Origin of the sequence: Lacrimispora xylanolytica (genome assembly GCF_026723765.1) — a bacterium.
Classification (GTDB): domain Bacteria; phylum Bacillota; class Clostridia; order Lachnospirales; family Lachnospiraceae; genus Lacrimispora; species Lacrimispora xylanolytica.
Map to the genome: position 1 here is coordinate 3,567,884 of NZ_CP113524.1, position 115,343 is coordinate 3,683,226.

General features: G+C 43.5%; 88 protein-coding genes and 6 pseudogenes (2 of these 94 running past the window's edge). 19 read left to right on the plus strand and 75 right to left on the minus strand.

Annotation, left to right across the window (positions count from 1 at the left end; all coding sequences use genetic code 11):
* From ascB to OW255_RS16805, 22 genes are all read right to left on the minus strand, one after another.
* Positions 1–1,187, minus strand: the 5' portion of a protein-coding gene (gene ascB, locus OW255_RS16700; RefSeq protein ID WP_268114706.1) for a 6-phospho-beta-glucosidase. The gene continues 226 nt to the left of window position 1, outside the view; only the first 1,187 of its 1,413 coding nucleotides appear in the window; the start codon lies at positions 1,185–1,187; the stop codon falls past the left edge of the window.
* 14 nt (positions 1,188–1,201) lie between these two features.
* Positions 1,202–3,052 carry a beta-glucoside-specific PTS transporter subunit IIABC gene (locus tag OW255_RS16705; protein ID WP_268114707.1) on the minus strand — a complete coding sequence of 617 codons (1,851 nt, stop codon included), beginning with the start codon at positions 3,050–3,052 and terminating at the stop codon, positions 1,202–1,204.
* Between the two features lie 61 nt (positions 3,053–3,113).
* On the minus strand, positions 3,114–3,968 hold the full coding sequence (gene licT, locus OW255_RS16710) for a BglG family transcription antiterminator LicT (protein ID WP_024838791.1): 855 nt from the start codon (positions 3,966–3,968) through the stop codon (positions 3,114–3,116).
* Positions 3,969–4,253: 285 nt separating this feature from the next.
* Positions 4,254–6,368, minus strand: a complete 2,115-nt coding sequence (locus tag OW255_RS16715) for a penicillin-binding transpeptidase domain-containing protein (RefSeq protein WP_268114708.1) — start codon at positions 6,366–6,368, stop codon at positions 4,254–4,256.
* Positions 6,369–6,380: 12 nt separating this feature from the next.
* Positions 6,381–9,245: a penicillin-binding transpeptidase domain-containing protein gene (locus tag OW255_RS16720; protein ID WP_268114709.1), complete on the minus strand. Its 2,865-nt coding sequence runs from the start codon at positions 9,243–9,245 to the stop codon at positions 6,381–6,383.
* 371 nt (positions 9,246–9,616) lie between these two features.
* Complete coding sequence (locus tag OW255_RS16725; RefSeq protein WP_268114710.1) at positions 9,617–10,414, minus strand: AraC family transcriptional regulator; 798 nt, start codon at positions 10,412–10,414, stop codon at positions 9,617–9,619.
* A 260-nt stretch (positions 10,415–10,674) separates the two neighbouring features.
* Complete coding sequence (locus OW255_RS16730) at positions 10,675–12,504, minus strand: family 43 glycosylhydrolase (protein ID WP_268114711.1); 1,830 nt, start codon at positions 12,502–12,504, stop codon at positions 10,675–10,677.
* The gene (locus OW255_RS16735) at positions 12,501–14,039 is read right to left on the minus strand and encodes a carboxylesterase/lipase family protein (protein ID WP_268114712.1); all 1,539 of its coding nucleotides are present in this window, start codon (positions 14,037–14,039) and stop codon (positions 12,501–12,503) included. Before OW255_RS16735 ends, OW255_RS16730 begins: the two co-directional genes overlap by 4 nt.
* Positions 14,040–14,070: 31 nt before the next feature.
* Complete coding sequence (locus tag OW255_RS16740) at positions 14,071–15,159, minus strand: alpha/beta hydrolase (protein WP_268114713.1); 1,089 nt, start codon at positions 15,157–15,159, stop codon at positions 14,071–14,073.
* A 23-nt stretch (positions 15,160–15,182) separates the two neighbouring features.
* Entirely contained in the window at positions 15,183–16,706 is a 1,524-nt protein-coding gene (locus OW255_RS16745; RefSeq protein ID WP_268114714.1) for a GH39 family glycosyl hydrolase, read from the minus strand.
* Positions 16,684–18,546, minus strand: a complete 1,863-nt coding sequence (locus OW255_RS16750) for a family 43 glycosylhydrolase (protein ID WP_326498136.1) — start codon at positions 18,544–18,546, stop codon at positions 16,684–16,686. The genes OW255_RS16745 and OW255_RS16750 overlap by 23 nt, the downstream gene beginning before the upstream one ends.
* A 247-nt stretch (positions 18,547–18,793) precedes the next feature.
* Positions 18,794–20,572, minus strand: a complete 1,779-nt coding sequence (locus OW255_RS16755) for a type 2 periplasmic-binding domain-containing protein (protein ID WP_268114715.1) — start codon at positions 20,570–20,572, stop codon at positions 18,794–18,796.
* 53 nt (positions 20,573–20,625) lie between these two features.
* Positions 20,626–21,546, minus strand: coding sequence for a carbohydrate ABC transporter permease (locus tag OW255_RS16760; protein ID WP_024838800.1), 921 nt, complete (start codon positions 21,544–21,546; stop codon positions 20,626–20,628).
* Between the two features lie 19 nt (positions 21,547–21,565).
* The gene (locus tag OW255_RS16765; protein ID WP_024838801.1) at positions 21,566–22,486 is read right to left on the minus strand and encodes an ABC transporter permease subunit; all 921 of its coding nucleotides are present in this window, start codon (positions 22,484–22,486) and stop codon (positions 21,566–21,568) included.
* A gap of 24 nt (positions 22,487–22,510) precedes the next feature.
* Entirely contained in the window at positions 22,511–24,469 is a 1,959-nt protein-coding gene (locus OW255_RS16770) for a right-handed parallel beta-helix repeat-containing protein (RefSeq protein WP_268114716.1), read from the minus strand.
* Between the two features lie 414 nt (positions 24,470–24,883).
* On the minus strand, positions 24,884–26,671 hold the full coding sequence (locus tag OW255_RS16775) for an ABC transporter ATP-binding protein (protein ID WP_268114717.1): 1,788 nt from the start codon (positions 26,669–26,671) through the stop codon (positions 24,884–24,886).
* Positions 26,672–26,680: 9 nt separating this feature from the next.
* Positions 26,681–27,361 carry a rhamnogalacturonan acetylesterase gene (locus OW255_RS16780; RefSeq protein WP_268114718.1) on the minus strand — a complete coding sequence of 227 codons (681 nt, stop codon included), beginning with the start codon at positions 27,359–27,361 and terminating at the stop codon, positions 26,681–26,683.
* On the minus strand, positions 27,315–29,090 hold the full coding sequence (locus tag OW255_RS16785) for a family 43 glycosylhydrolase (protein WP_268114719.1): 1,776 nt from the start codon (positions 29,088–29,090) through the stop codon (positions 27,315–27,317). The genes OW255_RS16780 and OW255_RS16785 overlap by 47 nt, the downstream gene beginning before the upstream one ends.
* Positions 29,041–30,573: a glycoside hydrolase family 43 protein gene (locus OW255_RS16790; RefSeq protein ID WP_268114720.1), complete on the minus strand. Its 1,533-nt coding sequence runs from the start codon at positions 30,571–30,573 to the stop codon at positions 29,041–29,043. The genes OW255_RS16785 and OW255_RS16790 overlap by 50 nt, the downstream gene beginning before the upstream one ends.
* Positions 30,574–30,652: 79 nt before the next feature.
* Positions 30,653–31,489, minus strand: coding sequence for a carbohydrate ABC transporter permease (locus OW255_RS16795; protein WP_024838807.1), 837 nt, complete (start codon positions 31,487–31,489; stop codon positions 30,653–30,655).
* 14 nt (positions 31,490–31,503) lie between these two features.
* Positions 31,504–32,463, minus strand: a complete 960-nt coding sequence (locus tag OW255_RS16800) for an ABC transporter permease (RefSeq protein WP_024838808.1) — start codon at positions 32,461–32,463, stop codon at positions 31,504–31,506.
* A 17-nt stretch (positions 32,464–32,480) separates the two neighbouring features.
* Entirely contained in the window at positions 32,481–34,058 is a 1,578-nt protein-coding gene (locus tag OW255_RS16805) for an extracellular solute-binding protein (RefSeq protein WP_024838809.1), read from the minus strand.
* Positions 34,059–34,386: 328 nt separating this feature from the next.
* On the opposite strand from OW255_RS16805, the gene OW255_RS16810 reads away from it, so the two are divergent.
* From OW255_RS16810 to OW255_RS16820, 3 genes are all read left to right on the plus strand, one after another.
* Complete coding sequence (locus tag OW255_RS16810; protein ID WP_268114721.1) at positions 34,387–36,663, plus strand: AraC family transcriptional regulator; 2,277 nt, start codon at positions 34,387–34,389, stop codon at positions 36,661–36,663.
* Positions 36,623–37,987, plus strand: a complete 1,365-nt coding sequence (locus OW255_RS16815) for a serine hydrolase domain-containing protein (RefSeq protein ID WP_268114722.1) — start codon at positions 36,623–36,625, stop codon at positions 37,985–37,987. The genes OW255_RS16810 and OW255_RS16815 overlap by 41 nt, the downstream gene beginning before the upstream one ends.
* Positions 37,988–38,087: 100 nt before the next feature.
* The gene (locus OW255_RS16820; protein WP_268114723.1) at positions 38,088–38,675 is read left to right on the plus strand and encodes a dihydrofolate reductase family protein; all 588 of its coding nucleotides are present in this window, start codon (positions 38,088–38,090) and stop codon (positions 38,673–38,675) included.
* A 69-nt stretch (positions 38,676–38,744) separates the two neighbouring features.
* On the opposite strand, the gene OW255_RS16825 is transcribed toward OW255_RS16820, so the two are convergent.
* Entirely contained in the window at positions 38,745–39,149 is a 405-nt protein-coding gene (locus OW255_RS16825; protein WP_268114724.1) for a hypothetical protein, read from the minus strand.
* Positions 39,150–39,469: 320 nt separating this feature from the next.
* On the opposite strand from OW255_RS16825, the gene OW255_RS16830 reads away from it, so the two are divergent.
* On the plus strand, positions 39,470–40,171 hold the full coding sequence (locus OW255_RS16830) for an alpha/beta fold hydrolase (protein ID WP_268114725.1): 702 nt from the start codon (positions 39,470–39,472) through the stop codon (positions 40,169–40,171).
* 210 nt (positions 40,172–40,381) lie between these two features.
* Here OW255_RS16830 and OW255_RS16835 read toward each other — a convergent pair whose 3' ends face one another.
* The 7 genes from OW255_RS16835 to OW255_RS16865 form a co-directional block, all read right to left on the minus strand.
* Positions 40,382–43,972, minus strand: a complete 3,591-nt coding sequence (locus OW255_RS16835; RefSeq protein WP_268114726.1) for a beta strand repeat-containing protein — start codon at positions 43,970–43,972, stop codon at positions 40,382–40,384.
* Positions 43,973–44,902: 930 nt separating this feature from the next.
* A complete protein-coding gene (locus OW255_RS16840; protein ID WP_268114728.1) occupies positions 44,903–49,828 on the minus strand; it encodes a beta strand repeat-containing protein in 4,926 nt (1,641 codons plus the stop codon).
* Between the two features lie 412 nt (positions 49,829–50,240).
* Positions 50,241–51,380: a hypothetical protein gene (locus OW255_RS16845; RefSeq protein ID WP_268114729.1), complete on the minus strand. Its 1,140-nt coding sequence runs from the start codon at positions 51,378–51,380 to the stop codon at positions 50,241–50,243.
* 87 nt (positions 51,381–51,467) lie between these two features.
* Positions 51,468–52,244, minus strand: a complete 777-nt coding sequence (locus tag OW255_RS16850) for a C39 family peptidase (RefSeq protein ID WP_024835128.1) — start codon at positions 52,242–52,244, stop codon at positions 51,468–51,470.
* A 640-nt stretch (positions 52,245–52,884) separates the two neighbouring features.
* Entirely contained in the window at positions 52,885–53,235 is a 351-nt protein-coding gene (locus OW255_RS16855; protein ID WP_268114730.1) for a nucleoside triphosphate pyrophosphohydrolase, read from the minus strand.
* A complete protein-coding gene (locus OW255_RS16860; RefSeq protein ID WP_268114731.1) occupies positions 53,228–53,536 on the minus strand; it encodes a hypothetical protein in 309 nt (102 codons plus the stop codon). The genes OW255_RS16855 and OW255_RS16860 overlap by 8 nt, the downstream gene beginning before the upstream one ends.
* A gap of 257 nt (positions 53,537–53,793) precedes the next feature.
* On the minus strand, positions 53,794–55,089 hold the full coding sequence (locus OW255_RS16865; protein ID WP_268114732.1) for a LysM peptidoglycan-binding domain-containing protein: 1,296 nt from the start codon (positions 55,087–55,089) through the stop codon (positions 53,794–53,796).
* Between the two features lie 225 nt (positions 55,090–55,314).
* On the opposite strand from OW255_RS16865, the gene OW255_RS16870 reads away from it, so the two are divergent.
* Positions 55,315–56,331: a YARHG domain-containing protein gene (locus OW255_RS16870; protein ID WP_268114733.1), complete on the plus strand. Its 1,017-nt coding sequence runs from the start codon at positions 55,315–55,317 to the stop codon at positions 56,329–56,331.
* Positions 56,332–56,404: 73 nt separating this feature from the next.
* On the opposite strand, the gene OW255_RS16875 is transcribed toward OW255_RS16870, so the two are convergent.
* The 7 genes from OW255_RS16875 to OW255_RS16905 form a co-directional block, all read right to left on the minus strand.
* Entirely contained in the window at positions 56,405–56,758 is a 354-nt protein-coding gene (locus tag OW255_RS16875) for a peptidoglycan-binding domain-containing protein (protein ID WP_268114735.1), read from the minus strand.
* 165 nt (positions 56,759–56,923) lie between these two features.
* Positions 56,924–57,763 carry a nitroreductase family protein gene (locus OW255_RS16880; RefSeq protein WP_268114736.1) on the minus strand — a complete coding sequence of 280 codons (840 nt, stop codon included), beginning with the start codon at positions 57,761–57,763 and terminating at the stop codon, positions 56,924–56,926.
* 28 nt (positions 57,764–57,791) lie between these two features.
* Positions 57,792–58,142, minus strand: coding sequence for an ArsR/SmtB family transcription factor (locus OW255_RS16885; protein ID WP_024835121.1), 351 nt, complete (start codon positions 58,140–58,142; stop codon positions 57,792–57,794).
* Between the two features lie 228 nt (positions 58,143–58,370).
* Positions 58,371–58,679: a hypothetical protein gene (locus tag OW255_RS16890; protein WP_268114738.1), complete on the minus strand. Its 309-nt coding sequence runs from the start codon at positions 58,677–58,679 to the stop codon at positions 58,371–58,373.
* A 204-nt stretch (positions 58,680–58,883) separates the two neighbouring features.
* On the minus strand, positions 58,884–59,816 hold the full coding sequence (gene metA, locus OW255_RS16895) for a homoserine O-acetyltransferase MetA (protein WP_024835119.1): 933 nt from the start codon (positions 59,814–59,816) through the stop codon (positions 58,884–58,886).
* Between the two features lie 3 nt (positions 59,817–59,819).
* Complete coding sequence (ligA, locus tag OW255_RS16900) at positions 59,820–61,778, minus strand: NAD-dependent DNA ligase LigA (RefSeq protein ID WP_268114739.1); 1,959 nt, start codon at positions 61,776–61,778, stop codon at positions 59,820–59,822.
* Positions 61,768–62,556, minus strand: a complete 789-nt coding sequence (locus OW255_RS16905; RefSeq protein ID WP_024835117.1) for a pseudouridine synthase — start codon at positions 62,554–62,556, stop codon at positions 61,768–61,770. The genes ligA and OW255_RS16905 overlap by 11 nt, the downstream gene beginning before the upstream one ends.
* A gap of 206 nt (positions 62,557–62,762) precedes the next feature.
* Between OW255_RS16905 and OW255_RS16910 the strand changes: the two genes are divergently transcribed.
* Entirely contained in the window at positions 62,763–63,158 is a 396-nt protein-coding gene (locus OW255_RS16910) for a bacteriohemerythrin (RefSeq protein WP_024835116.1), read from the plus strand.
* Between the two features lie 199 nt (positions 63,159–63,357).
* Complete coding sequence (locus OW255_RS16915) at positions 63,358–64,332, plus strand: aminoglycoside phosphotransferase family protein (RefSeq protein ID WP_268114740.1); 975 nt, start codon at positions 63,358–63,360, stop codon at positions 64,330–64,332.
* A gap of 443 nt (positions 64,333–64,775) precedes the next feature.
* Here OW255_RS16915 and OW255_RS16920 read toward each other — a convergent pair whose 3' ends face one another.
* The 3 genes and pseudogenes from OW255_RS16920 to OW255_RS16930 form a co-directional block, all read right to left on the minus strand.
* Positions 64,776–65,003 carry a hypothetical protein gene (locus OW255_RS16920; RefSeq protein WP_024835114.1) on the minus strand — a complete coding sequence of 76 codons (228 nt, stop codon included), beginning with the start codon at positions 65,001–65,003 and terminating at the stop codon, positions 64,776–64,778.
* Positions 65,004–65,068: 65 nt separating this feature from the next.
* Positions 65,069–65,824 (minus strand): annotated as a pseudogene (locus OW255_RS16925) (nucleoside recognition domain-containing protein); the annotation flags it as partial.
* A complete protein-coding gene (locus OW255_RS16930; RefSeq protein WP_268114741.1) occupies positions 65,820–67,457 on the minus strand; it encodes a recombinase family protein in 1,638 nt (545 codons plus the stop codon). The pseudogene OW255_RS16925 and the gene OW255_RS16930, both read right to left, overlap by 5 nt.
* Positions 67,458–67,956: 499 nt before the next feature.
* Here OW255_RS16930 and OW255_RS16935 point away from each other — a divergent pair, with 499 nt between their 5' ends.
* Both OW255_RS16935 and OW255_RS16940 read left to right on the plus strand, forming a co-directional pair.
* Positions 67,957–68,595 (plus strand): glycoside hydrolase family 11 protein, encoded by a 639-nt coding sequence (locus OW255_RS16935; protein ID WP_024835111.1) that lies wholly within the window; start codon positions 67,957–67,959, stop codon positions 68,593–68,595.
* Positions 68,596–68,688: 93 nt separating this feature from the next.
* Positions 68,689–69,609, plus strand: coding sequence for a formylglycine-generating enzyme family protein (locus OW255_RS16940; protein ID WP_331485666.1), 921 nt, complete (start codon positions 68,689–68,691; stop codon positions 69,607–69,609).
* A gap of 74 nt (positions 69,610–69,683) precedes the next feature.
* Here OW255_RS16940 and OW255_RS16945 read toward each other — a convergent pair whose 3' ends face one another.
* The 6 genes from OW255_RS16945 to OW255_RS16970 form a co-directional block, all read right to left on the minus strand.
* On the minus strand, positions 69,684–71,354 hold the full coding sequence (locus OW255_RS16945) for a glycoside hydrolase family 13 protein (RefSeq protein WP_268114742.1): 1,671 nt from the start codon (positions 71,352–71,354) through the stop codon (positions 69,684–69,686).
* A gap of 25 nt (positions 71,355–71,379) precedes the next feature.
* Complete coding sequence (locus OW255_RS16950) at positions 71,380–73,062, minus strand: glycoside hydrolase family 13 protein (protein ID WP_268114743.1); 1,683 nt, start codon at positions 73,060–73,062, stop codon at positions 71,380–71,382.
* Between the two features lie 13 nt (positions 73,063–73,075).
* Positions 73,076–73,933: a carbohydrate ABC transporter permease gene (locus OW255_RS16955; RefSeq protein ID WP_024835107.1), complete on the minus strand. Its 858-nt coding sequence runs from the start codon at positions 73,931–73,933 to the stop codon at positions 73,076–73,078.
* Entirely contained in the window at positions 73,933–74,976 is a 1,044-nt protein-coding gene (locus OW255_RS16960) for a carbohydrate ABC transporter permease (RefSeq protein WP_024835106.1), read from the minus strand. Before OW255_RS16960 ends, OW255_RS16955 begins: the two co-directional genes overlap by 1 nt.
* A 70-nt stretch (positions 74,977–75,046) precedes the next feature.
* The gene (locus OW255_RS16965; RefSeq protein WP_024835105.1) at positions 75,047–76,363 is read right to left on the minus strand and encodes an ABC transporter substrate-binding protein; all 1,317 of its coding nucleotides are present in this window, start codon (positions 76,361–76,363) and stop codon (positions 75,047–75,049) included.
* A gap of 191 nt (positions 76,364–76,554) precedes the next feature.
* Positions 76,555–77,583, minus strand: a complete 1,029-nt coding sequence (locus OW255_RS16970) for a LacI family DNA-binding transcriptional regulator (RefSeq protein WP_268114744.1) — start codon at positions 77,581–77,583, stop codon at positions 76,555–76,557.
* Positions 77,584–77,753: 170 nt separating this feature from the next.
* Between OW255_RS16970 and OW255_RS16975 the strand changes: the two genes are divergently transcribed.
* Positions 77,754–77,963, plus strand: a complete 210-nt coding sequence (locus tag OW255_RS16975; protein WP_024835103.1) for a hypothetical protein — start codon at positions 77,754–77,756, stop codon at positions 77,961–77,963.
* Between the two features lie 18 nt (positions 77,964–77,981).
* Here the strand turns inward: OW255_RS16975 and OW255_RS21110 are convergent.
* From OW255_RS21110 to OW255_RS17000, 6 genes and pseudogenes are all read right to left on the minus strand, one after another.
* Positions 77,982–78,104, minus strand: a pseudogene (locus OW255_RS21110) (nucleoside recognition domain-containing protein); the annotation flags it as partial.
* 34 nt (positions 78,105–78,138) lie between these two features.
* Positions 78,139–79,722: a recombinase family protein gene (locus tag OW255_RS16980; RefSeq protein ID WP_024835102.1), complete on the minus strand. Its 1,584-nt coding sequence runs from the start codon at positions 79,720–79,722 to the stop codon at positions 78,139–78,141.
* Positions 79,719–79,862 carry a hypothetical protein gene (locus OW255_RS16985; protein ID WP_155857683.1) on the minus strand — a complete coding sequence of 48 codons (144 nt, stop codon included), beginning with the start codon at positions 79,860–79,862 and terminating at the stop codon, positions 79,719–79,721. Before OW255_RS16985 ends, OW255_RS16980 begins: the two co-directional genes overlap by 4 nt.
* Positions 79,863–80,017: 155 nt before the next feature.
* Complete coding sequence (locus OW255_RS16990) at positions 80,018–81,532, minus strand: VanW family protein (RefSeq protein WP_268114745.1); 1,515 nt, start codon at positions 81,530–81,532, stop codon at positions 80,018–80,020.
* A gap of 4 nt (positions 81,533–81,536) precedes the next feature.
* On the minus strand, positions 81,537–82,853 hold the full coding sequence (locus OW255_RS16995) for a redoxin domain-containing protein (RefSeq protein ID WP_268114746.1): 1,317 nt from the start codon (positions 82,851–82,853) through the stop codon (positions 81,537–81,539).
* Between the two features lie 170 nt (positions 82,854–83,023).
* Positions 83,024–84,373 (minus strand): annotated as a pseudogene (locus OW255_RS17000) (FeoB small GTPase domain-containing protein); the annotation flags it as partial.
* 293 nt (positions 84,374–84,666) lie between these two features.
* Between OW255_RS17000 and OW255_RS17005 the strand changes: the two are divergent.
* The gene (locus tag OW255_RS17005; RefSeq protein ID WP_024835099.1) at positions 84,667–85,008 is read left to right on the plus strand and encodes a hypothetical protein; all 342 of its coding nucleotides are present in this window, start codon (positions 84,667–84,669) and stop codon (positions 85,006–85,008) included.
* A gap of 127 nt (positions 85,009–85,135) precedes the next feature.
* Here the strand turns inward: OW255_RS17005 and OW255_RS21115 are convergent, their stop codons facing one another.
* From OW255_RS21115 to OW255_RS17025, 4 genes are all read right to left on the minus strand, one after another.
* Positions 85,136–85,387, minus strand: a complete 252-nt coding sequence (locus tag OW255_RS21115) for a serine hydrolase (RefSeq protein WP_268114747.1) — start codon at positions 85,385–85,387, stop codon at positions 85,136–85,138.
* A 110-nt stretch (positions 85,388–85,497) separates the two neighbouring features.
* The gene (locus OW255_RS17015; protein ID WP_024835097.1) at positions 85,498–86,004 is read right to left on the minus strand and encodes a hypothetical protein; all 507 of its coding nucleotides are present in this window, start codon (positions 86,002–86,004) and stop codon (positions 85,498–85,500) included.
* Between the two features lie 481 nt (positions 86,005–86,485).
* Positions 86,486–87,484, minus strand: a complete 999-nt coding sequence (locus tag OW255_RS17020) for a serine hydrolase domain-containing protein (protein ID WP_268114748.1) — start codon at positions 87,482–87,484, stop codon at positions 86,486–86,488.
* A gap of 41 nt (positions 87,485–87,525) precedes the next feature.
* The gene (locus tag OW255_RS17025) at positions 87,526–87,675 is read right to left on the minus strand and encodes a hypothetical protein (protein ID WP_155857682.1); all 150 of its coding nucleotides are present in this window, start codon (positions 87,673–87,675) and stop codon (positions 87,526–87,528) included.
* Between the two features lie 378 nt (positions 87,676–88,053).
* Between OW255_RS17025 and OW255_RS17030 the strand changes: the two genes are divergently transcribed.
* Entirely contained in the window at positions 88,054–89,451 is a 1,398-nt protein-coding gene (locus OW255_RS17030; RefSeq protein WP_268114749.1) for a recombinase family protein, read from the plus strand.
* 57 nt (positions 89,452–89,508) lie between these two features.
* On the opposite strand, the pseudogene OW255_RS17035 reads toward OW255_RS17030, so the two are convergent.
* Both OW255_RS17035 and OW255_RS17040 read right to left on the minus strand, forming a co-directional pair.
* Positions 89,509–89,670 (minus strand): annotated as a pseudogene (locus OW255_RS17035) (FeoB small GTPase domain-containing protein); the annotation flags it as partial.
* Positions 89,661–89,975: a FeoA family protein gene (locus tag OW255_RS17040; protein ID WP_024835094.1), complete on the minus strand. Its 315-nt coding sequence runs from the start codon at positions 89,973–89,975 to the stop codon at positions 89,661–89,663. The pseudogene OW255_RS17035 and the gene OW255_RS17040, both read right to left, overlap by 10 nt.
* A 183-nt stretch (positions 89,976–90,158) precedes the next feature.
* On the opposite strand from OW255_RS17040, the gene OW255_RS17045 reads away from it, so the two are divergent.
* From OW255_RS17045 to OW255_RS17060, 4 genes are all read left to right on the plus strand, one after another.
* Entirely contained in the window at positions 90,159–90,578 is a 420-nt protein-coding gene (locus tag OW255_RS17045) for a metal-dependent transcriptional regulator (protein ID WP_024835093.1), read from the plus strand.
* Positions 90,579–90,649: 71 nt separating this feature from the next.
* The gene (locus OW255_RS17050) at positions 90,650–91,846 is read left to right on the plus strand and encodes an NADP-dependent isocitrate dehydrogenase (protein WP_024835092.1); all 1,197 of its coding nucleotides are present in this window, start codon (positions 90,650–90,652) and stop codon (positions 91,844–91,846) included.
* Positions 91,847–91,929: 83 nt separating this feature from the next.
* Entirely contained in the window at positions 91,930–92,478 is a 549-nt protein-coding gene (locus OW255_RS17055; protein ID WP_024835091.1) for a GNAT family N-acetyltransferase, read from the plus strand.
* A 99-nt stretch (positions 92,479–92,577) separates the two neighbouring features.
* Positions 92,578–93,456: a LysR family transcriptional regulator gene (locus OW255_RS17060; RefSeq protein WP_024835090.1), complete on the plus strand. Its 879-nt coding sequence runs from the start codon at positions 92,578–92,580 to the stop codon at positions 93,454–93,456.
* 119 nt (positions 93,457–93,575) lie between these two features.
* On the opposite strand, the gene OW255_RS17065 is transcribed toward OW255_RS17060, so the two are convergent.
* The 8 genes from OW255_RS17065 to aspS all read right to left on the minus strand — a co-directional run bounded on the left by OW255_RS17065 (position 93,576) and on the right by aspS (position 101,509).
* Entirely contained in the window at positions 93,576–93,734 is a 159-nt protein-coding gene (locus OW255_RS17065; RefSeq protein WP_081752240.1) for a DUF362 domain-containing protein, read from the minus strand.
* Positions 93,735–93,788: 54 nt separating this feature from the next.
* The gene (locus OW255_RS17070; RefSeq protein ID WP_268114751.1) at positions 93,789–94,589 is read right to left on the minus strand and encodes a molybdenum cofactor biosynthesis F family protein; all 801 of its coding nucleotides are present in this window, start codon (positions 94,587–94,589) and stop codon (positions 93,789–93,791) included.
* Positions 94,590–94,658: 69 nt separating this feature from the next.
* Entirely contained in the window at positions 94,659–95,471 is an 813-nt protein-coding gene (locus OW255_RS17075; protein WP_268114752.1) for a MerR family transcriptional regulator, read from the minus strand.
* Between the two features lie 131 nt (positions 95,472–95,602).
* Complete coding sequence (locus tag OW255_RS17080; protein WP_268114754.1) at positions 95,603–96,895, minus strand: aspartate aminotransferase type Ic; 1,293 nt, start codon at positions 96,893–96,895, stop codon at positions 95,603–95,605.
* Between the two features lie 31 nt (positions 96,896–96,926).
* Positions 96,927–98,360, minus strand: coding sequence for an Asp-tRNA(Asn)/Glu-tRNA(Gln) amidotransferase subunit GatB (gene gatB / locus OW255_RS17085; protein ID WP_268114755.1), 1,434 nt, complete (start codon positions 98,358–98,360; stop codon positions 96,927–96,929).
* Positions 98,361–99,857: an Asp-tRNA(Asn)/Glu-tRNA(Gln) amidotransferase subunit GatA gene (gene gatA, locus OW255_RS17090; protein ID WP_268114756.1), complete on the minus strand. Its 1,497-nt coding sequence runs from the start codon at positions 99,855–99,857 to the stop codon at positions 98,361–98,363. It lies immediately after the preceding gene.
* 11 nt (positions 99,858–99,868) lie between these two features.
* The gene (gene gatC, locus OW255_RS17095; RefSeq protein ID WP_024835084.1) at positions 99,869–100,162 is read right to left on the minus strand and encodes an Asp-tRNA(Asn)/Glu-tRNA(Gln) amidotransferase subunit GatC; all 294 of its coding nucleotides are present in this window, start codon (positions 100,160–100,162) and stop codon (positions 99,869–99,871) included.
* Positions 100,163–100,177: 15 nt separating this feature from the next.
* Positions 100,178–101,509 (minus strand): aspartate--tRNA(Asn) ligase, encoded by a 1,332-nt coding sequence (aspS, locus tag OW255_RS17100; RefSeq protein ID WP_024835083.1) that lies wholly within the window; start codon positions 101,507–101,509, stop codon positions 100,178–100,180.
* Positions 101,510–102,161: 652 nt separating this feature from the next.
* Between aspS and OW255_RS17105 the strand changes: the two genes are divergently transcribed.
* Entirely contained in the window at positions 102,162–102,683 is a 522-nt protein-coding gene (locus tag OW255_RS17105; protein ID WP_024835081.1) for an NYN domain-containing protein, read from the plus strand.
* Between the two features lie 73 nt (positions 102,684–102,756).
* Positions 102,757–102,843, plus strand: a pseudogene (locus tag OW255_RS20995) (DUF6783 domain-containing protein); the annotation flags it as partial.
* Here the strand turns inward: OW255_RS20995 and OW255_RS21000 are convergent.
* Positions 102,832–102,918, minus strand: a pseudogene (locus tag OW255_RS21000) (hypothetical protein); the annotation flags it as partial. The pseudogenes OW255_RS20995 and OW255_RS21000 sit on opposite strands and share 12 nt — an antisense overlap.
* On the opposite strand from OW255_RS21000, the gene OW255_RS17110 reads away from it, so the two are divergent.
* Positions 102,912–103,475, plus strand: a complete 564-nt coding sequence (locus OW255_RS17110) for a manganese efflux pump MntP (protein WP_268114757.1) — start codon at positions 102,912–102,914, stop codon at positions 103,473–103,475. The pseudogene OW255_RS21000 and the gene OW255_RS17110 overlap by 7 nt on opposite strands.
* Position 103,476: 1 nt before the next feature.
* On the opposite strand, the gene OW255_RS17115 is transcribed toward OW255_RS17110, so the two are convergent.
* The 8 genes from OW255_RS17115 to OW255_RS17150 form a co-directional block, all read right to left on the minus strand.
* The gene (locus tag OW255_RS17115; protein WP_035317498.1) at positions 103,477–104,286 is read right to left on the minus strand and encodes a polysaccharide deacetylase family protein; all 810 of its coding nucleotides are present in this window, start codon (positions 104,284–104,286) and stop codon (positions 103,477–103,479) included.
* On the minus strand, positions 104,283–105,332 hold the full coding sequence (locus tag OW255_RS17120; RefSeq protein ID WP_024835078.1) for a glycoside hydrolase family 88/105 protein: 1,050 nt from the start codon (positions 105,330–105,332) through the stop codon (positions 104,283–104,285). The genes OW255_RS17115 and OW255_RS17120 overlap by 4 nt, the downstream gene beginning before the upstream one ends.
* 3 nt (positions 105,333–105,335) lie before the next feature.
* Positions 105,336–108,479, minus strand: a complete 3,144-nt coding sequence (locus tag OW255_RS17125; RefSeq protein WP_268114758.1) for a rhamnogalacturonan lyase family protein — start codon at positions 108,477–108,479, stop codon at positions 105,336–105,338.
* 15 nt (positions 108,480–108,494) lie between these two features.
* On the minus strand, positions 108,495–111,131 hold the full coding sequence (locus OW255_RS17130; RefSeq protein ID WP_268114759.1) for an exo-rhamnogalacturonan lyase family protein: 2,637 nt from the start codon (positions 111,129–111,131) through the stop codon (positions 108,495–108,497).
* Positions 111,132–111,246: 115 nt separating this feature from the next.
* A complete protein-coding gene (locus OW255_RS17135) occupies positions 111,247–112,836 on the minus strand; it encodes an extracellular solute-binding protein (RefSeq protein WP_051464580.1) in 1,590 nt (529 codons plus the stop codon).
* A 25-nt stretch (positions 112,837–112,861) separates the two neighbouring features.
* A complete protein-coding gene (locus OW255_RS17140) occupies positions 112,862–113,764 on the minus strand; it encodes a carbohydrate ABC transporter permease (RefSeq protein ID WP_024835074.1) in 903 nt (300 codons plus the stop codon).
* Between the two features lie 15 nt (positions 113,765–113,779).
* Positions 113,780–114,748, minus strand: a complete 969-nt coding sequence (locus OW255_RS17145) for an ABC transporter permease (RefSeq protein WP_024835073.1) — start codon at positions 114,746–114,748, stop codon at positions 113,780–113,782.
* A 200-nt stretch (positions 114,749–114,948) separates the two neighbouring features.
* Positions 114,949–115,343, minus strand: the 3' portion of a protein-coding gene (locus OW255_RS17150; protein ID WP_268114760.1) for a helix-turn-helix domain-containing protein. The gene runs 1,792 nt beyond the window's last position; only the last 395 of its 2,187 coding nucleotides appear in the window; its start codon lies beyond the right edge, outside the window — the gene reads right to left on this strand; its stop codon occupies positions 114,949–114,951.

Here is a 115,343-nt window from a genome sequence, read left to right on the forward strand (position 1 = left end):
TCCATATATTCAATCCGGTAATCATCTGCAATGCTTCCATCTTCTTCCAAGACATCCTCAGCTCCCAGTCCATTCTCCACCACAAAGAGGGGGATCTGATACCGGTCATATAATTCATTCATGGTGGTTCGAAGTCCCAGGGGGTCAATCTGTCTTCCCCATGGAGTGATACCAAGATGAGGGTTTCGTAATGTGGTTATGGCATTCCCGTCTGCCACCCGGCCTGAAATCTCAGGACTGACTCCTGCCAGTCTGGTGGAATAATAGCTGAATGCAAGATAGTCCACGGTATTCTGCCTTAGAATCTCTTCATCTTCCGCTTCCATTTGAAGCTCAATGTTTTTTTCTGTCCACATTTTCTTTGCGTAGCTTGGGTATTTTCCCCTAGCCTGTACGTCGATGAATAAGTAGACCTCCTGATTTTTCTCTACGGCTGCCCACACATCCTTTGGATTGCAGCTATATGGGTAAAAGGAGCCAGCTGCAAGCATACAGCCCATTTGTATCTCCGGATTAATGCTTTTTGCCAGCTTTGTTGCCAATGCACTGGCAACCAGCTGATGGTGGGCCGCCTGATGTACGATCTGATCCGGATTTTCCTGGTCTTTTATCACCATACCACCGCCAAAGAATGGAATGTGGGTAATCATATTGATTTCGTTAAAGGTGATCCAGTACTTTACTTTATCCCCATACCGTTTAAACAGTACTTCACAGTAGTTTAAATAGAACTCAATCAGTCTGCGGTCAGACCAGCCACCATATTTCCTGGTCAGAGCAAGAGGGGTATCAAAATGACAGATGGTGACCACCGGCTCCATGCCATACTTACGGCACTCGTCAAATAAATGATCGTAAAAGGCCAGACCTGCCTCATTGGGAGAGGGGTCATCTCCGTTGGGGAAAATTCTTGCCCAGCTGATGGAGGTACGAAAGGCCTGAAAGCCCATCTCAGCAAGCAGAGCCAAATCCTCTTTGTATCTGTGATAAAAATCAATGGATTGGTGGCTGGGATAATAGCCATAATCTTTTTCCAGTGCAATTTCCGGGTGATACATGGCTTCTTTTCTTCCATACTGCACGGAAGGAAGAATATCCATAGGGGATAATCCTTTCCCGTCCTCCAAATACGCACCTTCGCACTGGTTTGCAGCCATGGCTCCGCCCCATAAAAAATCTTTTCTCATGTTAAAACAACTCCTTAAAGAATGGTCAGCAGTTCCTGTCCCATTTCCACATCGCCTTCCTTGCTAGCTAATACCTCCAGATAATTCGAGGTATTGGTCACGATGACTGGAATGATGGTTTCGTATCCGGCTTCTTCAATGGCCTTTTTATCAAATTCCAGGAGCAGATCACCTTTTTTAAAGGTATCTCCATCCTGAACGTGAGGGGTAAAGAATTTCCCTTCCAATTCCACGGTATCAATGCCGATATGAATCAGCAGCTCCACTCCCTCTGTACTCTTTAAGCCGATCACGTGCTTGGTTCTGAAAATGGTCGCGACCTCTCCGTCAAATGGGGCAGCTATTTTACCGTCTACAGATTCCACGGCAATTCCTTTTCCAAGAATTTCTTTTGCAAAGGTCTCATCCTTAACTTTTGATATATCCACCTTTTTTCCATTGACCGGGCTGGAGATAACTATTTTCTTTACCATAGATGCCTTTTCCCCAGCTTCTGTTTCTTTTGTTTCTGTCTTTTCACTAGAATCAGTTGGTTCCTCGAATCCATAGAACCAGGTAGCAGCAAAGGTAACCACAAATCCAATGGCACAAGCGATCAGTGCATGAACCACGTTCATGGGATTTTCACCGATAAAAATAGGAATGGAAAGAAGTCCAGGTGTACCGGAGGTATAGCGGACCACGCCCATTAATCCGGCATAGAAGCCTCCCACGCCGCCTCCCAGCATAACGGAGAGAAGTATTTTCTTAAATTTAATGGTGACTCCATACATGGCAGGCTCTGTAATACCCATTAATGCGGTAACACCGGCAGAGGAAGCCAGCTGCTTTAATTCTTTGTTCTTTGTTTTGATTGATACACATAATGCGGCACTACCCTGGCAGACATTGGATACCAGACTTCCCGGTCCCATAACTGCCTCGTAACCATAGGTGGTGTAAGAGGTCATTAAGACTGGAAGGAAGCTCCAGTGCATACCGGTCAATACTAAGAGCGGCATAAATGCTCCCATTAAAGTAGGAACCAGCCAGCTTACATGCATATTTAAGAAATCAGTAATTGTAGCAATTCCTGTACCGATATAGGAACCTAAAGGTCCTAAAACAACTAATACAATGGGAACAACAATCAATATGGTAAGGGTTGGTTTCATGAAGAACTTTACTGCCTTTGGAGATACCTTATCTGCAAAACGTTCTACGTAGGTCATCAGCCACACCGCCAGTATAATGGGAATCACACTGGAACCGTAGTTAATTAATTTAATAGGGAGTCCGAAAATATGGACCGGTTCCCCAGCCGTTACCAGCTGAGTAAAGGCTGGATGGAGTAAGGCTCCGCCCACCATGGCAGCCAGATACGGATTACATCCCAGCTTTTTCGCAGAGGAAACTGCCAGCATAATTGGAAGGAAATAAAATCCTGCATCTGCGATAAAGCTTAAAACAACGTAGATCTGAGACGTTTTTTCCATGCCTAATAAAACGCAGATAACAAGGATTGCCTTGATCATACCGGCTGCTGTAATGGCTGGTATTACAGGGGTAAATATAGCTGCAAAGATATCCATTAAGGCATCTATTTTTCCAACTTTTTTTCCAGTGTTTACAGGGCTTTCATTCAGCCCCATGGCTTTTATTTCATTGCATACATTGGCTACGTCAGTACCAATGATAATCTGATACTGGCCTGATTTTTTTACGGCTCCTAATACTCCGGGAATCTTATTTATCTGATCTAAGTGAACCAAAGATTCATCCTTAAAATTCATTCTAAGCCGTGTTGCACAGTTGACTAATTGTGTAATATTATTTATTCCACCTACTTGCTCAAGGATTGCCTGAGCCAATTCTCTATGATTCATAGCTATTCTCCCATCTTTTATTATTTGATCTATATAAAAGGTGTCGACTTCCTTTATATCTTTAATTTTTTTTGATTTCCCGTTCTGCGACTCGGTTGATATGAAGCATAAAGTAAATCATCTCTTCCTGAGAAATCGTAACTTCGAATTTCTTAATGAAATAATCTTTTACTTTATCCGCACAGGCCTTTGCCTGGGGCATCTTGGTTCGAATCTGCTCGTATAGATAATCATCGTCTGCCCCATGAAGCTCCTCTCGCAAAAGTCTTCTTGCAAAGAATCGGATATGGGTAACGAAACGGTTATAGTTTAAGGAATCCTCGTTCAGCTCAATCTGATAGTGGTATTTCACAATACTTAAAATATCACTGACGATTTCAGTAACAATCATGGTAAGCTGAATTTCCTCTCCCTCCTGCTGCGCATTGACAAAATGAAGGGCGATAAACCCGGTCTCATCGTCACTTAAATCAATTTTTTCGTAGTACTTAATCAGATTTAAGGCATTTTTGGCTGCCTGATATTCTTTGGGGTAATAATTCTGTATTTCCCAAAGCAAGGCATTTTTCATGGTCATTCCAGCTTTATACCTGGAGATGGTATAGCTGATATGATCCGTCAGTCCGATGTAAATGCTGTCGTGAAACGTAACATTTAACTCTTTTTGAGCCTGGGCAATGATTTTACTGCTTAACTCCACTTGGTTCAAAGGTACTTCTGTTAGTAAAGTCATAAATTTGGAAGAGGATTCAGAAGACTCAAATACAAACTTTTTATCAATGAGAGCTTCATCGATCAAATCTCCTGGTCTTTTTTGAAACGCAATTCCTTTTCCCAGCAATATGACCTCTGACCATTTTTCATCTTCTGCTAAAATAATATTGTTGTTATATATTTTTTTAACACGGTAGCTCATCTCCCGATCAATCCTCCTTATCATAATGAATTTGGCTCGTCATTTACATCCTGCCCGGCAGGGTATATTTGAGTCATAGGGAGCAACTTCTGGAAATAAAAAACACCCAAATTAATAAACACATGTATGAACATGTATCTATTAATCTAGGTGTTGCCTGCCGAACAGTTACAATCCCGATATATTTTCTTTATTATAACATAATTCGACATCATATAACAATGGTGCTTTGTTATAGTTTACCGCTTCTATTTTTGTGCATCTTGCCCAATTTCCAGGTTATAGTTACTGCTTCTTAGTAAAATAAGCATCTAATACCACTTTATCTTTTCTGACCACATATCCGCTGCCGCCACGATTTTTCACATCCTCTACCATACTGACTAATAGAATAGGCTTCTCCACCGCCTGGTCTGTGGTAAAAACAGAAAACCAGCCAAGCTCTGTTCCAGTGGTATCGTTTTTTGATGCTTTAATCTCCGCCGTTCCTGTTTTTCCGGCTAAATGGATGTCACTTCGGTTTATGGCATGACCGGTTCCATGTTCAGAGCTTACTACCTTTACAAGATCAGATGCTACGGTTTCTGCTATCTCAGGAGTGGTGGCATCTTTTAGCCAAATCTCGGAAGCAGGCTCTTTTTTGTATAACAGATAAGGCTTTATTACATTTCCCTTATTGGTGAACATGGTATAGAGAGAAGCAAGATGTATGGGGTTCATTAAAATCTGACCCTGTCCGTATCCGCTGTCAGCCAACTGGACCTCAGAGTCTATGGTGTCTCCATTGGAGTACTGGGATTTTGCCACGGTAATTTCAAAGGGCAGGTCTTCCTTAAAACCAAGCTTATCCAGCTCAGTCATAAAATCCTTGGCACCGATTTTTAATGCGGCCTTGGCAAAGTATATGTTGTTGGAATAGATTAAGGCGTTCTCCAGATTGAGAGGACTGCTGTCATGAAGGGTGGTCACGTAGTAATTGCCCCAGCTTTCATCCTTTCTCCATTTTAACCCGGTGCTTATGTAATCCTCATTGGGGTCGACGGCTCCGGTATTAAGTCCTATGACCGCAGTGATTGGCTTTAGAGAGGAGCCGGGAGCGAATTTTTGGCGGAACCGGTTAAACATGGGCTTTCTCTCATCCGTATTCAGAGCATTCCATGTATCATTTGACATACCAAGGATGAAGTCATTGTCATCAAAGGACGGCGTGCTTACAAGAGCCAGGATTTCTCCCGTAACCGGATTCATGGCGACCGTGGTACTCTTATCCTCCAAAAAGGTGTTATAAATGCTGGCTTGCAGCTCACTGTCAATGGTCAGGGTAATGTCTTTTCCGTCCATTCTTGATTTGGCAGCCAGAACTTTCTTTTCTGTTCCATTCCCATCCACTATGGATACGGTTCTTCCGTTAACTCCCTTTAAATCTTTTTCGTAGAGAGCTTCCATTCCGCTGCGCCCGATGACGCTGTCAGTCAGATAATCCTCATCCGGATGCTCCTTGATATCCTCAGCCGTTACATTCTGAACGTACCCGATTAAGTGTGCTCCGCTTTCCATCAGAGGATAAAAGCGGACTGGAGTATCTGAGATTAAAACACCAGGAATGGTCAGAAGCTTATCCTGCAGCTCTTTGTTTTTCACATTATCTTCTCTGGGCTGGGAGGATACTAAGTTAAATTCATCTACCTTTTTTAAAGTTTTAAGAGGAACAAAGGAATCTTCTTTTACCCATTTGGCGGCCAGCTTCTTTTTGATGCTGTCCGCCGGTATTCCAAGCAGACCGGAAAGAGTCTCCATATCACCGGAAGGGTCCTCACTCATCTTACCCGGAACCAGACCGATGGAAGAGGCGGTTCCTTTTCCAGCCAGGACATTCCCGTTACGGTCATAAATCGTTCCCCTTATGGCCTTGTCCACAGATATCCTTACCTTATCTCCCCGAAGGAGCTCAGGGAAAATCAGGCTGTCGCTCCAAATGAGCTGGTAGCCCTTCTTTTTATCTCTTTCATACTCCGCTTTGTTTTTAAAGCTGATATCTCCAGCGACAGTCTTATACTTCATCTCATAGGATAAGACCGCCTTTTTATCGTTATATTCCACATTTGTGATTACAGTCTTGATGTCGGAAACTTCAAGACCTTCATAAATGTTTTTATTTCTGGCAGTAAAATCTTCTTCGCTGATATTAATCCGGCTCTGATCGGTCAGCATTCCGTACATGGCTTTGTAATCAGCCCCTTTTACGCTGTCCATATATTCCGAAAATAAAACATCCGGCTTTTTTCTCTCTGCTAGCTTTTTCTGAATCTGAAAAAAGAGGAAAGCACCTGTCAGACCCGCAAGCAGAATCAAAACAGTTACGATAATACGAAATAAATTTTTATTTCTGGCACGGCTCATAGGTACCTCCTTTTAATCCGTTCTTAAGTTATTGGAAACATTTGATGCGGTATTTGTAATAATCGCTTCTTTTTCCTTAAGCTGGAAATAATAATCAAAAATACCTCTTCCCACTCCTACCACATTGCCAGAGCTATATCCATTGGCGATGCGGACTGCAATTGCAATTTTCGGATTCTCAAGTGGCGCATATCCAATAAAGAGACCGTGGTTTGGCTTGCTTTTGGATTCCTCTGCGGTACCGGTCTTACCAGCCGCACTGATTTTTAAATCCTTAAGGCTTGCATTGGAGGTTACCAGCTCATTCATTCCCTTTGCCACCTCTGCCCATACGGTTTCTGACAGCTGGGCGGTATCCTTTAATACAGGTGCAAAGGACTTTACCAGATTTCCATCTGGATCTGTAATTTTGTATACAAGAGAGAGATCATAGCTCTTTCCATGGTTCGCCAGCATGGTGGTATATCTGGCAAGCTGGGTGGTGGTATAGTTATGAGTTCCCTGTCCGATGGAGGAAGGGATTGCGAACTGGTCGGTCACGTGAGGCTGAGCCTCTCCGATTTCAATTCCTGTCTTCTTATCAAGATCCATAATGCCTGCATATTTTTGAAGCTTCTGCAATCCATCTGCCTCAGAAAAAGTTCCATCTGCTGTACTTCCCATACGGTATGTGATTTCTGATAAATATACGTTACAGGAATTCTTCAGGGCATCGGCTGGAGAATTGATGACTCCGTGGCCATTTCTCTTCCAGCAGCGAAGTGCCGGCTGCACCTTATCAAAGATTCCGGTACATACAATGCTGGTATCTGAATTGATGACACCCTCGCTCATTCCTGCAATGACGGTCACCGGTTTAAAGGTTGAACCAGGAGCCGTCAGCTGACTGGTGGCACGGTTAAAGAGGGGCAGGGAAAGATCGTTTGACAGCTGCTTATAATACTGGGCATCCATCTGATTGGCCAGCCGGTTGTTATCATAACCTGGATAGCTGACACAGGCCAGTACCTCTCCATCCTCAGGATCTACAATAACTGCAGAACCAGAGCATGGGTTCAGAGCCAGCTGGGCTGGAGTGATTTCCAGATTTTTAATTTTCTTCTGGATAAATGCCCAGGGGCTTAGCTGACCGCTGTTTAAGAGCCCGCGGTCCGGATCTTCCGGGGATAAGACTCCCTGGTCGTAAAGAAGATTTTCAATGGTCTCTCCGTTTAGAGAGCCTTCTGAAATCATTGCCTCGTAGATTTTTAAATCAAATTCCTGGCTGTTCTTTAAATCAGCCAGCATCTTTTCTTCTACAAGACGCACTTCCTCTTCGATTGCCACATATGCTTCGTTGTTCTGAATCTTGCTTAAGTCTACCATTCCTCCTGCAATGCAGTCATTTAAATACTGGCGGAAGCTTTTATTCTTCCAGTCAGGAGAACCTGCATTTCCGATAATCAGCTTGGATTTCTTTCCTTCACTTACAAGATAATCCAGATACCCTTTCATCTCATCGCTTAAGCCGTCATATCCTGGTCCTGCTGCGTCAAAGGAAGCGGATAACTGGGTAAATACCCGTTCTTTTTTTTGAGTAAAGGCTCCATAGACTGATTTTTCCAGGTCTGTACTGGAGTCTTCCTTTAACCGCTCGGTATTAATAACATGGTTTTTAAACAGAGCAAAATAAACTTCGTCAGAGGAGATACGAATCTGAGCTGCATTTTCAGCCTTTGGCATTTCGGAACGTTTTGTATCTACCATATTGGAAAGAAGAATTCCTGCTATCTGCTGCTCCAGCATCCGATAGACCGCATCCTGCAAATCCTTATCTATGGTCAGGTATAGATTTTTTCCGGTTCCAGGGGCTTTTGTAATGACTGGCTCGGTTTTCTTATTTCCTACTACATCGGTATAGAACTGCTCGGTTCCATCATCTCCCCGCAGCCAGCTCTCCATGGATTTTTCAATTCCGCTCTTTCCTACGATTGACTGGTTGGTATAAATGCTTTCTCCCTGGTTTAAGGCGTCCAGCTCATCGGATGAGATAGCACCGGTGTATCCTAAGATGGATGCCATGCTCTCTCCTCCCTCATACGTCCTGATGCTGCTCTCCTGAACATCCGCTCCCGGAAGGTTTATTTTATTTTCAATGACTGCCGCCATGGTCTCTTCGGATACATCGGAAGCCACCATGTAAGGCAGGTATTTCCGGTAGGAGTTTAAGGAAAGTCCATAGCGGATATTGGCAATCTGCAGCGCCTGCTGTGGTGTCAGGGATTCTGGCATGCCGAACTGCTTTTGTTCTTCCTCTGTATAGGAAAGATCAATCATGAATTTTTTCTTACCGGTCAATTCATTCATCAGCTCTTGTGCGGTTACCGCCTTTTGTTCCTCCGTCAGTTCTTCTACTTCCATCTTCCCGTAAAAATCAGCCTTAAAACGGCTGAGCTTCCAGCCATCTGCGGTAAATTCGTAGGTTCTATCGTCACTGATGCCGATGGGAAGAACGACATTTAACTTTTTATCATCATGGATCATCTGAATCAGGCGGTAGGCAATTCCATTTAAGGATCTCTGCCGCTCCTTGGTTGTTTTATAATTCATGGAATCTTCTAAGGTGACATCATAGGATAATCGGTTGGAAGCTAAAAGCTTTCCATTCCTGTCATAGATGTTACCCCTGCTGCCGGACAGCTTCTGGGTCTTTACAATGGAGCTCATAAATGCTTCCTGATTGGTAGCTCCCTCCATGATCTGGAGACGATACAGCCGAAAGATAAGTGAACCGAATAAAAATCCAAAGAAAAGTCCCAGGATGGCCAGTCTCGGAATCTTTTCAAAAAATGGAATTTCCGGAAATTGATTGTCTTTATATGATCTATGTTTACGCAACGTTATTCTCCTTTTAATCTTACGTTTGTAATATTTTGCTGATAAAAAAACAGGGAATCCCTTATGACAGCTCCCCCTACTGTATGATTCATGTCTAAAATACTACGTATGTAAGACATAATTATACACCGGTTTATACCCCCTGTAAACTCTTTTTTATAAGATTTCACAGGTAGAATAAAACGGCCCTGAATTCGCCATCAATATTCCAATACTTTCTTTATTATCTATAGTTTATCCATTAAAATGTTATTATTTCAAGCGTATGTAATTTCTCACTTCATAAAACAAATCTTTTTTATTGTATCAGATCAAACTATCCCTGAAGGTTCCAATAATTGGTAAAAGATGATGATGCCTTGTCCATGGATCTACTTCGTTATCTTTTCTTTGTTCTTATATAACTGGTAGGGACTTTTACGAAACTGATTGGGCGTCAGTCCTGTGATTTTCTTAAACTGGCGGAAAAAATGTTCCATATTGCTGTAGCCGCATAATGTTACAATTTCCGCAATGGTATAATTGTGATACACCAGATATTTTTTTGCAAGGTTAATCCGGCTGTTTATCACGTCATTCATGCAGGAAACGCCGAAGGTGCTTTTATAGATATCTTCCAGGTAACCAACGCTGATATTTAACATATCAGCCATTTTGGATACGGTCCACTCTTTGTTTGGGTTATGGTAAATGTCTAATTTTAATTCATTTAAGTCATGAAACAGCGGAGATACCGCTTTATAATTATATGATTCCAGCAGCTTGTTAAACAGGATCCGAAGCAAATGATCCACGGAGATATCTTTAAAATTATTGTTTAAGACATGCTCTGTTACAAGCAGCTTATAGATATTATGGCAATAGGCCGGATCGTGAATGACAAAGGGAACTCCACAGGGAAGGGGTGCCGTGGTCACATAGGATTCATCGGTATAAAAACGAATCCAGTCATTGGCATAGCTTTCTGCGCACGCGCGATAATAAATCTTCTGCCCTGGCCGATAGAGTATGGCACAATTGGGAGGATATTTCCTGCATTCACCGTCCACAAAAAAGACAGCAGGTGTCTGGGTCAGCAAAAGCAGCCAGCAGTCATGCCCTTTTGGGATATCAAATACAAAATCTTCTGAATGGCAAGCATCATATTCTGCATAATCAATAAGAATCATGGTTTTCCTCCGTGCTTAAATAGTCATAATTTAAGTCTCACTGCTTTTTTCATTCTATCATAAATCATCATTTCGTAGAAGCCATAATCATCGCGTTAGAAAAAATAGTTGTCCTGGACGTTTCTGCCTCATCTGCTTATCATTTTATGACCTCATGCTCCCGCTGATGATAAGAGCTTAAAAAAAGCCCCTTTTGCTGTTATCAGTCTCAAAACTGATTCCGGCAAAAGGAGCCTTTTTTATTGGATAGAACATATCTGTTATTTACTAAATGAAGGAATGACCACCTGCATGGTGACCTCAGCCAGTTCTCTGTTTAAATCTCTCTCAGGTACTAAATCAAAAACCGGCACACCATTACTGTTTATATGAACCCGGTGCATGGCACTGCATCTGGTTCCCGACGGGGTGAGCACTGTTTCTCCATGATACATGATCATGATCGTACCGTCATAATCACGGAAGAAGGAATTGTGACCGGGTCCATACACATCATTTCTGGAATAGTAGGAAAGCACTGGTGTACTCGACTTCTTCCATGCGCCCGGGTCCAGGTAGTTACTGCCCCTTGGGATACTGAGAAGTCCAATGGCATAGGTATATCCCCCTGCTGCTCCACCGGAATACGTCAGATACACAGCATCATCTGTAACCAAAGGATAAGGGCCTTCGTTATTTATGGTTCCCTGAATATTTTCCCAGCCGTACAAGGGCCTTGATAACAGCAACGGGTCACTGGTCAATATGGTTGGATTTCTTTCATCCACGGTTGCTATATAGAGCATGGAGCCGGTATCCAGGGGAGTGCCAATTCCTTTTCGGTAGGACCAGACAACACAGGAAACTTTGTCTGCCTGAAAATACGTCATATCCAGAGTAATTCCGTCCTGGGTGAGAGGGCTTCCATCGGATCTCTTCACCCGAACTGGCTCTTCCCAGTCTCTCGCGCTTAAAATCTCTCCTCCTTCTTTTAACTTCATCATATGACACTGAGGTCCCCATGCCTTACCGCCAAGGGCAAAAAGCAGATATAGCTCTTCCCCAATCACATGAAATTCCGGTGCCCAAAAGGTCTGGACATAACCTTTTTCTTCATTATAATCCAGTATGATACGTTCTTCATATCCTGGTGAAAACAAGCCCTTTATGGTGCTTGATTCCCTGACATAAATTCCAATATCATTTTTGTTGTCGTTGGTCGCAACATAATAATACTTCCCATTCCAGGGTAAAATCACAGGGTCCGCATAGCCAGAGGCAAGAGGGAACTGGTATTCTTCCTGTATCACTCTGCCTTTTACGCGGTAAGTCCCTGGCTTCCTATCATCAATTCCACTGACGTCCCAGAGAACATTCTTTTCTCTCGTGGAACCATCGGTATAGATGGCAATTGCCTTTACTTCTTCTATTTGCTGCTTTGAGGGGACACATACGCTCTCCGGAATGCGAATTTCTTCATTGAAGAGAGGAATCCACCGTAACTTGATTTCTCTTCCCACCTCTTCCGTAACAGAAATGATATTTCCAGGAGTAATATCTGGTATACCCACCTCCGTTCGAGCCGATTCGTATGGCTCTGACGGTTCTGGCAGAGATATGCTGTTAAAATCCTCAAGGCTTGTTAACCGGTTGCAGTAACAGGCTCCTTCCCGGCTGAACCACCGTATCACATAGGTTCCTGACTTCTCCTCATAATCACATACTGCTTCCCGGATAAATAAATCTTCATGAAGCCTTATAAGCCCTAAGAAATGAAATGCAATCAGATCCTCAGAAGTCCAGAGAAGAAGCTGCCCTCTGCTTTCCTCATCCTCATTTCCATTCTTATCGACCCTGATGGCTATGATACCAAACCCACCGTCAGCTTTATGAAAGATATAAGGATTCCTAAGCCCCTTTTCCTGAATGACGTTCCTCTCATCTACCGTAGCCAGTGGAAATAAAATGCCATAATTCTCATTCAATGGCTGAAAATCACCCGTTCCGTCACCATAAGCAAAATGAATGCTGTTGCTCAGGGAATTGGTATAATCCTCATTGGGCTTTCTGGTGTAAATCAATATTTTATTATGTAATTCCTGATTTTTCATTGAATTCCCTCATTTTGTCCCTTTATAAAATACTCCTTTAACAGAAACTTCATGATTTCTTCCGGCTCTTTCTTAACAAATTCAGCGGTTTCCCCAAAATACATTCCGTAGGGAGCATCCGTTTCATATGGAGCCCAATGGGGCATTTCCTCCCCATCTGCATCCGTTCCGTTTGGATCCCCGGAGCGGATAAAATTAGCCCAGTAGTTACACATGAGCCTGGCAAGGTCGTAATGCTTTCCCGTAAATGGCCTCCAGCACTTAGCCAGTGTTTCAAAAAAGAACCAAAGGTCCACGGAATGAAAGGTTCCCGGATTATCCCAGCCAGGAATCTGGGCATCAAAGTTGTAATAATAAACAGGTTCTTTATTACCAGAATTCGAGTTTGCCTGGGCTATGATTCGGTTTGCGTGTTCTACCATTCTTACCGAAGCCTTTTGTTTCATTTCCTCTAAGTTGCCGGAATCGGACTTGCAGATAGAAAGAAATTCTTCCCCGTCGCTGCCAAATAAAGAGAACGCCAGCTGACGAAGTTCCTCTATGCTACCCACCTGTGGTGCGGCGTGAAACTCGTCAGAGGTATGACCAAAGAGCAAGGGAACCATAAGACGCTTATTTTGAACCATCAGATCAAATGCGTAACCCGTACTAAACACATTATCAACAGCAGGCAGCCAGAACTTATTATATTGAAGCCCTTTGCGGTTTACATACTCAGCATCAAGCTTACGGGCTTCCTCTAAGGTGGAAACACCTAACAGCTCAAAGAATTTTACCCCTTCCTCCTCTGCCTCGGATAAGGTCAAACGGTCATTGAATAAGATGGTTCCAGGATAAAGCTCGGTAAACATTCCGCTTTCAATGATTGCCTTTTGAAAAAGTCCTTCATTCTCTTGGCACGTCAATTGTCTTAAAACGCTGCCGCCTCCCGCTGACTGACCTCCTATGGTGATGTTATCCGGGTCCCCTCCAAAGGAGGCTATGTTACGTTTCACCCAACGGGTACCGGCCTGCTGATCCAAAAGGCCAAAGTTTGCCGGCGCCTCCGGTGCTTCCCTGGTTATATCCGGGTGGCACAAGAATCCAAACACATTCAAACGGTAATTGACCGTTACTACCACAATTCCCCGGCGGGCAAGACGCTCTCCGTCAAATTCCATCTCAGCCGTATTGCCAACCTGATAACCTCCGCCAAAATACCATACAAATACAGGGAGTTTGTCATCAGCGCTCAAGGCAGGCGTCCAGACATTTAAGTACAAGCAATCCTCACTCATTGGCACATCCGGGTCTACGGCCCATTCTCTGGTATAAAGATTATCCTTGTCAACGCCCACCGGGGCCTGCATGGATATGGGGGCGAATTCAAATGCTTTTAATTCACCGGACCAATCCTCTGCAGGCTGGGGGGCACGAAAACGGTTCTTGCCGATTGGCGGTGCTGCAAAGGGAATCCCTTTAAAGCTTGTAATACGAGGATCGGCCGCCGGCAATCCCCGTATCCTACCATTTTCAGTTGTCACTGCTCGAATCATAATCTACATCTCCTTTACGAAGACTACATGGTTACCAGTTTCGTCCATTGATGGTGGTACTGACTTTGTAAGGATTGGAATGAGGCATTACATTTTCAAAGGATAACCGAAGGAAATTATAGGCTGCGTTATTCCAAACATTGAAGTCATGGTCACCGCTCTTAACCAGGACTCTGTAATCATCCTTTAGATTGTTTCCTGCTGTACTGGAAAGGTTATTGACAGCTCTTAAATAGCCATCCCGGTAGGCAATGGAATCGGCATCGCCACAGGTCAGATATAGAACATTTAACGGGCGACCGATGCTTGCAATGCTTCCTCCCAGAATCTTTCCGTCACTGGAGGTAGGAGCATTGGAAAATCCACCGGCAAATGCGAATAAATCCAGCATGCCAGGAGCCTTTACTGCTTGAGACAGGCCATTGTTCCACTCACTTTTTTTACCTGTGACCACGGAGGAGTCGCACCGATAGCCGCCAAGAGCCATATTAAGGGTCTGCATTCCACCCATGGAAAGACCAGCAATCGCCCTGTGAAGACGGTTGTTCGCCACTCCATTTTTGGATTTGTCCCTGATATCTGCTTTGGTATTGAATTCTGATTCAATGAAAGGAATCAGATCATATCTCATTTCATAATCAAAGTAATAAAAACCCAGCATGTTGGTTCCATCGGCATTAAAGGAACGGTCCGTCCAGTCGTGGGAGCTTCTGCCTTCCGGGAATACAACGATAAGCGGATTGATGTCGCCTTTTGCAATCATATTGTCAAGAAGATTGCAGATGTTGTACTGATTGTCTGTTCTGCCGTTGTCTGAAAGCCACTCATAAGAATTTCCGCCTACTCCATGGAGTAAGTATAATACATCGTATTTCTTATCCTTTTGGTTTTTATTGTAGCCAGCCGGCAGATAGACATTGCCTTTCTTTCTGATTGCCGATCCGCTTACGGTATCCCTTCCTGCTTCATTCTTACTGATATTCTGATTGGTTACAAGCTGACGGGACTGGTTGATATAATTTCTCACATCGTAGGAAACTTCTGTTAACGTCCCCCGCCGTCCCTGCTCTACCGCCCTTTTATATTCATAAGGTAACATTACTACATTGCTGTTATTCATACCTCATATCTCCTTTTCCATGATCATTCCATCATGATATTGCCCCCCCTGATACGCTCCGGCCGAAATCCTCTGTCCGCTTTCGGGTAAATCCGTTGGATCTCAAAATAACATACTGCATTGGATGACAAAGGAATCTCTATTTGTGCAGCATCGTCCATCACCCGAAACTGCTTCACGTTTATCTGGGGTCTGGCACAATCTAAGAGCAACTCTTTTTGCTCTTTGTTAAGGTATGCCGGGGTCCCCATATTTGTCCATGCCCTCAAAGGATTGCAGGTGCATTCATCCACCATTTTTGTGACAATCATATAGTCCCCATCGGTAAGATCCAGAGAAAATGTAAGTGCTAATTCCTTATCCTCCATCTCTTCTACGGGATTCCAGGCAACTCCACAAATGTTTTTGTCATTGTCCCTGGTCAATACAAAATGCTCGCTTCTTGCAATGGCATTTTCCTTTAAATGCTTAAAGAAAGCAAAGGTCCAGTAGGTGGGTTTTGGAATCGAACCATTGGCTAACAGTCCAAAGCATCCGGAAAATGGCGTGTAGGCAACTCCTGTTTCTTCAAAAACATCACCAAAGGTCCAATAGGAATAGGAGGCACAGACATCCCCCATCTCACTTAAAAGACGGGCGGTGTAAGCCGCATTTAGGTTGGTATCGTGGATGGGATTACGTGGCGTATAAGAGGTATTAAACTCTGTGATATGCATCTCCATGTCTTTGTACTCTGAAAAACTGTCTATGATCCTGCGGCTTTCCCTTAGTTCCTCCATAAAATCTTCTGGTTTCCTAAGCTTCTGATACTCATAATGACCAATTAATTCTGGCGAATCCGTGGCATATGCGTGCCTTGTTACAAAATCAAGGGGCACCTTATGCTGGCTGCAATGCTCTAAAAAGCAGGTCAGCCACCTCTTATCATCCACACCGCAGATGGCAGGACCGCCTACTCGTAAACGGGCATCGCATTCCTTCAATGCCTTTGCTGTCACTTCGTAAAGGCGAAAGTATTCATCCATGCTTGCGTCTTTCCAGAAGCCTGGCAGATTTGGTTCATTCCACACCTCAAACGGCCAGGTAACCACTTCCTCTTTGCCATACCGGTCAAAGAAATGGCTGACCAGTGCCTTAATTAAGTCCGCCCATTTGTTATAATCCATGGGCGGTGTCACATTTCCCTTCCAGTAAAATATCGTCTGCCTTCCCGATGCCAAGGCTTCCGGCATAAATCCTAATTCCACAAAGGGCTTTAAGCCCATAGAAAGATAATCATCAAAAACCAGATCAATATATGTAAAGTTATACTCTGTCTTCACTTCACCGTCTTCTTCGTAGGTGTGGTAAACGGCCATGTCATCGCATAATAATCCGTGTCCCCGGATATGGGAAAAATGTATCTCTTCCTGAACCTTCATAAGCTGATCGTGGTACTCTTTTCTTAAGGCAAGGTTCATCCTTCCGGTCCCCACACAGAACAGGGCGTTATTGGTAAAGGAAGCATTGTCCTTAAGACTGACCTTATACTGTAACGGCTGCTTCATAAATCTCCTTCCCGGCATGTTCCCTTTCGGGCACATATACTTTTGTTTGCACGGCTGCCAGTTCTTTCTTTAAATCCTTGTCTTCCGTTAAATCCAACACCGGATATCCGTCTATGTCAAAATGAACCCGTCGGATTCCGGAGCTTCTCGGCTCTCCGATTCCAAACCGTGCATGGTACGCATTCCATACGATTCCATCCTCATCCGTAACATAGGAATTGTGACCAGGACCGTATTCTCCCGGTACACTTCTGGAGGTCAAAATAGGATAATTTTCTTTTATCCAGCTCATAGGATTCATTAAATCTGCTCCCAAATCCGCACTTAAAAGCCCTACCGTATATGTCTCATCAATCAATGCGCTGGCAAAGGTCAGAAAGATTTTCTTATTGATCATTAAGGTGAAAGGCCCTTCATCCACAAATACATGGTTGTTTGCCCAGCCGTAATCCGGCTTTGATAGAAGGACTGGGTCCGTAATGAGCTTCCATGGTTCCTCTGGTGATACCTTTGCAATATAAAGCCAGGAGCCCTGATCCACAGGAGTGAACTGCCTCTGGGCCCAGACTACAAACACATCTTCTCCCAGCTCAAAGCAGGTCATGTCAAGGGTAATTCCGTCCTCGTATAAATAGCTTCCATCTTTTTTCAAAACCCTTACAGGCATTTCCCAGTCCTCTGCTTTGACCGGATTTCCACCTTTTTTCAGCTTCATCACATGGGACTGCTCCTTATGAAATTCCCCTGGAGTTCCTGCATGGAAGATATAAAGCTCTCCCCTTACGATGTGAAATTCCGGCGCCCATAAAAGGCCGCCTAAATGCTCATACATGTTGGTATCCAGGATTTTTATTTCCTCTGCATGAACCAGATCAGGGATATTATCCGCTTCCCGGATATAGAGGGAATGGTTATTATCTGCATCGTTGGTAGCAATAAAGTAATACTTCCCATTCCATCTCCCAATACAGGGATCTGCTCTGTGAATGGCAATGGGATTTTCAAAATGATCCTGATGGACCCTTCCTGTGATTGGGTACACCCCCGCTCCATTCCAGTCAATGGAAGAAGTATCCCAGTCAATATTTTTACTGGCGGTTGTTCCGTCCGTATAATAAGCAGTTGCTTTTACCTTCTTTAAATCCTCGGCGCAGGAAGCCTGACACTCCGCTGGAACTTCAATCCTGTCATTTTCAGGAACAAGAAGTTTCCCGGCCAGTCTGCGTGCGGTCTCTTTTGAAATAGAAATCACATTCCGGGGTACGATTCCCTCTATATCAGCGGTCACTTCCTCCAGGGTGAAAGGTTCTGTTTTCTTTGGAGCCGAACATTCCGTCAGAGGATTTAAATCGCTTGTTTTGTTCTGATAATAAGCTCCCTCATCATCTCTAAAGCGGATGATGTATTTCATCTGAGACATATCATAATGACAGGCAATATCAGTAACAAAGGTGGCTCCTTTTAAATCAATCAGCCCCTCCTCTTTATAGTGGAGAAGGTCTTTTGATGTAAAGAAAAGCACACTTCCCTTGCTGCTTTCATCCTCACTTCCATCTGCTTCTGTCCGTATGGCAAGGACGCCAAAGGTGCCATCTTTTAAATAAAAAAGATATGGTTTTTTCAAACTTTTTGCAGTTAAAGTGCCATCGGAATTATCCGTGGCTTTGGCAAATAATACTCCGGAATTGTGACCTAACGGCTGGAAATCAGCCTTGTTTTCACTCCAGGCAAGATGCATGCTGTAGGCAAGCTTTGGGGCATAGGTTGTTTCGTCCACTGGCAATCTGGTATAACAAAGTAAATAATAGGAATCCTGGTTCATTTCACTTAGCTTCATCATATCTCCTTTATCCCTGTTTCTTTATGGCGGGCCGTTTCACCGGCAATGGGAAGCGGCTTACATCAGTTAGTTACACGTATAAACAAATTATAAAATATGGTACTACCTCTTACAATGACGTATCTTACCGATTCATTGACGTATTCTAATATCCCTGATAAAGGAAGAAAAAGGTCCCAGGCAGACGAATGATACCCCTGCCTGGGACTTTCTTTTTTCATTGATTCACCAAGATCGGTGAACTCATTTATTTCTTTACTGCTGCTCTGGCATCAATGACTTTCTGGAACTTGGCTTTATCAAATTCCACCAATTGTGCCCAGTCAAATCCATCAAGCTGAGTCTTCATATCAGCCCACATGCTCTTAAATTCTTCCTCGCTCTTTGCAAATACCATTCTCCAGGAGGTATCGCAGATGAGGGTTGCGCACTGGCTGCGAATTAAGGCTACATCTGTGGTATCACTTGGAAGGATAATGTTTACGTTCGGCACCGGTTTTAACTGTCCGGTTCCTTCCAGATAAGCCACCTGATTGACCGCGCCATACTTTTCACTCCACTCATTGGTCATGGTCGTCTTGTTGGCCTCCAGATAGGAAGACCAGTAATTATTGTTATACGGTTCTTTGGTATTTGGGTCAATGGATACGCTTGCCATTGGCCACTGATTGATCTTACAGTTTCCATCATCAAATCCACCGCCGCCCCATTCATCGGAGACTGGACGATTTTCCATCAGACCATAGAGACCATTCTCTGTCAGAGTATACTTACCATCAGCCCCTTTGGTATAGCTCCATCCTGGAATTCCGTGATGGATAAATTCAAGTCCTTCCGGACTGATTAACCAATCCATAAATTCAATGGCTCTCGCCCTGTCATTGCCTTCCATATGACTTCCAAGAGCAAAGGCTCTTCCGTCACCAAAGTAAGGATCGGACGGCTGGAAGAAGTTCATATCCTCAACTGGTGCATAGATATAGGCATTTCTTTCCTGCGCACGGTCCGGAGTATTCCAGAAGCCTCTCTGCCAGTTATACCAGAATAACAATACCTGTTTGTTCTTCATCTTATTGCATGCATTATCCCAGTTCTGCGTCCCGGAATCAGGGTCAATGAGACCTCTTTGATTGGCCTGGAAGAAAAAGTGGAGCATCTTATAATAGGCTCCGTCATCGTCGGTGACCTGTTTCATATCTCCGGTGTTTCCTACCATAACAGAACCATTTACTTCATAGCCATACATTTTAGTCAACTGGGCAGCATTCTCCATGGTAACCTGGGTTCCGCCTTTATCCCAGTCCCGCCATAAAGAGATGGCATAGTTGGCATCTCCCTTGCTGTTCTTTGGATGTGCCTTTTGCATCTGCTCTAACACATCTAACAGATCATCGGTGTTCTTCATCTTTGGAGCACCGATTTCTGTGTAATAATCCCATGGGAGCAGAGGACTGATATACAGAGTATCATCGGAATATGTGGTAGGTGAAGTATTGGTAATCTGGCATGGCATACCATAAATCTTACCCTCACTGTTGCCTTCCAGACCTTCATTAAATGTTTTATACTGCTCGTAATACTGACTTAAATTCTTACTATTTTTTACATCCTCGCTGATATCCGCAATGAGACCGGCCTTAATACAGTCCTGAAGAGGGGAATTGTCAAGAAGGATAATATCTCCCAGCTTTCCGGAGGCAGATCGGGTCTGATAAAGCGCCTCCCCATCTCCCGATGCCTGGGGCGCGATAATATTTAGCTCCAGGTTGAACTTATCCTTTATTACCTTTCCAAACCAGCCGCTTTGTACCCCCTGGTAATTAGCAGCAACATCGTAGACCTCCAGAGTAAGGGTATTGGTGTGGTCAATTTCTGACGTTGCAGCTCCTGTCGTGCCTGCTCCGCCGGAATCTTTCGTGCCAGTCTCATCGGAGCCTGCTTTCTTGGATCCGGAGCATCCGGATAACACAAGAGAAAGTACGCAGACCACAGCCAGCATCAATGAAAAAAATCTTCTTTTTTTCATAAATCAATCCTCCATTCTTTGATAAGTTATAAAAAGGGCTACTACTCCCATATTTAACCTTTTACCGCTCCAATCATAATACCCCTTACAAAATACCGCTGGAAAATGGGGTATATAAGCAAAATAGGTGCCACTACAATAATGGTCACTGTCATTCGTATGGAAGTGGCTGTCTGTACCGTTGCCACGCTCTGTGCCACGGCAGCACCGCTGGAAGAATTGACAAGCTGCTTTAAGGAGCTGGCCTGATTGATGTACTGATATAAGATAAACTGTAAGCTGTACAGCTTGTTATCCGTCATCAAAAGCAGGGTGTCCTGAAACGCATTCCACTGTGCCACTGCCGCAAATATGGCTACCGTCGCTAAAATGGGCTTAATGACTGGAAGAATCACCCGGTAAAACATGGTCAGAGTTCCTGCCCCATCAATCTCTGCTGCCTGCTGCAGCTCTTTTGGAATGGACTCCACAAAGGTCTTAGCCAGGATGATATAAAACGGAGATACAATAGTAGGAAGAATATACCCCCAGAAATTATTGGTCAGATGAAGGTTACGCATGGTTAAAAACCAGGGTATGATACCTGCATTGAAATACATGGTCACAATCACGAACCGATACCAGAATTTCCTGTGCCACAGGCTTTCTCTTGTAAACATATATCCCATAAATGCCGTTGTCATGGTGGTAAGCAGGGTACCGATCACAGTTCTGCTAATGGAAATAATAGCTGCATTTAAAAGCCCGGGAATCTTAATTGCTTTGATATAATTTTCAAAATGAATTCCATGAGGAAGAAAAATAATCAGCCCTTTCTGGCTTAAATCATTGTTGCTGATGGTATTAATGAAAATGTAGTAAAAGGGATACACGCAGATAAAGGCAAATACAGCGTAAAAGATATAAATTAACACACTGATGAGCGCATCTCCAAAGCTTTGCTTTTGACGTTTTCTTTTTTTGACGCTTTCCATAGTCTTTCCCCTCTCTGCCTTATAAAAAGCTCTCGCCTCTTACCAGCTTTGAAATCCCGTTCGCTGCGGTAAGAAGAACCAGGCTGATGATACTTTTTAAAATACTAAGTGCGGTTGCAACAGAATAGCTTCCGCTTCCCATTGCCAGGTTAAATACATAAAGATCCAGAACCTGAATGTGCTCTTTGTTAAATGCATTCTGGAATACATAATACTGTTCCATGCCGTTGGATAAAAAGCTGGCAATGGCAAGCATCAATAATACAAAATACGTTGGCAGGATGCTTGGAATGGTAATATACCGGATACGCTGCATTCTGGTGGCTCCGTCAACCTTGGCAGCCTCAAACATCTGCTCATCGATTCCTGTAATAGCTGCAATATACATAATGGCTGCCCACCCCAGGTTTTTCCACGTCAGCCACAGCCACTGGGTAATCCATACGTGATCTGATTTCTGGAGAAACTGAACCGGCGCATCTAAAATACCCCAGGCAACCAGCACATGATTTACTACGCCTGTATTATTAAATATATTAAATGCCACAGAATACACCAGTACCCAGCTGATGAAGTTCGGAATGGTGGTTACGGTCTGAACGGTCTTGCGAAAGGGAACGCACTTGATTTCATTTAAGAACACAGCGAAAAACATGGGAAGCCAGGAGGTTCCTACGGTGATTCCGCTCATGACCAGAGTATTTACCATAACACTTACAATCTGCTTTGTTTTTACAGGATTTGCTACTAAGGATTGAAACCATTTTAAACCTACAAAATTACTTGATGTCAATGGCTGAGGCGGCCTGTAATCAAAGAACGCATACATCCAGCCGTACAGCGGATAGTAGCAAAATACTCCGACCAGTAAAATAAATGGGAGAATATAAAGAAATTCCTTGATTGATCTTAACTTTCTTTTATTTTGAAACAGATTCATTCTCATTCTCCTTTCTAGTAACCCTTAATACATTCGGGGATCTATGGATATCACCTGATTTTCCGGCAATGTGAAAAATGGACCTGGAAGCCTTCTCTCCTCCAAAGTCTTCATGCCGAAGAAATCACTGGTTACCATGGATTTTACCGATACCTTACTGATATCCTCTGTGCTGCGGATGAATCTGTTTCCTTCCGGATGAAGGGGAGAAAACGATGAATTTATTGGAGATTTTTTAATCTCCATGGTAAAATGCTCCGTATCCACTGAAATATCAAATCGGCCTTCCTGTCCTTCCTGATCAAATCCGTAAAATTCCTTCCAGGCCTGTAAATCAAGACATACCGAAGGAGCTGGATAGAGAATTCTTAAATAGCCTCCTGGCATGTTTAAATACAAGTTTCCTTCTGATTCATTGTGCTCTGTGGGCATTTTAATGGCAGCCTCTTTGCAGTCATAAAATACGTTATTATAGATTCTGGCGTCCCTCGCTGTTCCGCCCCTCGTGTCCCAGGTGATTCGAAACGCCACGGTTTTTGCATAGTAGCCGGCACTTTTGCATTTTCCGATGAAATTATTTACAATATGCAGATGGTCGGTTCCTTCTCCGTATACCGCATATCCATTTACCACACTGTTCTCTTCCATCTTGTACCAGCCAGAGGAGCCAGGCTCTTTTGGTATGTCTGCCGGGTCAAAACGCCCCTCCACATTCCAGAAGATGTTATTATCAATGAGATTCACATCATCACGGCTGCACTCAATAAAGATTGCTTCTCTCTGGTTGATTCCATCTAAAAAGAGATTCCTTGTAATCCGGTTATTTTCATTGCTCATATCCATCCAAAGATGATCCGCTCGTATGGTACCTTTAAAGATATTACGGCGGATGAGGCTGTTTGTGCAGTCGTGAACCTTGATTCCACCCGCTTCCCAGGACAGCTCCATCTTCTGCCACCCAGTTCCCTGTATGAGATTGTCTTCAATCAAAAGATGTTTGGCGAAGAGTCCTGCAATTGCACATACTCCTGCGTCAAAAATCTTACACCCACGGATGATTGTTTCACCAATTACCTGACCCTCTTTGAGAGTATGATGCCAGCATTCATTTCCAATATCAATTCCTACCCCATTGGCCCAGTCTATGGTACAATCCTCAATGATCCAGTGATGGCCCCGATAACAGGATAAGGAACCCCTCTGAGGCACAGGCGCTCCGGTAGCAGCATGGGCGCATGTAATCCCCTTTACTTTGATATAAGATAAGAATGGAACCTTGGGAGCAAAGCACTGTTCTCTGTTTGTCAGCTCAATGGTATGATTCCATGGCTCATCATCATCTTCCAGTCTGAAATGTATTGTCTGACCGTTTGCCTCCACCCAATAGGTGCCGGCCTGGTCTCCAAGCTGAGGGTACAGTGCCACCTGTTGTAATGGCTTTCCGTCACAAAACACCATGCCCCTGCGGTTTAAATAGGACGTCATATCTGTTTTGTCATATTCGATAAATAGCCGGTCATGAAGGATATTGACCGCACAAAATGGGTTATATCCACGGAACTCATCAGGATCCAGTGTTACCTCCCATACCCTTGCATGGTTTACCTCTTGTTTTACTTCCGGGGAATACCGGGTAAGGTTCCAGCCTTCACTTTTCTTAAAGTCCTTTGCCTCATAAGAAGCTTTAATGACTACCTCGCCGTCTCCAAAGGCTTCATATGTAATCATTCCATCCGGGCCGCTTCCCCCTCTTTCAGGTGCAACACATTCTCTGTATACGCCCTCATGAATCAGTACCCTGGTGCCTGGGTCCGCAAGCTGGGCAGCTGCATTGATTGTTTTTAATGGGTGGTCATAAGTGCCGTCATTTTTATCCGATGCACCTGGGTGATTCCCATTCACGTGCAGTTCTCTGCTATATTTCTGCTCTTTTTCCCATGACTCAAAATATTGGCCGTTGGGTAACATCATATCCTGGTCCATATTTCCTCCCATTCGTACTAGATGATATTCACAAAATCCCTATCGGAACTGTATTTGTTGTATATTTTTTGTATGTTATTTGAATTTTTAGTGTAAAATTATAATATTTTAGTTGAAAATGCCCAATAAAATAATTATAAGAAAATATTTATTAGGAAACAATGACATATATTAAGTTCAATATGAACTATTTGCAGACATATGCGACATATCTTCAGGAGTTTATGATGTATTCTCATCTATTATCATAGTTTCTATAAGAAACGAATATAATATTGTCCACTTTCTTTTTTACAGCTGTTTTTTATTCCCGGTTCATGGAAGAGTTTACCTGCACCTTTTCATTGACACCACAAAAAGAGCCTCCAGGTCTGACGATACAGACTTGAAAGCTCTTCTCTTTTCCCTATTTTCTTATCTTAAAGCCATCTGAAGACGTTCCATCTCATAGAATTCACCCTTTAACGCCATCAGCTCCTCGTAGCTTCCTTCCTCCCGGATTTTCCCCCGGTCCAGGACAACAATCCGGTCTGCTCCCCGAACCGTAGATAGCCGGTGGGCTACGATAAACGTGGTTCTTCCCTGTATGAGTCGGTCCAGAGCATCTTGAATCTCCTTTTCTGATATGGTATCAAGAGCAGAAGTCGCTTCATCAAGAATGATGACTCTGGGGTTTCTTATAATTGCCCGGGCTATGGAGATTCTTTGTCTCTGTCCCCCGCTTAAATTAGCTCCGTGCTCTCCGATCATGGTATCTAAGCCCATGGGAAGCTTGGAGATTACGGATTTTAAATTGGCTGCTTCCACCGCGTGAGCTAACTCTTCCTCTGATACATGTTCCATGCCGTAGACGATATTCTCCCGCACAGTCCCTGTAAAAAGCACCGGTGTCTGAGGAACCACAGATATAAATCTCCGGTAACTCCTTAAATTGATATCGCCTATTTCCATACCATCGATAAGAAGTCTGCCGTCTGAGGGCGTAATAAAACCGATGATCATATTTAGAACTGTGGTTTTACCCGAGCCAGATTCTCCCACCAGGGCAATGGTCTCCCCTTCCTTCACCTCCAGATCAAAGCCGTCGAGGACTGGTTCCTTGGATCCTTTATATGTAAATTGCACATTGCGAAAAGAATAATTTCCCTTTAATTCTTTCATCTCCGCCTTTCCCTCATTGTGCTCCACATCGTCAGAAATCAGGACCTCGCCAATGGAAGAAACCGATTCCAGACCTTTTGTGAGAATGGGAAGGAGATTAATTAGTGCGGAAAACTGGTTAACCACCGTTGTAAAGCTGGCCTGATAAAAGGTCACGTCTCCGATTTTAATTAACCCATGCAGGGCCATAAAACCTGAAAATCCAAGACAGAGAACCTGGAATACCTGAAAGATACACCAGCTGACCGCACCGAAATGAGACTGAATCATGTCCAGACGGTAACCTTTTTCCGCAGTCTCTTCCAACTGTTCCTTTAACTTTTCCACCTCAATGGTTTCCAGTGCATGGGCCCTGGCAACAGGAACCAGCTCCACCATTTCCATGACCCTGGCGCTGGTTTCTTCCATTTCCTGACGGAACGCCCGGTTCTCCATATGAATCCTTTTACGAAAGGCAACCACGATAATGGAGGTTACAGGCGCTACCAGAAGAAAGAAGATCAATACTACCCTGTTTTTCACCGCAGTGATGGATAAGGTAATGACAAGATTCATCACGATGTTCATGGTATTTACAAAGAGCTGGGAGGAAAGGGTTTCCACTGCCTCCACATCCCGGATAATCTTTGACTGTAGACGCCCAGACTGGATTTCCGTATGATAAGGGATCGACAGTTCCTGCAGCTTTCTCACCAATGCCCCTCTAAGCCCTGCTTCTGTCTTTCTGATGACCCTGCTTTTGTATTTATTATGAAGCCAGTTAGCAGGAAGATGGATGACCAAAAGGCCAAGCCAAATGAAAACGTTTATGAGTATTGTCCTCTTGCCCCCATCCCCTCCCTCCATTGCCCCGTTGATTACATTGGCAATCAGCAGGGCGGAAAAAAGACTTGGCGCATGCTTTACTACAAAAAAGAAGGTAGAGATTAGAAACTTATGATATTGGCCTTTATAAAATCCCAGCAATACACGGACTGAACGATTGCCGAATTTTTTATAACAGGTGATAAAGCTGTGTTCAATCTCATCGTACTTATCCATGCTTCCTCCTTAGGATACGTCAAGCCCTTCATTTTCCTTTATGGGACCCCCGTCTTCTAAAAGATCCGAATAGGGCGAACCAAGCTTTTTCAGTTCCTGACAGAGAAATCCTGCCATTAACACAGCTCCCTCCGGCTTTAGATGAGTATTGTCTCCAGGCCACATAAAATAGGCTTTGGAAGCCAGATCCCCAACAGACGCAAGATATGCCTCCGTGATAGCCGTTAAGTCAATGACTGGCACTCCCTCCTTTTTTCCTGTCCTTCTTACCGCATCCGGATAGGCACCATGGCTTCCTGGTAAAAAGACTCCCTCACTGTTAAATAGTCTTCTTGCAATGGGGGTAATCAATACAGGATATGCACCTTTGTCCCTTGCTGTGTGAATAAAACGAAGGAGATTTTCAGGAAATGTGGTCTCTGGATCGGTGTGACGCTCCACGTCTTCTTTTTCATCGTTATGACCAAATTGGATAAATAGAAAGTCTCCCTTTTTTATTTCCTTTTCTATAGAAGAAAGACGTCCCTCCTCCAGAAATGATTTTGTACTGCGCCCGTTCTGGGCAAAGCTTTTCATATCCACGGAATCCTTAAGATACCAGAGCATGGCCTGGGAAATTCCTGTCTGTGGATAGGTTGCTATTTTATTGAATTTCACTGTGCTGTCTCCAGCATAAAAGATTGCTGCCATTTACGTACACTCCATACATCGCCCCTGTAAAGCGTTTGCCTTTCACTAGTCCCTCGGAACAGATTGATGTTACATCCGGCCAATGCCACAGGTAGCTGTTATTGATATAAAAGGATCGGTTAAGTCCCTTAGTCTCCACCCGGAAGGTTACAGATTTCTGGAAGGAGAAGGGCTTTTGTTCGGTTCTTACATAAGAATTGTCCACATATTCAGATACAAAGACCATATCTCTTGTGATTCCAAATTTTATGTAAGTATTCTCATCGTAATAAAGGGTCACCCCTGCGTCGGAGGTAAATTCTGTCTCTTCCTCCACGATATCCATGGTAAATTCCATAGTAAACTGAAAGTCTGGCTGGCATTTCAACAGAAGACTTCTGCAGCCTTTTTCCCAAAGGTCCATGCCGTCTCCTCGGATCCAGACAGAGCCGTCTTCTTCCTGTCGAATACGGTTTTCATCCCTTGTCCTGGGTGAGAGCCAGGCTTCCCCTTGTTCTACTGATAATCCATTCTCCCTCTGGTATGGATAAGGCAGGGCGGCCATATAGGAAGGTCCTTTTCCCTTATTAATCACAGGCCAGCCGTCTGATGTCCATTGCATCTCGTCCAGACAGGTTTCCCTGCCTAACATTCCCCACTGTCCATCAATAAACCTGGAGCAAAGATATGCGATAAACCACCGCCCATCGGGAGTCTGAACCGGCTTTCCATGGCCGCAGCACTGAATGGCAGCCATCTCATCCTTCTGGTGCATAATAGGATTAAATGGACACGGTTCATAAGGGCCGTATAGATTCCTGGATCTGGAAACTGTAATCATATGTCCTTTTCCAGTTCCCCCTTCTGCCAGGAAGCAGTAATAATATCCATCCTTTTTAAGAAGGTGAGGTCCTTCCGGCGCATGGCCTGAATATCCGTACCAGATAAGCGTAGGCTCAGATAAGATCTCTTTCCCATCCTCTGAGATCTCCATGATTCTGGCTCCCCGGTTTAACAGCATATAACGTTTCCCGTCATCATCTGTAAATATGGAAGGGTCAATGCCAAGCACATCATGAATCACCGGAGTCTCATAAGGTCCCTGGGGAAATTGCGAGCTGGTAACCATCTGGGTCTGGATGTATGGGGCATCATCGTTCTGCCTTAAGGTGGCACAGATATAAAACCGGCCGTTATGATAGCTGATATCCGGTGCCCAAAAGCCTCTTCCGCCTTCCAGGCTTCCCAAATGCTCTTCTGCCCATTTGGAATCCGTTACCCCATAACCAATGACCTTCCAATGAACCAGGTCCTTGGAATGGGATATGGGAAGGGCCGGGAAATAAAGAAAGCTGGAATTGACCATATAATAGTCATCTCCTACCCGAAGGATGCTGGGATCAGGGTGCATTCCCCTTAATACAGGATTCCGGTAGCATTCTTCTAACCCAAAGCCACAGACAGTTCTAAAATATTCCTCAATGGGAGTTCCTTTGGATAAATCATAGGGTGTTACCATATTTTGATTGGCCCAGGCCGGATCCATTCCACAGTGCTCCACCAGATAGGTTGTAAGGGATACATTCTTTCCCATGACCGCATAATGAAGAAGGCTGTTTCCCTCCTCGTCACAGTCCTCAATATTAAAGGAATGATCAATCAGACTTCGAACCCTTGACTCATCCCCTGTCTTTGCTGCCTCAAACGCCTGCTTCGCCGTTGCTTCTGTCTTCGATGTGTATAAATTCATATTCTCCATACCCTTCTGATAAGCAGTTTAATTTGTTCGCACTCCATAGACATAGCTTAGCTCCTGTCCAACTGGCCCTGGTAAGGGGCTGGCTTTCTCCCAGGAAGTTGTAACGGATTCCATCCGCAGACCAGGCAAATCGGTACATCTTAGAATAATACACCTCTAGCCTTAAGGTAACTGTATCTCCCTCGTAAGGAAGGGAAACACTTAAGGTCTCTACAGCCTTTCCCTCAAAATTTTTCTCCGTTACAGTTCCCGTATAAAGATTGAGTGCCTGACCACTCTCTGTCTTTTCCATTCCCAGATAAGCATATTTATGACCAATCATTCCAATGGCCGCCATATCTCCCTTCTTATGTCCCTGGAGCCGCACCTTAGCCGTCATGGAAAATGCCTGGTGCTGGGGAATCTGGGTAAGGGCATTGGGTGCATACCACAAAAGATTATCTCTTGTCTCATTGGACAAGCAAGAAAGGCGAAGGCCCTTATGTCCTTTTACGGAATAAAAGAAGTCTTTGGGATTTGCCTGCCACTGCCATTGAAGCCCCAGGCGCTCTCCTGCAAAATCATCAGAGGTTGCTATCTGGTATTCTGGCTCTCCCACTTTAGGAAGCCGCCACTCCCTGACCGGCTCACCAATTCCGTCTCCATTTTGCTCGGTTCCTATAAAGGGCCAGCCATTGTTAAAGCACATGGGCTGCAAGTGAGTGATTCTTCCAAGCTCATGAACATCCTGGAAATGTAAAAACCAGTGCTTTCCATCCACGGCCGTGACCCATCCTCCCTGATGAGGCCCGTTGACATCAGTGTTGCCCTGATGCATAACAATCCGGTACTCATAAGGACCTTTAACGGATTTAGACCGAAGCACAGACTGCCAGCCCGTTGCCACGCCGCCGGAGGGCATCAGTATATAATAATATCCCTGATATTGATAAAGCTTAGGTCCTTCCGTGGTCGGTCCAAGCTGTTCCCCGTCAAATATTGTTATAGGCTCAGATAGAACCTTGGTACACTGGGGATCAATCTCCACCAGATCCAGGCGGTGCTTGATCCCGCACCGGCTGTTCGCATAGGCAAAGACCATATATGCCCTGCCATCCTCATCCCAGAAGGGACAGGGATCAATCCAGCCCTTGACCTCATGCAGGCAGTGAAGCTTAAACTCTCCATAAGGATCCGTGCTTGTGGCTACGAAAATACCTTCATCCGGAAGAGGAATAAACACATAAAAGATTCCTTCATGAACACGTATGGACGGAGCCCAGGTTCCGGAGCCATGGGAAGGCCTGTCATACTTTTTAAATGGAAGTGACCGTACACAATAGTTAATAATCTCCCAGTGAACCAAATCTCTGGAATGAAGAAGTGGTACCCCTGGTAAATAGGCGAAAGAAGAAGCTACCATATAATAGTCTTCTCCCACCCGAATCACATCCGGGTCAGAATAATCTGCGTACAAAATTGGATTTTGATACATTCCCTTACCTCCTGTATTTTTTATTTTACACATAGAAAAAGAGGCAAAAACTTCTGCCCCTTTTTTCTGCCGTAACCAGTTATTCCTTTACGGCTCCGATATTAACACCTTGGATGAAATACTTTTGGCAGAATGGATAAATGATCATAAAAGGAAGGATTGCAACAATAACAGCAGCATTTTTTACCGTGTTCTCTGTAGCTCCGCCAATGGCATGCGGCAGGTCACTTCCCAGTATAACAGACCTTAACTTCATTTGGAAGTTATAAAGATTTTCATTTGTAATATAGAGCTTATAATTGGTATAGTCATTCCAATAGGATACAGCATACATAAGACCAATGGCCGTAAGTGCTGCTTTAGAAAGCGGCAAAACAATCTTAAAGAAGATTCCCATTGGAGAGCATCCATCAATTTCTGCGGACTCAAACAAACTGGCTGGAATCCCTTCAAAGAAGTTTCTCATAAGTACCATATTATAAACATTGATGGCTGGAAGCAGAATTACTACAAACAAGGTATTTGTCATATGAAGAGACTTCATAACCAGATAGGTAGGAATCATACCACCGTTAAATATCATCGTAAACAGCATTATATTAGCGAACAAAGTCCTACCTGGCATCTTCCACTGAATCAGAACATAAGCGCCTAATGTAGCAATGGCAAGACCGGTAAAGGTTCCCACCACTGTGGTAAAACAGGATACCAGAAATGGTTTATATAGTGTTGGGTTTGTAAACACGGATACATACCCTGCCATACCAAACTTCTCTGGGAACAGCTTCATACCGTAAGCAGTCTTTAAATCAAAAGAATCAATCAGAACTTTGTAAATGGGGATAATCATGATAACGCTTATGATCACGAATATCAACACCAGCATATAGTCAAATGCGGTTGCTTTCTTTTTCATGTTTTTCTCCTCCCCTACACAATTCCTTTTCCTCTCACTTTATAGCTGGCCTTATTACAAATGAGAACAAGGATACAACCAACCAGTGAGGAAACAAGACCAACTGCTGTGGTATAGCCATAATCAGGAAGAGCTCCGGAATTAAATGTCTGCGTGTAAATATAAGTCTGAAGAACGTCTGCTTTCTGAATAACAGCATCGTTCTGTAATACGAATACGGATTCAAATAAGTTCATAACCTTAGCAAGATTTAAAATAAGTACAGTTATAATGGTATTGTACAGAGCCGGCATGGTAATGAAGCGAAGCCTATTCCATCTACCTGCTCCATCCATGGATGCAGCTTCATAAAGTTCTGGATTGATTCCCGAGAGTGTCGCCATGAAAATAATGGTTCCCCAACCTGTATCTTTCCAGATATTGATACTATAAAAGATAGAAGTCCACCAGTTTTTATCTCCCAGGAAGTAGATTCCTTCGGGTACAATTCCAAACTTAGTCAGTACGGAATTAACAAGACCTGCACTGGTCGGGGAAAGAATCAGGGAGAATACAGAAGCAGTTACTACCCATGACATAAAATGTGGTAGGTATACGATTGTCTGAGCAATCTTTTTAAATATGACGGAACGCAGCTCATTGAGCATAAGAGAAAGCACAACCGCCATGAATGTATTTAATAGAAGCTTGATGACACTTAAGCTAATGGTATTACCGAACGCACTCCAGAAACCTGGCATGTTGACCATCTTCTCAAAATGCTGCAGGCCTACAAACACCGGGTCCTTAATACCTTTATAGGAATAAAAGGCATACCGGATACCAAACATGGGAAGGTAATGAAAGACCACCGCAAATAATAACACTGGCAAAAACATCATGTAAAATCCCTTGTAGTAACGTAGTGAAACCAGCAGAGGCCGCTTATTTTCGCCTGCAGCATTTGCTGCAGGCCCTTTCTTTAAATTATTCATAGTTTACCTTCCTAAACCTATTTTGCAGATGCCTTTTCATTTAAAGAATCTACAATCAATTTTGACCATTTTGCTCCGCCTTCGCTCTCAAAGCGCTTGTAAGCCTCTTCTATGGAAGTTCCCTGAACAACAACGTCTGCAATAATGGAATTCTTCAGTGTAGTTAAATCTCCGTTATAGGTTGCCATTGCATCGCTGGACGGAACAATGATATCCTGACGGCAGTTTTCATTGAAAATAAGCTGCGATTCTTTTGCACTTTCTGCAACAGTATCTTTTCCTGGATCGCCATCCCATTTTACGATGGAAAGCATTGGATCAATGTGCTGTTTTGTATACTGTGTACCTGGCTGCTCCAGACTTTCTCTCTGGTGGAATTCGCCTTCTTTGTATGGTTTATCAAGAATGGTTTCCGCTTTCTTAGACCAATGTACATCTTCCACTCCATAGCTCCAGAGTGTTTCCATCTCCCCACCATCTAACATGGATTCAATGAAATATTTGTAAACGCCTTCTGGATTCTCACAGGAAGATGTGATACTCCATACAGGAGCTGTTCTTTCTACATAAGAACCAAGTTCTTTAATTGGCTTTAATGGGATTAGCTCACCGTCTCTTCCATTGGCCTCTAAGTTGTTCTTTAAGTTTGTAGCCCATGTTCCTGCCCAGTAGGTAAATACACCAAACTTATCCTCGTAAAACTTATTACGGCAGTCCTTCGTTCCATTTGTTAACGTTTCTTTATCAATATAACCGGCTGCATAAGCTTCTCTTAATCTTGTCAACGCGGATTTAAAGCTATCCTCTGTAAATCCATCAAACCATTTGCCATCTGCTCCTAGCTCAAAGGATGGGTAAGCATCCTGATAGAACTCAGGCAGGTAATTGGTGAATGGAGCTTCCTGTCCGATAAAGCCAGCTGCTGATACTCCATATGTATCTCCGTTTACACCATTTCCATCTGGGTCGCCTTCAGTAAATGCCTTTAACATGTTGAGATACTCTTCATAAGTTTCAGGCGCTTCTAACCCTACGTTATCCAGCCATTTCTTCTTAACATAAGTGATACAACCATTACCTCTTGTTACAGGTAAACCATAAAGCTTACCGTCTATTTTCATATTATCAATTACTTCTTCACCAGTAACACGTCCGGAAGCCTTTAATTCTGAATTGTTCCAGGTGTCTGTCATATCCCAGAGTGCACCCTCCTGGGCATACCCTGTATAATAGGAAGAAGAAAGTAAAATTGCATCAGGCCAGTTCTCTGGTCCGGAAGCAAATGTCTGCCCCATTACATCGAAATAAGCGTCGTGGTCTGGCTGAATAATCTCTAAATCGATTCCGGTAAGTTCCTCCCACCGTTTTTCAAACGCATCTCTGTTGTTTGCTTTTGTGGTTACGGTGCCGTTTACCATAATAGTAATCTTCTCCGGCTTTTTCACTTCACTTTTTGCTGTTGTCTCTCCAGTAGCGGCACCGGATTCAGCATTTGACTCTGCAGTTGTCTTAGAACTTGAGGAACAGCCGCTGAGTGCTACTGATGCAGCCATCGTTACAGCCATACCAGCCGCAAACATTTTTTTAACTCTCATTTAGAACCTCCCAATATTTAGTATTTTGTTGCACGTCTCTGACGCAGAGCCATCATATCATTTGTAAGGTCCTGTGACAACGCACACTTTTTAATATCGTTGTTCATTTTTCTCTTATATGGATTTTATCCATTTATTTTGTTATGCACTTTTTATATTGTTTTTTTCATCTACAACCCGCTTTTATTAAAAATACACGAAAAATGGGCATTTTCTATGGGTACATTATTTACTATCAGTGTACAGTTTTTAAACTGTTGCGCCATTTGATTGATTTTAAATCAGTTTCATAATATAATTTGCTTATATGAATTAAGGAATGGTGCTTATGAAAAATCATAACAAACACAACCAGGATATCCCACTAAAAAACCAGCTGATACTTTCCTATACCATCATTCTGGCAATCATCCTCATCATTGGAGTCATGCTATATTACATATCCTATGGACAGGTAAAGAATGGAATCAATCAGCAAAACCGCCTCTCACTGTCAGCATCTGTTACTCAGCTTGACAGTACCATGGAATTGATGAACGTAGCGGTGAAACAGGTCTCCACCAACCGGTCATTTAACAATTTATCTCATCTGTCCGGGGATGAGGACAATGATTTTTATTATCTGGGCTATCAGACCCAGCTCAGCTTAAAATCGGTTACTCCAGTGGAGGTGCTGCTACCTATCAGCAACTCTTTTATTTTCATGGAAAAATCCGGCTATATAGTCTCATCCACCACATTTTCTGACTTTGATTTTTTTATTGCTAACAATGCAAAATACCGTCTTGAGCCGGAATCATTTTCCAAAGCCCTGTTAAGCGATAAATATTGGAACCGCTTCACTCCCATGACGGATTTTGAAGGGAATTCCAAGAACTTTCTCTATGTTTATCCTTTACTCAATCCGGTTCGTTCCGAGACAAAGCCTACTAATGTATTGTGTTATTTATTTGACTATGATCTTGTTACAGAGTTTTTCTCCGGTATCAATTTATATGGAGACGGCTATCTGACGGCATACGATAAAAATGGATCCCAGATGTTCCTATTATCTGACGGTGCAACCGCTGCCAGCTATGATACACTGAAAGAGCTGGATTATGAGAAACAGATCTCCCATCTGATTTCTAAGGAAAGCCTCCAGGAAATGCTAGTGACTTCTGTTTCTTCTAATTATAATAACTGGACCTACTATCTGGTGCAGCCGGAGAATAAGGCGTATTATTCCATAACGCCTTATCAGCGCTTTTTTACTGCCATTACCATCGCTTCCTTTATCATTGGCGGTATCCTGTCCGTTATTTTTTCCTCTTTTGGAAGCCGGCATCTGACCCAGATGTACAATGAACTGGTATTAAAAGAATCCGTGGCCTCCTCTCTAAACCTTATCGTAGAAAAACAGAAGCCAATGGTCATTGAATCCTACATGAGGCGCATTATGGAAGGAAGCATTACCACCAATGAGGAGAAGGAATACATTATCAATGAGCTTCACTTAGAACAGCCAGAAGTGAAATACCATGTGCTTTATACTGAGGTATCTCCTTCTGAATCGGGAAGCATTCACTCCAGTGATATGGAACTCCTGATCCAGAATTATGACACCCTTGTGCGGGAGGCCCTTTGCCGCTACTATCCGGATACAGGATATATTTACAAGCCCTCGGACCGTGTGTTTGCCATATTGATTTCTTCAGACAAATCCGTTCCCTATGAAACCATTGCAGGAAAGAATAAAGAAACCTTTATAGAGCTTCACAATGAGCTGCTGGAGAAATACGGCATCTGGATTCAGGGAGGCTTTGGAGACAGAAACAGTATGATTTCCTATACCTGGAAGTCATATCAGCAGGCAAAGGAAACAAAATCCATCACCACCAAGGAGCAATATGTCCTAAGCTGTGACATCAACCAATCCAATGATGTTTATTACTATCCGGAAAGTCTTTCCGTCCAGCTCAGTGGATTTATCTCCAGCGGCAACAAGGATCAGGTTCAGGAGTTGTTTAAGCTCATACGAAATGAAAACACAAAAAAGAAAAACTTATCCTATACCCAGAAGGGATGGCTGGTATCAGATGTGCGGGCAACGGTATTTAAAAAACGGCACAACCTTCTTACGGCAGGGATGCCCCAGGAAAAGTTACAGCTATTGGATATCATTGACAAGCAATTTGAAGGGGAAATGAGCTTAAGCATGTTAGAGACCATTGCCCTGGAGCTTTGCGATGTGTGTCGTTCCGAGGGCAACGAGCTGATTTTAAGTATTCAGGAATACATCAACAGCAATTACCATGACCCGGATCTATGCCTGACAAAGATTTCTGATGAATTTGGAATTTCAGAAAATTATTTCAGCTATCTCTTTAAAAAAGAGGTATCGGAGAATTTCTCCATTTATTTAGAGCGGCTTCGAATGGCTAAAGCAAAGGAGATCATCACAGAATCCGATGCCGGCCTGTCTACCTTATATCAATACATAGGTTATAACAATGCGGCCTCCTTCCGCCGTGCATTTAAGAAAAATTTTGGTGTATCACCAAAGGAAATGAGGGATAACGTCAATGCAAAACAACATGGAAACCACCCTGAAAAAAATGTCTGAAGAGATATGGAACAGCCTCTTAAAAAGCGAGCTTCCCATTCACAGCTTTCTCATGGACTGGAATGGACAGCTGATAAAGGAAGCCTATCAGGCTCCCTATGAAAAAGAAGATTACCACCGCATGTTCTCCATTACCAAAAGTCTTACTTCCATAGCCATTGGATTTCTCCTTGATGATGGAAAGATCACTCTGGAGGACAAAATCACCGATTATTTTCCGGAATACTGCTTATCAGGAAACACTCATCCCTGGTTGCAGAACATGACCATACGCCATATGCTTACCATGGAAACCTGCCATTCTTCTACTACATATAAAAGAAGCAGGGAGAATCACTGGGTAGAAAGCTTTTTTATTACCCCTCCCTCCCACCGCAGCGGCCAGATTTTCCTATACGATACTTCAGCCAGCCACACTCTGGCGGCTCTTGTTACGAAGCTGACGGGTTATAGCCTCTTAGAATATTTAAGAGAAAAGTGTCTGGATAAAATCGGCTTTTCCAAAGAAGCTTATATCATAAAGGACCCTTTTGGCTGTGATATGGGTGGCTCTGGCCTTATGGCCCTACCTTTGGATCTTATAAAGCTTGGCCGGTATTGTATGGATACCATTCATAAGGGGGAGGGGACTTTTGCCGATTACTTAAGGGAAGCGGTTTCCCTTCAGGTCCCTACCCTTCACTTTGGACAGACCTTGGAAGAACAGCTGGGATATGGCTATCAGTTTTGGCGCATCCGCAATGGCTTTGCTATGTATGGACTGGGAGGACAGTATGTCCTTTTCTACCCGGAACAGAATCTGGTGTTTGCTGTAACGGCTGATACGCAAAACATCAAAGGCGGAAACCAGACTATACTGAATGTGATTGGGAATAATGTTAGAAACCTGGAACCAATAAAGACAGATATGGGAACTCTTACAAATAAGCCAGAACAGGAATCAAGATATCTGCCGCCTAAGGAGTGGAACAGCTCCTACCGACTTTTGGAAAATGAGAAGGAATTTGAGACATTGACTCTTTCTTTTAACCAGTCCGAAGGCCTGCTCATTCTATCCAGCGCTATAAACAGCTTTTCTATCCCATTTTCTTTTACAGAGCTTAAAGTAAGTACTTTGCAAGGATATGATGAAAGGATTGCTGTCAAAGCGGCCTGGGCTGACAGTCATACTTTGTACCTGCCTATACAGATTGTAGGGGAAAGTGTTGGCTCGATTCACATGATGCTTCGTCTCTCAGAAGAAAATATCACTGTCTTTATGAGAAAAGCAGAGGAATCTCTTTTTACTGAATTTCAGGGATTTTTAGAGGGAACAATTATTTAAGTTTCGTTGACTTGAAATAGAATTACTTTAATGCAGCATTCTAAGATATTATGTCTCAATTATAGTTTTTAAGGGCTACTATTAAGAAGGAAGAAGGGCCATGTCAAACAACGTAAAGCAGAGAAGAATCATTTTAGATTTAGCAATTACTTTAGATGGCTTTATAGAAGGAAAAAATGGTGAAGTTGATTGGTGCGTTATGGATCCTGATATGGGATTCACTCAATTTCTGAATGAAATTGACACCATTTTATATGGTAGAAAAAGTTACGACTTATGGGGACAATACATTCCCAAAGAGGAAGACTCTGAGGAAGAAAAAGAAATTTGGAAATTGGTTCATAGTAAAGAGAAATATGTTTTTTCCAGAACTCAGACAAATACTGACAATCAAGCAATATTTATCAATGAAAATATTCTTGAAGAAGTAAACAAATTGAAGAATCAGCCTGGTAAAGACATTTGGCTGTATGGAGGATCAAGTCTCATTACAACTTTTATAAATTCAGGACTTGTGGATGAATTTAGGTTATCTGTTCACCCCATAGTTTTGGGAGAAGGAAAACCGTTGTTTGTTGATATAAAACAGAGAATGAATTTAAACATGGTTAATATCAGAAAATTTTCCTCTGGTGTTGTACAACTAATCTATCATTGGAATGGGAATGAATTCTTAACAGAACCATAAATAAAAGGAAGCCATTGGATCGATGTCCGATGGCTTCCCTCTTTTCTATCCATAATCCGGGAAATGGTCTTATTCCACCCCGCCTGCATTTGCCATGTTTCTTGTATGCAGTACGCCCCCTTCAATAATAAAAAGCCCGCTTTTACTTCTCATAACGGAGTAATACTCTTCTTCCCCATGGGACAGGCCGTAGACGATTTGAACGGTCCTCCAATTGCTCCTGTAAATATTCCCTACTTTTGTAATCTCCGGTATTTCCTTCGTTCGGCTTACCTCCACCATATTTTTATTACCCACCATGTTTACATAATTGTACCTTGTAATTGTGATGGATAACATAAGCCCCATGGCCAGAAATCCAAATAATCCCGTTAGCATAATCCATTCTTTCCCAATAAAAAATAGGACGAATAATAGAATCATAATGATAATATATATGATTCCAAAAGCTGTAATTCCCACTATATTTGTCATATCTCCCACCCCTATATTCCATCTGTCTCTTTTGTGTTGTCAAACGAAATGAATATACTTTATTACTTAACCCTACACCTCTTTTCTCCTGCTAAAATCATACCATAATATTAATAAAATTAACATATAAATCCTTGGTTTTTTCCTAAATTTTTACAGTTTTTGAGTTGTTTTTTTACCGAAAAATTTGATCTGAGCAAACAGATTCTGTCTCTCAGTTACTACATCATGGATTCTTATTTTGACTTATGTTACTATTATGAAAATACGTTATAATAAGAATATGTTGAAAACCACCTGTTGAGAAAGGATTGATTGTTATGAAAAAAAAGCTGAAAGCAATTCTCCTAATTCTGTCCGCCATAATGATAACGCTTATCATTATGTTTTATCTATATGTATCGGATTATTATAGAGCTGACACTGTCGCTGTGGAGGCTTTAAATCAGGATTTGATAAATAATAAAGCGTTTATTAAAAATGATCTCATTATAATACCTTCCAGAACTGAGTCTGATTCCGCACTCATTTTTTACCCCGGAGGAAAAGTGGAGGCGTCAGCATACTATCCCCTTCTCTCCCGGTTTGCAGATAATGGTATTACTTGCGTCTTAGTTAAAATGCCATTTCATCTCGCTTTCTTTGATTACTCTGCCGCGGACAGAGTCTATGATACCCTGCCAGACATTAAAAACTGGTATATCGGCGGCCATTCCCTTGGTGGAGCCATGGCAAGCAAATACATGTCTGAGCATCCAGGGAAATTAAAGGGACTTATTCTGCTTGGAGCTTATGTTTATGGGGATGTTCCATCATCTAAGGCATTGACCATCTATGGAACGAAAGACGGTGTCTTAAGCAAGGAGAAAATCAAAGAATCTGACCTCCAGCTTCCTTTGACGGGAGGAAATCATGCCAACTTTGGCAATTACGGAAATCAAAAAGGGGATGAGGACGCGGATATCAGCAGAGAATTACAACAGGAGAAAACGGTAAAGGCTGTGGAGGAGTTTATCGAGTAGATGATTAATAAAACTTTCTTTACTGGTAATTGATTATGATTTTATTATCAGCACATACGGCACGTTCACTAACTAATTAACCGCCAGCCCCAATCTTGGTAATGTCGATTGGGGCAAGGCGGTTTTATTGTTTGTATATTACAAATTCCGTTTATAAAAATACATGCTTAGCATATAGTTTTTTAGTTTGAAAGGTTCATCTTTGGCTGCTTAATTTAGCTGTATAATCTGAATCTGAGCATTCTTGTTTGCACCAAATTCTACAGTTCCTCCTGCAGTACTGTTAACCGCCAGGGTCAGCACATCGCCAGTATTCAATGGTACGATTGAACTACCAGTAATTGTCTTAGCTTCTGTAGAAACTGTAGTACCTATCAATAAGGACGGCTCCGTAAAGACACCGTTAACCTGAACGCCAACATTGAGATCAAAGTCTCCTGTGGTTGACAATAACGATACCATAAATTCTACAAAATAATTACCTGATTCAGTTACTGTTATACTATTAGCACTTGGTGCCATCCTGCTTGTTGACGTTGAGCTAGATAAAGCAACAGGTTCCGTATCTCCAGCGCTGATTGGTATTGTTTGTGCAGTATTGTTAAATGCACCACCAAATGCCAAAGCTGCTACAGGACCTGTATCTCCTGTCGGACCGGTCGGGCCGGTGGCTCCGGTTGGGCCGGTTGGGCCGGTATCTCCCGTTGGGCCGGTGGGGCCGGTGGCTCCCGTTGGGCCGGTTGGGCCGGTATCTCCCGTTGGGCCTGTGGGGCCGGTGGCTCCCGTTGGGCCGGTTGGGCCTGTGTCTCCCGTTGGGCCGGTTGGGCCGGTATCTCCGGTCGGGCCGGTGGCTCCTGTGTCACCTGTTGGACCTGTCGCTCCTGTATCCCCTGTTGGGCCGGTTGGGCCGGTATCTCCGGTCGGGCCGGTTGGGCCGGTATCTCCCGTTGGGCCGGTGGCTCCTGTATCACCTGTTGGACCTGTCGCTCCTGTATCTCCTGTTGGGCCGGTTGGGCCGGTATCACCTGTTGGGCCGGTTGGGCCGGTATCTCCCGTTGGGCCGGTTGGGCCGGTATCTCCCGTTGGGCCGGTTGGGCCGGTATCTCCCGTTGGGCCGGTTGGGCCGGTATCTCCCGTTGGGCCTGTGGCTCCTGTGTCACCTGTTGGACCTGTCGCTCCTGTATCTCCTGTTGGGCCGGTATCCCCTGTCGGGCCGGTTGGGCCGGTGGCTCCGGTCGGGCCGGTTGGGCCGGTATCTCCGGTCGGGCCGGTTGGGCCGGTATCTCCCGTTGGGCCGGTGGCTCCTGTGTCACCTGTTGGACCGGTCGCTCCTGTATCTCCTGTTGGGCCGGTTGGGCCAGTATCCCCTGTTGGGCCGGTTGGGCCAGTATCACCTGTTGGGCCGGTTGGGCCGGTATCTCCGGTCGGGCCGGTTGGACCGGTATCTCCCGTTGGGCCTGTGGCTCCTGTGTCACCTGTTGGACCGGTCGCTCCTGTATCTCCTGTTGGGCCGGTTGGACCAGTATCTCCGGTCGGGCCGGTGGCTCCCGTTGGGCCAGTTAGACCGGTATCTCCCGTTGGGCCGGTTGGACCGGTATCTCCGGTCGGGCCGGTTGGGCCAGTATCTCCGGTCGGGCCGGTTGGACCTGTATCTCCCGTTGGGCCGGTGGCTCCTGTGTCACCTGTTGGACCTGTCGCTCCTGTATCTCCTGTTGGGCCGGTTGGACCGGTATCTCCCGTTGGGCCGGTGGCTCCCGTTGGGCCAGTTAGACCGGTATCTCCCGTTGGGCCGGTTGGACCGGTATCTCCGGTCGGGCCGGTGGCTCCTGTGTCACCTGTCGGACCAGTTGGACCGGTATCTCCCGTTGGACCGGTTGGACCTGTAGCTCCTGTTGGACCGGTATCTCCCGTTGGACCGGTTGGACCTGTGTCACTCGTTGGGCCGGTCGGACCTGTAGCTCCTGTCGGACCCGTTGGGCCGGTATCGCCGGTTGGACCGGTTGGTCCAGAGTCTCCCGTTGGACCGGTCGCTCCTGTATCTCCCGTTGGACCGGTTGAGCCAGTATCCCCCGTTGGGCCGGTTGCTCCTGTGTCTCCCGTTGGACCGGTTGCTCCCGTATCTCCCGTTGGGCCGGTCGCTCCCGTATCTCCTGTTGGGCCGGTCGCTCCTGTATCTCCCGTTGGGCCGGTCGCTCCCGTATCTCCTGTTGGGCCGGTCGCTCCCGTATCTCCTGTTGGACCTGTATCTCCACTACTTGGCCCGGTTGGACCAGTTGCTCCCGTATCTCCCGTTGGGCCAGTTGCTCCCGTATCTCCCGTTGGGCCAGTTGCTCCCGTATCTCCCGTTGGGCCTGTTGCTCCCGTATCTCCCGTTGGACCAGTTGCTCCTGTATCTCCCGTTGGGCCTGTTGCTCCCGTATCTCCCGTTGGGCCTGTTGCTCCCGTATCTCCCGTTGGACCAGTTGCTCCTGTATCTCCCGTTGGGCCTGTTGCTCCCGTATCTCCCGTTGGGCCTGTTGCTCCCGTATCTCCCGTTGGGCCAGTTGCTCCTGTATCTCCCGTCGGACCTGTTGCTCCTGTATCTCCCGTTGGGCCGGTCGCTCCTGTATCTCCCGTTGGGCCCGTAGCTCCCGTATCTCCCGTTGGACCTGTTGCTCCTGTGTCTCCCGTTGGACCCGTAGCTCCCGTATCTCCCGTTGGGCCGGTCGCTCCTGTGTCTCCCGTTGGACCTGTTGCTCCTGTGTCTCCCGTTGGACCTGTAGCTCCTGTATCTCCCGTTGGACCGGTTGCTCCTGTATCTCCCGTTGGACCCGTAGCTCCTGTGTCTCCCGTTGGACCCGTAGCTCCTGTGTCTCCCGTTGGACCCGTAGCTCCTGTGTCTCCCGTTGGACCTGTAGCTCCCGTATCTCCCGTTGGACCCGTAGCTCCCGTATCTCCCGTTGGACCCGTAGCTCCCGTATCTCCGGTCGGACCTGTAGCTCCTGTATCTCCCGTTGGACCTGTTGCTCCTGTGTCTCCTGTTGGACCAGCAGCGCCCGTATCTCCCGTTGGGCCCGTAGCTCCTGTGTCTCCCGTTGGACCCGTAGCTCCTGTGTCTCCGGTCGGACCTGTAGCTCCTGTATCTCCCGTTGGGCCTGTTGCTCCTGTGGCTCCTGTTGGACCCGTCGCTCCCGTATCTCCCGTAGCTCCTGTATCTCCAGTTGGGCCGGTCGCTCCCGTGGCTCCGGTTGGACCTGTTACTCCCGTATCTCCCGTTGGGCCTGTAGCTCCTGTTGGGCCTGTAGCTCCCGTGGCTCCCGTTGGACCTGTAGCTCCTGCTGGGCCTGTAGCTCCCGTGGCTCCCGTTGGACCTGTTGCTCCTGTTGGGCCAGTCGGACCTGTTGATCCGTCACCAGTAATATCATCCTCAACAATGACAAGAGTAGCCGTTAATGGAACGGTAACTGCATAGAATACTTCGTCAGTGCTGGCATTAATTAAAGATAAGGTCTGTGGTGCAGTGGTGATTTCTATAACTCCAAAACCAACTACTTCTCCTGTTTTAATCGGAGAATTACCTTCCAGTAAGTCTCCTTGGGAAGAAGCTAACGCAAATACCACTCCATTTGTCGATTGAGTAGATTGTGTTGCAACCCACCAGTTTATTACATATCTCCCTGGTTCATTAAATGTTATAACACCTGTTGCAGTATTGTAGCTAATATTTCCTGACAAAAAAACAATGTTTTCGAAAATCACATTAGCATTAGCAGCTACTGTACCAGCTGAAACACGTTCTATTTGTAATGCTATATTGCTCATAGAGAATGTTCTCCTTTCTATGTCAAACGGTAAAAAAATGCATGAGCATAAAAAGCTCACTACACTACTATAGTATGATAATAAAATGACTTGTTTCATAATTATATAGATGGCCCTTTGACACAAGATTAGAAGGAATAGCTTTCAAAAATTTAATTTATTATTTAAATATATACTTAATTAATCTTTCCTGTATTATTAAAACATCAGTAATATAACTGAAGTAATTGTCTTTATAATTACGAAAAGATGCTGCTCAATTTTTTATCTAGGATTGATTTTGCTTTTTAATATTATGTAAAATAGAAAGAGAACCATATATTTATCACTAAATTAGTGTATGATTTACTTTGTACATCTCTTAAAACAAAACTATATTAATATATCATTTTTATGATATAGATATTGCTATATAAAATAAACATTCATAAGAATGAAGAATAATTCTTAACGCAACCCGAAATAAGAAGGATAACATAGAATTGATTTCCGATGACCTCCTTCTTTCTTCTCTCTTACCTTCTGCCCTCAAGAAATAAAAGTGCATAGGAATTAGTATATTTGTTGACATCTACACTTAGTGAGGCCATGTCTAGCAAATATATGTCTAATCAACCAGGAAAATTAAAAGGTACTTCTTCTTAGGACTTATCTTTATGAGGAGGTACGTGTATCGAACAAAAAATCCCGACATCCAGTTCCTTATAATTAAGGGGATTTATCTCTTCTTTGGAAGTTATGCTAATCAAAACGGCGATGAGAACTCAGATATCAGAAGAGTGAAACAGTATGAAAAACAGCAACGACTATGAAAGTGTTTGTTCTATAATTAAAAATTAAATACTACTTCGTAAAAAAACAGAAATTTAGCAAAAAAAAGATTTACCCCAAAGACAGCCTCGAAATCTCAAGGCTGCCTTTGATTAAAGTCTAGAAAATGAGCAAGTTAATATTTCGAACAGAAGCTGTTCCAGATGTCACATTTGTTGCGGCTGTTGTTATAACACGAATTTCATAAGTGGTAGTGGCCGTCGCCGGAGCAGTATCTACAAAAGTATCTGACAATGTAAAAGACTGAGTACCCGCTCCTGAACCGCTTCGATTAAGAGGGCGTGATTCAATTAATACCCCATTACGATACAATCTAGATTCAGCACTAAGGCTGTAGTTAGCTGTAGTAGCATATGACAAGCTATTTGCGGAATCTACCTTCACTCGATTATTCAATACCAAAGCCGCAGAAACGGTTGATACACTTACTTCTGTATTTAAAGGCGGATAAACAGCAATATTTCCTGCAGTATTACTAAATGCCAATGCTCCTGTGCCATTGGGACCGGTGGCTCCGGTTGGTCCTGTAGAACCCGTAGCTCCTGTTGGTCCGGTTGGACCAGTGGCTCCGGTTGGACCGGTAATTCCTGTTGGACCAGTGCCTCCGGTTGCTCCCGTTGGACCAGTAGGTCCTGTTGGACCAGTAGGTCCTGTTGGACCAGTAATTCCTGTTGGGCCCGTGCCTCCGGTTGCTCCCGTTGGCCCCGTGGCTCCTGTTGGGCCTGTAGGGCCGGTTGGACCGGTGATTCCTGTTGGACCAGTGCCTCCGGTTGCTCCCGTGTCTCCGGTTGGACCCGTCGGGCCGGTTATTCCTGTTGGACCCGTGGCTCCGGTTGGACCCGTCGGGCCGGTTGGACCGGTGATTCCTGTTGGGCCAGTATCTCCCGTTGGACCTGTGGCTCCTGTTGAACCGGTAGGGCCGGTCGAGCCAGTAATTCCTGTTGGGCCAGTATCTCCAGTTGGACCGGTGGCTCCCGTTAGACCTGTTGGGCCGGTAATTCCTGTTGAACCGGTGTCTCCGGTTGCTCCTGTTGGACCAGTAGGGCCCGTTGGACCGGTTATTCCTGTTGGACCCGTGCCTCCTGTTACTCCCGTAGGACCTGTTGGGCCGGTTGGGCCAGTAATTCCTGTTGGGCCCGTGTCTCCAGTTGCTCCTGTTGGACCTGTGGCTCCGGTTGGGCCAGTCGGGCCGGTTGGGCCCGTGTCTCCTGTTGCTCCCATTAGACCCGTTGGACCCGTTGGGCCGGTTATTCCTGTTGGGCCAGTCGGGCCAGTTATTCCTGATGGGCCAGTGTCTCCGGTTGCTCCCGTTGGACCGGTGGCTCCCATTAGACCTGTCGGGCCGGTTATTCCTGTTGGACCGGTGGCTCCCGTTAGACCTGTCGGGCCGGTTATTCCTGTTGGACCCGTGGCTCCGGTTGGACCGGTGTCTCCGGTGGCTCCCGTTGGACCGGTTATTCCTGTTGGGCCCGTGTCTCCAGTTGCTCCTGTTGCTCCTGTTGCTCCCGTTGGACCCGTCGCTCCCGTTGGACCTGTAGGGCCCGTTGGGCCAGTAATTCCTGTTGGGCCCGTATCTCCAGTTGCTCCTGTTGGACCTGTAGGGCCCGTCGAGCCAGTAATTCCTGTTGGGCCCGTGTCTCCAGTTACTCCTGTTGGACCTGTGGCTCCCGTTGGACCGGTAATTCCTGTTGGACCGGTGTCTCCGGTTGCTCCCGTTGGACCGGTTGGGCCCGTTGGACCGGTTATTCCTGTTGGGCCCGTGTCTCCAGTTGCTCCTGTTGCTCCCGTTGGCCCCGTCGCTCCCGTTGGACCTGTAGGGCCCGTTGGGCCAGTAATTCCTGTTGGGCCCGTGTCTCCAGTTGCTCCTGTAGCTCCTGTTGCTCCCGTTGGGCCAGTAATTCCTGTTGGGCCCGTATCTCCAGTTGCTCCTGTTGGACCTGTGGCTCCCGTTGGACCGGTAATTCCTGATGGGCCAGTGTCTCCGGTTGCTCCCGTTAGACCCGTTGGACCTGTCGGGCCAGTCGGGCCGGTGTCGCTCGTCGGACCGGTAGGACCGGTGATTCCTGTTGGTCCAGTATCTCCCGTTGGACCTGTGGCTCCTGTTGGACCCGTTGGGCCGGTTATTCCTGTTGGGCCAGTCGGGCCAGTTATTCCTGATGGGCCAGTGTCTCCGGTTGCTCCCGTTGGACCGGTGGCTCCCATTAGACCTGTCGGGCCGGTTATTCCTGTTGGACCGGTGGCTCCCGTTAGACCTGTCGGGCCGGTTATTCCTGTTGGACCGGTGTCTCCGGTTGCTCCCGTTGGACCCGTCGCTCCCGTTGGACCAGTTGGACCGGTAGGGCCGGTTGAGCCAGTAATTCCTGTTGGGCCAGTTGCTCCGGTTGGACCTGTACTTCCCGTTGGACCTGTCACTCCCGTTGGACCAGTTGGGCCAGTCGAGCCGGTCGAGCCGGTCGAGCCAGTAATTCCTGTTGGGCCGGTGCCTCCTGTCGCTCCGGTTGGACCAGTGGATCCTGTTGAACCGGTCGCTCCCGTTGAACCGGTAGGGCCCGTCGGGCCGGTGTCGCTCGTCGGACCGGTAGGACCCGTACTTCCCAATGGACCAGTGGCTCCTGTTGGACCCGTTGGACCGGTGGCTCCTGTTGCTCCGGTTGGACCTGTCGGACCCGTTGGACCGGTAATTCCTGTTGGGCCCGTACCTCCGGTTGTTCCCGTTGGACCAGTCGCTCCCGTTGGACTGGTAGGGCCGGTTGAGCCAGTAATTCCTGTTGGGCCCGTGTCTCCAGTTGCTCCGGTTGGACCTGTGGCTCCAGTTGGACCTGTGGATCCTGTTGGGCCAGTTGGGCCTGTGTCACTCGTTGGGCCTGTGGATCCTGTTGATCCCGTTGGGCCGGTGGGACCAGTGGCTCCTGTATCTCCGGTCGGGCCAGTCGGGCCGGTGTCGCTCGTTGGACCTGTCGGACCGGTGGCTCCGGTCGGGCCAGTTGGGCCGGTTGCTCCTATTGGGCCGGTTGGACCGGTGTCACTCGTTGGGCCTGTGGGACCAGTGGCCCCTGTATTTCCTGTTGGGCCTGTTGGACCGGTTGGGCCGGTGTCGCTCGTTGGACCGGTCGGACCAGTGGCTCCTGTATCTCCGGTTGGGCCGGTTGGGCCGGTGTCACTCGTTGGACCGGTCGGGCCGGTGGCTCCGGTCGGGCCGGTGGGACCAGTGGCTCCTGTATTTCCAGTTGGGCCGGTTGGGCCGGTGTCGCTCGTTGGACCTGTCGGACCAGTGGCTCCTGTATCTCCTGTTGGGCCGGTCAGGCCGGTGGCTCCGGTCGGGCCGGTGGCTCCGGTCGGGCCAGTGGGACCAGTGGCTCCTGTATTTCCAGTTGGGCCGGTTGGGCCGGTGTCGCTCATTGGACCTGTCGGACCAGTGGCTCCTGTATCTCCGGTTGGACCGGTTGGGCCGGTGTCACTCGTTGGACCGGTCGGGCCGGTGGCTCCGGTCGGGCCGGTGGCTCCCGTTGGGCCGGTCGGGCCGGTGTCACTCGTTGGTCCGGTCGGGCCGGTGGCTCCGGTCGGGCCAGTTAGACCGGTAGCTCCCGTTGGGCCGGTAGGGCCAGTGTCACTCGTTGGACCTGTCGGACCAGTGGCTCCGGTCGGACCAGTGGCTCCTGTTGGACCGGTTGGACCTGTGTCACTCGTTGGACCTATCGGACCGGTGGCTCCGGTCGGACCCGTGGCTCCCGTTGGGCCGGTCGGACCGGTATCACTTGTTGGGCCTGTGGCTCCTGTTGCTCCAGTTGGGCCGGTAATTCCTGTTGGGCCCGTGGCTCCGGTTGGACCGGTGGCTCCCGTTAGACCGGTCGGGCCGGTTATTCCTGCTGGACCGGTGGCTCCTGTTACTCCGGTTGGACCCGTGGCTCCCGTTAGACCCGTGGCTCCCGTAGGACCCGTTGGGCCGATTATTCCTGTTGGGCCAGTCGGGCCGGTTATTCCTGTTGGGCCCGTGGCTCCGGTTGGACCGGTGGCTCCCGTTAGACCCGTCGGGCCGGTTATTCCTGTTGGGCCCGTGCCTCCCGTTGCTCCAGTTGGGCCGGTGGGACCAGTGGCCCCTGTATCTCCGATTGGGCCAGTTGGGCCGGTTGGGCCGGTGTCGCTAGTTGGACCTGTCGGACCAGTGGCTCCGGTCGGGCCGGTTGGGCCGGTATCACTCGTTGGACCGGTTGGGCCGGTGGCTCCTGTCGGGCCAGTTAGACCGTTGGCTCCCGTTGGGCCGGTCGGGCCGGTGTCACTCGTTGGGCCGGTCGGGCCGGTGGCTCCTGTTGGACCCGTCGGGCCAGTGGCTCCTGTTGAACCCGTCGGACCGGTTGCCCCCGTTGGGCCAGTGGCTCCTGTCAGGCCGATGGTTCCTGTTGGGCCGGTCGGGCCAGTAGCTCCGGTTGGACCTGTGGTTCCTGTCAGTCCGGTGGCTCCTGTTGGACCCGTCGGGCCGGTGGTTCCTGTTGAACCCGTCGGGCCGGTCGGACCGGTTGCCCCCGTTGGGCCAATGGCTCCGGTTGATCCAGTCGCTCCTGTACTACCCGTCGGACCCGTCGGGCCGGTGGCTCCTGTTGGACCTGTTGATCCTTCACCAGTATTGTCATCTTCAACAATGACAAGTGTAGCAGTTAAGGGAACGGCGACAGCATAGAATACTTCAGCATTGCTGGCGTTAATTAAAGATAAGGTCTGTGGTGCAGAAGTGATTTCTATAACTCCAAAACCAACTACTTCTCCTGTTTTAATTGGAGAATTGCCTTCCAGTAAATCTCCTTGTGATGACGCTAATGCAAACACCACTCCGTTTGTCGCTTGGGTAGATTGGGATGCAACCCACCAGTTTATCACATATCTCCCTGGTTCATTAAATGTTATTTCACCTGTTGCAGTATTGTAGCTAATATTTCCTGACAAAAAAACAATATTTTCGAAAATCACATTAGCATTTACAGCTACTGCACCAGATGAAACACGTTCTATTTGTAATGCTATATTGCTCATTGAGAATGACCTCCTTTCTACCTATTTATCTATAAAAAATATGTGAGCATAGAAAAGCTCACTATAATAACATAATATGATGTTTATGATACTTGTTACGTTAGAAGCCCACATGCCTTTGCACTCCAAAACGAATGAAATAATTACAAAATCCTATGTATTAATTTTTTAAGATCATGGTCTTAGCACTCATTTAACTTTTACTAAATTTCAAATAATAATATTCATACAGATAAGCTATCAAACATTCTCTATCTTTCCTATTTCATTAGTTGCCTTAAAATACAAAAACCTTTTTTTGTTCTATATCACCATTGAATCAAAACCCGCAATTTAATACCAATAAATGAGCCGGAGAGATATCTCCCCGGCTCATTTATTGGTATTAACCATTCAACTATTTTTATCTTTTTCATTGCGCATTATAATTTTTTGATATTAAATATACCTTTTCATTCATATCACTATCCGACTTAGGCTGCTTTACGATTAAAAGATTATCCCCATAGGAAAGCATCACCCGAATATTGGAGGTGTTATTTTCTAAGTCAAATTGTTGCAGCTGTATTTTTCCTGATGCGGTATCAAATCTGTATATTTCATTTGTGTTTCTCTTAAATAAAAATTCATACGAGCCAGGGCCATAAAAATCTCTGACGTATTCAACATCATTTTCATATAAAAGAGCGGGACTGTCTTTATCTAAATCGCAAACTATTGTATTGTTGGAATAATCCGTTATACCAAAATAATGACCAAATACAAAGAATGAACCTATACCACCGGATATATCATATTTCTTTAATATATCCGTTATATCCATCTCACTTATCAGAGTAAAATCTTTGTCATATTTAACAAGAAAGCAATTCATATCTGAATCAGAATTATTTTTCTCTAATGTATATAAATAACGTTCATCACTGGTAATATAAATCATTTGCCGAGATATGTTTTCTTCTTTCAGGTCCTGAGGTTTCCTGCCTGAAATCAAATGAACCTGCTGGGTATTCATGTTACGATCAAACGTTTCCAAAAAAGTTTGAAAAGCTCCGTTTTCTATATAATTTCCTTGGAGAGATACTACTTTCTCATCCAGGCTTGTTAACGGAATCAGCTTTTGGGTATATGTATTTTTTGTTTCTACATACATATTATCTTCAGTGAAATTCACTGCATATAAATGATTTTCCAGGTCTCCTCCCTGATATTCACTTACGTAGAAATAAAGGATATCACCTAGTCGGGTATTGCTTATCCCTTTTAATGCAAAATTATCTATGGTTAAAATCTTTTTATTACTGCCTCCCTTAAAATCGTAAATAAAAAAATCAGCAGTAGAATCCCGTAATTCCATATACAATAGCTTAGTTTCATAAATATCAATATAGGTCCTCAAAGCAGATTTATCAAAGGTCACACTATATGCCTGGGCTTGATTCAATGCACTTTTATTGGAACTTCCATGATCAGTTTGAACATTGCAACCTGATAAGAGTAATACAAAAAGTATGATGAAAGGCAATAGAAATCCTTTTATTTTCCTGATCATATGTTAAAACGCTCCTTCACTATGCTTGGAAAAGACTAACGGGAAATATCCTATTAGTCTTTTCCAAAAAATTGATACTATTTAGATTTAGTACATTAATCCGATATTTACTTTGTTATATGCCTTATAAATAGTAGAAGTGGATTTTGTGTAAGTCCATGATTGACCATTTAATCCTGAACCTGAGTATCCAATCCATGGATCAGCCAATGCAAATGAGGAACGATCACTTTTAGCACCGTATACTGACATAAAATGGCCATTGGTTGAGTAAAGCCAACCATCACTAGAGGAAAAAGTAAGTCCGATAATAGGCGCAGCTTTTGCATTTGCGATACCGCTGTATAAAATCTGACTCATACCAGATGATGATTCGTTGTATCTACCAGTATATTTGTACTTTGACTGCTGCCGATTGATATAAGAGACCATGTCAGCAATATAAGAACCATTAGTCGTTGTTTTACAGCCTTTTGCTATTTCTGACTGATCTGGATTATACCCAAGATAATTTAATGCTGCCTGAACAGTAGCTGGTCCACAATTATAGCTTGTCTTCTGATTGTATACAGTATACCCAGAAAGATAATTCCAGGATGCCGCCGCACGAAGGGAAAGACTTTCATTTAAGATATCTGCCTGTTTGGACTTTACTCCTGATTTATCATTTGGTCTTGCTGGAAGTGCACCTTTGGGGGCAGATAAAGAATCTGAGCTTAAGCTTAATGGACGGCTCTCCACTCCAACGTATACGGCTTTCGCTTCTACATAACTTTTATCAGAAAATTTTTCTCCTGCAAAGGAAATAGTACTGGTTGATAACAACATTGTAACGGTTAAAGACATTAAAAGTAACTTCTTCATAATTTTAATCCTCCATCTTTTATCATTTAGTTTTTGTTACTATAAAAAATACAATAGAGATTTATGTCATAACATAAATCTTAAATCATACCTCCTTGTACCGGTCTTGAGAGTTGATTGCAACCGATTATATTGTACCCTGGGTTTTGCGCCACTTATTTTTGATTTAGATCAATCATTCATTTTAAAATATGTATTATACCTAAGAGACATCCTCCTTTTTTATTTGAACCATAATCTGTCATGCAAGACTCCTGTTCAACCGTTATAGTTTAATATTATAATGATTGAATCATTTCATGCTGCACGAAAGCTGCAATTTTCTTACCTAATAGTTTTCTTATTTATTTGAACTTGTCTAAACTCGGATGCAACTCCACATATGGATATACCTCTCAGTTATTGATTCTTTCAATGATCATTTTGTTTGCAGTTATGGATCATAAACCTAATATATAATAAAATTTGCTCAAAAAACGGGTCGTGTCGAAAATAGTCGATTTTATGTAGAAATTGACCTACTATTAAGTTTGATGATATAAAAAAACAAGCCCCTATCCTTATATTTCTATAAGAATTGGAAACTTGTCTACTTCCCATTATGATCCGTACCAGACTACTTTTTATGCGTATTAACCATTCAGAAAAAAGTACTTCCTGTTTCATCGTTGGTCTTATATTCGTCTTCTGCAAACTCTAAAAATACTCTATTATCAAAATTTCCCCTTAAAAGGGCTTTCTCTTTCCTTTTTGCTTCTAGCTCTTCTACGGTAAACCCTCTGGCTTTACAAATTCCGTATAGAACTTCCAAAATATCAGCCATTTCTTCTAAATTTTTATCGATCTGATATTCATTAACCTCTTCATTTAACTTTTTATCCAACTCTATCCTATATTCTTCTTCCAACAACGTGTAATAGGCTGCTGTTCGGCCATCATTTTTTATTATATCCGGGATCTTATCTCTCACCAGTTTATTATACTTAATCACGTTTTTGCACCTTTCTTTCAAAATCGTATGGCTCATCTTCCAATCTTTCTAATTCTATTTCAATAATACCATTATCACGGCAGACAAAATTATCTTTTGTTCCTATCGGCTGCTTTCTTAAATCGTTGCACTTTGGATATATATCTGCCAGAGTGGCATAACAGAACTTATTCAGGTGATTGAAACTTGTGTCGAAGCAATGTTTCTTAATTACTATTTCATCACCTTCTTGAAAGATGGGGCAATAATGATTCTTTTTTACTACGGTCATTTTAATAACGGTTTGAGGGTGAATTTCCATAGGTTTTCCTCCTGGGCTCTGCTTAATTAATAGATAAATCGAATCAATATTTTATATCTATCATGGTAATATGGCCTCTGCTCCGTGTCAATATATTGTTTAATAACCTTTTAAATCTTTGAACAGATTCTGTATCTTTTTGTTGGTAAAGCTGGTCGGTCAGGCTTTCCTCATTTGCAATAAAATAGACCTGCTATGATTTTAAGTTCTCATAAAAGGTCTATCTACTAAATATTATTTAAAAAATATCCTCTTTTTTAACCGTTCAAATGCGGCTTCTCTATGTAATATTCATTATTAATAATAAGCCACATTTGAGCATCAAATTTCATTATAGTCCAAACAGACAGTCCCTGTAGATTATATTCTGAAACCAGATTAATTCGTGCTTCAAAACTTCTTGCATCTTTGAACCATATTACATGTAGAATTCCATCACTTGCCATGTAATAGAAATAAGGAGATTGGGCCGGTTCGTTGAATTGTATGGGAATATTATTTTCCGCTGCAATTTGCACCGCTCCATTATTGGTTACTATAGTGGCTCCAGTAGATCCAGGAATATAGGGGAGTGGCCAATCATAACCAACCGTGGTGATTCCCAGAAATATTTTTTCAGGAGGAATAATATTAACTGAATAATCTAACAGTTCAGTCAATACATTTACAGGGAAAACCGAGCTAGGGTATCCGAGTGTTCTCGCCCAATCATAGGAAGCGAAAATGATACCATCTACATAATTAGCTAATTTTGAATAATCGATTCTTTCAAGGCTGATGCCGGCGTTATCAATATTCGTAACAGGTGTTATCGTAACCAGTATCCTGAAACCTTCTGAACGAAATAGTTCAGATGCTCTCTTTAAATACTCTGAAAGCTTATCAATATTGTCATAACTGATATCTTCTATATATATATTTATGCCGTGATATCCTTTCTCTTTAATTATTTGCAAAGAGTTTTCCATCAGGCGATTTTGTATGTCAGGATTATTTAAAATAGTATAATTAACCTCACGATTAACCATGCCATCTTCCGCAATGGTCGAAACAAACATAATTGGTGCCACGCCATAAGATTCTGCCAAATGGATCAGATCCGTATCGTTCCCAGCGGTAACGATTTCCCCTTCGCCGGTAGCTCTATAATTAAAGATGGTCAGATAAGATAAAAATGGAAGCGTTTTTATTAATATGGAGCGATCAATATAAGAAAATGTATATCCACTGGTAGCTATGGTTCTTGTTCTGTTTGTTTGATATTCTATCACAATGGTTTCACCTGCGTAGAGATATTCCCGATCTGAAAGATAGGGATTATTTCTTAATATTTCCATAGGTGAAACATTATGCTGCTGTGCAATGCTTGCCAACGTATCTCCTGGCTGGACGACATAGACCGTTTTAGGCTGAACAATAACAATGGTTTGGCCAATTGCCAAGTTTTCCGGGTTTGTGATTCCATTTTCCATGATTAATCTTTCAACAGGAATCTTGTACTGCTCTGATATGGTAGAAATGGTTTCACCAGCTTGAACAATGTGTATGGTCATGAGTACCCCAAAATGATCTTTTTCTCTCTATGTATATGCCTTTCTTATTATTTCATTCTTTGCAAATTAAATTTTCTGATATTATTAAGAATGCGAATATGAATACTATAGCCAACACTCCAACGATTTGATACAATATTAAAAAACACCATCAATTATATTTATCAATTACAATGAAGAGAGTATTCACTGTTAAGCAAGCTTCTAATTAGAAAGGTGATTGTTATGAAAAGTAAATCTATGATATTCATATTTTGTAGTTGCCTTACCTTTACCGGATGTGCGAAAACAAATACTAGTACATTTCCGGATATTAGTTCAACTCAAATAGAAAAAACGACAGAACAAAACATTGAGAATAAAGCTGACGATACAGCAATTCCAAAATCAGTTACCAAAAATTATGAAGTTTATTCCGGTTTTTGGTCAGAAAATGGCCTAAGCCATGATGAAATCCTGTCCAATGGTGGTACAGAATTCAACATTCAGATCACAGATAATAATAATTTAGAAGGATATCTTTTTACACAACAAGGCACCAGCGAACGTATAGCTGAAATTGATAATATTGCCGGTAGAATAGATGACGGGACAATTAGCTATAGATTTAATGATGATGGATGGGGTGGCTCCGGTATTCTTTATATTACATTTAGCAATGATATGATTCAAATCGAGGTGCAGGATTATAAAATGAAGGATACTAATTTGTCTGGCTATGGAATTTCAGGTGCGTATAAGTTGATAAGAACCAAAAAAAGTGAAGCAAAAGTAACCAAAGAGGAAATAACAGAGAGCGAAACTACAGACGAAGAATTTCTTGATGCGATACATGAAAGATATTACTCACATTGGTCAGAAAGTGATATGATTAATGCTATAAATGAGCGAAAACAATACCTTGAGAAGTGTTCCTTCTATCCTGAAGTGGTGAAATATTTAGAAACAGTACGAGAGGTTACTGATATTTCTTCTGTTGTGGAACCTTTATATTATACGGATATGAGGATTTATCAAAAGCAGGATTTTGATCAAGTACCACCTTTAATCATTCATCTGGCTAAAAATGAAATTTATGCAAGACATGGTTATATCTTTAAGAATGAGGATCTATATAATTATTTTAAAGGCCAATTATGGTACGAACCATCTATTTCTCCAGATAAATTTGAAGACAGTCTATTTAATAAAAACGAACAAACGAATCTGAGGCTGTTAACTGAATTAGATACTTACAAATGAATACCTGTCTTAAATTATAAAACTAAAAGAATGGGGTGTGGTAAAACACCCCATTCTTTATCTTTAAGGAGTATTAATTCCAAAACCATCCAGCCATACCGTCGGCAGTAAGCCCATTTGCTGATTGAAATTTAACTAAACCATTATAAGTACCATCTCCTGCTACTCCATCAATCGTTCCGGTATAATAGCCTTTTTTCTTTAAAGCGGTCTGAATTGGGGTTATGTCTGATTTTATTTTCCCCCAGGTTCCATCACCAACAATACCATCCGATGTCAATCCTCGTGCTGATTGGTATTTTTTTACCGAGGTTACCGTATTATCATCAAAAATACCATCCAGTCGTATTGGATTAATGCACAAAATCCTTAGACCCTGCTGTAAATATCTTACGTTGTTACCTGTATCTCCTTTTTTAAGTAGCATTGTTTTCTCCTCCATGAATTATTTACTTTAAATGCGCATTCATTGAAAGAGAAATAAAATTAGAATCATATTGTAAACTTGAAAAATGTTTAATTAAATTTTAAAAATTTAAACTTTCACGTCTACTGCTATTTAAACTAGGGACTTACATGTAAATTAGTTTTTTTAACTAACAATCCAGGAAAAAGTATAAAACATCTGGTCGGGGGTCTGAATATCAGGTGTTGCAAGCTTCTCAAATCTTCCCGCTAGTCCCTTTTCCATTGCTGCCATATGGAAGTGGCAGGCTCCAATCCCCATATCTACTCTTTGTATATCAACCTTTTCTTCATCCTTTTTCAGTGTACTTTCTTTGTAAAAATGATATATGTCCTTATCTTTAATCACTCGCCATGGCTGCTTATTGACCGCAGATGGTGCCAGGCGCATCATTTCCAGCGGAAATGCATATTCCCCGGCTTCTTCTTTTGTTAAAGGCTGTGTGAAGCCCTGCTGAAAATATAGCTTGCTCCAATCCATTCTCTGGTCCGATTTTACCACCTTACTCATGATGGATTCCAGAAATCTCTTTTTACCAACTGGATATCCTATTGGGGAAATACATGGAATGACTTCTCCTGCTTTTAAATTCATGGCTGTTGCAAAGCTGTTGTGGTCGAAGGTGCCGCCTAGCCAGCAGGTGCCTAGTCCAAGGGAGGTGGCATACAGGACTAATTCCTCAAAGGAATACCCCAGGGCTTCCAGAGAGAGTTCGTCTTTGCTTATGGATGCAGCAATGAAGTCCTGAGCGCCTTTTATGACTCCATAGGTTCCCAGCTTTTCCCCGTCTCCAGATATGTGTTTCTTCAACAGCTCAAACGTAATGTCGATGGAAAATGGGTTGGTTAACTCTGTCATGTAGGCTTCGATTTTATTTCTTACCTCCGCAGAAAGTGCACGGTTCTCATAGGTTCTCACGCTGTGTCGCTCTTTGACTGTCTTCTCAATAGGAAATGATAGATTCATATTTACTCTCCTCCACAATATGATTTATTTATTCTTCTCCTCTACAAGGTGCATTTTCAAGAATCTTTTCTACATGAAGCAACAATGTTTTTAACTTGTTTAATTCATTTTTCTTAGAGTCAAGATAGTAGTAATTTTTCGTTCCCTCACGTCTCATCCCAATAATCCCTGCATCTTTTAGTATTTGTAGGTGGTGAGATACCGCAGGTCTTGACAAATGAGTTTTATTTGTTATTTCACCTACTCTTACTCCCTTGCAATCACATTCCATAAGAGACATGATAATACTCTGCCGTGTTTCATCCCCTAATGCGATTAGGGATTTTTGACAGGACTTAAATTCATTTGTTAATAGTTCTAACTCATCTGCTTGTTCCATTGTATAAATCCTTTCATCAATTAAAGGTTTAATCCTTTGGACCATTGTATCACAATAAAATCAAAATAATTCATTGGGAAAGAAAATCGAGACCAATACTATTTATAAAATCATCATAGTAATCTTCTGCAACACTTCACATCTTCCTTTTTTCCGTATTCATAAATGTTCATTAATCTTAGCAAGGATATCCTGTAGCTATAAGGTGATATTAATGGTGCAAATATCCTATTCCCAGTAATAAAATTCAAAGCCATCTTCTGGCTCTCCAATTGGATATCCCAAAAGTTTTGTTGCCTCTCTCTTAAACAATGAGAACCATTCCTCCCATTCTTCCTCCGGGAGTTCTGCATAAAATGTTAATCCGCTGGGTTCTACGGATACATCAATTAACTTTTGATCCTTTCCATACCATTGGGGGCAGCCATCCACAAGCCCATTCCAATGTGGCATTTTCTTATATAATTCCCCCAATTTATCCCACACCTCATTAGGTGCTGTATAATGAATATTTAGATTATGATTATGTATGTCCACAGTTTTTTCTCCTTATTATTCCTCAATTGTTTATCCTACTTTTTATTATAAAAGAGGAAGAAGCTGGAATCAATATATAACGAGAGCACCGCCAGATTTATATGACGATGCTCTCGTTAATTGGTTATATTTTTTAGTTATTCATGTTTTTTAGTTTCATATATTTTTTTAGAAGTATAGTAAAATCATGATCACTCTTCCCAATTATATCACGTAATCCGCCTCTTCACCATCAAGGTCAAACGGTGTTACCTGATATACATAATAATTCAACCAATTGGCATACAACGTATTTGCCGCATTCCTCCAATTAAGCATCGGAACCGTACTAGGATCATCATTTTCATAATAATTACATGGAATCTCCGGGTTCAGTCCTTTATCCAAATCCCGATGATACTCCCCATCTAACGTCATCCTGTCATACTCCGGATGCCCCTGGACAAAGATCTGTCTTCCATCCTCGCTCATGACCAGAAACAGTCCTGCTTCCTTAGACTCCACAAGTACCTTAAGCCCAGGAACTTTATCAATATCTTCTCTTCTCACCTCAGTATACCTGGAATGGGGAGCCATGATAAAATCATCCATACTCCGAACCAATGGCACCTTCCGATCCAGAACCTTGTGACTGTAGATACCAGATAATTTACTGTCTCTCTTAAACTTATGAATTCCATAATGATAATAAAGTCCGGCCTGGGCGCCCCAGCAGATATGGAGCGTACTTGTTACATGAGTCTTACTCCATTCCATGATGCGTTCCAGCTCTTCCCAGTAATTCACCTCTTCAAATTCCATATGCTCCACAGGAGCGCCGGTGATAATCATTCCATCGAACTTTTTATTCTTTACTTCATCAAAATAGTTATAAAATTTATTCAAATGGCTTGCAGAGGTGTTCTTTGAAGTATGGCTCTCCAGCATGAGAAAGGAGCAATCCACCTGGAGGGGTGTATTAGAAAGGGCGCGAAGAAGCTGAGTTTCTGTATCTTCCTTGATTGGCATCAGGTTCACGATCAGAATCTCAAGAGGACGTATGTCCTGGGTTGAGGCACGGTCCTCGTCCATGGTAAATATGTTCTCTTTTTCCAATACGGCTTTGGCTGGCAGATCCTTTTGTACTTTAATCGGCATATTTTATTCCTCCAGTAATTTTATGAATTCTTCCTCCGAAATAATGGGCACTCCCAGTTCCTTTGCCTTCTTATTCTTAGAGGAATTGGACGTAGTATCATTGTTAATCAAATATGTGGTTTTTGAAGTGACGGAGCCAGTGGCTTTGCCGCCCTGAGCCTCTATGGCCTCCTGGAGTGCCTTTCTGTTTTCAAAATGCTCAACAGAGCCAGTAATGACAAATACCATGCCCTCCAGCTTTCTGCTGCCTTCCGCCTCTGCTTCCTGCTTAATATTGACCTCCATAAGCAGGCGGTCCACCATCTCGTTATTCTTTTCCTGACTGAAATAATAAATCCAGGCATCTGCCAGTACTTTTCCGATACCAGATACGGAAGTAAGCTCCTCTTCTTCTGCATGACGCATTTTATTAAAGTCAAACCGGAATTCTCGACAGAGCATTTTTGCATTGGATAATCCGATTCCAGCGATTCCCAGACCATAAATCAGCCTTGGCAGAGTAGTATTGGAAGCGGTCTTGATTGCCTGAATCAAATTGTCGTAGGATTTTCTTCCGAATCCTTCCATCTGAGTGATGGTTTCCTCATACTGCTCCAAATGGAAGATATCAGCAAATTCTTTGATAAATCCGGCTCCAATGAATTTTTCCAGGGTGGCTTCCGATAATCCGTCTATATTCAAGGCATCTCTGCTGACAAACAGGGAAAAGCTCTTAATCCTCTTGGCCTGGCAGTCTGGATTTACGCAGTATAGGCTTTTTACATCGTTGACCTGTCGTATTTCGGTCTGACCATTGCACACCGGACATTCCTTCGGGATCACGATATCATTGCTTCTTGTTAAATTGTCTGCGATCTGAGGGATAATCATATTTGCCTTATATACAGTGATTAAATCCCCTTCTCCTAATTCCAGAGCTTCCATAATGCTTAGATTATGAACACTGGCACGGCTTACGGTGGTTCCCTCTAATTCCACTGGTTCAAAGATGGCAACCGGATTAATAAGACCGGTTCTTGACGGGCTCCATAAAATCCTGGTCAGCTTTGTTTCCCGAATCTCATCGGCCCATTTAAAGGCAATGGCATTGCGGGGGAACTTGGCGGTACGACCTAAGGACTCACCGTAGGAAATGTCATCATAGATGAGCACCAGACCGTCAGAAGGTATGTCATAGCCGGATACTTCCGCGGCAAACTCTTCTACTAATGCAGGAAGGGACTCCTTTGTTACCATTTTATAATCTACCACATCAAAGCCCTGGGCCTTTAACCATTCAAACTGGACCCGTCTGGAGTTTTGAAAATCGACGCCTGTAGCAGATACCAGTGAAAACGCCTTAAAGTTTACATTTCTCCTGGCTGTGATCTGATTGTTCAACTGTCTGACTGAACCACTGCATAAGTTTCTGGGGTTTTTGTACTTGGCAGCTACATCTTCGATTTCCTCGTTTATCCGGTTAAAATCCGAATACTTGATGATTGCCTCTCCTCTTAGGACAAGCTCTCCCTTGTGGGATATATTTAAGGGGATATTGGAGAAGACCCTGGCGTTATTGGTGATGACCTCTCCGATTTCTCCGTTTCCTCTTGTGACTGCTTTTTGAAGGGTTCCGTTATTATAGTTTAAAACCACAGTCAATCCGTCCAGCTTCCAGGAGAGGATTCCTTCCTGACTGCCTAACCAATCGGCCAGTGATTCCACACTTTTTGTCTTATCAAGGGAAAGCATGGGGCTGTCATGGGCTTCTTTTGGAAGCTCACTTAGCACCTGGTAGCCTACGTTTTGGGTAGGACTTTTAGACAGAACCACTCCTGTCTCCTGTTCAAGGTCCAAAAGCTCATCGTAAAGCCGGTCATATTCATAATTGCTCATGATTTCCCGGCTTTCCTGATAATAGGCTTTTCCCGCCTCGTTTAAGATGGGGATCAGCTCTTTCATTCTGCTTATTTTAGCGTCCATCAGATAACTCCTTTTTATGTTCTTTATAGGAAAGATTGGATGAGCCTTTTATGGCCTCCTTCATCTGGTGGTATTCTTTTTTAGAGAGCTCTCTGTAAGCACCTGGTTTTAAATCTCCCAGCTCAATGTTCATGATTCGCATTCGCTTTAGAAGCCGTACCTCAAATCCCAGTTCCTTGCACATTCGGCGGATCTGGCGGTTAAGACCTTGAGTCAAGATGATCTTAAATGCTTTTTCTCCGGTTTTTGCAACAAAACAGGGCTTTGTGGTTACATCTAACTCGGATAAATGAACTCCCTTTTTCATCTTACGGATAAAATCGTCTGTTACGGGACGATTTACTTTTACAAGATATTCCTTTTCATGAGCATTTCCGCTGCGCATCATTTTATTCACCAGGTCTCCCTGGTTTGTCATGAGGATTAAGCCTTCGGATTCCTTGTCCAGACGTCCGATGGGGTAAATACGGACCGGATAGTCTAACATATCCACTATGTTAGGAGCCCTGTCCTTATCGGAAGTGGTGCATACAATGCCTTTGGGCTTATGGACGGCTAAGAGAACCTGCTTTTCCTTGTGGCTTTCCTTTCGACCGGATGCGGTTATCACACGGCCTTTCACGGTTACGGACTGGCCGGGAAGAACCTTTTGACCGGTTGCTGCGGCTTGTCCATTAATCTTCACTTTTCCAGCCTCTATGAGACGGTCCGCCTCCCTACGGGAACAAATCCCTGCTTCACTTAAAAATTTATTCAGACGGATTCCATCTGCCTCCATAATCATTCTCCCTTACTGTTTACTAAGTAAAAATTATAGCATTGCTGAGTGGGAACGTCAAACTCAAACGCTTCTTTTAGGCTTAGGTTTTACCTATAACAAAAATATGGTAATAGTTACTACTTTCAGTTTTACTCATTGCTTTTTCCAATATATGGGTTTATAATGTTAATTAAAGTATTAATACTATCAGGAGGAAAAAAGTTATGCCTTGGACACAAAATTTATCCGTTGGGATTTCTATGATCGACGACCAGCACAAGATGTGGTTTCAGAAAGCGGAAGCTCTCTTTGAAGCTGGAAAGAATAATCGGGCAAAGGAATATGTAGGGGAGCTTCTTGAGTTCCTCGATGATTATACCAAAAAGCATTTTGCCGATGAGGAAAAATACATGTTAAGCATTAAGTATCCTGGATATCAGGAACAAAAGGCGGCTCATACAGCCTTTATTACTCAGCTTAATAAGATTAAGAGTGATTACAATTCTTCCGGTGGAAATTTACTGGTAATCCTTAATGCGAATCAGATGATTCTTGATTGGCTGACCAAACATATCTCCAATATGGACAAGCAGATCGGTGAATTTGCAAAAAAAGCATAATAATACATAGAAAAAGAACGGTTCCTTCTTAACTACAATCAGACTGGTACCGTTCTTTTTTTACGATAAACATTACTATCCCAAATATCAGTTAATCCATGCAAGAAATCAACTATTTTCATAAGTTTCCTTTTCTGACTGTTCCAACAATGGTATAATACCATCAAGGATCCACATTAAAAACGGGAGGTTCTTCTCTATGATAAGTAAGACGAAAAATTCACAGACAAAAGATACGCTGCACCGTATGGCCGCCAATGCATTTCCCCTTGAAACATGTACGGAAATCTTGGAACTGACCGAGGGCTACTTTAATGTTGCTTACAGAATTTCTTTCTCCGGGGGACGCTCCTGTATACTCAAGATTGCACCTCCCAAAGAAGTCCGTACCATGTCCTATGAGAAAAATATCATGGCTAGTGAAGTTTACGCCATGAATCTGGTTGCCAGAAAAACATCTCTTCCCGCTGCAAAGGTTCTATTTTATGATGATAGCTGCTCCTTATGCGGTTCTCCTTATTTCTTTATGGAGGAGCTTAAAGGTGCCAGCTTTTCATCCCAGCAGGAAAAGCTTTCAGACGAAGTGAAAAAGCAGATCAGAATCCATTCCGGAAGGCTTAACAGAGAGATCAATCAAATAACCGGGGATATCTTTGGATATATGGGAAATGGGGATTTACAGGGCAACAACTGGTTTTTCGTGTTCTCCCAGATCATAGAGTATGCCTTAAAGGACGCAGAATACATGTCAGTGGATTTGAAAATCCCTTCTCTCCAGCTAAAAGAATGCTTAACCCTTAGTAAACCATTCTTTCAGTCTGTTACCACACCATGCCTGGTTCACTGGGACTTATGGGATGGAAACATATTTATAAAGGATAACCAGATCAGCGGATTGATTGACTGGGAACGATGCGTGTGGGGAGATCCTCTCATGGAAGTGGGATTTCGTACTTATGAGAGTCATGAGGATTTCCGCTTCGGTTATGGAAAAGAAGCCTTTTCTCAGGAAGAATCCATCCGGGCGTTGTGGTATGACATATACACCCTGCTTCTTGTCGCTCAGGAATGCGATTACAGAATGTATGATACAAGAGATTTTTATGACTGGTCTACGGATCTTTTGATGAAAAAATGGAAAGAATTGCAGCTTGCGGTTAAGGAAGCTCTGTAAGAAGAGAAAGGTCAGTAGATATATATTGTCAAACAAATCCATATGTGTTATATTAGAATTACAAGAGGAACAACCGCCCACAAAGGGGTTGACCCAAATCAGGATAGAGAAGCCACCCGTACCGGTCAAGTATCAGGGTGGTTTTTCTTATGTATTGTTACTTACTAAACGTAAAAACGAATGTAAGTAATGCCAGAACGAAAAGACCAAAGGTCATAAGATCTTTAAAGTCATACTTCATCAGCACCACCCCCATTCTATCAAAGAATGAGGCCAACACACCCTGTAACACGATTGTTCCATACCACCATGGTAACATATCCCAATCCAATGAGCAATTATTTTCCCCACCTTAAATATTAAAAATATAAAACGCCACGGCCGTACTGAGCTTCAGTACCTCGCGACGTTTTATAACTTTCATAAATCACCATTAACAACACCTATGTGAATTTATACTTCACTTCACAGCCGTTAGAGATGCGGTTACAGATGTTCACCACCCGCTCCATGACAGCGGGTGTTTTTTCGTATTCCATTTTGATTTGCATTTCTTTTAAATCTTCTGAAATCCTGATATCCTGCACTCCGTCTACCTTTTTAATCTCTTTTTCAATGCTCCTGGCTTTCTTCTGGTCTGACAGGGCGCAAACGTGGTAACTCCGGTTCACGCTTCTCCCTCCTTTCCGATTGTTGTTCTACTCCAATTGTAGACAAATGGTGGAAGGTTTAAACATTACAGGAAGGCTCTGGCAATGGTTGCAAAGATAAAACAGACTATCACCCCGGTCACAGTGGGTACCAGCCAGGATATCAGGGTCCATTTCATGCTCTGAGTTTCCTTTCGTATGGTCAGGCAAGTGGTGGAACAGGGCCAGTGCATCAGGGAAAATAAAAGGGTGCTCACAGCCGTAATCCAGGTCCAGCCATTGGATACCAGAAGGTGTTTTAAAACAGACAGATCGTCGATCTGAAGCAGCTTTCCTTCTGCCATATAAGCCATAATGATGATGGGCACAACAATTTCATTGGCGGGAAATCCCAGGATAAACGCCAAAAGAATGACTCCGTCAAGCCCGATGGCTCTTGCAAATGGATCCAAAAATCCGGAACAGAGGGATAACAAGGTGACATCTCCTATTGTCAGATTTGCCATGAGCCAGATGACCATACCTGCCGGGGCTGCAATCACTACAGCGCGGCCGAGTACAAACAGAGTCCGGTCGAATATGGACCGAACAATGACCTTGCCAATCTGAGGTCTTCTGTAAGGAGGCAGCTCCAGGGTAAAGGAAGAAGGCACTCCCTTTAAGATGGTAACGGACAAAAGCTTTGAAATCACAAGGGTCATGACGATTCCAAGTACAATGACACCAGAGAGAATGGCGGCAGACAGCACCGTGGAAGAAAGACCAGTGGCGCCCCCGATAAAAAACATGGTTATAATTGCAATCATGGTTGGGAATGCGCCACCAGTCAAAGGGAAACTACTGATCTATGTAAACATGCAGCTTTTTACCATCCCAAACAATTTTTTGAACCATTAATTTAATCAAAGTCCGTTTTTCTTCCAAGGTCATAATTCTATAAATCCTTCTAACACTTATTAAGTCATGAGAAGCCTGGTTGATTTTAAGGGAGCTCTCCTCATAGCTGCCTGCCTTGTTTTTAAGACGGCTCTGTTCTTCCAATAAAGATGTAATCTCTCCCTCAAGCTCACTTATTTTTTCATTTACCCGGCTTATAAAGGCTTCTCCCAGATTATCATGGGACAGTGTTCTGATTAGATTATTGATTTCACCAGTGTTTTTTTTGATTTTATCTTCTATCACCTTACAGGGATCTTTCTCTATCTGCTTTTGTATCTCACGTTTCAGTTTATCCAGCAGTAAAAAGATATTTTTATTCTCATTCATATAGGGAAGCAGGGATTCGAAGACCATGTTATCCGCCTGCCTTCCGTTTAAATTAAAGCAGTTACATAGATCTGTACCGGCACGTAGCTTGCTGTTACAGATATAATCATATGATTTCTGACTTCTTTCGTCGCTGATTCTTTCCTTGCTCCTTCTCTGTTTTGCAAACATGCGGCTGTTGCATTGACTGCAATAGATGGTTCCTGATAACAGGGAATAGCTGTTGTGCATGATAGAGGGCTTTTTTCCAGTGGGAATATTACTCTTAAGTATCTCCTGCACTGTCACCCATTTCTTACCGGATACCACTCCTTTATGCTTTCCCATAGCCACGATCCATTGGTCCATTTCCTGCCTTGGGGCGCTTTTTTTCCGGTAATCCCGTTTGTTGTAGGATAATAATCCATATCTATTAGAACAATCAGGCCGTTCAAAGCAGATATCTGCATGATGTTTCCTAAAAAAATCCCAAGCCTCCTCATCGGCAATACAATAAACGGGATTTTGCAGAATCTCTTTGATTCCAGGAAGAGAAAACATGTTTCCATTCCTGGTCCCGATCCCCTCTCTGATCAGATATTTGCTGACACCGGAAACACTGCAAAGCTCTAAAAATTTCTCATAGATACTGCTTACGATAGAGAGCTCTCCTGGATTTTCCTTTAGTTTGCAGGCGGTTTTAAGTTTGCCGTCTAAAACAACCTCCTGAAGCTTTTCAGAGGTATAGCCTAATGGGGTAGTGCCTCCCAGCCACCGGCCGGTGCGGGCCAGTAAAAGCATATTGTCCCGGACACGCTCGGCTATGGTTTCCCGCTCCAGCTGGGCAAAGACAGAGGCTATGTACATCATGGCCTTTCCCATTGGCTTTGAGGTATCAAACTCTTCCCGGATGCAGATGAAGGATATATTCTGATGATTCAGCTCCTCAATGAGAGAAGAAAAGTCGCTGACATTACGGCTGATACGGTCCAGACGATAGCAGATGACGTATTGAGGTCTTATACGTTTTAAATCCTTAAGCATCTGCTGAAACTGAGGCCGGTTGGTATTTTTCGCGGAAAATCCTTCGTCCTCATAAATGCTTATCTCTGCCTGCTTGGCATTTGGCAGTTTATCTGAAATATATTCTTTGCACATCTCCACCTGGTTTTCCACGCTCTCGCCTTTTCCTGTATAAACAGACTTTCGGCTGTAAATAAAAATATTCAAAGCTGCTCACCATCCTTTTCATTACATGTATGCATATGGATCATATTAATGCTTTTATCCCATAGGAAAAAGGCTTTTATATGGCAAAAAAACGAATGTCTCAAAAAATAAAAAATAGACAAAAAAAAATTATTTTGTTACACAGGCGATACAAACAATTGGTAACATTAACCAAAAATTATTAATTTTATTACAAACCATTTACAAACATGTCCATGGCTGATAATATGTGCGTAATGGAGATTTTTTATTTTTCTATAGCCTGAATTCAGACTAATCTTTTAAACTTCTTAGTTTTACCTGACTAATTCTTGGTCAAAGGTACAATCCACAATCATTTTACTAGTTACATCCCGCATGATAACCGAATAAAAGGCGGCTTTCCTGTTATTGTTAGAAGAGCTGTCTATATAAGAAAAGGAGGACATTTTTAGGTAATATTTATATCGTATGTAGGTAAGTACAAGTACCATGTTTCTTTAAACAGGAGGGGAATCATATGAACAAAGTAAGTAAAAAGGTCTTATCATTTGTATTTGTTATTGCAATGGGTATTTCAAGTATCTTTGCTGGTACTACATATGCTGCCACAGACTATTGGCAGAACTATGATGATGGCGGCGGATATGTAAATATGGTCAATGGCTCTGGCGGTAATTTCAGTGTAAACTGGACCAACTGTGGCAACTTTGTTGTTGGTAAAGGCTGGACTTACGGAACTCCTAACAGAGTCGTTAACTATAACGCAGGTGTTTTTGCTCCATCTGGAAACAGTTATCTGACCTTTTACGGTTGGACAAGAAACTCTTTAATTGAATATTATGTAGTTGACAGCTGGGGATCCTACAGACCAACTGGCACCTATAAGGGAACCGTAAGCAGTGACGGTGCTACCTACGACATCTATACAACCATGCGTTACAACGCTCCATCTATTGATGGTTATCAGACATTCCCACAGTACTGGAGTGTCAGACAGTCTAAGAGACCTACTGGCAGCAATGCTCAGATCAACTTTGCAAACCACGCAAATGCATGGAGAAGCAAAGGTATGAATTTAGGTAATTCCTGGTCTTATCAGGCAATGTGCGTTGAGGGCTATCAGAGCAGCGGAAATGCTAATGTAACTGTTTGGTAATTTTATATAGCACCTGATAAGGTGTAATTATCTAATTAACACTGTACTTACCTACATACTATTTAAATATTGCAGTTTTGGAATTTCCATAACATGTATTGTTATGTATCCATACATTTTATGAATGAGGAAATTGTTTTAAGCAGAGAAAACCATACGGAAAGGATTACAGCTATGGGGAAAAAACTGATCTTGCTTTTGATTGCAGTAGCCGTATTTTCCTGCGGTTGTTCGAAAGAAGAACAGGAAAGTCTCGTGTTAGTCAAAGGCAACGCTGCTGCAGATACTACGTCTCTTTCACAGGGACAAGCAGAAACCATCTCGGATTTTTATATTGGCAAATATGAGGTGACCCAAAAGGAATGGACGGATGTGATGGGCAATAATCCTTCTGGTTTTCAAGGTGAGACACTGCCGGTTGAAACAGTAAGCTGGTATGATGCCATTGAGTATTGCAATAAGAGAAGCGAAAAAGAAGGATTAACCCCTTATTACTCCATTGATAAAAGTAATAAGGACCCAGAAAACGTAAGTGAATTTGATGATATAAAATGGACGATATCTGTGAATGAGGGAGCAAACGGTTACCGGCTGCCCACAGAAGCAGAATGGCAATATGCTGCCGGCGGAGGTATGGAGAGCAAACAGTATACCTATAGCGGCGGCAATAATGAAGAAGAGACCACATGGTATTTCAGGAACTCCGGGAAGGAATTTTTAACCGGTGACTGGGAATGGACCCGCATTGAAAACAATCGGAATTCGACTCATCCCGTTGGTTCTAAAAAGCCCAACGAACTGGGCCTTTACGATATGTCTGGAAATGTCAGGGAATGGTGTTTTAACTGGTATCAGGATCTTTTAATCGGAAGTGGAAATTACCGTGTCTGGAAAGGCGGAGGTTGGCTTGGGGATAAAACCAGCTGCCAGATCTCCTACCGCGGAAAGTATGAAGCCAATGGTAAGGGGCCGGATATGGGACTTCGCGTATGTCGCAGCATATATGAGAAATAAAAAACTTTTTCTATAAAAAGAAGGTCAAAGAAGGGCGAATGCCGTCTTCTCTGACCTTCTTTTAGTTCCTCTTGCTATTGAAATCTTAAAATCAAAGCCTGATATCCATCTAGCAATAGCTTTCTTCCGTCTGATGATAACTCCTTCTTATTATTTAACAGTACCTCATACTCTTCCTGTTCCAGAAGAAATTCCTGTGGTTCCGGTTTAAAATTGCCAATGATTAAGATTTTCTCAGCTTTGCTGCTCCGATAATAAGCCATGACTCTCTTTAGATCAGTATAAGCAGGTTCAAAATCTCCAAATACAAGGGTCTCCTTATGCTCCCTGCTTTTTCGTAAGGCAATCAGCTTTTTATAATAATGGAAGACGGAATCCTCATCCTCTATTTGCAGTTCCAGATTAAGATTTCGATAATCGGGATTTACCTTAAGCCATGGAATCCCCTGGCTGAATCCGGCGTTGGTTCCTCCATCCCACTGAAAAGGCACTCTTGCATTGTCCCTGCTGTAGCGGCATACCATTGAAAATGCTTCTTCTTTGGAAAATCCCTGACTTAAGGCCACCTGATACTGATCCAGAGTTGAGATATCGTCTATGTCTTCGATTGAGGTAAAAGGCACATTTTCCATACCGATTTCCTGCCCCTGATAGATGAAGGGAAGCCCCTTTAGCATAAAATAAACCGTTGCCAGCATCTTTTTAGACTGGTCGGAGCATTCTCCTTTAGGAATATAATGACTGACACCTCTTGGTTCATCGTGGTTTTCAATGATATTTGACAGAAAACCTACGCCCTCTGACCGAAGCTGGCTGGCAAAGCAGCAGTCTCTGTAATCATCGGGTGTGATATGCTGATAGTCATACCAGCCTTTGTCACTGATGCCAAAAACGGTTTCATTAAAGTCGAACATAGAGGAAAAGCACCCCTTCTCTCCGATGAACGCCTCCAAATCCTCTTTCTTTTCCCGAAAGACCTCACCCACCGTAAACGCATCGTACTTATCAAATGCCGCTTCCTTCATCTCATTTAAAAAGTCCAGAATGCCTTCTGCCTCATCTACCATCTTTTCGCAGGAAGCCAATCCATCATCCCGGTCAGGCTCATAATCATGAAATGGCAGAACCTTCTTGATGTTCATAATAGCATCGATACGAAATCCAGCAATTCCCTTCTCCAGCCACCACCGTATCATCTCATATATCTTTTCCCGAAGGACTTCATTTTCCCAGTTAAGGTCCGGCTGCTTTTTGTGGAATGCGTGAAAATAGTACTTGTTGGTATCTCCGATTCTCTCCCAAACACTTCCGCCGAAATACGATCTTAAGTTGTTGGGGGCCTTTCCGTCTTTGCCTTCCCGGATATAAAAATAATTGCCGTACTCACCATCCGGGTCTTTTAATGCCTTTTGAAACCACTCATGTTCATCGGAACAGTGATTGACCACCAGATCCATGATCAGATACATCTCTCTCTTTTTTGCTTCTGCGATCAATTCATCCATTTCTTCCATGGTACCGAACCTGGGATCAATGAGATAATAGTCGGAAATATCATAGCCCTGATCTGCCAGGGGAGAGCAATAAATTGGAGAGAGCCAGATAATATCAACTCCTAAGTCCTTTAAATAATCCAGCTTTTCTATGATTCCTTTTACATCTCCAATGCCGTCATTGTTGGTATCTTTAAAACTCTTAGGATAAATCTGATATGCCACCTTATCCTGCCACCATTTTTTAATCATTTTATTGATCCGTCCTATCTATTCTTTATTGTTCTTTCCAATACAATGCGAGAGCCTCATAAGGCCTTAAAATTCCCTTATCTAAGGATTCTCGGTCTTTATAGTTTTGTATGAAGCATTCTGTTGTTTCTTTGTTAAATGCTTCCGGTATATCTGCCTTCACTTCCTGATCCGTAAAATTACACAGCACCAGAACCTGTTCTTTCTCTAAGGTCCTTATAAAAGCAAATATGTGAGAGTCCTCTGGAAGTATGAGCTGGTAAGTGCCGTATACGATCACATCATGTTTTTTTCTAAGAGCAATCAGCTTCTTATAATAAGAAAATACGGATTCAGGATCATCAATCTGCCGGGCTGCATTGATTTCCCTATAATTAGGATTTACTGAGAGCCATGGAGTCCCGTTTGTAAAGCCTGCCTGCTCCTTATCGTCCCACTGCATGGGAGTTCTTGCATTGTCCCGGCTCTTAAAGCGCAGATAATCCATCATGCGCTCATGAGTGACGTGACCGTCTCCGACCAGTTCCTTGTAGGCATTGATGCTCTCAATGTCTTTGAACTGAATCATATCCTCAAACGGATAATTGGTCATGGAAAGCTCTTCTCCCTGATAGATGTAGGGCGTTCCCTTCATCATGTGAAGACAGGTGGCAAGCATCTTTGCCGATAATTCCCGGTATTCCTCTCTGTCATCTCCAAACCTTGATACCGCTCTTGGCTGATCATGATTATCCCAGTAAAGACTGTTCCACGCGCTGTTTTCAAGCTCTGTCTGCCATTTGGACAAGATGCCCTTAAGTATTCTTAGTTCCGTCTTTTGATCCGTCCATTTACCAAACTCTCCACTACTGTCTACGTGTTCAAAGTGAAAGACCATATTAAGCTCTTCTTCCCCTTCTCCGGCGTAGCGTTTTGCCTCTTCTATGGTGACCCCTGCGGTCTCTCCCACTGTCATTAAATCGTATTTGGAAAGAACCCTTCGGTTCATTTCTTTTAAATAATCGTGTACCTTTGGTCCGTGAACGCTGTAAGGTGTAAAATCTCCATAAAGGCCATTGGAGACCTCTCCATCTGGCAGGGCCGGGTCCTTGGATATCATGCTGATGACGTCCATTCGAAAGCCATCAATTCCCTTCCTGCACCACCAATCCATCATGTCAAATACTTCGTCTCTGACTCTGGGATTTTCCCAGTTTAGATCCGGCTGTTTTTTGGAGAATAAATGAAGGTAATACATCTTTGTCTCACTGTCATATTCCCAGGCAGAACCGCTAAAGCAGGAGCCCCAGTTATTGGGACAGCTTCCATCTTCCTTTCCCTCTCTCCAAATGTAATAGTCCCGGTATGGATTCTCCCTGCTCCTTCTGCTCTCTAAAAACCAGGGGTGCTCATCCGAGGTATGGTTGACTACCAAATCAAGCAGGATCCGTATGCCTCTTTCATGGGCCTCCTGTAACAGATGATCAAAGTCTTCCATGGTTCCGAATTCACTCATAATATCCTGATAATCACTGATGTCGTATCCATTGTCATCATTGGGGGACTTACAGATTGGAGAAAGCCAGATCACGTCAATTCCCAACAGCTTCAGATAATCAAGCCGCTGCCTGATTCCATTTAAGTCTCCAATTCCGTCTCCATTGCTGTCCTGAAAGCTTCTGGGGTATATCTGATACACCACCGCTTCCTTCCACCACGTTTTATTCATCTCATTTACTCCTCTATTTAATGGCTCCTTCTACCAGACCCTGAATAATCTGTTTTTGTGCACATAGGAACAGAATGATTACAGGTATCATGGCAAGAAATGCTGCTGCAAGTATCAAATCCCATTGTTTTACGTAAGAGCCTACAAAGCTGCTGACTGCCACTGGAAGCGTCTTAATCCTTCCGTTCAAGCCTAACATCAGGGACGGAAGAAGGTAGTCATTCCAGATCCATATTCCATTTAGAATCAGTACTGTCATCTGTACCGGCTTTAACAAAGGAAATACCACTCGAAAAAAGGTTCCTTCCGGGCTGCACCCGTCAATCCACGCTGCTTCCTCAAGCTCTCTTGGAATCCCTTTAATAAATCCGTGAAGGATGAATACGGACATGGAGCCGCCAAAGCCAAGATAGGCAATGATGATTCCCGTATAACTGCTTAAGAACCGAATTCCAACAAAGTCTGATAATCCCCGAAAGGTGGATAAAAGCGGCAGCATGACCACCTGAAACGGGATTACCATAGACGCCACAAACACCATAAAAATGATATCGGACCACCTGGTCTTATTGCGCACCAGCACCCACGCTGACATGCTGGAAAGCAGAATCAATAAAGTCAGGCTGACTGCAGTAATGAATAAGGAACTTCGAAAGGATTTAAAATAACTGAAATTCTGGTTATGTATCACATTGGATAAGTTAATAAACAGCTGCCCCCAGTTTCTTGGAAATGCAATGGGGCTTATGACGATATCCGCACTCTTTTTTGCTGAATTAAAGAGAACGAGAAGAAAAGGAGACAGTATGGTAAAAGAGATTACGATTGCAACCAACTGGGTTCCAAAATGAATTATTTTTCTCCGGTTCATTACAGCTCCACCTCCTTCTTTTTACTGAAATAGACCTGGGTCATGGACACCATGGCAAGAATCACAAAGAATACCACAGCTTTCGTCTGCCCCAGTGCATACTGGTTCTTTGCAATGGCGGTATTAAAAATATTCAAAGCCAGAAATTCCGTGGAAGCGATGGCCTTTGCCCCCAGAATCCTGCTTGGTGCGCCGTTGGTGATAGCGAAATTCAAATCAAACTGCTTAAAGGAATTTACAAGGGTCAGGAATATGCACACCGTAAAGGTATTGGCAATCATAGGTAGCTTCATATGAATCAAGGTCTGGAACCGTCCGGCACCGTCCACTCCTGCTGCCTCTAAAATATCCTTTGGAACACTTTGAAGTCCAGTTACATAAATCATCATAATATATCCGGCGTACTGCCAGGTACTGACGATTAAGATAGCAATGAGGGCAAGATTGGGATCCGTCAGCATGGATACGCTGCCCTTTAACAGGGAAGGAAATACCTTGTTAAAAATAAACTGCCACACATATCCTAAAACAATACCGCCAATCAGATTGGGAAGAAAGAAGGAAGCCCTGTAAAAATTCTTTCCCCTTACCCCGGACGTACATAAGAGTGCCAGAGCAAATGCCATGACATTGACCGTAGTCATGTTTAAAACCGTAAACAGGAATGTGATGAACAGGGAGTATAAATAATCCGGTGCCTGAAACATCTGTATGTAATTATTAAGCCCTACAAACTGTGTAAATTTGATTCCATTCCAATTGGTAAAGGAATAAAAAATCCCGAATACAAAGGGAATCAGAACGGTTATACAAAACGCAGTGAGTAACGGCAGCAAAAACAATATATTTACCATTCTTTTACGGTTCTTCACCGGATAAAGCCGCACTCCTGTAAGCAGGAACAAAAGCCCTATGACTAACAGACCTCCCCTGATCTGCGCTTCCCGGTGAAACACATCGAGATACAAGGCAATCAGGACTGCGAAAGTACCAAAAGCCAAAACAAAAGCTGCTATTATTTTTCTATTTTTCTCCTCTACCATGATCCTACCCCTCTTCCCCTTTTGCATTGGTTTAAGGAGGGCGGCAAAGTTTCTTGCCGCCCTGCCGGAACTATTTCACATAATCTGCAATTGCTGTACTCATCATGTCCACAAAACCATCTCTGTCGATCTGGCCCTTGGCATAAAGCTCAAATACAGCTCCAGTGGCATTCATGGCAATGCCCTCCGGCATCTTGGTCCATTCCCAGGAATACGTATTTCCAGAATCAACATAAGTTTTTAAGTTCATGGCCAATGGTGTGGAAGGACTTAATTTGTTGGAGGTATAAGGGGAAATCATTCCGCATTCCGTTACCAGACATTTCTGGCCTTCCTCAGATAAGGCAAGCTCCTTTAAAAATGCCTTTGCTGCATCAATCTGGGTTCCTTTGTTATAAACAGCCCACCAGGATGGACAGTCTGCAAGAATCCCCTTCATCTCTTCCTTGGTAAATGCAAACGGGGCAATTCCGCAATCAAAGGATACCTGATAGTCTGGAAGTGACGGATCGATCCAGTTTCCCTGTGTGATAAATGCTGTTTTTCCCTGAGCCCATAAAGCCAGCTGATCATCGTAGGTTCCTGAGATCAAGGTGGTGGGATCGGAATAATCAAATAAGAGCTTCATGTAATCAGCAAACTCACCAAGACGTCCTGTATCCGTCTTCCCTTCCTTCAGCATATCAATATAAGTGGTATCCCCTCTTTTAAGACCGCCGGAAAGGTAATAGCCAAAAAGGTGATTTCCAGTTGACCAATACATCTGTCCGGATTCTGCTGCTACGGAACAGACAGCGGTAATTCCAAGCTCCTCTTTTTTGCTGTCAATGGCTTCAAATGCTTTTTTATAGGCATCGTAGGAGGTAAGGGAAGCCGGATCAACGCCTGCCTTCTCTAAGATATCTTTGTTATATGTAATTCCAAAGCCTTCCACTGCATAAGGAAAGCCCACTACCTTTCCAGCCTCATCCTTAAAGCTGAACTCAGTTTGAGACGCCCACTCTTCCCCGCTTAAATCTGTCATGTAATCTTTCCAGGTCTTAAAATCTCCTTCTCCGCCAAAGACAAAGAGATCCGGCATGTTGCCTGCAGCCAAGTATCCTTTTAAGGTACCGTTGATATCGGCTCCGCCTCCTAAGGATTCAATGATTACTTCCTGACCAGTCTTCTCCTGATACTTCTTGGCAAATGCCTTTAAGGGCTCATCAATCTCAATCTTACCATTTACAATACGGATTGCCTGACCGCTTGACTTTGCCTGGGTCTGGGTTTGTTCTGTCCCCGCTTGGGAATCTCCTGTCTGAGATGCTGCCTTTTCTCCACAACCAGTCATAAGAGACATTGCCATAACTCCCATCATTGCCATTGCTAATACTTTTTTCTTCATAACGCTCCCCTTTCTACATATTGCTGTTATTATTGATATTATTTTATACTTTATTGTAACTTATGCGCATAAGTTATCTTAAATATCATATTAGCACTTTATAGTCTCCATGGCAACAATTTCTTTTTCTTTTTTCTCCACAAAATGCGACCTGAAGAAAATGACAAAAAAAGAAAGGAAACGCATGCTGCTTACACATGCATTCCCTTTCCTTTTTTTACCGAATCCCGTTCTACGATTTCCACCGGAAGCCGAATGATCCGCTCCCCGATTTCCTCCTGCTGTATCATCTGTAATAACTTATCAACTGCCAGGCTTCCTTTTTCCGTTACATCCTGATGAACCGTTGTAAGAGCCGGTCTTACGATCTGGCTGTAAACATTGTCATCAAAGCCTACAATGGAAATATCCTCTGGTATTTTAACTCCACGGTCTTTTAAATCATTTAAAATATGGGCCGCATAGTAATCAGAGGCACATACAAACGCAGTAAAATCTCCTACCTTTTTGTATACATCATCAAGAGTTTTGGATAAATCATCGCCATTTGGCTGGAGCATGATAAAATGTTCCTCTGTATACAGGATACCAACTTCCCTTAATGCATCCTGAAAACCTTTTAAACGCTCAAAATCAACACCAAAACGGTTGTCGGCTAAAAAGGCGATTCTTTCATGACCATGACCGATTAAATATCTGGTGATATCGTAACAGCCCTTTCTGTCCTGGCTTCCCACATTGACATAGTCAGGCACGGTTTCTTCCAGATAGCAATCGATAAATACCATTGGCTTTTTAATTTTTTCCGTAATCTTTGCCCCATCCTCTGCCTGCATACCATGTAAAATCAGTCCGTCTACATTCCAACTGGCTACAGAGCTGATGATTTCTGTGATATCGTCGGAGATATAAAGCATGGTGAAGTATCCGCCTGCTCTTACACAGCTTTCAACAGCACCGGTCAGTTCTCCGGCAAAAGGGTCTTTAATAAAATTCTCATATTTATCCCGGCAGGCCTTCATGGCCAATCCAATGATGCCGGATTTATTCCTTGCCAGATTTCTTGCATTGATATTTGGGACATAATCATATTCTAAAAGGAGCTGCTGTACTTTCTCCACCATGGCCGGGGAGACTTCACCAGTCTTTCCATGAATTACATTGGATACTGTGGTGGTACTGGTTCCTAAAAGCTCTGCCATTTTCTTTATCGTTATCATCAAATGCTCCTTTGCCTTACGTATGAACGCCTCATACCATGTCTTTATTATGATTATTTTATAACTACTGATTCAAATATGCAAGCTTCTACTGAATTCCTCTTGCTCCGTAATAGGACATGCTTTCCCTTTCATACCATGAATTAACATCACATTTAAGTGGGAACACATTGAAAAGTAAAAACATTCCATCCATTGAAATACACCATTCAGATACCATGGATTTTGAAGCTCTCTCAGATAAAATAAATGAATTCTATCTTGACTTCATAGAACGAAGGTTAAGAGATTCTGATTTAAGTACAGATGAAAAAATAGCTATTATTGATATCATAAAAAAGCAGCTAAAATTACGGGACTCAAATGGGATCACCAAATAGTTTCCCTTTGTATGGTTGTGGAAATCTGCCGTTGCAGGGTACAAAATTGTTGGTTATCATGGCAATGAGGCGTTCCCTTGGGGAATCAATGATCCGACAGCCAACAATCCCTGCTGCATTGCACCCAAAGCCCATGCACATGTCAGCAGAAATTTATGCCACGAAATTTTTTTTATTATGATCCTTCTTTTATTGGAGACTCTGATTTGAAAGAAATTCGTATCGTCTGAGAACCGTTTGTAGTCCTTTCGTACACTTCTATTTTTTCTATGAATGCATTTAGAAGCTGTGATGTCATTTCCTGTTCGCCAGTAACTTCTTTTAACAAATGGTCAAGCTCCTGTTCCCCCTGCTCTCCCTGGTGTTGTAATGCAGTCCCTTGTTCTGTCTTTTTTAGCTTACACTCAATTCCCTCCTGCTCCTGCTCCAAAGAGGAAAGCAAATGGTAAAATCGCTCCTCTGTGATTTTCTCATTTACCTTATCCACGTAAAGCTGACTTATGATGCGGTCAATTTCTCTGTAACGCTTTTTTAATATATCCAAAGCCCTGGCAGGTTCCTTCTGACGGCAGAGGTTTCCTGTTTTCTTTAGGGCATTGTAAAGCTCTTCCTTTCTTTTTTCTGTTAAATCCAGAAGTGCTTCTATTTCCTCGGCTACCACCTCATATAGGGTTTCATAACTGATTTTATGACTGGTGCATTCCTTTTTTCCATATTGCTTATAACCGCTGCATACCAGCTCATGGTGATTTGGCCTTTTACTATTTCCTGTAACAGACATATTTCTTTGACAGTCTCTACAAATGACAAGACCAGAGAAGATATTGTGAAACTCGGATTCCTCATGTTTTTTTCTGGGAACGCTGCGTCTGCTTACCTGGTCAAATATTTCCTGAGTTATTATAGCATCGTGTTTATTCTTTACCACGACCCACTCTTTTCTTGGCTGGGATAGGGTCATATGGCTTTTAAAAGATAGTTTTACCGTTTTTCCCTGAACGATATGGCCTAAGTAGACTTCATTGGAAAGCATCTTACAGATGGTTCCAGAGGTCCATTTGGAATCGTTGGAGGCTTCGTCCTGCTTTAAATGAGGATGAGTCATAAAACGGTACTGGAGAGGGGTCTCCACCTTTCGTTCATTTAGGCTATCTGCAATCTGATAAGGAGATTCTCCGTTTTCTGCCCGTAAAAATATTTCTCGGACCAGTGGAGCTGTTTCCGGGTCAATAATAAGATGATTTTTATCGTTGGGATCTTTTCTATAGCCATAGGGCGCGAAATTCCCAATGAATGCCCCCTCTTTTATCTTGGTCTGAAATGCGCTCCGAATCTTTTTTGACGTATCTCTGGCATACATTTCATTGACCATGTTTTTAAATGGCGCGATGTCATTAAAGGGACAGTCGGAATCATAGCCATCGTTGATCGCTATGTAACGAACCTTTTTTGATGGAAAGTAAAGTTCCGTATATTGTCCGGTCATGATATAATCTCTTCCCAAGCGGGATAAGTCCTTTGTAATGACCAGGTTTACTTCTTTTGCTTCAATATCTTTAAGAAGCCGCTCCCATGCGGGTCGGTTAAAATTCGTACCGGAGTAGCCGTCATCTATATATTCATCGTATACTTCAAATCCATGTTCTTTTGCATAAGCACGAAGCATCTTTCTTTGGGTGCTGATGCTGGCGCTTTCCAAAACCCTATCATCATCCTTTGAGAGCCTCATATAGAGGGCTGTATGATATTGGGCTGTCATGGGATAAGTCCCCCCGTTTCCCTGCGCTTTTTTATCAGCTCTATTACCAGCTCCTGTGGTGTCTTGTTTCCCACATAAATTCGTTCCACTTTAACTTCTGTACGCCTGTATTTATGTGATGACGTGTTTTCTGAATTCATCCAAAACACCTCCTGAAAAATCTTATTCCAGGGTGCTTGTACGATATACGTTTCAACACTTCAGGAGAGATGCAAATGGAAACCCTCTTATCATGTCAGTATTAAAACGGCCACTTCAGCAAATTACACTGAAGTGGCCTTCTATTATATCTTTATTATTGATTTTCCTGAGCTTCCGTTAACGCAGCACCTGGCCCATGAGGTATTTCGGTTGTCTCAGGCTGAGTTTCTGGTTGTGTCTCTGGTGCGTGAGTAGTCTCCGGAACGGTTTCTTCCACTTTATGAGTGGTATTTCTCTGTATCACTGCAGGTTTTCCCTTATACGTACTGTTATGAAGAGGCTCTTCCTTAATGACGGTATCTCCCTTTTTAAATACGCGGAAGCTACGGTATACGCCTCCAAGACTTCCCTGATCTACAATCTTTTCTGTTCCAAAGGGAAGAGCTATATTTTCCTCATAGGTAGGAGGTAATGGAGCTGAATCCCGGACCTTCTCAGAACGGATGGTGACCTTTTGTCCATCTTCAAGGAATGGAATCCCTACTACGGAAATTTTAAGCTTCTTTCCTTCCAGGGAAGCACGGACAACTACAGAGTTCTTACTGGTGTTTTTAAACTTTAAATCCGGTCCTGCATATCCGTCAAAGCTGACCATGGCATCCTGTCCCTTTTCTACATAGGAAGGAGCAAAGCTATGGGAATTACGCTCCGTGGTCTTAAATCCACTTTCAATAATGGCGTGGTAAAGAGTGGTGGATACCTGGCAAACGCCGCCGCCTGGTTCCTCAATCAGGATTCCATTACGGTATGCGCCGGCTGGCTGATATCCTTTTTCTTTTGTTCGGTTTCCAGTGGTGTTGTTAAAGGAAAACTCTTCTCCTGGCTTTAAGACCACACCGTTAATGGCGTCCACTGCCAGACTGATATTTTTATTCCTGTTTTTATTATCCGTTGTGGTCGTGGTAAAGGTACCAATCACTTTATAGAGCTCCTTTGCCTGTGCTTCGCTCCGGTCCGGAGGTGTCTGGGCAAACTCTGCCTTTACTTCGGCCTGGTAATTATCGGCTTTGACGGCATCCATTAGCTGTTCAACAAGCTTTGCCTGATCTAAGGTTCTGCCGTTCTTTCCAGGTGTATACTGATATGCCCCTGTTTCCTTATTAAAGGATTCCAGCTGGGCACCCATAGGACTTTGATTCCATTTATTTGCAAGCTCCTCAGCCTGTTTTGTAAATGGCTCTTTCATTGCCTCATAATCAATCTCATACTCCTGGGTCTCTTCCGGAGAAGTTTCCTCCAGCTTCTTTTTAATTGCCTTAATCTGGCTGTCGATTAAATTATCCAGTAAAACAGAATCCCCATCTGCACTTACCGTCAGCTCCCACTGATAGCGCTCGTCAATGGTGTCTTCTGCTTCTTCTATGGTCAACCCGGATAAGTTGGTATTTCCTATTCGGGCGGATTTCAATTTTTTTCTTAAATCCAGCACCTGTTCACTCGTCCCCGGCTTTGTCTCTTCTGTATGACTGCCGGAACCAGTCTGGCTTCCCTTGCTTACATTGGTATAAAGCAGCCAGACCGCTGACAGGGCTGTTAATATTACAACACCATAACCGATGCTTCTGTTTCTTCTTCTAGCCCGATTTCTTCTTGCCCTGTTTTTATCCATATAGTTAATCTCTCTCTCCTTTCAAGGTCTGGTTGATGATGCTTTGCATCATATCTTTCGATAATTGCCCGCTGGCATAGCCAAATACATTTCCATCACGATCTATCATATAGGTGGTTGGGAAAGAGTATATGCCATAGGCTTCAAATAATTCAGCATTGGTATCCATTAACACAGGATACGTATAACCATTTTTTTCAAGAAATTCCTTAATCACCTGTTCATCTTTTTCTCTTCCATAATTAGGAGCAGCAACTCCTAATATGATTACCCCATTCTCTCCTTCTGTTTCCTGAGTCTCATAGAGGCTTTGGATATCCGGCATCTCTGCACGGCACGGCGGGCACCAGGTAGCCCAGAAATTAAGAAAAATTGTTTTCCCTTTATAATCAGAAAGGGAATGTGTCTTCCCAAACTGGTCTTTTAATGTAAAATCAATGGCTGGAAGCGGCTTGTCTTCTTCGCTCTCTCCGTCACTTACAGATGTACTGGTTTCATTGGCAGAGGAAGTTGTTTCCTCAACCGTTGTCTCTCTTTCCTTAGATTCCCTACTCTTCGTCGTTTCCTTTTCACTGGAAATGGAAGGAGCCTGAAAGGATGACAGGTAGCCGGTCAATGCATTCATTTTTCCGGTAAACATTAGAATACCCATTAATATCATGAGAATGCCGCCTGCTTTAACAGCACTCTTTGTCACATGCTTGTGAGTCTTAAAAAACTCCAGCACTGTGGTGGTAAAAAAGCCTACTGCTAAAAATGGAAGAACAAAACCTAAGGTATAGACTCCAATGAGGACAAAACCAAGGGATTTTGTAGACGCAGATGCCGCCATAATGAGAACGCTTGCAAGAGCAGGACCTACACAGGGCGTCCACGCAAAGCTGAAGGTAAAGCCCATCAAAAGAGCGGTAAATGGGGACATGGCTAACTTGTCAAAGGATAGGGAAAGTCTTCTGTCCTTCTCAAGCATAGAGGAGGTTCCAAGAATTCCTGTCTGATAAAGACCAAAGAAGAAAACAATGATTCCCCCAACTCTGGCAAATAAAAGCTGGTTGGATTTAAAAAAGTTTCCAAGAGCTGAAACACCAAGTCCCAGCAAAAAGAAAGTAAAGCTGATTCCAATTACAAAACATACGGTGTGAACCATGACCTTTTTCCGGTCATATTCCGTTCTTCCATCCTCTTTTGCGATTCCGGTTCCTCCGGATAAATACCCAATGTAAAGAGGAATCAGAGGTAGAACACAGGGAGAGAAAAAGCTTACGATTCCCTGTAAGAATACAGTCAGAACAGGGACGCTCACATCAATTGAAAAACCCAACCAAGTACCTCCTTTTTTACCTGCCGCAGCCAGTCGACTGGACATTTTCCATTATTTTCTGTACTATTTTTAGTTACAGTTTGATGTTGTAACTATACCATTTTGAGGAAATTGTGTCAAGTGAATAATGGCTCCTTTTCTATATGAAAAAGCATAGATTTCCTCTGTCACATGGTAAGCGCCTGCTTCCCACAAGCGGAGCATCGCTTAAAGCAGCGATCCAGGTTAAACGCCACTCTGGGCAGGTATCCAAAATCTTCCAGAAGGGTAAACAACGGAAAAAAGATTGCCATTGGCGGAAGCATTACAGATACGACCCAGGCAAGACTGCGGTACATGCCATGGACCAGAAGATTGGAAATAAGTTCCGGAACGCCTGCCCATGCTGCTCCTTTTGAAAGGAGGTCTTCAAACCCAAACAAAACATTGCTAAGAAGCTGGGAGGGATAATTGGCCCCGGTAATGGTCAGCCAAAAAATCCCAAGAAGAACCAGAAACATAATGGGAAAGCCGGTGGACTTGCTGGTAAATATAAAATCCAGCTTCCGATCTTTCCTGTTATAGGTCTGATTCTCATATATTACGACTCCGCGACATAAATATTCTGCCTTCTTAACGAATACGGAAGCCATATCATCGCTTACTTTTTCCTGGTGGATTCCTCTGGCTCTCCACTCGCTTCGGATTTTCTCTAAACACTCTGCCACTTCCCCGGATTCAGCAACAGAGCTTACATACTTTTTAACCGCCTGCATAAGATTATCAATGGAATCTAATAATCTGGCACATAGCCAGCGGATGTTTATCTTACCATCGGAAGCATTCTCCACCACAGGGGAAAGGGCTTCAATGGCATCCTCAATATATTGAGGATAACGGATTAGTACTGGGCGTTTTTCTTTTTCCTTCGAATTTTGTATCGGTTCTTCCGGGAATGCTTCTACGTCTTCGATTGCGTCTGCAAGTTCAATTCCTTCTGCTATTTTAGATTCTTGCGGTTTCTCTGACTCCTCTGATTTGTCTGTAGTTTCCTCTATCCCTTTTTCAAGCGTCTCTTCTAATTTTACCTCGTCTATAAAGTCCACGTTTGCGTCTTCTATCTTATCTTCTTCCTCAAGGCAGCGTCTTAAACAGGTATATATCTGGTCCAGCCCCTTTTTACTTCTGGCCGCAGTTCCTGCCACAGGTACACCCAGCCGCTCTTCCAGTAAATCAAGCCGGATATCAATCCTCTTTTTCTTCGCTTCATCCATGAGATTTACACAGACGACGGCCTTAGGCGTGGCCTCCAGAACCTGTAACACCAGATTTAAATTACGTTCCAGACAGGTTGCGTCACAGACCACCACTACCCCATCCGGATGTTCAAAACAGATAAAATCCCTTGCTACCTCCTCTTCCGTGGAGTGGGCCATGAGGGAATAGCAGCCTGGTATGTCTACCATAACATATCCCTGGCTGCCATCACTGCAATAGCCCTGGGCATTGGCAACGGTTTTACCCGGCCAGTTGCCCGTGTGTTACATGTGTTAGAGGTAAACGAGTCACGATATTAAAAATTAGAAACCGAAATTGTGATGGAAGTTTGCTTAATCTGTGTTTTTTCTGTGAATTTTTTGTGAATTCAGACACACTTTTTACATTTATCTTTTTTTAATATTTAATTCACATTTTATTAAGAAAAAAGCAACTAATGCCCCATTGATTCTGTTATATTCTGGTGCTAAAATAACTTTTGACTTCAGAAAAATAAGATAACTGAAGGTCAGAACATATTGATGATACCAATACAGTCTTGAGGAGGAAATTTATTATGAAGTTAACAACAAAGAAATTATTTTTGACAGGTGTAGCAATTTTGACAATGGCAGCTATCTCTGCTTGTGGTAGCACCAAAACTTCAGAAACAACCGCTGCTACAAAAGCCGATATTACCACAGAAGCAGTTACAACTGAGGCTGCTACAAAAGAAGCTGCTACAACTGAAGCTACTACAAAAGAAGCGAAAGAAAGCACTTCTGCTGCAGAGTCCAAGAAAGATGAGACCAAGAAGGAAAGCACTGCAACAAAAGAAACAAAAACAGATGAGAGCAAAGTAAAAGCAGGCTCTTCCGATGAAAAACCAGCAGCTGCAACTGAAACTAAGAAAAAATAAAATTAAAAATACCAAAACAGTCGATGTAAAAACTCAGAACTTTTAGTTAAACAGATTTGGACAAGTTTGGACCTGTTGAAAAAGTGACATAAACCACTTTTATCAACAGGTCAATTTTCAAAACTATCTAGTCCCGCCAAAGATCAGAATAATAGGTTATCACACTTTCATCACAATAATCAGGAATGCCAGAGGTATGATTGAGTAATTGCTCCACAGTTATCATTGAATCTATATGATTTAGGTCAAAATCAAGCAAATCACCAATGGTATCTTGAAAGCTTAATCTTCCTTCTTCAATCAGCTTAAGAATTGCTACAGCAAAAAAGACCTTACCTGCAGAGGCAGTCGCAAACTTGGTATCAAAGATATTAAACACCTTATTTGAATAATCGGAATATCCTTAAGCCTGTTCAAATATGGTACATCCCTTCTTATTAATCGAGATACAACCTTGAAAGTCTTTTAATTCATTTTTAAGATAAACCACTATTTCTCCTTAAATTTAATAGGAACAAAATTTTCCATCTGTGCAAATCCCTGGGCTTTTATAATTTCAGATGGTGTAATAATATGTCCCATGATATAATGCCCCGGACGTATGTCCAGTTCGAATACATCTGAGTTTTCAATATAAGAGATTGCCTCCTTGTATCTTTTTCCACTCATTTCATCATCCCCATCCACGTAGACATAGGTTAAATAATATCCACCATCAAAAGATATCACTTCATTTCCACCATCATCCATATCTTCTGTAAGTGCCCACGCCCATACCAGCCCACTCTTTTCTTCATCATAATATAAGAAATCTCTGGGCATAAAAGAATCTCTATCTGATACTTGAATTGCTGAAAAGTATGCATCAAACTTTCCTAAAATACTATCATTCGAAAAGTCGCACACGTTGTCTACGCCTGATGACGCAGCACGAAATGGGGGTAATGAGATGACTCTAAACTGGGTTTGATCTACTCCTGTTAAATATGATTCCACTCGCTTGTCCCTCCTAACCGGCAACAGCCGGTCTCTTCCTTGTTTTCTTTGCTCCTTTTTTAAGGCTCTTTAAAGTGATCTCCACCCCTTCTTTATCCCCTATGATTTTTGCCAGAGCTTACAAAGCCTTTACCGGATCAACACAATTGTTAACATGAACCGTGTCTGCCATAACACTGCTCCTTACTAAATTATAAGTATATACTGTAGTTTGTACTTCTTTCCTTATTCTACATTAGACAGGATATATAATTAGAAGAAAAGCAAATTAAAACATGGTATGGTGCACGAAAAAAACTAAGAATATTATATCATATGGCCTATTTTCATACAACTATCCCTATGATAATCTCTTTAATCTTAAGTCATCTATTGCCTTTATTTACTGTTATTTTCAGCTTAACACTTGCACTATCTGGCCCTTAGAGTTATTCAATTTAGATAAGCAAGAGCAAGTACGTTTCTATCAAAATCCTGGTGCTTATATAAAATCCTGCCATTTTAGTTCTCGCTTCAGTTTCCAAACATTATTGCCAAAATTACTTACTAAAGTGATGAGCACCTCTTCCTCTCGGTCGTAACTGGATATAAAACTTACACCAGGATCACAGCCCTCAATGTAGGGTACATAATACCCTTCCATTTTCTTTAACCATATTCCATATCCATAATGCTCATTTTCAAAGTTGGTGCTTTGAAGACGAAACATTTTGTTTGTCATCTCTTCCGATAACAGCTTATATCCAAGCAGACTATTCCAAAATAATTCAATATCACCTATCGTAGTGTACGCACCACCTGCGCCTGTCCCCTTAACATCAACGCTATATATATTCGTATAGTACTCTTCCTTCACCTGATCATATAAATAGGCATTGGCGCATCCAGCCGGAAGGCGGTCAAGCTCATAATAGCCGGTGTGCTCCATATTTCCTGGTTTAAAAATGACATCTGCCAGATATGAATCAAAAGGTACTTTTGTAATGCTTTCTATAATAAGGCCTAACATTACATAGCCGGAGTTATTATATTGAAACTTCTCTCCCCTCTCATACATCATGGGCTTATTGATAAATAAGGGCAGGAGATCCCTGGAGGTGCGTATCTTATAATTGGGATAATCCCCCCATAGATCCGAATATTCCTCCATAATGCTTTCATCATAATAATCCGGAATTCCAGAGGTATGATTGAGCAGCTGCTCTACCGTTACGAGAGGGTCTATGTGGTTTAACTCAAAATCAAGTAATTCTCCCATGGTATCCTCAAAATTCAGCCTTCCCTCTTCTATGAGTTTAAGAATTCCAACGGCAACAAAAACCTTTCCTGCGGAAGCTGTTCCAAATCTGGTATCTAAGGTATTTGAAATCTGATTGGAAAGATCCGAATATCCAAACGCCTGCTCAAATACCGTGCCGCCCTTTCGTTTGATAGAGATACAGCCTTGAAAATCTTTTAGTGTTTCTTTCCATTGATTCATGTCTACTCCTATCAGCCTTAGCTTGTCTTATGCTACCGGCATCAGCCGGTTTCTCCTTCGTTTTCTTCTTCTCGTTTCTTTAAGCTTTTTAAAGTAATTTCAACCCCTTCTTTTTCCCCTATGATCTTTGCCAGAGCCTCAAAAGCCTTTACCGGATCTACAGAATTCACTGCATGAACTGTATCCGCCATGATATCGCCCCTTTCTAACCCATATGTATTCCATGTGGTTTGTACTTCTTTCCTCTTCCTTATTTAAGTAGAAAATGGAATACACAAGAACGATAGGCTAAAAATATGAAATTACGATTAATCTAATGTAATCTTATCATATCACTTTTACTTCTACAACTGCATGACTATCATAACAAATGCCAGAGGCTATCGGACCTGGAAGGACACCTGGTTCTAAATGCCATTAAAATAGCTCCGGAGTCACTGAACCATAGATTTAGATTCGCTGATACGATATTTTAATTCTCTGCCCCCCTATAAAAAGGAATCTCCATTATAGGGGTATTTGTTATTTTTATCCCCCACCTCTCGTAGACTGTACAGGGAGATGATGCGATGAAAAAAACTTCAGAACCAGAGCGGCCAATTCGCGTAGCAGTTTATATCCGGGTATCCTCTGAAGAACAGGCCGAGCGGGGAGATTCCATCAGAGACCAGAAGGAACGGGGAATCCGGTATATTAAGGAACACACCAATATGGTCTTACAGGATATTTATCTGGACGATGGTGTATCCGGTCAGAAAATTGACCGGGACGATTTTACACGTTTGATGAACCGTGTAAAAGAAGGACAAATTGACTTAATCATATTTACAAAGCTGGATCGTTGGTTTCGTAGCCTTCGCCATTATTTAAACACCCAGGCAGTCCTGGAAAAATATAACGCAGCATGGACTGCTATCGACCAGCCATACTTTGATACTTCCACCCCTTACGGCAGAGCCTTTGTGGCCCAATCCATGACCTGGGCCGAGCTGGAAGCTCAAAACGGCGGAATTCGTGTTTCGGATGTATTTAAGACTAAGGTAGAGCACGGAGAAGTGATTACAGGAAAAGTCCCAAGAGGATACCAGATCATGAATAAACGTATGATACTTTCTGAGGAGGCCCCTGCTATTTATGATGGAATCATGCATTTTTTAAAACACCACTCCATGAACCAGTCGGTCCAATATTTAAAGGACAAATATGGAATCTGCATGACGCCCCAAAACTTCCGCCAGTCTCTTCTTCGAAACGAGAAATTGACAGGGCGTTACCGCGGCAATGAAACTTACTGTCCCCGCCTCCTATCCGATGAGGATTTCAATAAAATCCAACATATTTTAGACCAGAACCATAACATTAAGTCCAGTCAGAAATACCCCTATCTATTTTCCGGCCTTGTAATATGCAGGGAATGTGAAAGCAAAATGGGCGGCTGCCAGATTAATGTTCTTTCCAAACGAAAAGACGGAACAACCATTCGATATAAATATCCTGCATATGAATGCAAGCAGTCTCATACAAAAAAAGCATGCTTAAATCATGGAGAAATTAGGGAAACACGATTGGAAGAATACTTATTAAATTATGTTCGGACAGAATTTAATTCCTACATTGCCAGTTTTCAGGCCAAGGAAAAACAGACCGCTGATCATAGAATGGAAAAAAAACAGATATGCAAGAAACTGGAGAGACTGAAAGATCTTTACCTAAATGAAGCAATCACCCTGGAGGAATTTAAAAAGGAAAAGGCCAGACTGGAAGAATACCTATCCTCTCTAACCAGCCCTCCTCCCACAACGCAAGACCTTGAATCATTAAAAAGCATTCTAAGTGCAGGCTTTGAGACCATGTACTCAAAGCTGAATCACGAACAGAAGCGGCGCTTTTGGCGCTCTATTATAAAGGAAATTAAAATCAGTAAAAGCTCTTTGCGTCACAGGGAGTATACCGTTGTTTTCTTATAAAAATCAGTTGGGATCAGCCTTTTTCGTTGCAATATTATTTTACCTCTAACAACACCAGCCCGTGTGCTGGTTCATCCCCGTAAGCTGATTAAACACCGTACTCTTCCCTACGTTGGGATTTCCAGCCAGTGCAATTACCTTATCACTATCCTTACGTTTCTTAATTTCAAGCCCCAGATCCACAGATTTGATACCAACAGAGTCTCTGCTTAATCCCATGCATCTTCCTCCTGGGTGACCGCCGCTGCCGCCACTTCTTCTTCAAAACGGCGTCTTCCCATATCCTCTTGTTCCAGGCGTACCAGCACCCGCCCTGCGTCTTCCCTTCGCAGGGCAATCACTGCACCTCTGATTAAGAATGCTGTAGGATCGCCCAACGGACTTTTTCCAAGGCACTCCACAACCGTGCCTTCAATCAGACCGATATCCTGCAGACGCCTTCTCATATCGTCGTAAGCAGACAGCTTAGCTATGACACCCCTTTGCCCTCTTTTTAAATCTGCCATACATGCCTTTTCCTTCATCGTTTCTTACCTCCGCACTTCTTTTTTGAAACTTCCTGCAATGTTTCCATATCCTAACATATGCAAAGAAAGAAAAACTGGTTCCAACGATTTTACCACGGTTTTTTCATGTCCCTGGATTCATACAACTGTCCCAAGGGGAATAGATATGAACTATGATTATATCCCAAAGGAGACACCGGCATGAACGGAGCTGAAAATTTCTATACGCTGAAAGGCTACTCCCTTTTAGAGCAGACAAAAATCACCTCCTCTATGGAAGATTATCTGGAAATGATCTGCAGGCTTCATCACGACGGGCACCCGGTCCGTATCAAGGAGCTTGCCGAATGCCTTCATGTAAAGCCCTCCTCAGCTTCTAAAATGGCAGGCAACCTAAAGGAACAGGGATTAGTGGGGTTTGAAAAATACGGTGCTGTGTCCCTGACAGAGGATGGAATGCAGCTGGGCGAATATCTTCTCTTCCGCCACGAAGTTCTTCACCGTTTTTTCTGCTTTATCAACCAGAATACCGATGAACTGGAGCAGGTGGAAAAGGTGGAGCATTTCATGAATCCTCAGACTGTGTATAATATACAAAAATGGATGAATAAATTTACATAGCAGTCTTGTGCGAATTGAATTTATGTCGTATACTATAGCAAAATATGAACATTTCTTAGGAGGACAAACACATGGATAAGATTAAAATGACGACCCCCATTGTTGAAATGGATGGAGATGAGATGACCCGCATTCTCTGGCAGATGATCAAGGATAATCTTTTACTCCCATACATCGATTTAAAGACGGAGTATTACGATCTGGGACTTGCTTACCGGGACGAAACAAACGATCAGGTAACCATTGACTCAGCCAATGCCACAAAGAAATATAAGGTCGCTGTCAAGTGTGCCACCATTACCCCCAATGCGGACCGGGTGAAAGAATATAGCCTGAAGGAAATGTGGAAAAGTCCCAACGGCACCATCCGTGCCATTCTGGACGGAACTGTATTCCGTGCTCCTATTGTTGTCAAGGGAATCGATCCATGTGTGAAGAACTGGAAAAAGCCAATTACCATTGCTAGACACGCTTACGGAGATGTTTATAAGGGCTCTGAGATGAAGATTCCAGGTGCTGGTAAAGTAGAGCTTGTCTACACCGGAGAGGATGGAACAGAAACAAGAGAGCTCGTTCATACCTTTAAGGGCGCAGGCATCACCCAGGGTATGCACAACTTAAACGATTCCATTGAAAGCTTTGCAAAGAGCTGCTTTAAATATGCCCTTGATATTAAGCAGGACTTATGGTTCTCTACCAAGGATACCATTTCCAAAAAGTATGATCATACCTTTAAGGATATCTTCCAGGAGATCTTTGAAGCAGAGTATGAAGATAAATTTAAAGAGGCAGGCATTACATATTTCTATACCTTAATTGACGATGCGGTAGCTCGTGTTATGAAATCAGAAGGCGGATACATCTGGGCTTGTAAAAATTACGACGGTGATGTTATGAGTGATATGATTTCATCTGCTTTTGGTTCTCTTGCCATGATGACTTCTGTTCTTGTTTCCCCAGACGGAGACTTCGAGTATGAAGCAGCGCACGGAACGGTTCAGCGTCACTACTACAATCACTTAAAGGGCCAGGAAACCTCCACAAACTCTGTGGCAACCATTTTTGCCTGGACCGGCGCTTTAAGAAAGCGCGGAGAGCTTGATGGAAACAACGAGCTGGCCGCTTTTGCGGATAAGCTTGAAAAAGCCACCATTGATACCATAGAAGCCGGTGAGATGACAAAGGACCTTGCACTGATCACCACCATTCCTAACCCAACTGTTTTAAACAGCGAAGATTTTATCAAAGCCATTGCAAAGCGTCTGTAAGACCTGTCTGGTTTTGACTTTAAACATAGAAAGAGAAAGCTGCGTACCCGTTGCTTTCTCTTTCCCTTTCAGGAGGAAATATCATGAGATATAAACCCAAAGAGGTTATACTTAAGAATGGACTTCCCTGTATCATAAAAAGCCCTGGACCGGAAGACGCCACAGCCATGCTTCATCTGATGTCTACCGCATCGGAAGAAACAAATTTCCTTTCCAGATATGCTGATGAAATTGATATTACAATCCCTCAGGAGCAGCAATTTTTACAAAACTGCCTAAGAAGTAAAAAGGACTTAATGCTATGTGCTATGGTTCACGGACATCTTGTAGCAAACGCAGGTATCACCGCCATTGCTCCTCACCAGCGCTATGCTCACAGAGCTTCCTTTGGAATCTCCATCATTCGGAATTATTGGGGCCTTGGAATCGGTTCTCATCTCATGTCTTCTCTCATAAACGGTGCCCAGGAAATAGGCTATGAACAGCTTGAGCTGGAGGTAGTGAGTGAAAATGAACGCGGCCTGGCTCTCTACACCAAATTTGGCTTTGAGCTTTACGGAACCAGAAAGCATGGATTTAAATACCGGGATGGCACCTATGCCACAGAATATTTAATGATGCTGAGCCTATAATTTTTTCGACATTTTTTTCCAAAACTCTATTCATACCATTATCAAAATGATATAATGTAAACTATCATATAACACGTTGGTAATGGAAGGAAGAGAAACATGAACTTAAGACATCTTACGATCTTTAAAACGGTGTGTGAAGAAGGCAGCATTACTGGAGCAGCCAAAGCGCTGTCCATGACCCAGCCTGCCGTCTCCCACGCCATTAATGAACTGGAGGAATCCGTTGGTTCTCCCTTATTTGACCGGGTGTCCAGAAGGGTGGTAATCAACGAGAATGGTAAATTTTATTTGTCTAAGGTCATACCCCTTCTGGAGCTTTACCAGGATCTTGAAAACTACTCAGGAACCCTTCATCTGAATGCACCACTACGAATTGGCTCCTGCGTGACTCTGGCCAGTTATTTACTTCCTGGGGCAGTCTCCCGTTTTACAGTTTCAAACCCTGATATTCAGTTAAAAGTAACCGTATCAAACTCCCAGGAAATCACAGGGAAGCTTTTGAAAAATGAACTGGACATCGGCCTTGTGGAAGGTGTCATTCCCGATGAACAGCTGGAAAAGATACCATTTTCCTCTTATCCTCTGGCAGTGATCTGCGCCCCAGGTCACCCTCTGGCGAAACCAGGTGACCAGCCTGTGTCCTTAGAATCACTGATGAAGGAACCGCTCCTTTTAAGAGAAGCTGGCTGTACCATCAGGGATACCTTTGATTACGCTCTTGCCCTTAATAATCTTTCTGCAGAGCCTCTTTGGACCAGTACGAATTCCGATGTGATATTACAGGCAGTAAAAGAAAACATTGGAATTGGTGTAGTACCCAGGATCTTTGCAGATGAGTCCATACGCCTTGGTGAGATTGTTGAGGTTGAAGTTAAGGACTTTAATATCAGCTGCATGAATCATGTGGTATTTCAAAAAGACAAGTTCCAGACCGAATCCTTCCAGGCATTTATTAATCTTGTATTGTTCGAATAACAGGACTAATAAAGTAATAAAAGAATGGAGTGAGATTTAAAAATCCCACTCCAACCACTGAAAAAGAGCCTAATTTATATTTTAATTGCTGTTCATTGAAAACGTTTTACCTAATCATCTTAAACCTCAATGATTGCATCTTTACAACATACGTTTACACATGCACCACAATCATTACATACATCGATATTAATTCCATTTTCTGTGATTGCATCTACGGGACATTCTGGAACGCAATCACCACACCCGTTGCAAGCTTCTGTAATTTTATAAGCCATCGTAATATTCCTCCTTATTGTAGTACTAAATCTTAAAACTCATTGACTCAAGGATTATTTGCTCAATTCGGTTGCATACGATCCGACCTGGAAATTAGTGATTGCACCTGTGGAATAATTTTCATAACCGCATATTTTTCCATAGGATCTCATCTTTCCCTCAGCCAGATCTTCTATAACCGTTCCAATCGTTGGAACAACCTTCTCCAACCATGTAAACCAATATAAATTCTCATCAAGCTTCAAATAATAACATCGATCGGTATCACACAGCCCCTTTTCAAGACCGCTTACACAATGCCAACTATAAAAATCCTCATTTAAATAGATGTGTTCATAGATATCGTTGCTGCTATATCGGAAACTTATGGTCTTTCCAATTAATTCAGCGGTAAAGCTATGCTGCTCCGTTTTGGTGGTAAATTCACTTCCAATTGAAGCATGTGTAAACTGTGCGGATACAGAAGTCATAGGTAGCTTCATTTCTGCTCTTACAAGTTGAGAAATATCAGCCTTCTCCCTGCTTGGTAATGTTGCCGTCAACGTTGTGGCAATCATTTTATTAAAGTCAAGAACCGTAGTTACAGACTGACTCATACCATTAGCTTGTATAAAATCTACGAAATAAAGATTGTTTCTAGGTGAAACTGCAGAATAGATACAGGCAAAGCTTGTTACGTGTTCTCCCTCGCAGGTTACCCTCAAACAATTTTTATCAAGAAATTGATAAACAACCTTCTGTCCGTCTTCATAAAAAAGTTTAATTTCTTTGTTTGATAATTCTACCGCTTCTTCTAATTTAAATTCACTAAAGCCATTTGATAATTCTTCTACGGTAGGGAACTCATTTTTCACATTTATACTCCTTTCAACTTTACATTTCCCTTTACACATCTCATCATACAACCTCCAGTTACAGGAGAGTCAATCCTCAATTTTAATTTCTAATTTTATTAAAGTACTTTCTCTTTTTCCCTCTACTCTCGGCATAATCCACTGTTCTATGAAATCACCCTGAGCTTGTATCCTGTTTTTAGTAAGATACTCTGCAAGTAATCCATAATACTTCTCTTTCGCAAAACTATTATCGTCAAAAATTATACATGCGTACATACCAGCCGGTATCTTTTCGTATTCAGCCGGGGACAGCCTATTTTTAATATAATAACGAATATCAGGATTTACCATTTCTCCCTTATCAAAATATATTTTTGCATCTGTGCCTACTCCAAAAACTGCATATACCTCTCGTTCAATTATCTTTGATGAAAGTGCTGCTTTTCTAAAATTTATTTCCTGTTCCTCAATCGTGCGAGAGGTATATGGGAACGAAATATATTTCTGAATATCTTCTTTTACTAAAAAAACTTCGTTGAATACCAGGCTGCTTATCTCTCCCAACGACTCTCTTATTGTATTCATTGAGGCTTTCAGCATGTTCAGTTCATTTATCTTTTCATCCAGACAAATGGATTGCCGATCTATCATTTCCAATATGTCATTAAATTTAAGATCTTCTTCAATGGCTTTTTTTACCTCACTTAAAGGCATCCCCATCTTTTTTGAATTCCGTATAATATCAATTAATACAAATTGATCCACGGAGTAAAATCTATATTTTGTATTGGTATCCACAAAAGCAGGTACCAAAAGACCAATTTCATCATAATATCTTAATGTTTTTATGGGGATATGAAATATCTTTGAGATATCTCCGATAGAAAACAATTCATTCATCTTAAATACATTCCTTTCCAATTGCTCAGCCTGTATGCCTTTGGTTATTATATCAAATTATTGATGAAAAAATAGGGCGAGATTCCATTTCAGAATCCCGCCCCAATGATTGGCAAAACGTCTATTTATTCTTAATCCTTTTTATCAGCCAGAATCTTATCAATGCTTACCATCTTCACACAAAGGGTAAATAACTTCATAGCCAGCACCATATCGCTTAAGGTAGGATAAGATGGCGCAATACGGATATTGCTGTCATTCGGGTCCTTTCCATATGGATAGGTAGCTCCTGCGCCTGTCATGATAAGCCCGGATTTTTTACATTTGGTAACGATAGCCTTCGCACATCCGTTTAAGGAATCAAAGGAAATGAAATAGCCTCCCTTTGGTTTGGTCCATTCACCGATGCCAAGACCTCCAAGCTCCTGTTCCAGCGTATTGATCACGGTCTCAAATTTAGGGCGGATGATATCAGCATGCTTTCTCATATGCTCTACCATACCATGAATATCACCAAAATACCTTACGTGGCGAAGCTGGTTCACCTTATCGTGTCCAATGGTCTGGATCTTTAACTGCTTCTTGATATCCACCAGGTTGTTCTGGCTGGCTGCTATGGCTGCAATGCCTGAGCCTGGGAAGCTGACCTTAGAGGTCGATGCAAATTTATAAACAAGATCTGAATTGCCTGCTCTCTTACATTCTGCCAGAATCTCAATAAGATGATCCTGGTCATGGTCGTATAAATGATGGATGGTGTAGGCATTATCCCAATAGATACGGAAGTCCTTGGCCGCCGGTTTTAAGCGGGCAAATCTTCGTACCGTTTCATCGGAATAGGAAATTCCCTGAGGGTTTGAATATTTAGGCACGCACCAGATTCCTTTAATTGCATCGTCGTTCGCCACAAGCTCCTCTACCATATCCATATCAGGTCCGTCGGGTGTCATGGGTATGTTAATCATCTCGATACCAAAGTACTCGGTAATGGCGAAATGTCTGTCATAGCCGGGAACCGGGCATAAAAACTTCACCTTATCCAGCTTGCACCAGGGCGTACTTCCCATAACTCCGTGGGTCATGGAGCGGGAAACCGTATCATACATGACATTTAAGCTGGAATTTCCGTAAATGATGATGTAGTCTGGAGCTACCTCCATCATATCTGCAAGAAGCTCTTTCGCCTCCTTGATTCCGTCAAGAACCCCGTAATTGCGGCAATCAGTGCCGTCATCACAAGTAAGGTCCACATCGCTGCCTAATACCTCCATCATCCCCATGGAGATATCCAGCTGTTCCGTACTGGGCTTTCCTCTTGACATATCAAGTCTTAAGTCCTTTGTCTGAAACTCCTTGTACTGTACAGAAAGTTCCTTTTTAAGCGCCAGTAACTCTTCCTTTGTCATTTCAATATACGGCTTCATAGATTCCTTACTCCTCCTCATTTAGACTCCATTAACCAAGCAATTCCTTTACAATCCGGTTGACGGAAGCTGGATCAGCCTTCCCTTTCATGGCCCTCATGGTCTGACCGACCAAAAAGCCCATGGCCTTTTCCTTTCCATTGTGGTAATCCTCTACGGACTGCGGATTTGCATCAATAATACCCTGGATTGCCTCCCGAAGCTGCCCTTCATCATTTACGACCTTCAATCCTTTTTCTTCCACATATTGCTCTGGATTGACATTATCCGCAAAGATTCGTTCGAAAACTTCTTTTCCTACGGTACGGTTAATGGTACCATTATCTACTAACTGAATTAATTTTGCAAGGTTTTCCGGTGAAAAACACATATTTTCCGGTTCCATCTCATGCTCTTTTAACAGACGCATGCCCTCCACCATAAGCCAGTTGGCGGCTTCTTTCGGCTTATTGCAGATCTCAGTGACCGCTTCAAAAATGTCTGCCATGTGCTTGGAACCGGTAATAATATCTGCATCGTATTCAGACAGGCTAAAGGCTTCCTGATACCGTGCCATTTTCTCCGTGCGCAGCTCCGGCTGTCTCTCCTTAATAGAAGAAATCCACTCATCGCTGATGAGAACAGGGGGAAGATCCGGGTCTGGGAAATAGCGGTAATCCTTGGCATCCTCTTTGGAACGCATGGCATAAGAAGATTCCTTATTGTCATCCCATCGTCTGGTCTCCTGAGTAATCAGTCTTCCTTCCTCAATGAGCTCAATCTGACGTTTTCTCTCTCCTTCAATGGCTCTTGCAATGGCTTTAAAAGAGTTTAGATTCTTCATCTCCGTTCTGGTTCCAAATTCCGCTGCACCAACCTCACGGATGGATAAGTTTACATCGGCTCTCATGGAGCCTTCCTGAAGCTTGCAGTCAGAAGCGCCAAGATACTGAATAATCAGCCTTAGCTTCTCCAGATAGGCAATGACCTCCTCTCCGCTTCTCATATCAGGCTCAGACACGATTTCAATTAAGGGAACGCCGCTTCGGTTAAAGTCTACCAAAGAACAGTCCTCCCACTCATCATGAATCAGCTTACCAGCATCCTCTTCCATATGAATCTCATGGATGCCGATTTTCTTCTTTCCTGACGGAGTATCTATTTCCACATATCCATCATGGCAGATGGGAAGATAAAGCTGGGATATCTGATAGTTCTGTGGATTATCCGGGTAAAAATAATTCTTACGGTCAAATTTACAATACTGGTTGATTTCACAATTAGCTGCCAGACCAACCGCAAGGGCATACTCCACGACCTGCTTATTTAATACAGGGAGAGATCCTGGCATACCGGTACAGACCGGACATGTATGGGTGTTGGGCGCTCCTCCAAATTCCGTGGAGCAGGAGCAGAAGATTTTTGTTTTGGTTGCCAGCTCTACGTGAACTTCCAGACCAATGACTGTCTCATACTGTTTGCTCATTTACTTCTCCTCCCTTCCGTTAATTGCCTTAAGAGCCAATTCCGGCATGGTATATCCGTGTTCCCCTTCTAAGGCAAAGCCTGCACGAAGGATATTTTTCTCCTGAAAGCAATCACCGATCAGCTGAATTCCAATAGGAAGTCCCTTATGGTCCGTGCCAAATGGAATGGAAAGTCCGGGAAGTCCTGCCAGGTTTACGGAAATGGTATAGATATCTCCAAGGTACATCTTTAAGGAATCGCTTAGACTTTCATTCAGCTTTGGTGCTGTGGTGGGAGCTGTTGGCCCCAGAATTACATCGTATTTCGCAAAAGCCTCATCAAAGGACTTTTTAATCAGTGCTTTGGTCTTTAAGGCTTTAATATAGTATGCATCATAATAACCAGAGCTTAAAACAAAGGAACCAAGCATGATACGGCGCTTTACTTCTGCTCCGAAGCCTTCGGAACGGCTCTTTTTATACATCCCGTGAAGACCTTCGTACTCCCTCGCACGGTAGCCGTATTTTACCCCGTCAAACCGGGATAAGTTAGAGCTTGCTTCGGCAGAGGCAATGACATAATAGGCTGGAATGGCGTATTTTACTCTTCCAAGGTCAAAGGTCTCCACCACTGCCCCCTTCTCCTCCAGAACCTTTGCAGCCTTTAACACAGCTTCCTTCACTTCCTCGTTAAGACCCTCTCCCAGATAATCCGCGGGAATACCAACCCGAAGTCCCTTTACGTCTTTTGTCAGGGCCTCCATGAAGTGATTATCCTTACGATCGACTGAGGTGCTGTCCTTTTTATCGTGGGAGGTGAGAACCTCTAAGATAGCAGCACAGTCCGTTACGTCCTTTGCCACCGGGCCGATCTGATCCAAAGAGGAGCCATAGGCAATGAGCCCGTACCGGGAGATGGTTCCATAGGTAGGCTTTAACCCTGTTACTCCGCAGTAGGAGGCTGGTTGTCTGATGGAGCCGCCTGTATCAGAGCCAAGGGCATAAAAGCATTCTCCAGCTGCAACCGCAGTACAGGAACCGCCGGAGGAACCGCCGGGAACGTATTCAAGATTCCAGGGATTCTTTGTGGGTCCGAAGGCTGAGGTCTCCGTGGTGCTGCCCATGGCAAACTCATCCATATTTGTCTTTCCTATTATAATGGCTCCTGCCTCGATTAAATTCTCTACTGCCTGGGCGGTATAGGTGGGTACAAAATCAGATAGAATGTTGGAGCTGCAGGTGGTTTTCATATCCTTAATGCAGATGTTATCTTTAATCGCTACGGGAACTCCAGCCAGAGGACCGGTAAGCTCGCCGGCATCGATCTTCTTTTGCACTGCTTCTGCCTGGCTTAAGGCAAATGCTTCATCTACGGTCACAAAACTGTTTAAGTCAGGCTCCATGGAACGAATCTGTCCAAGCACTGCTTTTACTGCCTCTATAACAGTGACTTCTTTGCTTTTTATCTTTTTTCCAAGTCCTACCGCAGTAAGGGACAATATTTCTTTCTCTGTCATCTGCCTTCCTCCTATTCTACTGTTTTTGGTACCTTAAAGGCCCCATCCTTTTTCTCGGGAGCATTCTTTAAGATGTTATCTCTGTCATCACCATTTTCCACCACGTCCTCACGAAATACGTTATGGACAGGAAATACATGGGACATGGGCTCCACGCTGTCGGTATCAAGTTCATTTAAGGTATCAATATAATCAAGCATGCGGCCCATATCTTTCTTAGCATCTTCCCGCTCTTTCTCGCTTAATTCAAGCTTCGCTAAAATACCAACGTATTCAATCATATCATCATCAATGATGTGTGCCATTTCTTCTGCCTCCTTTTATGGTTCCAGTCTTGTAACGTCTCGTGGGAACAGGGTAGTCTCTCTTACATTGGCCTCATCAAGAAGACGCATGGTAAGACGCTCCAGTCCGATTCCAAGGCCCCCGTGAGGTGGCATACCATACTGGAAAATCATGAGATAAGAAGAGATATCTTCTGGATTCATGCCTCTGGCTTCCATCTTTTTTATGATGGTCTCATAATCATGGATTCTCTGTCCTCCGGTCGTTATTTCAAGTCCACGGAATAATAAGTCAAAGCTTAAGGTATAACGGTCGTCAGCCGGATCTTCCATGGCATAGAAGGGACGCTTCTTTGATGGATAATGGGTAACGAATACGAAATCACTGCCGTACTCCTCTTTAAAATAACGACCGATTAATACTTCCTCTTCCGGCTCTAAATCGTATGGGTTCTTGATCTTTCTGTCATACTTTTCAGCTACCAGTTCTTTTGCTTGATCAAAACGTACCGTTGGGATGTTTGATACATCGGGAAGGTCTGTTTTAAGCATCTTTAATTCCTGGGCATACTCTTTCTTTAGAAGATCAAAGGTATACTGAAGCATTCCTGTTTCCATTTCCATGATCTCTTCAAAGCTGTCGATATATCCCATCTCAAAGTCCATGCTGGTGTATTCGTTTAAATGCCTTGTGGTATTATGTTTCTCCGCACGGAATACGGGAGCCACTTCAAATACCCGGTCATAAACACCGACCATGGTCTGCTTATAGAACTGAGGGCTCTGTCCAAGCTCTGCCTTTTTATTAAAATAGTCCAGTTTAAATACGTTAGATCCGCCTTCTGCTCCTCTGGCGACGATCTTTGGTGTACGGATTTCTGTAAATCCTTCTAAATGGAGGAAATCACGGAATCCTCTTACGATTCCTTCCTGAATGCGGAATTTTGCCCGCTCCATGGGATTTCTTAAGGTTATGGGGCGAAGAGACAGCTTTGTCTCAAGGGAGGTATTTAATTTCCATTTGCTGATGGCGATGGGAAGTACCTCTGCCGGCTGAGATAACACCTCAATTTCCGTTAAGCGCAGCTCAAATCCATGAGGCGCCCGGCTCTCTTCTGATACCACACCGGTGACACGGACCGCTGATTCCTCTTTTAATTGACTAAGAGGAGTCGCTGTCTTTCCCTCTTCATACACGCACTGTACCAGTCCTTCTGACTTACGAAGAATGACAAAGGCCACGTCTCCCATATCACGAATGGTATGGATGCTGCCTTCCATGCGAATGGTCTTACCTGCATTTTCCCCGGTTAAGCCCTTTAAAATCCCGATTGTTTCCTTTTCTTTCACACCTTTGATGAATTCCATATCTGTATTCTCCTTACCTAAATGTAATTGCTTCGATTCCGGTAAAGATATTTTGACAATAAAATATCCCGCCCCGGAATACAGTTACATATTCCGGGACGGGATTTATATGGCTATAAGCTCCCGCGGTACCACCCGCATTGAGACTGCTTTCAAATTCATCCGCAAATAAACAGACTGCTAAGCAAAAATCTCCACTCAAGCATTTAACGCATGCATACGGATAAACCTACTCATGGCGCCGAAAATCAAGGTGATTTTCAGCCGCTTCGGCTTATCGGCTCCGGAGTGTTCCCATAGCCAAGTCCCACATGACGGCGCTCTCAGTCGGTGACGCCCTCTTCCTGTCGAGGTCCATAGGCCAGAGTCTCCTTCTCTGCCTTTATCAATATCATCTTCCATTCAATATAGGATAAGCTTCCCTGTTTTCATTAAAATTATAACAGTTCATCACTTCACCACAATGAATTTCACTAATAATATCACAATCTTTTTTATCCTGCAATATTTATTTTTAACAAATTAATTCCAGTTCTTTCTAAATATTCCGCAATGTTGACTTTTCCTGTAGGAAAGGTTACAATTAATTCAAGTCTTGTGATACCGTAAAAAGGCTTTTTTTATTTTACTACAGCAGAGAGGTGACAGACCAATGAGTTCCGAATATTTACTGGTAGATGGCTACAATATTATATTTGCATGGCCTGAATTAAAGGAGCTTACAAAAACCAATATGGACTCGGCCAGAACCAAGCTCCAGGACATTCTCTGCAATTATCAGGGCTTTAAAAAATGCAATGTCATCCTGGTCTTTGACGGCTACAAGGTCAAAGGAAATCCAGGAACGATTATAGAATATCATAACATTCACGTCATTTTTACAAAAGAGGCAGAAACAGCAGACCAATACATCGAAAAGGTGAGCCAGCAGATTGGAAGGCAGTACCAGGTGAGAGTCGCTACCTCTGATAAGATGGAGCAGATCATCATTCTTGGAACAGGCTGTACCAGGCTTTCGGCAAGGGATTTAAAAAAAGAGATTGAGGAAACCAATTTAGAAATAAAAAAAGAGCACTTAGAGCGGATTCCATCAAAGAAAAACCGATTGTTTGACAATGTTGACCCTGAGCTGTTTGAGTATCTGGAAAAAATTCGGCTGAATAAGAAAGATTAGTTTTATCGTTCTACCCCCCATTTCTCCCGGCATATATTTACTTAGGGTGTGCCTGAAAACTGCTTGTTTCAAGATGTGCGTTACACTTTGTGGGAGATTTGCTTCAGATGAAGGCGGCGTAGTGGGCTACGCCAACTGAATTTGGAGCAAATATACTGCGAAGTGGGAGGTACAGATTGGAGCAATGAGTTTTCAGACACACCCTAGCCGCCCGAGGAGGAATTACACATGTCATTGTTTGAATTATTCCTGATTTCCATAGGAGTTTCTATGGATGCCTTTGCCGTCGCGATCTGCAAAGGCTTAAGTCTCCCCAAAATGAGCTGGAAACACGCCCTGGTCGTAGGGCTTTACTTTGGAGGTTTTCAGTCCATCATGCCGTTTCTCGGCTTTCTTTTAGGATCCCAGTTTAAAGACGCCATTGTATCCTTTGACCATTGGGTCGCATTTATTCTCCTTGGCTGCATTGGCCTTAATATGATAAAAGAATCTTTCTCCCATGAACTGGATGACTGCGAAGATCCTTCCCTTCACCCAGGACAGATGCTCCTTCTGGCTCTTGCTACCAGTATCGATGCTCTTGCCCTGGGCGTAACCTTTGCTTTCTTACAGGTAAAGATTGTGCCGGCGGTTTCCTTTATCGGCTTTACTGCCTTTTTTTTCTCTGTCCTTGGAGTAAAAGTGGGGAATATGTTCGGAGCCAAATATAAATCAAAGGCAGAATTTGCCGGTGGACTCATTCTAATATTCATGGGCGGTGAAATCCTCATCGACCAGCTGTTTGGTATCTGATTTAAATACTTACAGTCTGTCCCCCTGGAACCTGGATCAAAGTACCGTCTACGCTGATAAAGACACTTTGGGCGGAAGGATTATAGACCTTATCCCCGTCTATAGTGTACTTAAGCTGTGAGGCAGCATTCATATAATCCACAATCTCTATGTTGGTTGCATACCAGATATCCTCTCTGCCTCCCACCAGACGACAGAACTCTTCCATCAGCTCCCAATTATCATCTCTTGGAAATTCAAAGCTGTGTCCCCATACATACATCATGTAAAGATACTGGGTTTTAAAAAGCTCAACAAAACGGGTGCCATTTTCTAAGAGGTTGTGATTGTGATGGCAGGTAGATTTCCATTCCAGATAGTTTTCCGGCATGGCAAAATCATCGGTGCTCCCGACCACTCTGCAATATTCGATTCCAAGCCCCGGGAGCATATCCACAATATCCTTCGTATAAGAGCCGTTTGGGTAAGACATGCCCCGCACAGGATATCCTGCTGCCCGCTCTAACTCCCTGCGGTCCTCTAATACCTGGAGTGCTACCTGGGGAAGCGGACATCTTGCTATGGTAGGATGAAGCACCGTATGACAGGATATCTCATGCCCCTCATAGACTCTTTTCCACTCTTCCGGCTTTAAACGGTTTTCCATATGAGTAAGGCCGGAATTTACGTGAAAGGTTCCCTTGATTCCATTGGCGTTAAAAATATCAACAAGTCTCTTATCTTCGATCCTTCCATCGTCATAGCTCATAGTAAGGACCTTATGCCTTCCGCCTGGAAAGCAGGTATATATATTCTTCAATGCTCCCGTCATAATGCTCCGTCTCCTGCTATGTTCTCATAATTTAGAACTGCCGCAAAGAATGCAAGAGCCATTCCCTGCCCCCAGCCCTGAATCCATTTCTTTGATATATTCCGGTAGCCGTCCCGATCCTTCATCACTGCGGTCCCGCCGGATACATCCGTCAGTCTGCCATCTGGTGCTACATGAGATAAGACTCCGGTGATGGACCTTTCTATGTATTTGATGTGAAGCGGATTGCCCTTTAAAGTCATGGCAGCTGCTATGCCCGCGGAGGCAGACAATTCCTCATAGGATTCTTCATCATCAAGGAGAGTTCTCCACAAGCCCTGTTCCGTCTGGAGGAGCTTAAGTGCTGAAAGCTGCTCATTTAAGCTTCCGACGATTTCTAAAAACTGGGGATACAAATAGCACTCTGGAAGAAGAAGACCTACCTTACTCATGGTATAGGCCGCCCAGCAATTGGCTCTGCCCCAGTAAAAGCCTGACATGTGATCCTTTGTGATGTTATTGTAGCCATGATACCACAGCCCTGTCTTTTCATCCTGCAAGTACTGGATATGCCAGTAATACTGATTTAAAGCATCTGAGATCAGCTCCTCATCCTTTGTCATGATACCCACCCGTAACAGGAAGAACGCCGCCATAAAAAGAGTATCCGCCCAGCACTGCTCCGGAAAATCATTCCCTGCGGAAACCGTATGCTGGAGCACCTGATCCCCGAAACGCAGGGCATCTGTTCTCAAATAAGATACCTTAGAACGGATGATGTCCATATAGACGTCCTCGTTTGTAGCCTCATATAGCGTAATCAGACAATGTCCCATGGCGCAGGTATTCACGGTCCACACAGGAAGGCCAAGCTCTATGAGCTCATCCACGCGTTCCTTTAAAAAATCCAGATAATCCTTCTTTTTCGTGATCTCATACGCTTCTGCAATGCCATAATAGGCTACGCCGCACGGCCAGTCCCAGGACATATCCATTCGTTTTGTCCGGTCCACGATCCGGTCCATGGCCCCCTCAATACTTGCTCTGTCAAATTTTAATTTCCCCATTTGTTATCCCTCCATATCTGTTCCCATTATAAATGATTTTAGATCTTCTGCCAATAACCCGGCGTAGCAATCAGCTCCTTTTTCTGATAAATGAACCTGATCTTCTATGTAAAGCTCCAGGGCATTTTCCTCCCCTGCTTGTATACAGTATTCTAATGACTTTTGATATAGATTGACAAAAGGAACTCCTTCTTTCCCTGCAAACCGTTCCATCTCACTGGCGTATTCCGGCAGAAGTTCTTCTATCTCCCCTCTCTCTCCATCTTTTCTATCTCTGGTTGGACAGATGCAGACAGGAGACACCAGTACAGGCAATGCTCCCCGCTCCCTTGCCGCCTTTGCATAGAGTTTTAGGTAATCGGCAAATTCTGATACCGGCACATAACGCTCCGGTTTATTTGCGGAAGCATCGTTATGTCCAAACTGAATGAGAAGATAATCCCCTTCCTTCATTCTGGCCTTTATATCATCCAAGCGTCCTTCCTTTAGAAAGCTTTTTGTGGACCTTCCAGCCATAGCGCAGTTATCCACGATCAAATGTCTGCTCTGATACCAGGCCTCATTGGAAAAACCGGACTCTTTTTGTCTGCGGACCTCATAAAGGTTTCCTGGGTCCAGATGAGATATCAGCTTTTCTCCAATTCCCGTTGTTTTTACCTCCTGGTTCCAATAAGTCTGGTTCGTGGAGTCTCCGGCGATAAAAAGTGCTGGCCTGCGTTTCATATAAGGAAGTACCTGGCTTACCTCCATATCAGATCCATAGTAAAACTTGGGATAGCAGGGCTGATTATAACAATTGTTCTGCCAGGCCACACCGCAGCGGTATTGAGTATCCTGCATCAGGGTTATGAGCTTGTGGTTCGTCATCTGGGTGTTGGTATAAATTCGAATGGCACTGCTGTCCTCCGTCCGCAAAAGCAGCTCTTCCCTGAAATCTCCAAAGATATCAGCCACTAGGCAAGGGTTTCCCTTGGTCCCGTTATTGGTCTTTGTTCCCAATGGCTCTAACATGGTCTTATGGATAAAATCATTGATCACACCAGTGGGAGATTGTTTTAAGTAGTCCTCTCCGTCTGTGATCTGAGTGGTTAAATCACCAGACCATCGAATGGACATATTGGTACCAAGGGTCTCTTTTTTCAGTAATCTCCCATGGCAATCATAGGTACCGACTCCATTGACCCAGCACTGCAATCCCCTTGCCTCTGGAATCACATCTCCCACCATACACCTGCCTAAATCCTTTGTAGCATATTCCCCGAATATGACTTCTCCGCTTTCTGCGTCCCGGAGGGCATATCCATAAGGTGCCTCCTCTGCGCCTTCAAACACATTGAAGATTTCATAGCCTGGTCGGTCCGGGTCAATATCAGCCACATGCATGGCATCTCCATGGCCAAGCTTAGCCGTCCGTCCGTCCGGCAGCTTATCGTGAGAGCTGTAAAGCAGACTTCCGTCATGGTCAATACAGGCTGCCCCGTAGATAATCTCCATACAGCCGTCCCCATCTACATCGCAGACAGACAAGGAATGGTTGCCCTGCCCCGCCAGAGAACCATAGACAGGATCTGTCCCTCTTCCACCATGAGGGTTATCAGCAAATGGATTATCCATTGGCACAAATCCACTGTCAACCGTCCATACCTGATGAAAACAGTTCTTAAAAAAGTCGTAGGCAGCTATGGAAGACCTGGTATAATATCCCCGGCAAATGATGAGGTATGGCCGTTTTCCATCTAAGTAAGCTACGCCGGATAAAAACCGGTCCACCCGGTTGCATGGCTCGATTCGATTTCCGGAATAATCTCCCCAAAGCAGACCGTCATCTTCCCTGTCAAAAGGAAATGGAATGGTTTCCATCTCTCTTCCATCTCCGGAGAACATGGTTAAATACTCCGGGCCTTTATAAATAAAGCCCTCAAACTCCCGAAGCTTATTTCTTGAACTTCTCTTAGGTGCATACTCATCCAGAAAATAATCTGCCAGACGTGCCCCTTCCTCCTGATTCAGTGGATAGAACGCCATAGGCGGTATGTGGAAGCATTCCTCTAAAGTCCCCGGCCAACGACCGCTTTTTACCTCCGGGTGGTCCTGCCACTGGCAAAAGGTCTGAATGAGGTGGTCCCGGTAATCAGAAGCACTGCACACATAGGAATCCTTGTGGCTGTATCCTTTCTTTCTATCCTCTTCCGGCATGGTGATATAAAAGGAGTTGGTTTCCTTCCCATCCGCTCCAAATAGTGTCATACGGGTACCCGGGGCAGTTTTTAAGGCCATCTCTGCCTTACCATCTCCATTAAAGTCGTAACACATAAACTGGGTGTAATGAGCACCAGCCCTGATATTTGGTCCCAGATCCAGACGCCATAAAAGAGTTCCATCAAGCTTGTAGCAATCAATGTAGCAAGGTCCGGTATACCCTTTGATCGAAACGTCCTGGGAGTTTGATGGATCCCATTTTACAAGGTATTCGTATTCACCATCTCCGTCTATATCAGCCACTGACATGTCGTTGGCGGAGTAGGTATATTCCTCCCCCTTTGGCGTCACTCCAGGTGAAGGCTTTTTTATTGGAATATCAAGATATTCATGATCCCAGACCCTTACAGGATCACAGGCTTTATCTTCCACCCCATTGATCACAGGCGCCACCTGGTATCTGTCTGACTCCCTTCCTTCCCGGTCTAAATAGTTGGTGCTGTCCGTTACCTTTGCCACATGCTTTCCTTCCCGGTACACGACAAAGTCTGCTCCGGTCAGCCCCTGTTTCGCTTCCTTGTATCCTGTCACTTCATGGATAAGAAAGCGCCAGCTTAAGAATATTCCTTCTCCTGTTTTTACCGCCACAAGTCCCCGGTTAATTGATTCTATCTGTTCTTCCTGGAAGAAATGAACGGGAGTTACAAAGGTTTCTTCCCGAACCGTTCCTGTCTCATCTGACTGAACCACCAGGAAATAATGGGGTATGCTGGTGGCCCGCTTAAGCTGATAATGGTCCATTTCTTTTAAATCACTCTCAATCATCAAGCGGTAATTTTCTTTCCCGGTCTCCCTGTCTGACCAGTAGACTCTTGTCTTTTTTACCCCTTCCATGACTTCCCAGGCAATGGTTACGGACTGCCTGGTTATGGCTCTTATTTTTATCATGATTTCCCCCCTTTTCTAGGCTTTATGAAAGCTTTCCGAGGACATGGTCTCCACCAGCTCATCGGCTTCCAATAAGGACTTAGGCAACTCACTCCGGATAAACTCTAAGGCGCATATTACGTTTAAGCACCACTGTGCCACAAAGTTGGTGCTGATCCAGGGAATTTCAGTAAGCTGCTTATGATTTCCTTTGTTATTTTGCGTGGTGATCTGAAACCCATTGTGATTTCCTTCACAAATCATGGCATGAAGCAGATGGCGCCAGGTGGTCTTAGCAAGGGTTTCATCCTTTAAATACCAAGCTCCATAAGCTCCCATGGCAGCCGCCATAAAAGGAAGAGAAAATTCCCTGTCTCCAATGATTCCCCCGGATTCTTCTAGCTGCTGTTGTCTTGGCAGATAGTAAAACCTTCCGTAATCTGCCATCATCTCCTTCCACTCTTCATCTCCCATCAAATCTGCCATTTCCATAAAAATCTGTGGCGCTCCCATGCAGATTTGAAGGTGGGTGCCACCTGCTGCCCGCTCTCCAATGTAGCGAAGATGTACGGTTTCTGGATCAAATTCGAAATCAGGTCCTGATATCAGCTTTAAGGGGGCCTTTTTAATATCCTCCATACCAATCTGAATTTTCTTTAAATACCCTTCATCTAAAAAACGTTCCCACTGGGTCAGCCAGTTGGCGCAAAGAGAAGACCAGTCAGGTCCGCTTCTGGCATGACTTGGAAAGATCATTTCTTCTTTCTTATAAAAATCTGCCAGTGGGTCCTTTTGAAGGAAGGTCAACTCATTGTCCTTTAACTCTAAAAAGATGTCCTCCAGCCGGTAATCACCTGTCATGTAGTAATAATACCGGTGGTGGGCAGCCATGGCAATGCGGGCCTCCTTGCAGGGGCATCCCCAATGACGGACATTGTGGCGGGAGCCAAGTCCTTTATATTTGCCCATATGATACACATCCACCTCAGAGGCATGACGGGTCAGCTTCTCTGCCAAAGTAAATATCTCCGGACGCCCGGTCCGCAGGAAAGAAAGCCAAAGCCATAAGGTGGGAACCAGCTCCGTATTATCCCAGGCATAGCCTCCCATATCGTAACGCCACTGATGACGCTCCGGGTCATAGGTATGCATGAAATCTCCATAATTAAACAGTCCGTACCAGTTTCTCTGTTCTACCTCATTTTGATAAAACTGAACGGCACAGTCCAGCTGATCCTCAAGCCATGCTTCCACCTCAGTCTTCCTTTCCGGCAAAGACCAATGACCAAATGCATCCAGATTATGATAATATTCCGGTTCTCCCACATACTGGGGCGGATTCGTGACTGCCTTGGAAAAACCGGATAATTCTTCTTCCGTGGGAATCATACTCTTATGAAATGAAATGGAATACTGGCTGGTGGAAGCAATTCCATAAGGAGTAGCACCTTTATAATCATAGCCCTCGTAATAGACCTGATTATATCCTCTATCTGTGTAATGTCTGAAATCCATGGCTTCCGCCCCCGGACTATACAGCCATATGGTTGCTTCTGCTTCTTCCATCGTAAGTCCCCGAAAGGTATAGCCGGACGGATAGGTCTGCCAGAAATCCCGAATAGAACAATGAACGCTTCCATTCTCTCCTCCAAAGGCAGCCCCTCCCATGGTCCTCTGTCCATGGAGACTGTCCAGATAGCAGCAATCTGGGATAGCGGTCTTTTTCTTAATCCGAAAATGGCTGGGACTGTCCTGACAGAAATCATACTCATCCCAAAATGGCATATCCTGCATTACCTGTTCTACGGTTTCTAACTCACTGCCTTTTAGCTCCAGACGCTCTCCATTCATCTGAGCCTTATAAATCTCTGAAGGAACTCTGGGACGCCAGGTGAGAAGCTCTGCCATGGTCTCATGAAATATGCCGTTATCTCCTTCAAACATCACATGACGGTTATACATGGGGCCTGACAAGGGAACTTGAAACGTTAGGCCGATTCCTTTTAAGAAATCCTTATTCTCATCTCCGTCGTATAAAAAGGTATGGGTAAAGGAAAGCTCACTGCTGTTAAGTCCTACATACATTCGAATAATAAATGGAATCTTTTTATCACCGTCAGAAGATACGTGACTTCCCCGGTATTTTACGACTGCCCTTAACGGTCCCGTCTCTTCCAGTGAAACCTCTTCCACCATACCCTGATACCTTTTTTCCAGTTTACCAGTTTTACTTCCTATGGCAATGGGTTCTTCCAATAAGAGAACGGGACAGGCCTTCCCGGCTCTTTTCACTCCATTTACGAGGACTTCATCAAAGAGGTAATCTCCGGCATTTGGAATGTGGATGCAAAGGTTTCCTGCCTCCACATAAAAGCCTGACTGGGCTTCTTTTACCTGAAGGCCCGAATCGCTGTCTTTAGATTCATAGCCAGCTTTTTCCTTTAACAGCACTTCAATGGTTTCCGTCAGTTCATCGGCACATGCAGTATGGGCTGACCATTTGACCGTACCATCCGGCCAGAACGCTGTGATTCTGGACTGCATGGGAACGGTTCTTCCGTTCTCATTTTTAAGCTCATATCCCGTTTCCTTCTTGCACGCTCCCTGCTGCCACATACATCCCCATGTGGTATAACCTGTCTTCTGTCTGTTTCCTAGATTATGCAGCTTCACTTTTTCCTCCATCTGCGCCTGTTTGACGCTTCCATTCCTTTCACTCTACGATAAAACAGGCGGTACAGTCCCTGCAAAGGGTCTGTACCGCCTATGTTCAACCACCTCGCAGTATCTACTTCGCAGTATCCTGCTGATATAATTCATTGATTTCTTTAACCAGTCTGTCACCGCCACGGTCTAACCACTGCTTTGCGGCAGCATCAAAACCGGCATCGTCAATCTGCCCGCAGATGTACTGGGTTCTGGCATCGTCAATGATCTGCTCGATGTCAGTTCCAACTTCTGCATTGACTACGGAGTTAGCCAGATATCCAAGTGCCGGGTTATAAATGGCAACTTTTTTATTCTTTGCAATGGCTTCTTCCTGAGCAATTGTGCTTTCCTGTTTTTCCAGGGTTGGACTGGTTGGAGTTAAGTTTGGAATATAAGCAATAACGGAATTTAATCCTACGTTTGGTGTCTGCTGTACTTCCAGTTTATTTCTCATCACTACTTTGCCAGCTTCATTTTTATCATAGGTAACGCCTTCCAGGCCGTAATCAGCCAGAACCATCATCTCATCGTCACACATTTTGTCTAAGAAGTGAAGACAGTTCTTTACATCATCTTCTGTTTTCGCTCCAGCCTTTGTGATCAGATAAAAGCCATTAAATCCACTGGTTGCAAGAGTTTTATCATTGACTGGTCCAACTAAGGTCATGGTAGCTGTTTTTGTAGGATCTACTACAGATTTTACATCGTTTTGAATGTAGTAATTCCAGATTCTCTTTGCACCATCCATAACATCAACAAATGCCCCTGCTTCTCCTTTTTTACAAGCATCTCCAAAGGTGCCGGAGTCTACCGTTGCCCAGTCCTTACGGATCAGGCCGTCGTCATAGATCTTTTTGATCCATTTTAAAGCTTCCCGGTACTCCTTTGTCTGGTGCACAGGAACCAGCTTTCCATCCTGTTCTACCCATTTGTTTCCGGTTCCGAACCAGGTCTGCATAATATCAATGGGACCTACATACTTGGTCATTTCAAGACCATAGGTATCGTCTTTTCCATTGCCATCGGGATCTTCATAGGTGAATTTGTAAAGCATATTATAAACATCTTCAGCCGTCTTAGGCGGCTCTGTAATGCCTACCTTTTCCGCCCAGTCGGTACGGTAGGAAAAGCCGTAGCGTCCGATTTCTCTGGCACGGTAAAGAGCGATGACCTTACCATCTACAGTGACAGCTTTTAACACATTGGGATCTGCTTTGGAAAGGTTTGGATAGCTTTCTGTATCCTTTAAAAATTCAGTTAAATCCCAGAAAGCGCCTTTCTTTGCCGCATCTACCACATTGGCAGTCAGATCACCGCTGCCGGTAACAATCATAGGCATATTGTCTTTATCCATAAGGACGAGGCCAAGCTTCTCCTTGTAGGTATCATTGGCTTCTCTTCTCCACTCCACCTGGGTATTGGTATGCTCTTCGTATTGCTTGATAACCTCATCGGAATGGTCATTCTTTAACTCGGTACCGTAAAACTGAGGCACCATAATGGAGATATTTGCCTTTCCGCCTTCTGCCCCGGACTGCGCTGCCCCCGCAGTTGTCTGTCCGGATTCTCCCGAAGTCTGTCCGGTTGTCTTGCTTCCACACCCCGCAAGTAATACCATGGAACCGGCAAGAGTCATTGCCATTGCTTTTTTCCACACCTTTTTCATCATAACACTTCTCCTTTTAACATTTTATTTATCCTTTTACAGAGCCAACCATAACGCCCTGTGTAAAGTACTTCTGAACGAAGGGGTAAATCAGCAGAATGGGGATGGTCGCAACCACGGTGGTTGCCATCTTTACTGCTTTCTGAGGCGGCATACCAAAGGCACCCCAGTCAAAACCACTGTCATTTGCCACACTGGAAGTGAGGAAAATGATTCTTCTTAATACAATCTGAATGACCTCCTTATTGCTGTCGGAAATATACATCATCGCATTGAAATAGGAATTCCAGTGGGTTACTGCATAAAATAGAGCCACACTTGCAAGAACAGGCTTTGAAAGAGGCAGAATGATTTTAATAAACGTCTGCCCGTCGTTGCAGCCATCCATTCTGGCGGCCTCTTCAAGCTCCATGGGAAGCCCCTGGAAGTAGTTCTTTATAATGATCATATTAAAGGGATTGATTGCCCCTGGAAGCCACAGTGCCCAGAAGGTATTCTTTAAATGCAGCACGTTTGCCACCAGCATATACATAGGAACCATACCTCCTGTAAAGAGCATGGTGATGATTACCATGTTGGTGAAAAATCTTCTTCCCTTAAAATACGGTCTTGACAGCGGATAGGCAAGAGTCGCGGATAAGGTCATATTGATGATAACTCCTACAAACGTAACAAAAGCAGAATTCATCAGACCCTTTATTGCATCGCCTGTCTTAAATATGTACTGATACGCATTCAGGGAAATGGTACGGGGAAACAGAAAGAATGCCCGCTCGGTAAGCTCCCGCTCGGTGGCAAAGGAGCCTGCCACAATATATACAAATGGAAGCAGTGTGATCAGTGCAAATGCCCCTACAAAGAGGTAAATCAATATCTGTACCAGCTGATCTCCAGGACTTCTTTTTATCTTTAACGCTTTTGTCTTAGCCATTTTAAAACCTCCCGATCAATAAAATCCTGATTCTCCAAACATTTTCGCCAGCTTATTGGCCCCCAGTACCATGATCATACTGACCACGGATTTAAACATGCCTGCTGCCGTTGCCAGGGAATAGCTGCCGTTTACAACACCCTTTGTATAGATGTAGGTATCAAACACATCGGACACTCCCCGGTTCATAGAATTTTGCATCAGGAAAATCTGCTCATATCCCGTATTTAATATGGTTCCAACCCGCAGGATCAGCATAATGACAATGGTGGAACGAATGGCTGGAAGCGTAATATGCCACATCTTCTGCCACCGGTTTGCCCCGTCTACCTCTGCTGCTTCATAAAGCTGAACATCAACGCCAGACAGCGCCGCCAGGAAAATAATGGTTCCATAGCCGGTTTCCTTCCACATGCTCTGACCCACGATCATGGATACAAAGAGCTTGGGATTTGACATGATATCAGGGGCATGGTTCCTGCCAAATATTTCCACCAGCCAATGGTATACCAGACCATCGGTGGTGCTAAATAGCTGGGCGGTCAAGGCTGCCACAATTACCATGGAAATAAAATGTGGAATATAGACCATGGTCTGTGCCACTCTCCGAAACATCATGTTCTTGATTTCATTTAACAGAAGCGCCAGAATAATAGGCGCCGGAAAATAAAAAATCAAGTTCGCTATAGAGATTGACAATGTATTTGTTAAAACCCGGACAAAATCAGGCCCAGTGAAAAACTTCTGAAACACAGACAGTCCTGCAAAAGGACTGTGAATAAACGCCCCCAGCATTGTGTCTCCGTTATAAGGACTGAATTCCTGAAATGCCATGATCAGTCCGCCCATGGGCAGATAACTGAATACAAGCATGTAGATAACTCCGGGAATTATCATAATGTAAAGCCACTTATGAGCTTGAAGCGTTTGCTTTATGGTCCCTGCCCTGGGCTTCGTTTTTACAGGCATTGCGTTCTGACTCATTCTCTCTCCTCCTCCACTTTTTGGGGGACATCTATTTTGCCTCCCCTTGGTGAAGTTATCGTACATCACGCTTCCCGCTTTTGTAAATAATCATTATCAAACCTGTTTATTTTCATAAAAACAGCCCCGATCCCCTGTGAATCACAAGGTTTTATCGGGGCTTGTACCACTCGATTATCATTTTATTTCCAGGGCTTATCCTATTCTTTATGCTCTTTCCGGTAAGCGGAAGGGGTTGTCCCCACCTGGTTTTTAAAAAAGCGGATAAAATTCTGGACGTTATTATAATTTAATCTGGCTGAAATATCGGCGATAGAGTCTGTGGAAGTCAAAAGCATATACTTTGCTATTTTAAGCTTTTCTTCATTGACCATGTCTGTAAATGACAATCCCTTTTCTTTTTTTAAGACCCTGCTGATATAATTGGGATGATAGCTTAAGGCATCGGCACATTCATTCAGGCTTATATTTCCGTTCTTGTCTTTGATCATTCTCGTTACTTCTTTAACAATATCAGAAGAGCCAGCAGCTCTCGCCTCTGAAAGGGCTGTCATCACAGGATTCAATATCTCTTCCATTATAAATGAGACCAGCT

What these genes read in the sequence shown, in the direction of transcription:
- OW255_RS17045 (WP_024835093.1), top strand. Translation starts at nt 90,159, where the DNA reads ATGAACGGAGCTGAAAATTTCTATACGCTGAAAGGCTACTCCCTTTTA.
- OW255_RS16765 (WP_024838801.1), bottom strand. Translation starts at nt 22,486, where the DNA reads ATGAATCTGTTTCAAAATAAAAGAAAGTTAAGATCAATCAAGGAATTT.
- OW255_RS16715 (WP_268114708.1), bottom strand. Translation starts at nt 6,368, where the DNA reads ATGAGCCGTGCCAGAAATAAAAATTTATTTCGTATTATCGTAACTGTT.
- OW255_RS17025 (WP_155857682.1), bottom strand. Translation starts at nt 87,675, where the DNA reads ATGGCGGATACAGTTCATGCAGTGAATTCTGTAGATCCGGTAAAGGCT.
- OW255_RS16845 (WP_268114729.1), bottom strand. Translation starts at nt 51,380, where the DNA reads ATGATCAGGAAAATAAAAGGATTTCTATTGCCTTTCATCATACTTTTT.
- OW255_RS16805 (WP_024838809.1), bottom strand. Translation starts at nt 34,058, where the DNA reads ATGAGAGTTAAAAAAATGTTTGCGGCTGGTATGGCTGTAACGATGGCT.
- gatC (WP_024835084.1), bottom strand. Translation starts at nt 100,162, where the DNA reads ATGGCACACATCATTGATGATGATATGATTGAATACGTTGGTATTTTA.
- OW255_RS16760 (WP_024838800.1), bottom strand. Translation starts at nt 21,546, where the DNA reads ATGGAAAGCGTCAAAAAAAGAAAACGTCAAAAGCAAAGCTTTGGAGAT.
- OW255_RS16885 (WP_024835121.1), bottom strand. Translation starts at nt 58,142, where the DNA reads ATGGAACAAGCAGATGAGTTAGAACTATTAACAAATGAATTTAAGTCC.
- OW255_RS16795 (WP_024838807.1), bottom strand. Translation starts at nt 31,489, where the DNA reads ATGAAAAAGAAAGCAACCGCATTTGACTATATGCTGGTGTTGATATTC.
- metA (WP_024835119.1), bottom strand. Translation starts at nt 59,816, where the DNA reads ATGCCGATTAAAGTACAAAAGGATCTGCCAGCCAAAGCCGTATTGGAA.
- OW255_RS16790 (WP_268114720.1), bottom strand. Translation starts at nt 30,573, where the DNA reads ATGTATCAAAATCCAATTTTGTACGCAGATTATTCTGACCCGGATGTG.
- OW255_RS16775 (WP_268114717.1), bottom strand. Translation starts at nt 26,671, where the DNA reads ATGGATAAGTACGATGAGATTGAACACAGCTTTATCACCTGTTATAAA.
- OW255_RS16745 (WP_268114714.1), bottom strand. Translation starts at nt 16,706, where the DNA reads ATGAAGCAGCCGTTACAGTATAAGGTCAGTCTTAAGGACAATGCTTCC.
- OW255_RS16870 (WP_268114733.1), top strand. Translation starts at nt 55,315, where the DNA reads ATGAAAAGTAAATCTATGATATTCATATTTTGTAGTTGCCTTACCTTT.
- OW255_RS16875 (WP_268114735.1), bottom strand. Translation starts at nt 56,758, where the DNA reads ATGCTACTTAAAAAAGGAGATACAGGTAACAACGTAAGATATTTACAG.
- OW255_RS16865 (WP_268114732.1), bottom strand. Translation starts at nt 55,089, where the DNA reads ATGACCATACACATTGTTCAAGCTGGTGAAACCATTTCTACCATATCA.
- OW255_RS17110 (WP_268114757.1), top strand. Translation starts at nt 102,912, where the DNA reads ATGTCATTGTTTGAATTATTCCTGATTTCCATAGGAGTTTCTATGGAT.
- OW255_RS16835 (WP_268114726.1), bottom strand. Translation starts at nt 43,972, where the DNA reads ATGAGCAATATAGCATTACAAATAGAACGTGTTTCAGCTGGTACAGTA.
- OW255_RS16880 (WP_268114736.1), bottom strand. Translation starts at nt 57,763, where the DNA reads ATGAATCTATCATTTCCTATTGAGAAGACAGTCAAAGAGCGACACAGC.
- OW255_RS17105 (WP_024835081.1), top strand. Translation starts at nt 102,162, where the DNA reads ATGAGTTCCGAATATTTACTGGTAGATGGCTACAATATTATATTTGCA.
- OW255_RS17060 (WP_024835090.1), top strand. Translation starts at nt 92,578, where the DNA reads ATGAACTTAAGACATCTTACGATCTTTAAAACGGTGTGTGAAGAAGGC.
- gatA (WP_268114756.1), bottom strand. Translation starts at nt 99,857, where the DNA reads ATGACAGAGAAAGAAATATTGTCCCTTACTGCGGTAGGACTTGGAAAA.
- OW255_RS16750 (WP_326498136.1), bottom strand. Translation starts at nt 18,546, where the DNA reads ATGATGAAGCTAAGTGAAATGAACCAGGATTCCTATTATTTACTTTGT.
- OW255_RS17005 (WP_024835099.1), top strand. Translation starts at nt 84,667, where the DNA reads ATGAAGTTAACAACAAAGAAATTATTTTTGACAGGTGTAGCAATTTTG.
- ligA (WP_268114739.1), bottom strand. Translation starts at nt 61,778, where the DNA reads ATGGACGCTAAAATAAGCAGAATGAAAGAGCTGATCCCCATCTTAAAC.
- OW255_RS16815 (WP_268114722.1), top strand. Translation starts at nt 36,623, where the DNA reads ATGCAAAACAACATGGAAACCACCCTGAAAAAAATGTCTGAAGAGATA.
- OW255_RS16915 (WP_268114740.1), top strand. Translation starts at nt 63,358, where the DNA reads ATGATAAGTAAGACGAAAAATTCACAGACAAAAGATACGCTGCACCGT.
- OW255_RS17115 (WP_035317498.1), bottom strand. Translation starts at nt 104,286, where the DNA reads ATGACGGGAGCATTGAAGAATATATATACCTGCTTTCCAGGCGGAAGG.
- OW255_RS16850 (WP_024835128.1), bottom strand. Translation starts at nt 52,244, where the DNA reads ATGAAGAAGTTACTTTTAATGTCTTTAACCGTTACAATGTTGTTATCA.
- OW255_RS16905 (WP_024835117.1), bottom strand. Translation starts at nt 62,556, where the DNA reads ATGGAGGCAGATGGAATCCGTCTGAATAAATTTTTAAGTGAAGCAGGG.
- OW255_RS16785 (WP_268114719.1), bottom strand. Translation starts at nt 29,090, where the DNA reads ATGAATTTATACACATCGAAGACAGAAGCAACGGCGAAGCAGGCGTTT.
- OW255_RS17080 (WP_268114754.1), bottom strand. Translation starts at nt 96,895, where the DNA reads ATGAAGCCGTATATTGAAATGACAAAGGAAGAGTTACTGGCGCTTAAA.
- OW255_RS17050 (WP_024835092.1), top strand. Translation starts at nt 90,650, where the DNA reads ATGGATAAGATTAAAATGACGACCCCCATTGTTGAAATGGATGGAGAT.
- OW255_RS16705 (WP_268114707.1), bottom strand. Translation starts at nt 3,052, where the DNA reads ATGAATCATAGAGAATTGGCTCAGGCAATCCTTGAGCAAGTAGGTGGA.
- OW255_RS17065 (WP_081752240.1), bottom strand. Translation starts at nt 93,734, where the DNA reads ATGGCTTATAAAATTACAGAAGCTTGCAACGGGTGTGGTGATTGCGTT.
- OW255_RS16955 (WP_024835107.1), bottom strand. Translation starts at nt 73,933, where the DNA reads ATGAACCGGAGAAAAATAATTCATTTTGGAACCCAGTTGGTTGCAATC.
- OW255_RS16970 (WP_268114744.1), bottom strand. Translation starts at nt 77,583, where the DNA reads ATGATAACGATAAAGAAAATGGCAGAGCTTTTAGGAACCAGTACCACC.
- OW255_RS16730 (WP_268114711.1), bottom strand. Translation starts at nt 12,504, where the DNA reads ATGAAAAATCAGGAATTACATAATAAAATATTGATTTACACCAGAAAG.
- OW255_RS16860 (WP_268114731.1), bottom strand. Translation starts at nt 53,536, where the DNA reads ATGGAAATTCACCCTCAAACCGTTATTAAAATGACCGTAGTAAAAAAG.
- OW255_RS16960 (WP_024835106.1), bottom strand. Translation starts at nt 74,976, where the DNA reads ATGGTAGAGGAGAAAAATAGAAAAATAATAGCAGCTTTTGTTTTGGCT.
- OW255_RS16800 (WP_024838808.1), bottom strand. Translation starts at nt 32,463, where the DNA reads ATGAATAATTTAAAGAAAGGGCCTGCAGCAAATGCTGCAGGCGAAAAT.
- OW255_RS17040 (WP_024835094.1), bottom strand. Translation starts at nt 89,975, where the DNA reads ATGAAGGAAAAGGCATGTATGGCAGATTTAAAAAGAGGGCAAAGGGGT.
- OW255_RS16935 (WP_024835111.1), top strand. Translation starts at nt 67,957, where the DNA reads ATGAACAAAGTAAGTAAAAAGGTCTTATCATTTGTATTTGTTATTGCA.
- OW255_RS16985 (WP_155857683.1), bottom strand. Translation starts at nt 79,862, where the DNA reads ATGAATTCAGAAAACACGTCATCACATAAATACAGGCGTACAGAAGTT.
- OW255_RS17120 (WP_024835078.1), bottom strand. Translation starts at nt 105,332, where the DNA reads ATGGGGAAATTAAAATTTGACAGAGCAAGTATTGAGGGGGCCATGGAC.
- OW255_RS16825 (WP_268114724.1), bottom strand. Translation starts at nt 39,149, where the DNA reads ATGACAAATATAGTGGGAATTACAGCTTTTGGAATCATATATATTATC.
- OW255_RS16910 (WP_024835116.1), top strand. Translation starts at nt 62,763, where the DNA reads ATGCCTTGGACACAAAATTTATCCGTTGGGATTTCTATGATCGACGAC.
- OW255_RS16770 (WP_268114716.1), bottom strand. Translation starts at nt 24,469, where the DNA reads ATGGACCAGGATATGATGTTACCCAACGGCCAATATTTTGAGTCATGG.
- OW255_RS17055 (WP_024835091.1), top strand. Translation starts at nt 91,930, where the DNA reads ATGAGATATAAACCCAAAGAGGTTATACTTAAGAATGGACTTCCCTGT.
- OW255_RS16740 (WP_268114713.1), bottom strand. Translation starts at nt 15,159, where the DNA reads ATGAATAACAGCAATGTAGTAATGTTACCTTATGAATATAAAAGGGCG.
- OW255_RS16725 (WP_268114710.1), bottom strand. Translation starts at nt 10,414, where the DNA reads ATGATTCTTATTGATTATGCAGAATATGATGCTTGCCATTCAGAAGAT.
- OW255_RS16965 (WP_024835105.1), bottom strand. Translation starts at nt 76,363, where the DNA reads ATGAAGAAAAAAGTATTAGCAATGGCAATGATGGGAGTTATGGCAATG.
- OW255_RS16780 (WP_268114718.1), bottom strand. Translation starts at nt 27,361, where the DNA reads ATGGCAGCAATCTTTTATGCTGGAGACAGCACAGTGAAATTCAATAAA.
- OW255_RS16830 (WP_268114725.1), top strand. Translation starts at nt 39,470, where the DNA reads ATGAAAAAAAAGCTGAAAGCAATTCTCCTAATTCTGTCCGCCATAATG.
- OW255_RS16810 (WP_268114721.1), top strand. Translation starts at nt 34,387, where the DNA reads ATGAAAAATCATAACAAACACAACCAGGATATCCCACTAAAAAACCAG.
- OW255_RS16940 (WP_331485666.1), top strand. Translation starts at nt 68,689, where the DNA reads ATGTATTGTTATGTATCCATACATTTTATGAATGAGGAAATTGTTTTA.
- OW255_RS17125 (WP_268114758.1), bottom strand. Translation starts at nt 108,479, where the DNA reads ATGATAAAAATAAGAGCCATAACCAGGCAGTCCGTAACCATTGCCTGG.
- gatB (WP_268114755.1), bottom strand. Translation starts at nt 98,360, where the DNA reads ATGAGCAAACAGTATGAGACAGTCATTGGTCTGGAAGTTCACGTAGAG.
- OW255_RS16820 (WP_268114723.1), top strand. Translation starts at nt 38,088, where the DNA reads ATGTCAAACAACGTAAAGCAGAGAAGAATCATTTTAGATTTAGCAATT.
- licT (WP_024838791.1), bottom strand. Translation starts at nt 3,968, where the DNA reads ATGAGCTACCGTGTTAAAAAAATATATAACAACAATATTATTTTAGCA.
- OW255_RS16945 (WP_268114742.1), bottom strand. Translation starts at nt 71,354, where the DNA reads ATGATTAAAAAATGGTGGCAGGATAAGGTGGCATATCAGATTTATCCT.
- OW255_RS16990 (WP_268114745.1), bottom strand. Translation starts at nt 81,532, where the DNA reads ATGGATAAAAACAGGGCAAGAAGAAATCGGGCTAGAAGAAGAAACAGA.
- OW255_RS16840 (WP_268114728.1), bottom strand. Translation starts at nt 49,828, where the DNA reads ATGAGCAATATAGCATTACAAATAGAACGTGTTTCATCTGGTGCAGTA.
- OW255_RS16755 (WP_268114715.1), bottom strand. Translation starts at nt 20,572, where the DNA reads ATGAAAAAAAGAAGATTTTTTTCATTGATGCTGGCTGTGGTCTGCGTA.
- OW255_RS16950 (WP_268114743.1), bottom strand. Translation starts at nt 73,062, where the DNA reads ATGAATAAAACGTGGTGGAAGGAAGCGGTGGTGTATCAGATATACCCC.
- OW255_RS16735 (WP_268114712.1), bottom strand. Translation starts at nt 14,039, where the DNA reads ATGATTCGAGCAGTGACAACTGAAAATGGTAGGATACGGGGATTGCCG.
- OW255_RS17145 (WP_024835073.1), bottom strand. Translation starts at nt 114,748, where the DNA reads ATGAGTCAGAACGCAATGCCTGTAAAAACGAAGCCCAGGGCAGGGACC.
- OW255_RS17020 (WP_268114748.1), bottom strand. Translation starts at nt 87,484, where the DNA reads ATGAATCAATGGAAAGAAACACTAAAAGATTTTCAAGGCTGTATCTCT.
- OW255_RS17140 (WP_024835074.1), bottom strand. Translation starts at nt 113,764, where the DNA reads ATGGCTAAGACAAAAGCGTTAAAGATAAAAAGAAGTCCTGGAGATCAG.
- aspS (WP_024835083.1), bottom strand. Translation starts at nt 101,509, where the DNA reads ATGGAATTCATCAAAGGTGTGAAAGAAAAGGAAACAATCGGGATTTTA.
- OW255_RS16980 (WP_024835102.1), bottom strand. Translation starts at nt 79,722, where the DNA reads ATGACAGCCCAATATCATACAGCCCTCTATATGAGGCTCTCAAAGGAT.
- OW255_RS17135 (WP_051464580.1), bottom strand. Translation starts at nt 112,836, where the DNA reads ATGATGAAAAAGGTGTGGAAAAAAGCAATGGCAATGACTCTTGCCGGT.
- OW255_RS17075 (WP_268114752.1), bottom strand. Translation starts at nt 95,471, where the DNA reads ATGAATGAATTGTTTTCTATCGGAGATATCTCAAAGATATTTCATATC.
- OW255_RS17030 (WP_268114749.1), top strand. Translation starts at nt 88,054, where the DNA reads ATGAAAAAAACTTCAGAACCAGAGCGGCCAATTCGCGTAGCAGTTTAT.